Origin of the sequence: Exiguobacterium sp. SH1S21 (assembly GCF_004337175.1) — a bacterium.
GTDB classification, from domain to species: domain Bacteria; phylum Bacillota; class Bacilli; order Exiguobacteriales; family Exiguobacteriaceae; genus Exiguobacterium; species Exiguobacterium aurantiacum_A.
In genome coordinates, this window is record NZ_SJUY01000003.1 from 113478 (window position 1) to 227727 (window position 114250).

The window sequence follows — 114250 nt, forward strand, 5'->3', positions numbered from 1 at the left end:
CGATAAAAGTTTGCATGATCTATTTCCCACCTTCACTTTCGTTGCTGAATTTGTTCACGAACCGATTGATCGACTTGAAGGATCTGCTCAAGCGTCGGTTCTACAATGACTGTATGTGCATCCATCGCTTGCGCGACGATCGATTCAATCTCGACGAACGCAATCTTTCCGTTCAAGAACAAATCGACAGCCGTTTCGTTAGCCGCATTCAACACGGTCGGCATTGAACCACCTTGACGACCTGCTTCATACGCTAGTCGAAGAGCCGGATAGCGATCTAAATCGGCTTCCGCAAAATGGAGCGTTCCGATTTCTCTCAAGTTTAACCGCTTGTTCCCTTCGATTTCAAGCCGTTTCGGGGTAGAGAGCGCATAGAGGATCGGTCCCCGCATATCGGGGTTTCCGAGTTGCGCCATGACTGCTGCGTCTTTAAACTCGACCATCGAGTGAATGATCGACTCCCGATGGAGCACCACTTCAATATCATTATAATCGATATCGAACAACCAGTGCGCTTCGATGACTTCGAGCCCTTTGTTGAACATCGTCGCCGAATCGATTGTGATTTTTGCACCCATCGACCAGTTCGGATGATTGAGCGCTTCTTCGACGGTCACGCTCGCTAATTCAGCGCGTGTCTGATCACGGAAACTTCCGCCAGAGGCCGTCAAAATGATTTTTGAAACGTCCTCACGACGTTCTCCGTTCAGGCATTGGTAGATGGCCGAGTGTTCACTGTCGACCGGAAGCAAACTGACGCCGTGCTCTTTGACGGCGGCCATGACGAGATGTCCGGCTGTGACGAGCGTTTCTTTGTTCGCCAAGGCGATATCTTTACCGGCTTTAATGGCGGCAAGCGTCGGCTCTAAGCCGACTGCCCCGACGACGGCCGTGACGACCACATCGGCCCGCTCAGCGGTCGCACATTCGATCAACCCTTCGAGTCCGATAAAAAAGAGTGGTTCGTATGTAAGGCGTGGCTTGAGCTGTTCGAGTACCTCGATCGTTTTGGCTGATACGTATTTCGGGCGAAGGCGGTTGATCCATTCCTCGGCTACCTCGACGTTCGTTCCGAACGCGTACGCCTCAAGTTCAAACAAGTCGGGGTGCTGCTCGATCACGTCGCACGTCTGTACGCCGATCGAACCAGTCGCCCCGATTAAGCTGATTCGCTTCATCTTGACACTCCTTTTACAACAAATTGAAAATCCAAATGACGGTGAATACCGCGATCATACTATCAAACCGGTCTAAAATGCCACCATGTCCCGGTAATAGATGTCCAGAATCTTTTACGCCAAACTGACGTTTGTACGCTGATTGTACCAAATCACCGAGCTGGCCGACGACAGAAACGACAACCGCTAAGACGAGCACTTCGACGAGCGGTAGGACCGGTTCAATCAAGACATAGACGACACCGACGACCACAGCTGAAACAATACCGCCGACAGCTCCTTCGATCGTCTTGTTCGGGCTGATCGAGGGCCACAGTTTCGTCTTACCGATTGCTTTCCCCGTGAAATAAGCACCCGAGTCGGTCGCCCAAATGATAAATAAGACGAGCAATACTTTCGCCAGCCCGTCTTCAGACAGACGGACGAGGGCAAAGCTTGAAAACCCGATGACGAGATAAACAGCCGAGACGAAATAAAAACTCGCATCTTCATATGTGAAACGGTTTTTCGTGACGACCGTCCAAAAGAGAAGCAGCATTAACCCGAGCACCATCCATTGACTCGACGAAATCGGAAGTTCACTCGTCAACAACTGCCGTTCTAAGAGCATCATGACGAACGGGAACGCTACGAGCAACGATGTCACGAGGAACGGGAACGCTGTCAACTTATGTTCACGCATCATCGTAAACTCGCTCAAACCGATCAAAGCGAGCACGCCCATCAAGATGACGAACGGGCTGCCGCCAAGGGCGATCAAGCTGACAAAGATGGCGCCGGCCCAAAGTCCGGTAATAATTCGTGTTTTCATATTACACTCCACCAAACCGACGCGTACGTGTATTGTACGCTTCGATTGCTTCGACGAAGTGCTCACGTTTGAACTCGGGCCACAATACGTCTGTGAAGTGGAGTTCGGCATACGCCCCTTGCCAGAGCAGGAAGTTCGATAACCGTTGTTCACCGCTCGTCCGAATGATCAAATCGACATCTTGCATATTCGTCATGAGCCGCTCTCCGATCATTGACTCGTCGATCTCATCTGGATTGATTTGTCCGGCCGACACGTCGCGCGCAATGTTACGCATCGCTTGGATGAGTTCGTCACGGCCGCCATAGTTCAACGCGAAGACGAGGTCTAACCCCGTGTTCGTCGCGGTACGTGTGCGCGCTTCCTCGACCGCCTCACGTGTTCCACGCGGTAGTTTCGACACGTCACCGGCGACGAGCACTCTGACGTTTTGTTCGTCGAGTTCTTTTAAGTCGGTCTCTAAAAATTGCTTCGGCAACTTCATCAAAAAATTGACTTCTTCTTCTGGACGCGTCCAGTTTTCAGTCGAGAACGCGTAAAGCGTCAGCGACTTGATGCCGAGCTCTTGAGCCGTCCGGACTGATTCACGGACCGATTTCATCCCTTCCCGGTGACCCATGATGCGCGGGAGCCCGCGTTTCTTCGCCCAACGGCCGTTTCCGTCCATGATGATGGCGACATGTTCGGGGATGCTCAATTCCGCCTCAGTCTTCGTTTTAGGATTCACCCATTTAAACATAGTCTATCCTCCTGATTGTATGAAAGAGGGACCCTTTCAGTAAAAGGGTCCCCACACAGCTTTTTGGTATACCACTTCCGTGATTATACTTCCATGATCTCTTTTTCTTTGACCGCTGCAGACTCATCAATCTTTTTGATGTAGGAATCCGTTAACGTTTGAACGTCGTCCGCGTAACCGCGGAGGTCGTCTTCTGTCAAATCACCATCTTTTTCAAGCTTCTTCAAGTTCTCGTTCGCGTCACGACGAACGTTACGAACCGCAACTTTCGCTTCTTCCGCATACTTCTTCGTGATTTTAACGAGTTCTTTCCGGCGCTCTTCCGTCAAAGCAGGGATCGCTAAACGGATGACTGTCCCGTCCGAAGATGGCGACAGACCGAGATCCGCTCTTTGAATCGCTTTCTCGACTTCCGTCACGAGCGACTTGTCCCAAGGTTGGATCAACAAAAGACGAGCTTCCGGCGTGTTGATGTTCGCTACTTGGTTGAGCGGCGTTGGCACACCGTAGTAGTCGACTTGGACCGGATCCAAAATCGATGCACTGGCGCGTCCGGTGCGGAGCGTCCCAAAATCACGTTTTAATGATGTATGGGCTTTAACCATCTTTTCTTCAGCCGTTTTCATAACTTCGTTTGCACTCATGAATTGATTCCTCCCACTACCGTCCCGATATGTTCCCCGAGAACGACACGTTTGATATTTCCTTCTTCAAGCAATGAGAATACAATCAGCGGAATATGGTTGTCCATGCATAGTGATGTCGCTGTCGAGTCCATGACTTGGAGACCGTCTTTTAAGACGTCCAAGTATGTGAGTGACTCGTATTTGACCGCATCCGGGACAAGTTTCGGGTCTGCCGAGTAGACGCCATCGACGTTGTTTTTCCCCATTAAGATGACATCAGCTTCGATCTCGGCTGCCCGGAGCGCTGCTGTCGTATCTGTCGAGAAGTATGGGTTACCCGTCCCTGCTGCAAAGATGACGACCCGGCCTTTTTCAAGGTGGCGCATCGCCCGACGGCGGATATACGGTTCAGCAACTTGACGCATTTCAATTGATGTTTGGACGCGGGTTTGGACACCGTGTGTTTCGAGGCTGTCTTGAAGTGCAAGCGAGTTAAGTACAGTTGCGAGCATGCCCATGTAATCGGCATTGGCCCGGTCCATACCGAGTTCGCTTCCCGTCTTTCCGCGCCAGATGTTTCCGGCACCTACGACGACCGCTACTTCGACGCCCATGGCGACTAACTCTTTAATCTGTCCAGAAATCGAGTTGACGATTGCCGGATCGATTCCGTATCCTTGATCTCCTGCGAGCGCTTCTCCACTCAATTTTAACACAATTCTCTTATATTTCGGTTCCATACTTTGCCTCCTCATGCTTGAAAAAAGGGAACACGCTCCCTTAACGAACTAACTCAAGGTTATACAGACGTGTTCCCAATTTTAATTGCATCATCATACATGACGCAGATTATTTTTTAAGTTGGTTCATTACTTCTTCAGCAAAGTTTTCTTCGCGTTTTTCCATACCTTCTCCAACTTCGAAACGTACGAACGAGTTGATACGGCCGCCTTTAGACTCTACGTATTTTCCAACTTTGAAGTCAGCGTCTTTGACGAACGTTTGGTCGACGAGGCAGATTTCTTCGAAGTACTTGTTCATGCGTCCCGCGATCATCTTCTCGACGATGTTAGCAGGTTTGCCTTCGTTGATTGCTTGTTCAGTCAAGACTTTCTTCTCGCGCTCTGCTTCTTCAGCCGAGACTTGGTCACGTGTCGCGTAAAGTGGGTTAGCTGCTGCTACGTGCATAGCTACATCTTTCGCTACTGACTCATCTGTCGTGCCGTCGATGACGACGACCGAACCGATGCGTCCGCCCATGTGAAGGTAAGTGCCGAATACAGCGTCGTCCGCTTTTTCAAGAACAGCGATGCGACGGAGCGAGATTTTCTCTCCGATTGTCGATGCTTCTTCTTGAATGTGAATCTCAAGCGTTTTACCAGCCACGAATTCAGCAGCAAGTGCTGCTTCAACTGTTGTCGCTCCTGAAGCGAGAACTGCTTTCGCCACGTCGCTGACGAGTGTTTGGAACTTCTCGTTTTTCGCAACGAAGTCCGTTTCTGAGTTGACTTCGACGAGAGCAGCTTTGTTGCCTTCAACCGCTACTGCTGTCAAGCCTTCAGCTGCGATACGATCGCCTTTAGCTGCTGCTTTAGCAATCCCTTTTTCACGAAGGAAGTCGATTGCCGCTTGCATGTCACCATCTGTTTCAGTGAGTGCTTTCTTGCAATCGAGCATACCTGCTCCTGTTTTTTCACGAAGTTCTTTTACCATTGCTGCTGTAACTGCCATCGGAAATTCCTCCTTGTAAAACTTACATTTTTTTAAAATAAAAGCACTAGGCTTCGAATAGACTATTTCCTAAAAAAAGGTGATAAAAGGCTTTCCCTTTATCACCTGTTGTCTAACTGATTACTCAGCTTCTGTAGCTTCAGCTTCTGGAGCTACAGCTTCTTCAGCAACTTCTTCTTCGCCTTGCTTCGCTTCGATGATCGCATCAGCCATCTTAGAAGTGAGCAATTTAACCGCACGAATTGCATCGTCGTTCGCTGGGATAACGTAGTCGATTTCATCTGGGTCACAGTTTGTATCGACAATCGCAACGATTGGGATGTTCAATTTGTGAGCTTCTGCAATCGCGATCCGCTCTTTGCGTGGGTCAACGATGAAGAGAGCGTCAGGAACGCCTGGCATATCTTTGATTCCGCCGAGGAACTTCTCAAGACGTGTCATTTCTTTTTTCAAGATGATGACTTCTTTTTTAGGAAGTACTTCGAACGTGCCGTCAGCTTCCATTTTCTCAAGTTGCTTCAAGCGGTTAATACGCTTTTTGATTGTTGAGAAGTTTGTGAGTGTTCCACCCAACCAACGCTCATTGATGAAGTACATACCTGAACGGAGTGCTTCTTCTTTGATTGTATCTTGAGCTTGTTTTTTCGTACCTACGAAGAGGACGTTTCCGCCTTCTGCCGCGAGTTCACGAACGAAGTTGTAAGCTTCGTCTACTTTTTTAACCGTCTTTTGAAGGTCGATGATGTAGATTCCGTTACGCTCCGTGAAGATGTATTTCGCCATTTTTGGGTTCCAACGACGTGTCTGGTGACCGAAGTGTACACCAGCTTCGAGCAATTGCTTCATTGAGATTACTGCCATGATAAATTTCCTCCTTGTGGTTTAAAAAAGTCCTCCGCCTCGTTCATCGTTGTACTCCGACCTTTCGGCACCGAGGAATACCATCCCGAGACGTGTGTGATGTGTTTAACACCGAAAATTACTATAGCACATGTCGCCGAATCCGGCAACTCTCACTTTTGTCGAAGTTTCGCATAAAGCGCCACTTCGCCTTCCCCTTTTCCGAGGAGACGTGCCGTGTCGCGGACTGAATGACGGAGCAACACCTCTTCAACGCTCGGGTTAACCGCGCCGTCTTCAGACGTTTCAGTTTCTGTCTCGGCGATTTCAGCCGAGGTCGGTTTTGACGATTCAGGCGCGTCGTTTTTCACAACATCGCTCATCGATTCCATGAATGACAAGAGCAGCGCCTCTGTCTCGCGTTTCTCGCTTTCGAGCCGATTGACGCGTTCGTTCAATGTCTTGATCTGCCGGAAACCGATCAACAGACCATAGGCAATCACGATCCCCGCGATCAGCAACACAAAAGTCATCCCTTCACCTCCTCACGATGTCTTCTCTTCTAGATACGAGCGGCCTAGCGCCAGTTTGAGTGTCTTTAACGCCTTCGAATGAATCTGTGAGATGCGGGAAGTCGATAATTCTAACACTTCCCCAATCTCCGTCAATGTCAACTCGTCAAAATAAAATAACGAGACGACAAGACGTTCTTTTTCAGAAAGATGATCAATCTCGGTCGTCAGCACGTCGACTAACTCGCGTTGCAATAACGTGTCTTCCGGTTTTTCCGAATCGGGGTCAAAGTACGTGACCGACATGACTTTTCCTTCTTCTTGGAGCGTCACCGCCTCGTCAATCGACAACATGTTTGCGAAATACCCTTCCGCCATCGCCTTTTCGATATCAGCGATCGGAAGCGCGCACGCGTCGGCCAATTCTTCTTTCGTCGGGGCACGGTGCAGCTTTTGCTCGAGTTGTTCGGCGACATGGTCAATCTTCTTCACGCGCTCTCGTACCGAGCGCGGCAGCCAATCGATTTTTCGAAGTCCGTCGATAATGGCGCCCCGAATCCGGAAAGCCGCATACGTATCGAATTTATTATTATGTTCCGGATCATATTTCATGAGGGCATCGTACAATCCCATGTAACCCAAACTTTTCAATTCGTCGCGTTCGACGCTCTTTGGGAGCGTCACGATCATTCGTTGCACGTGATAATGGATCAGAAATTCATAATGTGATAATAATTCATTTGCCGTATCCATATCGCGGTCAGTATTCCAACGATCCCACAACTGGGTAAGCTGAGTCGTCATGTCGATCCCCCCTTATAGTTCTTTTGTTCCGATACTCACTGTCCGAATCGATAAGACGCATGTTGCAACGTCAAATTCAATCGTTCGTCCGTTATGCCCACCACAATCCTCGGCGATTAGCGGGATGTGATGTGCTTTTAAAGCGATGCGGATTGCTTCGGCATTTCGTTCCCCGATTCGCATCGCCGCGTTCTCATATTTGAATTGAAACATTTGGGCCCCACCGGCCATCTTGGCTTGCAGACGTCCTGCCCCGGCCCGTTTGAGTGACTCGACGAGCGCATCGATGGCCGTATCCGCATATTTCCCGACTTCGATCGTTTGGTGTTTCCTTGCGATCGCCGAATCTGGAAGCATGACGTGTGCCATCGCCGCCACTTGCATCCGGGCATCATACAAAATGACACCGACGCATGAGCCGAGTCCTGCCGTACGGAGCCGGTTCGGTGCTGTCGTCTGCTTCCACTCGGCAATTCCGATTTTAAGAACTTCAGCCATGGCCAAGCAACCTTCGTTGAATCCGATCTAGCGAGCCGTGCGTCGGTAAGAAGAGCACATGCCCGGCACTCACCTTCTCGTCTATCATGAAAGTTGTGTCGATATAGAGCGCGGCATCTTCTTCCGGTTGAACGGACGTGACGACAAACTCGACGATCGATCCGGCCATATCAATCGCGGTCGCCGGCACTTGAATCATGATCGGCGTATTGAGCCAGTCGCCTAACGCTCGCGCGTAGGCCCCGCTCATAATGTTACCGATCTCCTCCCACGCCGATTGACCGAGCTCGTTGTTCGATTGGAACGTGAACGGTGAACCGATCAGCGAAGCCACCATACTCTCCGCATCATCCACCGGGAACATGATCAGGATCATGCCACTGATCTCGCCTCCAAGCTCTAACAGGACAGAGGCCACATGGCGCTCCGGACCACCGACGCGGTCCGGTAAATACGTGATCGGTTCCATTTCAGCAGACGATACCGTGATGTTGACCGGCTTAGCGAGCAGTGTCGAGAGCGCGGTCGCCGCATGTCCAGAACCGATGTTCCCAAGTTCTTTTAACAAATCTTGTTCAAATTCACTCAGCATGTTGGTCCTCGAACAACGCGTTCGCATCGAGAAGCGAGAACAGCTTGTCCTCACCTTTAGCGATCGCCGTCAAGTGTGCCGAGTGCATCTCGTGGCTCGAATCCGGGATCGGTTCGATCCGGACTTCATCGCTCTCGACGACTTCGTTGGCACGATCGACGATAAAACCAGCATCGCCTTGATTCAAAGAAGCGATCAAAATCCGTGTCTCGTCTGTCGGTGCGATTTCTTCATAACCGAGGCGAAGCCTGAGGTCGATGACCGGCGTGACCACACCGCGGAGGTTGATGACGCCCTTCACGTGTGCTGGTGCGTTCGGCACCCGGGTGACAGGTTGTAACCGTTCAATCGAACGGACTGATTGGACATCGATTCCGTACGTGTTCGATGCGAGTGAAAACACTACCCATTTTTGTTCCATCTTTCTTCCTCCTTAAAAGAGATCGTTGCTATCTACGATGAGAGCGACCCGTCCATCTCCGAGAATCGTTGCCCCCGAAATAGCCGGAATGCCTTCGAGATACGTCCCGAGTGGCTTCATGACAATCTCTTGTTGACCAATCAAGTCGTTCACGACGACTCCGACGAGTTTATTACCTTTACGCACGACGACGACCGGGAACTGTGATTTTGTTTCCGAATCGATCCCGAAAATTTCTTTTAAATAAACGAGCGGGACGAGTTGTCCGCGGAAATCGAAGACACGTTCGCGATGGGCCGTCAGGATGTTGGCTTCATCGAGCAATGTCGTCTCGAGAATCGATGACAACGGGATGGCATACGTCTCGTCACCCGCTTGGACGAGCATCGCCGAGATGATTGATAACGTGAGCGGTAGACTGACTTGGAACTTGGTTCCTTGTCCAACCACGGTCTCGAGCGTGACGACACCACCGAGCGATTCGATTTTATTTTTGACGACGTCGAGTCCGACGCCACGACCTGACAAGTCTGTGACAACGTCTGCCGTTGAGAAGCCCGGTGCAAAGATGAGCATCGCGAGCTCGTTGTCTGTCATCGTCGCCGCTTCTTCAGTCGTGATGACACCACGTTCGAGCGCTTTCGACCGGACTTTATCGACATTGATTCCCGCTCCATCATCTTCAATCTCGATGAAGACACGGTTACCGCCATGGTAAGCACGAAGGGCGAGTCGCCCTTGTTGCGGTTTTCCGGCTTGGACGCGTTTGTCAGGAAGCTCGATGCCATGATCAATCGCGTTGCGAATCAAGTGGACGAGCGGATCACCGATCTCATCGATTACGGTCCGGTCGAGTTCCGTGTCAGCTCCTGAGATATCGAGTTGAACTTTTTTATGAATGTCTTTCGCGACCGAGCGGACCATCCGTGGGAACCGGTTGAACACTTGCTCGATTGGCATCATCCGCAACGTCAACACGAGTGATTGCAGTTCGTTCGTGCCACGTTTGATTTTTTCGACCGTCTCGTTGAGTTCAGGCTGTCCGACCTCGTCGGCAAGGCGTTCGAGTCGGCCGCGGTCGATGATGAATTCTTCAAACAAGTTCATGAGACGATCGATCCGTTCTAAATTGACACGAATCGTCTTCGCTTGAGCGACAGGTTGTTCTTTCGGTTCTTCTGCTTCTTGCGCTTTCGGTTTTATTTCTTGCACTGCTACCGCTTCTGCACTCACAGCAATTTCCGGCTCGCTCTCGCTCACGCTCGTAAATACCGAGACGTGGACTGTTTCAACTTCCGACACTTGCGAGACGGCGTGTTCGATGACTGCAGCCGTCTCTTGTGACAAGAACAAGACATCAAACGACAAGTCGAACTGTTCTTGCTCAATCGCTTCCGTCTCAGGGTGGGTCCGGACGACTTCACCGAGCTCTTGGAGCCGATCAAACACCATGTAAGCCCGGGCTGCTTTTAAGACGACGGCATCCGATAACTTAACATGAAGTTGGAACGCCTCAAAACCGGTCTGTTTCGCTTGTTCGATGACCGAATCCGCATACAAGTCGACAGTAAACACCGACGACTCTTCCGCCACAGCGATTTTTTGTTCCTTACCTCCGATAAACGACTGGAATGCCAAAACCGTCGCTTTGACGTCGACGTTCGTACCGGTTCCACCCGTCTCGATGTCGGCAATCATCGCTTCAATCTGTTCCATTGCGGTAAACATCGTATCAAGCAACAATTGGTTGCTCTCTTTTTTGCCTGACCGGACAAGGTCAAGGGCACTCTCCATCTCGTGTGTCAAATTGGCCACGCTTTCGTAACCCATCGTCGCCGACATCCCTTTGAGCGTATGGGCCGAACGGAAAATCTCTTGAACCGCTTCAGCACTAGCCGTCTGCTCAAATTTCATCAACTGTGTGTTGACCGATTGGATATGCTCTTGTGACTCATCCAAAAACAACCCTAAGTATTCGTTCACGTCCATCTATATTGCCTCCCTGTCGTTAGACTCGCTTCCACTGTTGCCACAAATTCCCAATCAACCGATCCATGAAGTGCCGTGGCTTCGGTGGTGTACCGGTAAGCGTTGTCAAAATACGCTCGAGCCGCCAGCTAATATCACTCTTTCGGTCAAATTGGTAAAACGGGACTTGGGCGATGACCGCTTTCCTTACAGAAGCGTCATCTGGTAAAAATCCAAGGAACCGAATCGGTTTATTCAAAAACTGTCGGCATGCGACTTCCATCCGTTCGTAACACTGGAGTGCTTCTTCCCCCGACTGCGCCCGATTGACGATGACCCCGATCGGTAAATCCGGACTTTGACGATGCACGAGTTTCGTGTACGCGTAACCATCCATCAGCGATGTCGGTTCTGGGGTCAGGATGAGAAACATCTCGTCACATCCTTCAATGAATCGTAACGATGTGTCCGTTGCTCCTGCTCCCATGTCAAACAGTACGTAATCATAAGTCGTCAGCACTTCAAGTTCACGCATTAAAAACTGCATGTCTGCTTCTGAGAATTGAACTAATGTGTCAAGTCCACTTCCCCCATGTAATATATCGACACCGTGCACGTCTTTCTGAACCGAAGACGCAAGCGGAGTCCGTGTTTTCACAGAATCGACCATCGTTTTGGACTGCGCCGCATTCAAAAGAATGTGCACGTTCGCCATCCCGATGTCGAGATCGACGATCAAGACACGTTTTCCGAGTTCGACGAGCCCGATTGCGGTATTCACGCAGACGTTCGTCTTGCCAACGCCGCCTTTTCCGCTCGCGAACGCGATTGTCGTTGGCGCGACATCCGTCTTCGCTCTTAAACGCCTTGCTTGGTCCATCGTGTCCACCCTTCCTTCTCAAGCATCTTTTGCGTCAAGATGTCTGGGTCGCCGGCGACCATATCGTCCGGCACTTCCTGGCCGTCTGTCAGCCAAGCGACGGGGAGTCCGCTCTCGCGCACCATCCGATACATCGCGTGGATATCACTCGTCTCATCCGCTTTCGTGAAGATGAGCGACCGGAGCGGCAATTTTTCAAACTGTCGGTAAATCAAATCCATGTCTTTCATTTTCGACGTCAGACTGAGCACGAGTGACAGGCTCGTCTCCGAGAAGTCGTGATGGTTATGAAACTGTTCGACGTACGCCTCGTCGCGGAAATTGCGTCCGGCCGTATCGATCAAGACGATGTCTTTTCTGGCAAACAGTTGTTTCGCCCGTTTAAAGTCGTCAAAGTCATAGGCGACCTCGACGGGGATATTTAAAATCTCGGCGTACGTCTTCAGCTGTTCGATCGCTGCGATTCGGTACGTGTCGGTCGTAATCAAACCGACCGACATCCCTTGGTCGAGCTTATAGTGGGCGGCAAGCTTCGCGAGCGTCGTCGTCTTGCCGACACCGGTCGGACCGACGAGCATGATGTAGCGCAACGCATCCGGGACCGGTAAAAAGGAACTGCGGATCTGGTCATAGACGTATTGCTCGACGACCTCTAGCGATTTAGTCGTATAGTACAGTTCGTTGATTCTCTCTTCCCACGATTCATCCGTGAACGACTCAGATGATAAGAGCGACTCGATATGGGTCAGCCCCGCCGGCAAACGCCTCTTTTCAGGAACAGGCGTCACCGGTTGTGGAGTGGGTGTAGGTGTAGGAATCGGCTTCTCTTTTGCTTGTTTCGGCTGCAGTTTCGGCTCGGTTCGAGGCTTGACCGTTAGCGGCGCTTTCTCGAGTGCGGCAATCACTTCAACTTCTTGTGAAGCGAACAACCCGAACCATCCTTTCTTGACTTGGCGAGAATTTAAGATGACAGCCTCGTCGCCGAGATCTTGTTTCACTTTCGCCATCACTTCGGACATCGTCTTGCCTGTATATTTTTTAATTTGCATATTAAATCACCCCAATACTTTTCACTTCGAGCGAGCTGAGCAATTCGTTATACGCAAGGACCGGAACGTCAGGATAGTACCGTTCGAGCAGTTGTCTCACGAATATCCGAATCGTCGGCGAGCAAAGAATGACGGCCGAAGCCCCGTAGCGTTCAAACATCGACAGTTGTTCGCCAGAGCGCTCGATGATTTCGCGCGCTTGCTCCGGATCGAGCGCCAAATAGTTGCCAAACTCGGTTTTTTGGACAGCGTCTTGAATAAGTTGCTCGGTCTGCCCACCGAGTGTGACAACGTAGAGTGGACCGTCCGGCGGGCTGACTTGGTCAGTCAACTGACGGGCGAGTCCTTGACGACAGTATTCGCCTAATATATCAGCGTCTTTCGTCACTTTTCCATAATCGGCCATCGTCTCAAACAAGAGCGGCAAGTTGCGAATCGAGACGTGCTCTTTCAATAGATGACGAAGTACTTTTTGGATATCTCCGATCGAGAGTACGGATGGGGTCACATCTTCGACGAGCACCGGATGTGTCTCTTTCAAATGCTCGACGAGTTGTTTCGTCTCTTCCCGTCCGAGTAGTTCGGACGCATGTTTCTTGAGCGTCTCCGTTAAATGCGTGGCGACGACTGAAGGTGGGTCGACGACGGTGTAACCGCTCATCTCGGCCCGCGTCCGCGTCTCTTCATCGATCCAGAGAGCGGGCAATCCGAAAGCCGGTTCCGTCGTTTCGATTCCGTACACTTCAGGATCTTCAATTCCAGGACTCATCGCCAAATAGTGATCGAGTAATAACTCACCTTCTGCGACGACATTGCCTTTCACTTTGATCCGGTAAGCGTTTGGTGACAGTTGCAGGTGGTCACGAATCCGGACCGTCGGTAAGATGAACCCGAGTTCGAGTGCGAGTTGACGGCGGATCATGACGACACGGTCGAGCAGATCGCCACCTTGCGACTCATCCGCGAGTGGGATCAGCCCGTAGCCAAACTCGAACTCGATTGCATCGATTTGCAGGAGCGAGACGACGGTCTCGGTCGGTGCCGCAGGTTCCTCATCCGGTAGCGGTTCAGCAATCGCTTGCTTCAGGTTGCGGCGCATCGAGTACGCCCCATAGAATGTCGCACCCGCGATCAACATCGTCACCGGAAGTAAACTTGGTGACACGAAACCGAGCAAGAAGATGACCGTGCCGGCGATATAGAGCAAAGTCGGGTTTTGACCGAGCTGGTCGATCACGTCTTCCCCGAGATTGCCGTCCGAGACGGCACGGGTGACGATGATCCCGGTCGCCGTCGAAATGAGGAGGGCCGGGATCTGACTGACGAGCCCATCCCCGATTGTCATAAGCGAGAACGTCGTAAACGACTCACCGACAGGTAATCCCATTTGGACCACGCCGATGATGATACCGAAAATCAAGTTGATGACGACGATAATGATTCCGGCAATGGCGTCACCTTTTACGAATTTCGAGGCCCCGTCCATCGAACCATAAAAATCAGCCTCGCTTTGAATCTTTTTACGGCGGATTTGGGCGTCTTTGTCATCGATCAACCCAGAGTTCAAATCGGCATCGATTGCCATTTGTTTCCCTGGCATCGCGTCGAGTGTGAATCGAGCCGAGACTTCCGATACCCGTTCGGCACCTTTCGTGATGACGACGAATTGAATGATGACGAGAATGAGGAATACGACAAATCCGACGAGAACGTTTCCGCCGATGACGAAGTTCCCGAACGTTTCAATGACTTCCCCACCATATCCGGTCGAAAGGATCGAACGGGTCGTCGACACGTTCAGCCCGAGACGGAACAGCGTAACGATCAGCAAGAGAGATGGGAAGACAGAGAAATCAAGCGCTTCCCGGGCGTTCATCGCCACGAGTAAAATCATGAGGGCGATCAATATATTTATAATGATAAGAAAATCTAGTAAGAACCCCGGTAACGGGATGACCAGCATGACGACGATCATAAGAACGCCAATCAATACTGCGAAATCTTTAGCTTTTACAGCCAACGCATACTCCTCCTCAAGACGGTTGTTTCAGTTGATAGACGAACGCCAGCACTTCGGCGATCGCCTGATAAAACGACTCGTCGACGACTTCTCCGATGTCTAGCTGCGCATAGAGCGCACGGGCCAGTGGTTTATTTTCCACGATCGGGATATCGTGCTCTTTTGCGACGTCACGAATATTGAAAGCGACTTGGTCGACCCCTTTGGCGACGACGAGCGGCGCAAAGTCTTTCGTATCGTCATAACGGATGACGACAGCGAAATGGGTCGGGTTGGTGATGACGACGTCCGCGTTCGGAATCTCTTGCATCATACGCCGCATCGCCATCTCCCGTTGTTGTTGTTTGATTTTCGACTTGATGAGCGGGTCGCCTTCACTGTTCTTATACTCGTCTTTAATGTCTTGTTTCGACATGCGGATCGACTTTTCAAAATCGAACCGTTGATAAAAGAAGTCGAGCAGTGCTAGCGCGAGCAACGCGACACTGACCCAAAGCCCGAGTTCGATCGTGATCGCAGCGAGTGCGACGACCGATTCACGAACATGTTCGACGGCCATGCGTGACAATTCTTTTTGGTTTTGCCAAAGTATAGCGACCGCAGTCGTCAGGATAATCAATAATTTGAATAAGGACTTTAAAAATTCGACGACTGCTTTCATGCTGATGATGCGCTTGACCCCTTTGAGCGGGTCAATCCGCTCTAACTTTGGTTGAATCGCCTCTGTCGAGAACAGTGAACCGATTTGGAAATAGTTGATTAAAATACCGAACACGACCGCAACGATCAAGAACGGTGCTAAAATGATTCCGGCGCGAATGACCAAATCAATCATCATCCCGGACATACCTTCTGATAAGTCGTACAACAAATATGTTGGACCGAGTAGCTCTTTCGTCAGACCAAACAACTGCTGACCGACATAAGGTCCGAGAAAAGATAACATGAGGAACATCGCGAACAAGGCGAACGCTCCGGTCAGATCGGCTGATTTCGCAACTTGTCCTTTTTTACGCGAGTCTTCTCGTTTTCGAGGTGTTGCCTTTTCCGTTTTTTCTCCTGCAAAAAACTGAAGATCGACCGATAAAGAGTATAGAGGCTTCATTGAGCGTCTCCTAACAACGTCATAAAATCACGTAATATCTCTTGCAACACCGGGATGAATTGGCTGATCCCATTCAGCGTCAATCCCATCATCATGACCATCACGGAAAACCCGGCGATCAATTTGAACGAGAACCCGATGGCAAAAATGTTGAACTGCGGGGCCGATTTTGCTAAGAATCCAAGCGCCAAGTCGACGAGAAGCAGCGATGCCATGAGCGGGAACGCGAGTTGCAATGCGACCATCATCGTCATCGTGACGACCTTCACGGCCATCATGAGCGATCCTTCGCTAAAGTTGATCATCGGCTGACCAGGCGGATAAATTTGAAAGCTGTAATAGATACCGTCGATCAACAGTAAGTGCAGATTACTTGATAGCATGATGAACAGCGTAAAGATGTAATAAAATCGTCCGATCAGCGGCGACTGTCCGCCAAACATCGGGTCATACGCTGACGCCATCGCCAGACCGAGCTGCAAATCGATGATTCCCCCGGCAATCTGTGGGGCAAAAAATAAGATGTTGATCAAAATGCCGAGCAGAAGTCCAATCAGCACTTCGTACAGCACTTGAACGATGAAGGCTTGCCCAAGTTCGAGCGGCTCTGTTACCGTGAACATCGCATAATAAGCTAAAAAAGCACTAAACGCGACACGGTGCATGACCGGGAGCTGCCTTGAAGAAAATAAAGGCACACTTACGAAAAATCCGGATAGACGAGCAAACGTCAATCCATACAAACTAATGAAATCGACCGCATTCATTTCGAGGCGACCTCGACCATCAGTTCAAAGATCATCCGCGTAAATCCTTCCATTTGTTGCAGCATCCACGGCGCGAAAACGACGAGCCCGATAAAGACCGCGACTAGCTTTGGAACGAACGATAGCGTCTGTTCTTGAATTTGAGTCGTCGCCTGTAAAATCGAGATGACGAGTCCGACGACGAGGGCGATCAAAAGAAGTGGCATCGAAATCTTTAATAATGTCCATACACTCTCTGTCGCCAAATAGATGACCATTTCATGCGTCATAATCGTTCCTCCTACATACTTCTAAGCAATGATTCCACGATTAAGTGCCATCCATCCACCAATACAAACAACAACAATTTGAACGGCAGAGCGATCATGACCGGTGGAAGCATCATCATCCCCATCGACATGAGCACACTCGCCACGACCATATCAATGATCAAAAAAGGCAAGAAAATCATAAAGCCGATTTGAAACGCCGTCTTGAGCTCACTGATGGCGTAAGCTGGTACCATCGCGAGCAAAGGAACGTCTTCGACCGACTCCGGTTGCTCATAATTCCCGTATTTGATAAACAGTTGCAAATCTTCCTGTCGCGTATACTTTGCCATGAATCGTTTCATCGTGTTACCGGCTTCCTCGAACGCCTCATCTTGACTGATCTCGTCGTCCATATATGGAGACAACGCCTTGTCGTTTAAATCAGATAAGACCGGAGACATGACGAATAGCGTGATAAACAAGGCGAGCCCGATGATCAATTGGTTCGGTGGGGTCTGTTGTGTCCCTAAGGCTGGCCGAATGAATGAAAGAACGACGACGACGCGTGTAAAACAAGTCATCAAAATCAAGAATGACGGCGCCAGCGTGAGCAGTGTCAATACGACCAATAATTTAATCGAAGTCGACGTGCTGTCCGGCGTTTCTAAATTGATCAGTTGTTCAATCGTCGTCATTGCTTCTTCCTCACTTCTTCAATCTGTGACAGTTGTTGTTTGAACGTATCTAAGAACGTTGATGTGTTCGAAGTGTTCAGTGAAGGCGCGTCATACGCTGCTTCATCAATCGATTCCGCGTCGATTCGATCAATCAATTGAATCGATTCACCGACACCGAGCACGTATACTTGCTCCCCTAACTTGACGAGCTGCACCGAGCGGTCCTTCCCAAGCGGTACCCCGCCGAGATGTTTCATATGTTGTGCCGTCTTCACACCTTGCGTCCGTGCGTTTAACCAACGCATCAAGACGAGGAATCCTCCAATTACGACAACTAAACTCAAGACGACCTTGACCAACGTCCCGACCGTCGAGACGGTCGTAGGGACAGATTGATCTTTGGCTTCAGGCTGCTGTTGTTCGAACTGTTTATCCACGGTGGCGGCCTCGACCGTGGCCGGCACAGACAGCCCGACCACGAGCAGGAAAATCAACCACCACTTATTCATTGTGCGACCGTTTTCGAAACTGCCTCGACGACACGTTCCGCGTTGAACGGTTTCACGATGAAGTCTTTCGCTCCCGCTTGGATCGCATCGATGACCATCGCCTGTTGTCCCATCGCCGAACACATGATGACTTTAGCGTTCGAATCGAACCCGCGAATTTCTTTCAATGCCGCCAGACCGTCCATTTCTGGCATCGTGATGTCGAGAGTGACGAGATCTGGCGTGAGTTCACGGTATTTTGCGACCGCGTCAATACCGTTCTCTGCCTCGCCGACCACTTCAAACCCGTTCTTCGTTAAAATGTCTTTAATCATCATGCGCATGAACGCCGCATCATCTACCACCAAAATTTTTGCACTCATTATTCTTCCTCCTTAAACGATTCCAATCCGCTCATGCGGTTGGATGATTTCTGTCACACGTACCCCGAAGTTCTCTTCGATGACGACGACTTCGCCGCGGGCAATGCGTTGTTGGTTCACATAAATATCGACAGGTTCCCCCGCCAATTTATCAAGTTCGATGATCGACCCTTGCGACAGTTCGAGCACTTCTCGCACTGACCGTTTCGTCCGGCCGAGTTCGACCGTCACGTTGAGCGGCACATCATACAGCAAACCTAGGTTTGCCGGCACCGAATCGTTTGACGTCGGGGCGTGGAGCGGCATGAACTCAGCCTGGCTGACCGCCACTTCTGGAGCTGACGTTTTTTCAGCGCGTGCCGGAGCAGGTGCCGGAGCTTTCGCTGGTGTGACCGCCGCTTGAACTTTCGGCTGCTCTTGTTTAGGCGCGGCCGGGGCTGAAGTCGTAGCTGCAATCAGTTCGTTCACCAGTTGTTTCCCGAATTGAATTGGAGCAATTTGGACAATTTTTGAATCAATCAACGTGCCGACTTTCAAATCGAACTCGATCAGCACCATCGTCTCCCAAAGTTCGAGCCGGTCAATGATCGTCTGATTTTTCGTCGCATCGAACACTTCGACGAGCGGCGGCGAAATATCAATCTTTTTAGAGAACACGGTCGAAAGCGATGTGGCCGCAGCCCCCATCATTTGGTTCATCGCTTCTTGAACAGCCGACAATCGAATCTCATCGAGTCCTTCCGGGTCGACACCGATCCCGGTCCCGCCGAGCATCAAATCAGAAATGATGGCCGCGTCTTCACGGGTCAAAACGAGGACGTTCTCCCCTTTCAACCCTTCGGTATAACCGACCCGAAGCGCCACGTGAGGTGTCGGATAACGATCTCTGAGCTCATCGATCGTCACTTCACTGACGACCGGGGTCGTGATTTCTACTTTTTGTTGCAGTAACGTCGACAGCGCCGTCGCGGAATTTCCGAACGAGATATTTCCAATCTCTCCGAGGGCGTCGCTTTCCATCGAGTCGAGATGTTCTTCGCTCTCGTTTACCGGTTTTGGCGAACTGTCGTTCGTTCCTCGTAATAACGCGTCAATTTCATCTTGTGACAACATCTCACTCATTGCTCTTCCTCCTTCACCCGGTGAAGTACTTGGACCGCCATCCGCTTCCCACTCACACCGACTTGCCCTCTGAACACTTTATTTTCCCCTACTAGGACGGATAGCGGGTCTTTCACTAGTTGATCGAGCGTCAAACAGTCACCGATTTCTAAATGCAACAAGTCACCGAACGTGATTGTCGTCTCCCCGAGCAGGGACACGACTTCTACCGTCGAGTTCATCAATTGGGCTTTGAGCGGTTCTTGACTGTTCCCGCTCGCATTGCGGCGGTTCGCCTCCTGCATCCAATAATGACTCGATAGTTTCGATAGCACCGGCTCGATCGTCACGAACGGCAAGCAGACGTTAATCGTCCCGCTCACTTCTCCGATCGTGACCCCGATCGAAATGAGCACGACCGTCTCGTTTGGTGACACGAGTTGAAGGAACTGTGGGTTCACTTCAACGGCCGTCATTTCGGACTTGATCTCGGCAATCGACTCCCACGCTTCCCCGTAACCGGCAAAAGCTCGTTTATATAGCTGGGTCAAGATTCGCATCTCGATTTCAGTGAAGCTTTCGACTTTTTCAATCTCGACGCCAGGTCCCCCGAGCAGTCGGTCCAACATCGCGTAAGAGATGTTCGGATTGACTTCGATGATGAACCGGCCATTAAGCGGGGGCGCCTCGATCAAGTTGATCATCGTCATACTCGGAATCGAATGAATGAACTCATCGTATGGAAGCTGTTCGACTGAATTGACCGTGAACTGGACATACGTCCGAAGTTGGGCCGAGAAAAATGTCGTCAGCATCCGTGTGAAGTGTTCATGGATCCGGGTCAAGCTACGAATTTGATCTTTAGAGAAACGGACGGCCCGTTTGAAGTCATACTGCCGTACTTTTCGTTCCTCTTCCTGATTCAAAAAGGAGTCGGCTTCGACATCTCCACTGCTTAGCGCTGATAACAGGGCATCAATTTCTTGTTGAGACAGTACTTCTCCCATGATGCCACCTCACTGTATAATTTTCTTCGTCATATAGACGCGCTGGACCTCACCTTTTTCCAGCAGTCCGTTTAATTGCTCGCGAAGCGATTGCTCGAACTTCTGCATATCTTCCTTCGTCGTGAGCTGTGCCTTCGTCATACCGGCCAAATCACCAAGGATGACGTTATGGACTTGGAATTTACGAAGTTCAAGATCTTCTTTCGTCTCTGCCGCATCCGTCACAATCGTGAATTGGACGTTGATGAACCGTTCGTCTTGAATGTTCGTCGTCATATCCTCGGTCGTGAAGCTGCGCTCGGCGAGTTCTTCTGCCGTCACAGGTTTCGTTTTAGCCGTCACGTTGTCACCGAATACATATTTATAAGTCATAAACCCAGCGCCCCCCATGACGAGTAGGACGACGAGCAGGATGAGCACCATTTTCATGGCGCCTCCTTTTGGTTTTTCTTCACTCATCTTCTTCACCTCTTGTGACTGTCGTTCCCATCAACCCGATCGAGCCGTAAAATGCCGTCGTCCGATCGATGATTTGATCTTTCGTCTCTGTGACGATATAAGTCTTGCCGTTATACAAATGAATGATCGTGTCAGGTTCGGCCTTGACCGTCTCGATGAACAAGGCGTTCAAGACAAATTCCTCACCCCGCAATGTCGTGACGCGTATCATCAGCGTTTCAAGTTGACGAGTTCTTGTAAAATCTCGTCTGACGTTGTGATGATCCGTGTGTTCGCCTGGAATCCACGTTGCGCGATAATCATTTCGGTGAACTCTTCTGATAAGTCGACGTTCGACATTTCGAGTGCGCCCGAGACGAGTTCACCGCGTCCGTTTTGACCTGGAATGCCAGGGTTTGGAGCCCCTGAGTTTTGCGATTGAATATAGTTGTTCGCTCCGACTTTTGATAGACCGGCGTTATTGGCAAACGTGACGACTTGAATTTGACCGACGTTTGTTGAAGCACCCGCAGCATTGACGTAACTGACTTGTCCGTCTTTTCCAATCGATAGTGATTTCGCTCCGGCAGGTACAGTGATTTTAGCGCCCGCTGTGCTAAGTACATATGCTCCATCACCATTGACGATATCTCCGGCATTATCTGTATAGAAGTTACCGGCCCGTGTGTATTGGGTTTGCCCGTTCACGTTGACTGCGAAGAAGCCTTCACCTGAGATCCCGACATCGAGCGCTCTCCCTGAGTTTTGCATCGCGCCTTGGTTGTAGACGTTGTCGACCGTCGCCATCGTGCCTCCGAGACCAACTTCTTTCGGGTTGATCCCGCCGGCTGTTAGCCCGTTCCCGCCTGACGCACTACCGACTTGCTGGCTGACGAGGTCTTTGAACGTGACGCGGCCTTTTTTATACCCGAACGTGTTGACGTTGGCGATGTTGTTACCGACGACATCAAGCTTTGACTGGAAGTTCTTTAATCCGCTGATCCCTGAGTACATTGCTCTTAACATGATGAATCCCCCTTATGCTTGTTTGATGGACGTAATATTGTAGACGCTTACCGAGCTGCCGTCTTCGAGATCGGCCATGTATCCTGACTCATCCGTTCTTGAAATCGAGACGACACGTCCCGATCCTTTGATCGTCTCCGTCTCAGTCTCCGTTTTATGGTCGACCGTCTTGCCGATCATATTGCTGAACTCGGAGATCGAGGCCATGTGGCGGTCGACGAGTACTGAATCAAGTTGTTTCGAAATCGTCTGCATTTGTTCGAGTGATGAAAATTGAGCCATTTGTGAGATGAACTCTCGGTCTTCCATCGGTGACATCGGATCTTGGTTGCCAAGTTGGGCCATCAATAGCTTTAAGAACATGTCCTTATCGTATTGGTTCGTCGCTTTAGGCAGCGATTGATCAGGTAACGTATAATCATTCGTCTTCGGTTGGATGGTCGTCATCGTCGGGTTCCCCTTTCGGTTGTTCCTGTTGTTCTGGTTCAGGTTGGTCTGACCCGCTAAACGTCGATGATTTCGCTTCGAGCGCTTGTTGCGTCAAACTCACTTCGACCCGGATGTGCTGCGACAGCGGTTGGAGCGTCTGTTGCAGTTGTTGCATTTGCGACTGGAGCAGCTGTTTTGCTTCTTGGTTGCTCGCGAACAGCTTGACGACGAGTTCGCCGTTATGGCGCTCGAGTTTGACGACGAGTTCACCTAGCTGTTCCGGATAGAGTCGAACGGTAAACACTTTCGACCCATCGGCCCCGCTTCGGAACGGTGCTCTTTGAAGAGCAGCCTCAATCCGGGCTTGAAGGTTCTCTGGAAGCGACCCTTTAGACGCGTACATGACCGTTTCCGAGTCAATTTGTGGTCGTGACCATGTCATGCCTTTCGGTAACCAGTCGACGTTTTCTTTTCCGGCTTGCGGTAATACATTTATCGGCGTTTCATTTTGATAAGGGAGGGGAATATGTTTTGTGGTCTGGGTTAAACTCCCTTTAAATTGCGAAACGATTTGCTGGATGACTTGGACGTTCTCGTTTACGGTTGGCTGGCCTTGTTTTCCACCCAACGCATCACGTTCCGCCTTTCCTAACATCATCGCGCCCGGTAATATCGTTTGGGCGGTAGCCATTGTGGTCATAACGTCTGAAGAGACCGTTTCTGCTGTCGTTCCTGTAGCTGTAGCTGTTTGGGCGATGATGCCGATATAGGCGTCCATGAACTTACGATAGGCGTCTTGTGGCAAAGACTTTAACCACTCTAAGCTATCGGGTTGTTGTAACCACTGTTCAAGTTGGCTCGACAAGTTCTCGAGCGGAAGGGCGCTATCTGTCACAATTGGCGCATTCGGTGCGAGTGTCGTCGGCGCAGCTTCCAACTCAGCTAACGTTTCCGTCGAGGTGCCGAGCATCGATGACAGCAGGTCTAAAAACTGTCCGGTCGGGGTAGATCCTGTCTCCCCGCCTTTCGCTGTCGTTCCTTGGACCGCTTGAGCAAGTAAGGCGATATTCATCATCTCTTCCTCCTTTCACGTTTCATTGGAGCAATTGCGTGACGACGGCCGCCTGTTGTGCGTCCATCCGTCCCAATATGTCAGCCTGTTGTTTCGGCGACAGTTCTTTTAAGATTGTCACCACTTGCGGGCTGTCGAGTTCGTTCATGATCGCGGCCGCTTGTTTGGCGGACATTTCTTCATAGACGCGAGACACGTTCGACGTCTCTTCCTCCACTTCCGCTTCCGTAGTGGCTCCGAGTTCAGACACGAGGCGATCCCGCTCTTTAATCAAGTCCGATACTTCTTTTTGTCTCGCTTTTACTTCATTCGTCAATTCGACGTTTTCCGTGCGAAGTTTTTCAATCTCAGTGTTCGCGACTTTTAAACGATTCGTCGTGTCCGCGTCAATGCCGGTGACATTGACTTTTGTTTCAACCGTCTCATCTTTGTCTGCCTGTTCGCTTGTTTCTATGAACGGCACCGATAATAGCGGCCGGTCCATCGCATAGTTCATGACGACGATTCCGCCGACGAGTAAAAAGATTGCCGGGACGAGGACAAGAGCGACCAAGAGCTGTATGCCTCGCTTATTGTTCTCTTTTTCCATCCGCTTACTTCCCTTTCCCGTGATGAATCACTGCCAACTCATCGATAAAATGTTGTTCGGTGAGTTTCGAGACGGCCACTTCATTTTGGCTGACCTTCTCATGCAACGTTACATATTTTTTCTCTTCGACAACTTTTCCGAGCAAACGCTCTTGAGCCAAGTTGTAACGGTTCCGCGACTGTTGCACGACGAGTTGTTGCGTCTCAATTTGACGCTTTAACTGTTCCCTCGCCTTTTCACGATATTGGAACATGAGCAGATCAATCACACCAGATTGTTCATCTTGACTCTTCATGAGCGTCTCATATGTCACGACTAATCGATACAGCGTCTCCATTTCGGCTTCGAATCGCGCCTTATGACCTCTCATCTCTGTCGCCGATTCTTCTTTTGCATGCTCGGCAATCGGCATGATGCGTTCTAACAACAGCTTGTTCATGATTCACCTCTCGCAATTCCGACAAGACGATCGAGCGTCTGCTCGATCGATGCCTCTTCTTCAATCGACTGTTTTAAAAATGTGAGCAGTCCCGGATATTCATCGATTGCTGTATCGATCGCAGGATTCGTTCCCTTTTTATAGGCTCCGATGTTAATCAAGTCTTCCGCATCTAGATAAGTGGCGAGCCAACTCCGAAACGTCTGCGCGGCATCGCGATGTACAGGTGAAGCAATCTGGTTCATGACCCGACTGATCGATTTTAAGACATGGATCGCCGGAAACTGCCCTCGGTTGGCAAGTGAACGGTCCATCACGAAGTGACCGTCTAAAATCCCACGAACAGCATCCGCGATTGGTTCGTTCATATCGTCCCCGTCAACGAGGACGGTATAAAACGCCGTAATCGAACCGGTGACGGACGTCCCGCTCCGCTCTAGCAGTTGCGGAAGCATCGCGAACACGGAAGGCGTATATCCTTTCGATGTCGGTGGTTCTCCGGTCGCTAGCCCGATCTCTCTTTGGGCCATCGCGAATCGGGTCACTGAGTCCATCATAAGGACGACCTCTTTGCCTTGGTCCCGGAAGTACTCGGCGATCGCCGTCGCCGTGTAAGCGCCCTTCAAACGCACGAGCGGGGGTTGATCGCTCGTCGCTACGATGACGACCGATCGGGCCATCCCTTCAGGACCAAGTTCTTTTTCGATGAACTCTTTCACTTCTCGACCCCGTTCACCGATTAATGCGATCACGTTTATATCTGCCGATGAGCGTTTAGCGATCATGCCAAGCAATGTCGATTTCCCGACGCCTGATCCCGCAAACAAACCGACACGTTGTCCTTTTCCGACCGTCAATAACCCGTCGATGATCCGGACCCCGGTCGACAAAACGTCTAAAATGCGTGGACGTTCTAACGGGTTCGGCGGTTTTCGAAGAACATCGTAGCGTTTGCCCATCGGCATCGCTTCACCCGATAAAGGCCGCCCGAGCCCGTCAAGCACTTGACCGATCAGTTCGAACCCGACCGGTACTTGGAGCATGTGCCCCGTCCCTTTGACGATACAACCTGGGGCGATCTGTGTCGTTTCTCCGTAAGGCATGAGCAAGACGCGCTCTTCATTGAAGCCGACGACCTCGGTTTCAACCGTTTGGCCGGACGGTAACTCGATCAAGCAGCGCTCACCGATAAACGCGCTCGGACCGTTCGATTCGATCATCAGCCCGATAACGCGACAGACACGACCGACTTTACGCACATACTCATCTTCTGGAGCAGCGGTGATTGTGTCGAATACGCGGTCAATAAGCGCCATCGGATAGAACCTCCTCAATCTTGGAACGGATTCGTTCAAAACTGTACGATACGTCGAGCTCGTTGCCATGATGTGGCGTCTCGATCCGTACGCTCGTCTCTGTCAACGAGACATCGGCCCGATATTTCAACGGCGGCATCTGTTCAGATCGCCACGTCGACTCGAAACGTTGGATTGATGCCAGTCGCGTCGGGTGGACAAAGACGGTCAACGCTTCGGCATCGATTTGGCGAAATAGTTGTTCGCGGATCATGTCGGCAAACAACGCCTCCTCGTTTCGGACGAGATCGGTCGTGACACGTGCACTGATCTCGACAGCCAAATCAACTAACTTCGTTTCGGCATCTCGCCATTTCTGTTCGAACAAGTTCTCAAGTTCGACGCTGACCATGTTCAATCGGGCCGTCAGCTCATCGAACTCTGACTTCCCTTCTTGACGTCCTAGGTCAAAACCTGACCCGTACCCCTCCTGATAAGCAGCCTCAAGCGTTTGTTCTCGTAACAGTTCAAGCTCATGTTCCACTGTTTCACGGTGTAGCTTGATCGCTTCTTCCTCTTGGCGGAGGGAAGCGTACCTTGCTTCTAACTCTTGTTCATGACTACGTTCGATCACAACCTCTGAAATCGGTTCAAGGAATGGCCTCGAATCGATTCGTTGTGGTTCGAGCGGCATCGCTCGTTGACGTTTGATTACGTTAGACAACGATGTCATCTCCTCCACCACGGCTAATCACGATCTCTCCGACATCTTCTAGGCGGCGGATGATTCCGACGATGCGGCTTTGTGCTTCTTCGACGTCACGCAGTCTGACCGGTCCCATGAACTCCATATCTTCCTTGAACGTATCGACCATTCGTTGCGACATGTTTTTGAAGATGATCTGTTTGACCTCTTCGGAAGATACTTTGAGCGCGAGCAGAAGGTCGTCGTTGGCGACTTCGCGAATAATCCGTTGAATCGCACGCGAGTCGAGCGTGACGATATCTTCGAAGACGAACATCCGTTTTTTGATCTCTTCCGCGAGTTCAGGGTCTTCGATCTCGAGCGCGTCAAGAATCGTCCGCTCCGTCGTCCGATCGACACCGTTAAGCACTTCGACGACTGCCTCGATCCCACCGGATTGGGCGTAATCTTGCATATCGGTTTGCGATAAGTTCTTTTCAAGAATCTGTTCGATCTCATGAATGACGTCCGGGTTGAGGCGGTCCATCGTCGCGATTCGTTTCGCGACCTCCGACTGAATCTCTGGCGGAAGTTCCGACAAGATTTGCCCGGACTTGACCGGTTCAAGATGAGCCAAGATTAAGGCGATCGTCTGCGGGTGCTCGTTTTGAATAAAGTTGAGCAACTGCTTCGGATCGGCTTTTCGGGCAAATTCAAACGGTCGGACTTGCAGCGTCGAAGTGAGGCGATGAATCAATGCCATCGCCTTCTCTTCTCCGACCGCTTTCTCTAAAACCGTTTTCGCAAACCCGATGCCACCTTGGGTGATATAACTCTGTGCCATCGCCAGGTCATGAAATTCTCCTAAAATGGCTTCCTTTTGTTCAGACGACACTTTTCGGAGTGCCGATATTTGTAGCGTCAACTGCTCCATCTCTTCTTCGGACAGGTGTTTATATACACTTGCCGCCACTTCAGGTCCAAGCGAGATCATGAGCATGGCCGCTTTTTCTCGGTTCGGTTGTTTTGCGTAGTTCACAGTACTCACTCCTCAGACATCCAAGTACGAAGAAGCTTGGCGAACTCTTCTGGATTACTCTCTGCCAATTTCTCCAACTGTTTCTTCTTGACGGCACCTTCGCCTCGCTCTTCCAAGTCGAGATCGGGTACTTCGTCTTCATACGGTACTTCCCATTCATTCGTTTCCGGAACCGGTTGCTTATTCCGTCTTCGCATGGCGAAGAATAGAAGTGCGAGCAAGACGATAGCACCTGCTGCGGCTGCGTACATCCACCACGCTGTTGGCTGTTCTGCCACTGCCGTTTCTTCCGTCTCAGCGAACGGTCGTGACACGACGACGACTTTCTGTTCGAGTTCCGCTTCCGTCAACGCCTCGCCTGTTTTAGCGAGCGACGTCCGGATGATTGAATACATCATCGTCTCAAGGTCGCCCTCAAGTTGTGGATCGATCGCTTGAGCGCCGTCTGGCGGCTCGACGATCAGTTGAACACCGAGGTCACGAATCGTGTATGGAGCGTTCTGAATTTGTTTCGTGATGCGATTGACCTCATAGTTGATGATTTCATGGTTCTTTTCACTTTCTTCTTCACCGGTTCCCGTGGCGGCCGGGAAGTTGACGGTATCGTTCTCGCCGGTCCCTGCCGCTGCTGCCGCACCGGTACCACCTGTGTACGCTTCAGCGATCCGTTCAGCAGACGTCACAATCCCTTCCATCGTATCCTCGTTGACCGGGGTTACCAGGTTTTGCTCTTCTGCCGATTGGGTCGTGTCGATGTCGGCCGTGACCGAGACGAGCACGCTGCGTTCTCCGAGTAAGACCGAGAGCATTTGTTGAATCTGTTGACGTACGTCTTTCTCGACTTGACGCTTCAGTGCTAACGGGTCGGTCGAAGTCCCACCGGCCATCGTCGATTGATCCAAATCGTAATACGTGAAATATTGGTCCATGACCGAGATGTTCTCCGGCTTTAAGTTCGGGACACTCTTACTGATCAAATGATAAAGTCCTTTGACCGTCGCCGGCTCAAGATTCGTACCTGCTCCTAAATTTAGGACGATCGAAGCCGTCGGCTCCCCTTGGTCTTCGGCCAAGAACACCGATTTTTCCGGAAGCGAGATAATGACTTTTGCTTGGTTGATACCTTCGATTTGTGTAATCAAACGTTCGAGTTCGGTTTGCATCGCGCTTCGTTCGATGACTGCCATTTCTCGGTCCGTCGTTCCAAATCCGGCGTTCTCACTGAAGAAGCTGTAATCGATCGCGCCTGACTTTGGAATCCCGGCGGCTGCCAAGTTAACTTTCAATTGGTCGACTTGCTCGCTCGGCACGTAGACGCTGACACCGTTCGATGTCGCTTTGATTTCTGACTTCACCCCATCAGCCGTCAGCTTTTCTGTCACTTCTCCAGCCTCTTGGGCCGAGAGGTTCGTGTAGAGAGGAGCCATGTTCGGGCGCGAGAGCCAAACCGTCAAGAGCACCGCGACGACAAGTATGCCGACGATGACGATGCCCCAAATGATTTTACGTTTTGTTTGCATCGCCTTCAGTGGTCCGGCCAGTGAGCTGAATTGTTCTTTTAACTTATCATTCATCGCAACTCGTCATCCTCTTCATTAAACTTGCATTCGCATCATTTCTTGATAGGCCTCAACCGCTTTATTTCGCACCTCAATGGCGAGTTGCATCGCAATCGACGACTCTTCGCTTTGGATCATGACTTGGTGAAGATCGGCTTTCCCGACGGCGAGGTCTTGACGCGCCGTACTCGTTGCCTGTTGAACTTTATTGAGCGACTGCATCGCCTCATTCAAATATGATCCAAACTGAGACGGTGTCTCTTTCACTGTCGGCAGAGCCGCGGTCTGGTTACCGATTAATTGAATCGGGTTAATTTGCATAGTCTGTCACTCCTTATCCTTTACCGATTTCGAGCGCTTTGACGAGCATCGCTTTTGACGCATTCATCGCTGCAATGTTCGCTTCATATGATCTTGTCGCACCTGTCAAATCAACCATTTCTTTTAACAGGTCGACGTTTGGCATCTGAACGTATCCCCGTTCATCCGCATCCGGGTGACTCGGGTCATATGTGAGTTTGTAAGGACTTTCGTCTTCGACGATGCCTGAAACTTCGACGCCTCCGCTCACCGCCGACAGCTGTTGACGAAACGGCGCTTCTTGGAGCACCGTCATTTTCCGTGTATACGGCTGCCATTCCCCATCGACAAGTTTGCCGCGTGTCGTCTGGGCGTTCGCGATGTTCGCCGATACCGTATCCATCCGAAGGCGCTGCGACATGAGTGCCGAAGCAGATATATGAAAACTATCGAACATACCCATAATTAACGTCCTCCTCTAATAACGGTTTTAAGTCCACCGAGTCGACGGTTCAATTGTTCCATCATCGCCTCATACTGCAGTTGGTTACGGGCCAGTTCACTCATCTCATAATCGAGATCGACACTGTTCCCGTCACTTCGCATCGCCCCTCCGGCCCGGTCAACGATTTTCGTTGCACCACCGCGGTCACTCGGACGGCCCCCGGCTAACTTGAGGCGCATCTCGTTGCTTAACGTCTGTTCGAACACAGCCTGTTTTGCTTTAAAGTTCGGCGTGTCGATGTTCGACAAGTTATGACTGATCACTTTTTGGTTTATGACCGAATGATTGATCGCTTGCTTCATTAATTGATAATCTGTGCCGATCCAATTCATGCGTCTCACTCACTTTCACTTAAAAGAATGCATGTATATACCTTATTTGGAAATTCTACTATTTCATTGAAACAAATCTGTAACAGTTCTGAAAGATATTTTTATTAAAACAGGTAAATGGTATCGTCTGTTTTTGTCGAATTCACGACATATTCTGAAAATAATTACTTTTGCACTAAAAAAAGACGCCCCTTTTCACAAAGAGACGCCTTTTTGCAACTAAAGTCCTAATTGATAGGACTTTTAGCTATAATCTAACGGATATTCGCTCGATTTTAATTTGATTTCAGCTTCTGCAATTCAAACAAGAAGTTATCATTTAATATCTTGATATACGTTCCTTTCATTCCGAGCGAACGTGATTCGATGACGCCAGCGCTTTCAAGCTTACGCAACGCGTTGACGATCACAGAGCGAGTAATCCCCACTCTATCGGCAATTTTGGAAGCAACTAACAGGCCTTCATTACCCCCAAGTTCTTCAAATATATGCTCGATCGCTTCAAGCTCTGAATAAGACAGCGAGTTGATCGCCATTTGGACAACGGCTTTCTTGCGCGCCGACGCCTCTGCTTCCGCTGCTTTCTCACGGAGGATCTCCATTCCGACGACTGTCGCGCTATATTCTGCGAGGACGAGGTCGTCTTCAGTGAACTCGTTATTCAGTCTGCCGAGAACGAGTGTACCGAGTCGTTCCCCGCCACCGATGATCGGGACGATCGTCGTCATTGAATCAAGGAACAGCTCACGGTTCTCGACCGGGAACGCCGTATACTCGCTATCGATGCCGATATTTTCCGTCGTCTCTTTCACGTTGAACAAGTTCGATGCGTACGGTTCAGGGAACTGACGATCGACTAGGAACGCCTTCATCCGCTCGTTCTCAATCTGTTGTTTAATGGCGAAACCGAGCAAGCGACCGCGACGGCTCACGATGAATGTGTTCGCTTCGAGTACTTCACGCATCTTATCTGCCATCTCTTTAAAGTCGACGTGCGCGCTCGCCTCTTGCTGAAGCATCGTGTTCAATTGACGTGTTTTATCTAGTAAGTTCATAATTCTAATTTTCCTCCCTGTATGTGCATACAGAATTCTTATAAAATAAATTGACTAAGGTCTCGATCTTCCGCGATCGAGCCGACTTTTTCTTTCACATACGCCGGTGTGATCTCGACGTGTGTTTGTGGCATGTCGGCCGCCTCAAACGATAAGTCCTCGAGCACGCGCTCCATGATCGTATAGAGACGGCGCGCTCCGATATCATCGGTTTCTCGGTTGACGTGCGTGGCGATCTTCGCGATCTCTTCGATAGCCGAGTGGGTAAATTCGACGCTGATCTCCTCTGACTCGAGAAGGGCCTTGTACTGCTTGATGAGCGCTTGTGACGGCTCCGTCAGAATTTTGACGAAATCTTCCTCGGTCAGGCTACTCAACTCGACACGGATCGGGAAACGACCTTGCAGTTCAGGAATCAGATCTGACGGCTTCGCCATATGGAAAGCACCTGCCGCAATGAATAACACGTGATCCGTTTTGACGGGACCATATTTTGTGACGACGGTCGAGCCCTCGACAATCGGCAAGATGTCTCGCTGCACACCTTCACGAGAGACGCCAGCATGGTCTTGTGACTTCGTCGCGATTTTATCGATCTCATCGACGAAGATGATGCCCATCTGTTCGCTGCGTCGTACGGCCTCGTCATGTACTTCATTCATGTCGAGCAAACTTTCCGCCTCTTCGGCAACGATGAGCGGGCGAGCCTCTCGAACCGGGAGCTTCCGCTTCTTCCGCTTTTTCGGGACGATTTGGCCGAGCATGTCTTGAAGATTCGATAAGCCTTCCATCCCTTGTCCTTGAAACAAATCAACTGTCTGTTTCTCTTCAAGGTTGACTTCGATCAATCGCTCTTCGAGTTCGCCGAGTTCAAGCAACTTACGTAATTGAGACCGATCAGTCGATTGATCGTCCGTCGGTTCTTGCGTCTTCTGTCCTTGACCGCCAAACAGCGCTTCGAACGGGTTTGCGGCTGTCGGCTCAACTTTAGCCTTACCTTGCAGTGCATCGAGAATACGTTCGGTCGCAGCGGCTTCCGCTGGTTCCTTCACGTCTTCTTTCTTTTCTTCCTTCACGAGGCGCACCGAGTCTTCAACAAGGTCTCGGACCATCGATTCGACGTCCCGTCCGACGTATCCGACTTCAGTGAATTTTGTCGCTTCGACTTTCACGAACGGGGCACCGACGAGCTTGGCAAGACGTCTCGCGATCTCCGTCTTCCCGACACCGGTCGGACCGATCATTAAAATGTTCTTCGGTGTGACTTCGTCGCGTAAGTCAGCACTTAGCTTCTGGCGACGGTAACGGTTGCGCAGTGCAATCGCGACCGCACGTTTGGCATCTTTTTGCCCGATGACGAACCGGTCTAGCTCAGCTACGATTTGACGTGGTGTCAATTCACGTTTCATTCTGTATCGCCTCCGATCGTTTCTACGATAACTTGGTCGTTCGTATAGACGCATAATTCACCGGCAATCTCTAGGGCGGCGCGAGCAATCTGTTCGGCTGTTTTCTCCGGTGAGTGACGTACGAGAGCGCGTCCCGCTGCTAGCGCATAATTCCCACCTGAACCGATCGCAAGGATGCCATCGTCCGGTTCGATCACTTCGCCGCTCCCGGACACGAGTAAGAGATGTTCCGCATCCATGACGATGAGAAGCGCCTCGAGCTGACGAAGCATCTTGTCGCCACGCCACTCTTTGGCGAGTTCGACTGCCGCTCGCGGTAAGTTCCCGTTATACATCTCGAGTTTTGATTCAAACTTTTCAAATAACGTGAACGCATCGGCCACGCTACCGGCAAAACCGGCCACGACTTTCCCGCCGTATAACCGTCTCACTTTTTTAGCCTTGTTTTTCATGATGACGGCGTTGCCAAACGTGACTTGCCCATCTCCGCTCATCGCACATTTTCCGTCGTGCCGGACTGCGAAAATAGTTGTTGCATGAAACATAGAATGACCCCCTACTTTCTCGGATGTGTGGCTTGATAGACCGCTCGCAGGCGTTCAGTCGATACGTGTGTGTAACGACCGGTCGTCGATAGTGACTCATGTCCGAGCAACTCTTGGACGGCACGTAAATCGGCCCCGCGTTCGAGCAGGTCGGTCGCAAAACTATGACGTAACGAATGCGGTGTTAACGGTTTTTGAAGTCCGCCGAGTTTCCGGAGTCGCTTCATCACGTAACGAATTTGGTCTGTTGTCACTCGATTCCCTTTTTGACTAACGAATAATGCCGTTTCGTGTGCCGCGGCGCAGTTTTGCCTTACCTCAAGGTAATGCTCCAACGCTTCGACGGCAAATTGCCCGAGCGGGATGTAACGTTCTTTCTTGCCTTTCCCGATGACATGAACGAATGAGAGCGCCGCATCATATGACGATATGTCCATGCCACAAAGTTCAGCGACACGCATCCCGGTCCCGTACAACACTTCGACAAGCGCGACATCACGTGCCCGCAAGAACGGGTCGTCTTGGCCGTTTGCCGTCATGAGCAGGTGTTCGACCTCGCTCGGTACGGCAAACGTCGGCAGCGTCTTGCGACGTTTCGGCGACGTCAAGTCATGAAACAGCGGTTCACTCCCGGTTTCTCGAGCCACAAATTTCCCGAACTGTTTGAGGCAGGAGATTTTTTGGGAAACAGTCGTCGTCGCCGCTTCATTCTCGTAAAGGACATATAAATAACGCCGCGCCGACTGCACATCAAATGGCTCTTGATGTGTCGATTGGCAATAAGCGGCGTACTGTTCGAGTGTTTGTTCGTAAGAGCGTTTCGTATGAGGCGACAGTCTTCGTTCGACTTGGCAATAGCGTAAAAATGATTGTTGATCCTCAGCGAATCCCATCCTCTCGCCCCCTTGCTTTCAGCTTAAAAACGCATGTTCCCGTCAAATCGAAATTAGCATAGCATACAGAATCAGAGGTGACAATAGAAACCCCTTCAATAATCTGAAAATTTTCAAAGTATTGCACAAATTACACAATTGAAATTTAAATTCACAAAAAAAGGAACCAAAAATTGGCTCCTTTCCCTTAAATCTCTTTATATTGCTGAATCGTCTCAAGGGCACGATTCGCATAGCGCTCATAGCGTTCTTGCTTTTTCATCTTCTTCGGCGCATCTTCGAGCGACGGCACGAGACCGAAGTTTGCATTCATCGGTTGGAAGTGCTTCCCGTCTGTCGTCGTGATGTAATGCGCCATCGAACCGAGCATCGTCTCGCGCGGGAGGACGAGCAGCTCTTCACCGGCAACCATCTTCGCCGCGTTGATTCCGGCGAGTAGTCCTGACGCAGCTGACTCGACGTAGCCTTCGACACCGGTCATTTGACCGGCGAAAAATAGCGTATCGCGAGTACGGGCCTGATACGTCGGTTTTAACAGGCTCGGTGAATTGATGAACGTGTTTCGGTGCATGACACCGTAACGGACGATTTCCGCATTCTCGAGACCTGGGATCAATTGAATGATCCGTTTTTGCTCGCCCCACTTGAGGTGGGTTTGGAATCCGACCAAGTTATAGAGCGTTCCGGCCGAATTATCTTGGCGGAGTTGGACGACCGCAAACGGACGTTTACCTGTTTTCGGGTCTTCGAGTCCGACCGGTTTCATCGGTCCGAACAAGAGCGTCTTCTTCCCGCGTTGAGCGATCACTTCAAACGGCATGCAGCCTTCGAAGTAAATCTCTTTCTCAAACTCTTTGAGCGGTACGACTTCGGCTTTGACGAGTTCTTCGTAAAACAGATTAAACTCTTCTTCCGTCATCGGACAGTTGAGATAAGCCGCCTCGCCTTTGTCATAACGTGACTTCAAGTAGACCTTCTCTCGGTCGATCGTCTCTCCGTCTAATATCGGAGCGGCCGCATCGTAGAAGTATAAATAATCTTCTCCGGTGAAAGCTTTCAATGAAGCAGACAAGTCAGGAGACGTGAGCGGTCCCGTCGCCATGATGACGATCCCGTCCGGAATCTGTTTAATCTCTTCGTTGTGTACCGTCACGAGCGGATGATTCTTGAGCGTGTCGGTGACGAAGCCGGCGAAGTCGTGACGGTCGACGGCGAGGGCGCCACCGGCCGGAACGCTTGCCGTATCCGCCGCTTTCAAGATGAGCGAGTCGAGTGTGCGCATCTCTTCTTTTAACACACCGACCGCATTTTGAAGTCCGTTCGCCCGAAGCGAGTTCGAGCAGACCAGTTCAGCAAACTGATCCGTATGGTGCGCCGGCGTCTGTCGGACTGGTCTCATTTCATACAAATCGACTTGAATCCCGCGTTTTGCGAGTTGCCAAGCCGCCTCGGAGCCGGCGAGGCCCGCTCCGATCACAGTTACACGTTGCTGCAAGGTTAATCCTCCTCTAACTGATGTACCTCGGTATGGGTACAGTTCGTGCATTGATATTTGACGCCATCTTTAATCTTTTTCTCAACCATCAACTTACCGCATTCAGGACACGGTTTCGCGACCGGTTTGTCCCATGAGACGAACTCACAGTCTGGATAGTTCGAGCAACCATAGAACAGGCGACCTTTCTTACTGCGGCGCTCGACGACTTGTCCGTCTTTACAGTTCGGGCACGGGACGCCGATTTCGACTTGAACCGGCTTCGTATTCGTACAGTTCGGGAATCCAGAACAAGCCATGAACTTGCCGTACCGTCCCATCTTGATGACCATCGGCGAACCGCAGATCTCACAATCGATACCGGCTGGCTCGTCTTTCACTTCGATCTTCTCAATTTCTGATTCGGCCCGTTTCAAACGTTTTTCGAATGACCGGTAAATCGGGGCAACGACTTCCGTCCACTCGACCTCTTCATTGGCGATCGAATCAAGAAGCGTCTCCATGTCGGCTGTGAACTGTACCGTGATGAAGTCGTTAAAGTACTCATCGATCATCTCGATGACAAGTTCTCCGAGCTCGGTCGGAATGAATTTTTTCTCTTCAAGCACGACGTAACCGCGCTTTTGGATCGTGTCGAGTGTCGGCGCGTAAGTCGACGGACGACCGATGCCGAGCTCTTCCATCGCTCGGACGAGTCTCGCCTCACTGTAACGCGGTGGTGGCTGGGTGAAGTGTTGCTTCGGCTCGACCGTCTCGAATGCGACCAGGTCGTCGACTTCAAGCGGCGGAAGCAATCCTTCCCGCTCTAAGTTCGTGTCTTCGATATCGTCGTCTTTTGACTCGATATACACTTTCATGAAACCTGGGAATTTGACGGTCGATCCGTTGGCACGGAAAATCATGCCGTTCGATTCGACGTCGATTTTCACCGTATCAAGAATCGCTGGCGCCATTTGACTCGCGACCAACCGTTCCCAGATGAGTTTATACAATCGGAGTTGATCCCGTGACAAGTACGCCTTCATCGAAGCCGGGTCACGTAACGCCGACGTCGGCCGGATCGCCTCGTGGGCATCCTGTGCGTTCGCCGCTTTTTTCTCTTTCTGTTTTTGAGAGGCGACGTACTCTGCACCAAACGTCGATTCGATATACGATTTCGCTTCGTCTTTCGCCAAGTCAGAAATTCGTGTCGAGTCGGTACGCATATATGTGATCAACCCGACAGTCCCTTCCTTCTTACCAAGGTCGATTCCTTCGTAAAGCTGTTGGGCGAGCATCATCGTCTTCTTGGCGCGGAAGTTCAGTTTCCGGGCCGCATCTTGTTGGAGTGAACTTGTCGTGAACGGTAATGCTGCGTTACGCTTCCGCTCTTTCTTCGTGACATCGATGACTTTGAATGACTCATCGATCGTCTTGAGGACGGCGTCGGCATCCGCTTCCGTCTTCAACTCCATCTTTTTCCCGTCTTTTCCGTAGAACGAAGTCTCAAACGTCTCACCCTCATGGTTGAGCATCAGTTTAATCGTCCAGTACTCTTCCGGGTCAAAGGCGTTGATTTCACGTTCGCGGTCGATGATCATTTTGACAGCGACGGATTGAACACGACCGGCTGACAAACCTTTTTTGACTTTCTTCCATAACAACGGGCTCATCCCGTATCCGACAAGACGGTCGAGAATCCGTCGCGCCTGTTGGGCGTCGACGAGATCGTGATTGATCTTGCGCGGATGTTTAAATGATTCTTTAATCGCATCTTTTGTGATCTCGTTGAAGACGACACGACATTCTGTCGTTTCATCGACGCCGAGGGCACGGGCTAAGTGCCAGGCGATTGCTTCCCCTTCGCGATCCGGGTCAGCCGCGAGAAAAATTTTCGTCGCTTTTTTAGCGGCCGTCTTCAGTTCTTTTAACACTGGGCCTTTTCCACGGATCGTGATGTACTTCGGTTCAAAGTCATGTTCAACGTCGACACCGAGTTGACTCTTCGGTAAATCGATGACGTGACCCATGGACGCTTTGACCGTGTAGTTTGATCCTAAATAACGTTTAATTGTCTTTGCTTTCGCAGGTGATTCGACGATCACCAAATATTTTGCCATACATCTGCTCCCCTTTTGGAGGTCATTTAAATCCCTACCATAATATTCATGTTACCGACCGTTTGTCAACGTGCAATCATCGCACCATTCAAAATTTGGTCGGGATTCGTCAAAGGAATCGCTCCTTCTTCAATCAATTTATTCGGTCCTTCCGCTAACGGATCGAGCGGACTTCCCGGCACCGCAAACACCGTCTTACCTTGCTCGAGCGCATGACTCACCGTATTCATCGTCCCGCTCTTTCGTCTCGCTTGGACGACGACGAGCCGGTCGCCTAATCCACTGACAATTCGATTTCGTTCTAAAAATTGAAATTTTTTGACAGGTGTTTCCGGAGTATATTCACTGAGGAGCAATCCTTGTTTCGAGATCTGGTCGAACAGTTGGTGATGAACATGTGGATACATGTGCGAAAATCCGGAACCGAGGACCGCAATCGTCGGTCGGTTCCGCCTGACTGCCAACTCATGAACGAGTCCGTCAATACCGAGCGCACCGCCTGAAATCGATACAGTTTCTTCTATTAAAGGGTGTAAATATTCAACGAGCGGTCGACTGATCCGATTCAATTCACGACTCCCGACCAAAGCGGTCGTTTGTTCTTGTAGTACCTCTAAATCGCCCTGATAAAACAAACAGTACGGAGGGTTGGGGATATGTAATAGCATTCGTGGGAACAATTCGTCCTCCCACGTCAAAAAACGGTCATACGTGACCGTTGAACGGAACGCCCGATTCGCTTTTTTCCAAACGTTCGGATGGAACGAATTCCGTTCCGTTAAACCCGGATTTGATAAGTAATGATGGACGAACTCGACCGGCAAACGTTCTGCCGCAAAACGAGCTATTGTTTGATTCATCACAATCTCCTTTAAAAAAATGAGGGATGCGCGCACCCCTCATTCCGATTGGTCTTACGTCGTCGGTTGTCCCGTGACACAAGCATCATACAGACCTTCATTTTTAAGCACACGGATGAGTGTCTCACCGATGACAGCAGGTGTCTCGGCGACTTCGATCCCGTTTGCGTTTAACGTCTTGATTTTTTCAGCGGCCGTTCCTTTTCCGCCTGAGATGATCGCTCCAGCGTGGCCCATCCGTTTGCCTTCAGGAGCCGTCTGACCACCGATGAAACCGATGACCGGTTTCGTCATGTTCGCCTTGACCCATTCAGCGGCTTCTTCTTCAGCCATCCCACCGATCTCGCCGATCATGATGACCGCAAGCGTGTCTTCATCTTCGTTGAACGCTTGGAGCGTGTCGATGAAGTTCGTCCCGTTGACCGGGTCCCCACCGATCCCGACCGCAGTCGATTGGCCGATTCCGGCCGTCGTCAACTGATGGACCGCTTCATACGTGAGCGTCCCTGAACGTGAGACGATGCCGACATGGCCTTTCGTGTGGATGTAGCCTGGCATGATGCCAAGTTTCGCCTCGCCCGGTGTGATGATCCCTGGGCAGTTCGGTCCGATCAAACGGGCCGGTTTGTCTTCGAGATAGCGGCTCACTTGGATCATGTCGATGACAGGAATCCCTTCCGTGATGCAGATGATGAGTTCGATGCCGCTATCAGCCGCCTCCATGATCGAGTCGGCCGCGAAAGCTGGTGGCACGTAGATGATCGATGCGTTCGCACCTGTCGCCTCGACCGCGTCAGAGACAGTGTTAAACACAGGTACGTTGTCGAGTACGGTCGTACCACCTTTACCAGGTGTGACCCCGCCGACCAGTTTCGTGTTATACGCTAGCATCTGTTCGCCGTGGAACATACCTTGTTTCCCCGTGATCCCTTGAATGATCACTTTTGTATCTTGATTCACCCAAATACTCATGTCGTTTCCCCCTTATCGAACGAGTGCCGCGATTTTTTCTGCCCCATCATCCATCGAGGTCGCAGAAGTGATCGCAAGTCCAGATTCATCGAGAATGCGTCTTCCCGCATCCACGTTTGTTCCTTCTAAGCGGACGACGAGTGGCAAGTCGAGTCCGATTTCTTTTGTCGCCGCGACGATTCCTTCGGCGATGATGTCACACTTCATGATGCCACCGAAGATGTTGACGAAGATTCCTTTGACTTGGTCATCCGACAAAATCAATTTGAACGCTTCTGTGACTTTTTCTTTTGTCGCACCGCCGCCTACATCGAGGAAGTTAGCGGGTTCGGCGCCGTAGTGCTTGATGATATCCATCGTCGCCATGGCGAGGCCGGCACCGTTTACGAGACAGCCGATATTGCCGTCAAGGGCGATATAGCTAAGGTCGTGTTTCGACGCCTCGACTTCACGCGGATCTTCTTCCGTCGTGTCACGAAGATCGACGATGTCGGTATGACGATAAAGCGCGTTGCTGTCAAAGTTCAATTTCGCATCGAGCGCGACGACGTTACCGTCTTTCGTCGTGACGAGCGGGTTGATCTCCGCAATCGTGCAGTCCGTCTCGACGTACACTTTATAAAGCTTCATGACCATGTCGCTAAACTTGTTGACGAGTTTAGTCGGCACTTCCATCTTGAAAGCAAGACGGCGCGCCTGGAACGGACGGAGTCCGACGACCGGGTCGACGATTTCTTTATGAATCTTTTCAGGAGTATGTTCAGCGACTTCTTCGATGTCCATACCGCCTTCAGATGAACCCATGATGACAATTCGGCCGATCGAACGGTCAAGCACAAGTCCTAAGTAAAATTCTTGATCGATGGCAGAACCTTCTTCGATATAGAGGCGCTGCACGACTTTTCCTTCAGGTCCAGTCTGGTGCGTGACGAGCGTCTTACCGAGAATCTCTGTCGCGTACTGTTTTACTTCTTCATCCGTTCTGGCAAGTTTGACGCCACCAGCTTTCCCGCGGCCACCTGCGTGGATTTGTGCTTTGACTACTTTCAATTCACCGTCTAGCTTGGCGGCGGCGGCAACTGCTTCTTCTACCGTGAAAGCCGGATAGCCCGTAGGTACGGCCACTCCAAACGTTCTAAGCAATTCTTTCGCCTGATACTCATGGATATTCATTTAGTTTCCCCCTTAGTCCCCTTTGATATCGGCATATCTATTGTAACGAAAAACTGAAAGCGCTGTCTATCGTTCTTGCTTTAAGTTTTCATCTTTTTTTCACATCTACCCCTAGACATTTTCGATTTTACCTTGTTCCATCTGATAGAGAAACACAAAAAGTTCGGCGATCACTTGATACAAGTCGTCCGGAATATGCTCTTCGATCTGTAAAGCCGACAGGAGTGACAACAGCGCCGGGTCTTCATGGATCGGGATACCGTTCTCTTGTGCGAGAGCGAGCATTCGTTCGGCGACGAGGCCGCCGCCCTTCGCGACGACGCGCGGAGATTCCATCGATTGTTCGTAAGACAAGGCGATTGCTTTTTTACGGTCCATCATACATGAAAATCCACCTTTCCTAACGGGGCGAACGTCTCGGGGAGCGATTCTTGTCTCACTTCGAACGAGAATCGGGACAGTTCATAGCCGTTCGCTTTGAGCGCACTGCCGAGCAGCGGCTCGTACGCTTTGATGAACGGGGACAAGTCGTGTTGTTCGTTGAATACTTTCACGGTGACGTGCCGCTTTTGAACGAGCAGGTCGATGCCCGTCTCGCCGAAGCGAGGCGTTTCTAGAAATAAGACGATACGGGCATGGTCTGCGTCGATCATCTCGCTTTTCGGGGCCTCAAGCCGAAACCTGACTTGTTCGAACGGTCCTAATTGCGGTATGTGAAATGCTTGGACGACGAACGGCGGCGTCTGGACTGCGTTGAACGTCTCTTGGGCCCGCACGAACTGTTCAAACTTCGGGTCGCCTTTCGCCTTGAACAGTTCCCCGACGAGCTGTTTGACGTCACTTCCGGCCCCGCTCTCGAGCAGTTGCCGTCCCATCGCTTTGACGGATTCCGGTGTCTGGATGGCCTCTTTTGAGAAGCGGCCGAGTTGTTCTAAGAGTAACGTCACCGGTGTCTTCCCGGCCTGGGCTGGTTCCGCCGTAGGCGGCATCACTTTCAGGACGAGTTTCGGCTCGAGCTCGGTGACGACCATCTTGTACGTGACGTTCTCTTTAACGTCTGCGTTCACCCCGACCCGGAACAGTCCTTGCGGCAGTTGCATGACCGCTTCGTTCCCGGGCAAGAGCTGGAGTACCCTGCCGACGACCGTGTTGCCGACGAGCAGCTGACGCGACGTCTGTTCGGTGACTTTGAACGGCAGGACGCCTTGGTGATCGATCCGCATCGGGCTCCCCCTTTCATATCATATGTTTAATCGGTGCGAACGACTTGCGATGAATCGGTGTGATGCCGCGCTCGTTCAACGCGTTCAAATGAAGTTCCGTCCCGTATCCGGCGTTGCGTTCGAAACCGTATCCCGGATACGTCGCGGCGAACTCTTCCATCATCTTGTCGCGGACGACTTTGGCGACGACGCTCGCCGCCGCGATCGAGACGCTCAACTCGTCCCCTTTAATGAGCGACGTCTGCGGCAAATCGAGCTCGAGTGTCATCGCGTCAATCAAGAGCGCGTCGGCCCCGTCAAGCTGTCGGACCGCCTCGGTCATCGCGAGCTTCGTCGCTTCATAAATATTGATTTGATCGATCACTTCTGCGTCAATGATTCCGACCCCGACGAATGCCTCGTCGAGGATCGTTGCGTACGCTCGTTCCCGCGCCGCTTTCGTCATCTTCTTTGAATCGTTCAGTCCCGGGCTGTAAAAATCGTCCGGCAAGACGACGGCCGCCGCGACGACAGGACCCGCGAGCGGTCCCCGCCCGACCTCGTCGATGCCAGCGACCAACTTGAAGCCTTGCTGTTTCAGCTCGGCCTCATACTGCAGGCGGCGTGTATAGTCGTCCCGCTCGTCCCGCTCCGCGTCAAACCGTCTCTGACGTTGCTGCAGGAGCGCCTGGACGCCCGCGCGCGGGTCATCCTTCAGCTCGGCCCGGACATCGTCCCACTCTTCATATCGGACGGTTTTTAGCCGTTGTTTAATCTCTTGAATCGTCACGATCTGCCTCCTATCCAAAAAAGCCCTGTTTTCACAGGACTTCACGCCATATTATGATCTGCCGGCGTCTCAAGCGAGACACGTCCGATCTTCTCATGACGAAGCTCGTTCAATAATAGTTCGCTCGCTTTTTCGAAATCGACGTAGCCGCCGCTGAGAAGGCCACGTTTTTTCCCGATCAACTCGAGCAGTTCGACCGCGTCTTCCGGCAAGTCGTCGAGTTTAAACCGCTCTTTCAACTGTTCCGGGTAACGGGCGCGCAGTTCACGCGCTGCATACATCGCGATGTCATCAAGGTTTAAAATGTCGTCCTTGATCGCACCCGTAGCAGCTAAGCGATATCCGACCATCTGGTCCTCGAACTTCGGCCACAGAATACCAGGCGTGTCGAGCAGTTCCATCTCGCCGCCTTTCATCTTGATCCATTGTTGCCGTTTCGTCACACCAGGACGGTCGCCGGTGATGGCGATATTGCGCCCGGCGAGCCGGTTGATCAGTGTCGACTTCCCGACGTTCGGGATGCCGATGATGAGGGCACGGATCGGGCCAGGATTACGGCCTTTCTCACGCATGCGGTCGTGCTTGTCTTGCATGAGCTTCTCTGCGCCCGTCATGAGCTGCTTTAAGCCTTTGCTATGCTTCGCATCGACGGCGACGACTTCGATGTCGTCACGCTTCAGGGCGCGCATCCAGGCGTCAGTGACAGCTTGATCGGCCATGTCAGCCTTGTTCAACACGATCAGCCGCGGTTTACCCGCCGTGATCTCATCGACCATCGGATTTCGGCTCGATTGCGGAACACGTGCATCGACGAGTTCGATGACGACGTCAATCAGTTTTAACTTCTCTGTTACTTGTCTTCGCGCCTTGGCCATGTGGCCAGGGAACCATTGAATTGCCAAAAAAACACCACCCTATTCTTCTACCGTCCCGAAGTCACCCATCGGCCAGAACACAAAGTTCGTTTTGCCGACGACGCTTTCTTTCGAGACAAAGCCGATTTCACGGCTGTCTTTCGAGTTTTGTCGGTTATCTCCCATAACGAAGTATGAGCCTTCCGGTACGACCGCTTCACCTGTCACTTGTTCGAGCGTAAAGTTCTCGGTTAGAGGAAAGCCGTTCATTTGGGCTTGGAAATCCTCTAAATACGGTTCTTCGACTGCTTCTCCGTTCAAGTAGAGCGTATCGTCCCGATATTCAAGCGTATCGCCAGGAATAGCGATGACGCGTTTAATATAGTCCTTTGATTCAGTCGCATGAAAGACGATAATATCGCCCCGGTCGAGTTCACCGACGTAGTTAGAGATTTTGCTGACGATCATCCGATCGGCGTTTTGGAGCGTCGGCATCATCGATTCACCTTCGACGATGACAGGTACAAAGATGAACGTTCGGATCACGAACGCGATGACGAGCGCCACTACGATTGCTTTAAGCCAACTGAACACTTCTTTCAAATTGCCTCACTCCTCTGTCCGTTTGAACTTATTGTACTAGAAAAAAAGAAGCTTGTCGCAAGCGACAAGCTTTCCCCATCTTAACGACGGATTTCTTTAATACGTGCTGCTTTACCGCGAAGGTTGCGGAGGTAGTAAAGTTTCGCACGGCGGACTTTACCGTAACGAACGACTTCGATTTGCGCGACACGCGGTGAGTGAAGCGGGAATGCACGCTCAACACCTACGCCGTAAGAAATCTTACGGACTGTGAATGTTTCGCTGATGCCGCCACCTTTACGCTTGATAACTACGCCTTCGAAGATCTGGATACGCTCACGCGTTCCCTCTACGACTTTAACGTGGACACGTACTGTGTCACCAGGACGGAAAGCAGGTACGTCCGATTTGAATTGTTCTTCTGTGATTTCACGGAACAGTTTTTGTGCGTTCATGAATTGATCTCCTTTTTCTTCAATGTTCATATCTTCGTTTGCCTCGGCATCCAATAGCGGAACATCGGTAATCGGTGGGGCTAACCCACATGCTCAAACATAGCATAATTTTATGAATCGCGCAACGATTCGATGAAGTTTTTATCGGACGGTGACAGATCAATTTGATCTAACAGTTCCGGCCGACGCCTGAACGTTCGTTCGAGCGAACGCTCACGGCGCCACGACTCGATTTTGGCGTGATTGCCCGACAACAGGACGTCCGGGACTTTGAGGCCGCGGAAGTCAGCCGGTCTCGTATAATGCGGATATTCGAGCAGTCCGGTCGAGAACGAGTCATCCTCGTGGCTCGCTTGATCGCCGAGCACTTCCGGGATGAGGCGGACCGTCGCGTCGATCATGACCATCGCCGCGAGTTCACCACCGGTCATCACGAAGTCTCCGATCGACACTTCGTCTGTCGCGAGTTCGTCGTGGATCCGTTGGTCAAACCCTTCGTAATGGCCGCATAAAAAGATCAAGTGCTCTTCGTTTGCCCACTCTTCGGCGACGCGTTGATTGAACGGTCGCCCCGTCGGCGTCGTCACGATGACGCGCGGCTTCGACTTTGCGAGCGAATCGAACGCATCAAATAGCGGCTGCGGCGTGAGTAGCATCCCGGCCCCGCCTCCATACGGAGCATCATCGACTTTATGATGTTTGTTCGTCGAGAAGTCACGGAAGTTCGTGAACTGCACTTCGACTTGGCCGAGTGTCCGGGCACGCCCGACGATCGAATGATCAAGCGGGGCGAACATTTCCGGGAACAAGGTCAAGACATCAATTTTCATCGTCGATCATTCCAGGGATCGGCGTGATGATGACACGTTTCGCTTCGACGTCGATGTCTTTGACGACCGACTCGATGTACGGGATGAGCGCATCCGTCTTGCCGGGACGCTTGATGACCCAGACATCGTTCGCGCCATTGGTCTCAAAGATGTCCTCGACGACACCGATCACTTCTCCGTCGACGACGGCCTCGCATCCGATGATCTCGTGGTAGTAAAATTCATGCTCCGGAAGCTCGTGGACGTTTCCAGCATGGACATAGAGCGACATCCCTTTGTACTTCTCGACGAGATTGATGTTGTCTAGCCCTTTGAACGTGACGAGATGGAACTGTTTGTGCGGACGATACGTCGTCACTTCGAGCGGCATCTTCTTCCCGTCGACGTCAAGGTAGAGCGTCTCTCCAATTTTAAAGCGTTCTTCTGGAAAATCAGTCGCGGCGAGCAACTTCAATTCCCCTTTTAAACCGTGCGTGTTGGCGATTTTGCCTACGTTTAACCAATCCATCATAAAACCTCCTCAAAAAAATAGGCCGACCTCATAAAAGGTCGGCCACAGGGTTACTTCGCGTTTTTCGCGTTGTGGAATTTCTCCATGATCCCTGCTTTAGAGAACAAGTTGCGGACTGTGTCAGATGGCTTCGCGCCGTCTGCCAACCATTTGAGCGCGAGTTCTTCGTTGATGCGAACTTCTGCTTCTGGTTTTGCAACCGGGTTGTAGTGACCGAGTTGTTCGATGAAACGGCCATCACGTGGTGAACGTGAATCTGCTACAACGATCCGGTAAAAAGGTGATTTATTTGCGCCCATGCGCTTGAGACGAATTTTAACTGCCATGGTAATATACCTCCATTATGTGTTTAAGAATTGACAACTTTAATAGTATACTGCTTTTTTGCCTGACTGACAAAAGTTTTCTTAGAAGAATGGAAGGCCGAGACCTTTTTTCTTCCCTTTCATTTGTCCTGACATCTGCTTCATGAGCTTCTTCATGTCATCGAACTGTTTGATGAGACGGTTCACTTCCTGGATGGAACGACCGCTCCCTTTTGCGATCCGCTTGCGACGACTGGCGTTGAGCACTTCAGGATTCGTGCGCTCATGCTTCGTCATCGACCGGATGATTGCCTCGACATGATCGAGTTGCTTCTCGTCGATTTGGACGTTCTTCAACCCTTTCATCTTACCTGCACCAGGTAACATCGAGAGTAATTCATCAATCGGGCCCATGTTTTTCACTTGACCCAATTGCTCGATAAAATCATCGAACGTGAACGATGCATCACGAATTTTGCTTTCAAGCTCTTTCGCGGCATCTTGGTCCATTTGTGACTCCGCTTTTTCGATGAGCGTGAGCACGTCACCCATTCCAAGGATCCGTGACGCCATGCGCTCCGGATGGAAAGGTTCGAGGGCATCCAACTTTTCACCGAGACCGACGAACTTAATCGGCGCTCCCGTGACTGCCTTGATTGAAAGGGCTGCCCCACCACGTGTATCACCGTCGAGTTTTGTCAACACGACGCCGGTAATTCCGAGCAAATCATTAAAGCGATCGGCCACGTTGACCGCATCTTGACCCGTCATCGCATCGACGACGAGGAAGATTTCATTCGGTTTGGCGATCGTTTTCACATTTTCGAGTTCGCCCATGAGCGTCTCGTCGATATGAAGACGACCGGCCGTATCTATCAACACGAAATCGTGATGATTAACTTTGGCGTGCTCGAGAGCTTTTGTGACGATTTCTTCCGGCGTCACTTGATCGCCAAGTGAGAACACCGGTAAATCGAGTTGCTTGCCGAGAGTCTCGAGCTGTTTGATGGCCGCCGGCCGATAAATATCAGCAGCGACGAGAAGCGGACTCCGGTTATGCTTTTTGCGAATCAAGTTCGCGAGCTTTCCGGTCGTCGTCGTCTTACCAGCACCTTGTAATCCGACCATCATGACGACTGTCGGTGGTTTTGAACTAAAGGTGATCGGGACGACGTCACTCCCCATCAAGGTCGTTAATTCTTCATGAACGATCTTGACGACTTGTTGGCCCGGTGTCAACGATTTCATGACGTCTTGGCCGATTGACCGTTCTTTCACGTCGTTGACGAACTGTTTGACCACTTTGAAGTTAACGTCGGCCTCAAGGAGCGCGAGACGAACTTCTCTCATCATCTCTTTGACGTCTGCTTCGGAAATCTTACCTTTCCCCCGCATTTTCGCCAATGTCGATTGCAACCGTTCTGATAATCCTTCAAATGCCATGCTTCAGCCCCCTACTCTAAATTCTCAAGCGCCGAAACCGTCTCCGTCACGTCGGGCATTTGCTCGACTTGACGTCTGAGCGTCTGGAGAAGCAGTTGCCGTTGCTCGAATTTCTCGAACAGCTCCAGCTTTTCTTCATACTGCTCAAGCATTGCTTCGGTACGCTTTATGTTATCGTAGACCGCTTGACGGCTGACTTCAAACTCTTCCGCAATCTCTCCGAGCGAGTAGTCATCTAGGTAATAAAGAGACATGTAGTTGCGCTGTTTCGGCGTGAGAAGCGCTTGATAAAAATCGAATAAGTAGTTCATTCGATTCGTCTTTTCGAGCGACATACCTCTCACCTCCACATGTTAAGTGAAATCCCTTTACAACTAACAATAGTACAGCCGTCCTAACGTCTTGTCAAGTTTTTTTCTTAACAGTGAAAGTTAGGCGAGGTCATCGTTTGTCTGGTCTTTTTCTTCAAATACGTCACCGAATAGTCCGAGGACGAACTGCTCTGGGTCGAACACCTGTAAATCATCAATTTTTTCACCGAGACCGACGTATTTGACCGGGATATCGAGCTCGTTTCTGATTGCGAGGACGATGCCACCTTTGGCCGTTCCGTCTAACTTCGTGAGCACGATCCCGCTCACGTTCGTCGCTTCCTGAAACGCCTTCGCTTGAAGCATCGCGTTCTGCCCCGTCGTCGCGTCTAACGCGAGCAAGACTTCGTGCGGACCGTTTGGCACTTCGCGTTCGATGACCCGTTTCACTTTCTCGAGCTCTTTCATCAAGTTGACCTTGTTTTGGAGTCGTCCTGCCGTATCGCAAATCAAGACGTCGACACCGCGTGACTTCGCGGCTTGGACAGCATCAAACACGACCGCGGCCGGATCTGACCCTTCCGCTTGGCGAATGACGGGGACACCGGCACGTTCACCCCATACTTGCAGCTGGTCGATCGCGCCGGCCCGGAACGTATCGCCCGCCGCAAGCATGACCGAACGACCTTCTGCTTTCAACTGATGGGCGAGTTTTCCGATTGTCGTCGTCTTGCCGACACCGTTCACACCGACGAACAAGATGACGGTCAACCCGTCCTGCATGTTCAACTCGCGGTCTGACTCGTCTTCTTGTAGACGTTTCGCCACGACTTCGACGAGGGCGTCGCGGACGGCGACCGGGTCTTTCAAATTGCGACGCTTCACTTCTTCTTTTAAATCTTCGACGAGGTCCATCGTCGTCGTGACGCCGACGTCCGCCTGGATGAGCAAATCTTCAAGTTCATCGAAGAAGTCCTCATCGACTTCACGGAACCGATAGACGAGATCGTTGACGGCGCTCGCGAACCCGTCACGTGTTTTCGTCAACCCGTCTGTAAACTTTTGCGACACCTCTTGGGTCGAGGTCGTCAATTTATCTTTTAATTTTTTAAAAAAACTCAAGTCAATTCCTCCATCTCTTCATCTGTCTCGACGACACGTTTCGCTTCTGATAATTCGACCGAAAGTACCTCCGAGACACCGTTTTGTTGCATTGTCACGCCATAGAGCGTGTCGGCCGCCTCCATCGTCCCTTTACGGTGGGTGATGATGACGAACTGTGTATCGATCGACAACGTGCGGACGTATTCACCGAACCGGTGGACGTTCGCCTCGTCGAGCGCTGCTTCGACCTCGTCGAGCACGCAGAACGGGACAGGGCGCGTCTTTAAAATCGCAAATAAGAGCGCGATCGCGGTCAGTGCCCGTTCGCCACCAGACAACAGACTTAACGTCTGTAACTTTTTGCCGGGCGGTTTGGCGACGATGTCGATCCCTGTGTTTAATAAATCGGTCGCATCGACGAGTTTAAGGTCGGCCTCGCCGCCTCCGAACAGTTCTTTGAACGTCTGTTTGAAATGCGTGCGGACGGTCGCATACGTCTCGTTGAACAACCGTGTCACTTCTCGGTCCATTTCAGAGATGACGTCGTACAGGTCCTGTTTCGCATTGACGAGATCGTCTCGCTGTTCAGACAAGAACGTGAACCGTTCATTGACGAGTTCAAACTCTTCGATCGCACTCAAGTTGACAGGTCCGATCTCCTCGATTTGACGGACGAGCAACTTGAACTCTTCTTTCGCCTCGTCGAGCGGGATCGATAATACCGGGAGAAGGTCATAGACGAGTCCACGTTCTTCGAGGGCGTCTAGTTTCCACTGCTGTTTCAACTCGAGTTCATTCGCCTCAGTTTCAAGCTTACGGACGTCGGCCTCGAATTGGCGGCGAACGTCCGTCGCCTGCTGTTCACGCTGTCTGAGGATACGGTGTGTCTCTTCCTCTTTTTTCAGCGTTTGCGACTGCGCTTCAATTCGCCCTTTCAACACTTTCATCTGCTCCGTCGCCCTGTCATGCTCGATTCGAAGTTCCGCGGATGAGACGATCCGTCCGCTTTCGAGCCGCTCTAGTTCGTGTTTGATTTGATCGAGTCGGGTCGTCTGTTTGTCGACTTCGGCAACGAGCCGTTCGACTTCCGTATTCACCCGATCCAGGTCAAGCGTATGACGTTGCAGGTCGAGCTCGTTTAGACGGATTGCCTCTTGCAATTGCCCCGTCGTCTCCGCGCCTTTCGCCTGCTCCGCACGCAACTGCTCGAGCTCTGTCCGCAGCGACGTCTGCAACACTTCCGTCGCCTCGAGTTCACTTGCGAGGCGCGTCAATTCTGCCGAAGATGTTTCAATCGTATGCGTATAGCGATTCATCTCGTGATCGAACAGTTCGAGTTGTGCTTTCGCGTCCTGGGTCGTCCGCTCTAATTCCCGGAACGAGGTCTCTAACGCCCGGAGCGTCTCTTCCTCTTGCCGTTTCCGTGTTCTGAGCGTGTGGAGCGACTGTTTGAGACGACTCGTCTCCGCTTCATACTCCGTCACGCGAAGCTGCTGTTCGTGCAGCATGGCCAACCCTTGCGTCAATCCTTGTTTCAAATCATCGAGCTCTCTTGACTGGGTGAACAGGGCGACGCCTTGTTTCCGGCTCCCCCCTGTCATCGAACCACCGACGTTGACGATATCGCCGTCGAGCGTGACGATCCGGTAGCGATAGCCCGTCGTCTGAGCGATCCGGTTCGCGACCTCGAGCGTCTTGGCCACGATGACGGCCCCGAGCAAGGACCGTTTCAATTTGTCAAACAAAGGTTCCGTCGTCACGAGATCTGATGCGATGCCGACGAAGCCATCCATCGCCTCGAGACGATGGGCGACCTCGCTCGGGATAAAGCGCTCTTTCACCGTCGTCATCGGGACGAACGTAGCCCGCCCGGCATTAGCCCGGCGTAACTTGTCGATCTCACGGCGGCCGACCGCTTCATCTTCAACGACGACGTGTTGTTGCGTTTGACCGAGTGCCGTCTCGATGGCGGCCTCATATGATGGGAGCACTTGAATCAGCTCTGCAACCGCTCCGAGCACACCGCTCGCACGGTCTTTCAATACGAATTTGACGGCATGGAAATACCCTTCATATGATTGCTTCATCCGCTCTAACATGTCGATCCGGTCTTCGGTCTTTTGACGGCGCCGGTCGAGGTCATGATACGATTGTTCGGCTCGCGACAACTTTTCTCGGAGCGCGACTTCCTTAGCGACCAATGCCTCTTCTTCGGCCAGCAGTTCCTGCCAAGCCGTACGTACCGCTTCAAGACGATCTCGGTTTGCATCGAGCGAGGCGGTCTGTTCGGTTCGAACATCAAGCCGGTCCTTGTTCTCACGCAGGAGACGCGCTTTCGCTTCCTCTGCCTGTTCGATGTCACGTCGTTCCCGTTTCTGTTGGTTGCTGAGCGTGGCTCGTCTCGTTGCCAGTTCGAACGCCTCACTTTGAAGCTGTTCGATCTCCGCGTTGAAATCGCGAGTCGCCGCCGTAAGCTTCCGTGCGAGCTCGTCCCGTGTCGTCTCAACGGTCTGCAACGCTTCTGACTTCAAGGCTTTGTCCGTTTGAGCGACCGACAATCGCGACTGCAATTGCTCTGTCTCTTCGACCAACTCCGCGCGTTGGCGCTCGAGTCGTTCTTTCGTCTCTGCCCCATGCTCTTCTCGCGCTTTGGCGAGTTTAATATCTCCCGAGAGCCGTTCGAGCTCAGTCGCTTGAAGACGCTCATCCTGATGGAGCGTCTCGAGGACGGCACGATGCTCGGTCAATGTTTCCTCGAGCGCGGCCCGTTCGGTGACGAGCGCGTTCAGCGCCGCTTCTTGGTTGCGTAACTGTTCTTCTGCTGCCGTCTGTTGTGTTGTGGCGAAAGTGATTTTCGCCTTGAGCTCGGTGATCTCGGCACCGAGAATCCCGGTCTCGAGGTCGTCATGCCGCGCCTTGGCGACTTGGAACTCTCGAGCGAGTGCCGCTTGTTCACGAAGCGGTTCGACCCGATCGGCAAGTTCATATAAGATATCGTCGACGCGCGACAAGTTCAGCTCTGTGTCTTGCAACTTTCGTTCCGCTTGTTTTTTGCGTTGGCGGTACTTCAGCACGCCGGCCGCTTCTTCAATGACGGCGCGGCGATCTTCCGGTTTACCCGAGATGACTTGTTCGACCCGTCCTTGCCCGATGATCGCAAACGCATCACGGGACAAACCCGTATCCATGAACAAGTCGATGACGTCTTTCAGGCGGCACGGCTTTTTATTCATGAAATAGTCGCTGTCGCCACTGCGCGTCACGCGTCTCGTCACGCTCACTTCTTCATACGGCAGGCGCAAGTGCGCATCGCTATTATCTAAAACGAGCGTCACTTCGGCGACGTTGCGGTGGTTCTCGCCTTCGCTACCGGCAAAGATGACATCTTCCATTTTCGCCCCACGGAGCGATTTGGCCGACTGTTCGCCGAGTACCCAGCGAACAGCGTCCGATATATTTGATTTCCCGCTCCCGTTCGGTCCAACCACGGCTGTCACACCGGGACGGAAATCTAGTTCAATCCGCTTGGCAAACGATTTAAAGCCAGCGAGTTCGATTCGTTTTAAGTGCATCGTGACCATCCTATCCTAAGTAAGCATTCATTCGTTTATTTTACCACAGTTGCTAGTTCGTCAAAATGCTAGAATCATGCTATTCTAAAAAGAACTGTAGAAAGGAGTACTACACATGACGAATGAACAAATGATCGAGGAAATCCTCGATAAAATGAACATCATCAACCGCGGTGCGATCAAGGCGGAAGAATATAACAAAGCCGATGCATCGGCCGTGAAAGAGATTTACGACTACGTGATGAACCGGTCATCACTCTCGATCTCTGAAGTCGACGGTCTCGTCGAAGAACTTGGCCAATTGACGTAACCAAAAGGAGTGGACCCGCGCGGGTCCACTCCTTTTTTTATAGGCCGGCGTATCGCCGATTGAATTCGATCAACGCTTCTTTAGCCGCGATCTGCTCGGCTTCTTTCTTCGAACGACCGATCCCTTCGCCGACGATATCGTCACTGAGACGAGCGTGGGAGACGAATTCACGGCTGTGGGCCGGACCGCGTTCTTCGATGATCGTATACGTGACCGGGCCGAGCCCTTCGCGCTGTACACTCTCTTGAAGTTGACTCTTATAATCGGTCTGCTCTTCAAACACACCGGCTAAGACTTTCGGAAAAACCGCTTCGGCGAGGAACTGTTCTACTGGTTCGATCCCTTGGTCAAGGTAGAGGGCGGCGATGTATGATTCGAACACATCGGCGAGTAACGCGGGACGTTTCCGTCCGCCCGTCAGCTCTTCCCCTTTTCCAAGCAAGATAAAATCAGAGAAAGCGTAGGCTTCGGCAAAGTTCACGAGCGACGGCTCACAAACGATGGCCGCCCGTAACTTCGTTAATTCCCCCTCGGAGCGCTCCGGATACGTCTCATATAAAAACCGGGACACTGTCAACTCGAGCACCGCGTCTCCTAAAAACTCTAACCGTTCATTGTCTTTTTTCAAACCGCGTTGTTCATTGACATATGATGAATGGGTGAACGCCTGCATTAACAGTTCTTGGTTCGTAAATTTCACACCAAGTCGTTCCTCGAGTGACGTGAACTTCTCAACGATGCGTGCTCGCTCCACTTCATTTCGTCGGCGTCTTTGCGCCGACCCTTGACGGTCGAACCGTCGCTTATCCTTTGTCATAAGTCCCTCCGTGTATAAGCACAAGCCCACCGCTCATTATGAGCGGTGGGAGGCTTGATTACAATTTTGTTTCGATGTAAGACACGACGTCGCCCACAGTTGCAAGCTTCTCGGCATCTTCGTCTTCGATTGTGATATCGAACTTGTCTTCAAGGTCCATGACCATTTCCATCACTTCGAGCGAGTCCGCACCGAGGTCGTCTTTAAATGATTTTTCGGCTGTGATTTCAGAAACGTCTTTCCCGAGTTTCTCTGCTACTGCTGCTTGTACGTCTACTAAGATTTGTTCTTTTGTCATGATAAAATCCCTCCAAAGTAAATTATATTAAATGTACTACAATTGGTAAAGTTCTGTTTTTACGCCATCGTCATGCCGCCGTCGACGGCGATCGTCTGCCCGGTCACGTAAGCGGCCTCGCTTGACGCGAGAAACGAGACGATGCTCGCCACGTCTTCGACTTGGCCGAAGCGATTGAACGGAATTTGTCCGAGCGTCGCTTCGCGCTGCGCGTCTGTCAACGCACCGGTCATGTCGGTCTCGATAAAGCCTGGACAGACCGCGTTCACCGTCACGTGACGGGCCGCGAGCTCGCGCGCCACCGATTTCGTGAGTCCGATGAGTCCAGCTTTCGCTGCCGCATAGTTCGCTTGTCCGGCGTTCCCCGTGATTCCGACGACCGAGGCGATGTTGATGATACGACCTGATTTCGACTTGAGGAGCGGACGCGTCGCCGCTTGCGACGTCAAGAACGCGCCTTTCAAGTTCGTCGCGAGCACATCGTCAAAGTCGGTCTCTTTCATGCGCATGAGCAGACCGTCTCGTGTGATCCCGGCGTTGTTGACGAGGCAATCCAAACGGCCGAACGTATCGACTGCCGTCTTGACGAGTGCTTTCACATCGTCAGCGTTCGAGACGTCCGCTTTGACGGCGATCGCCTCGCTGCCCGCCGCTTCAATGGCTGCAACGACTGCTTTTGCTTGCTCGACACTACCCGAGTAATTGACGACGACTCGAAAGCCGTCTTCCCCTAAACGCTTCGCGATGGCGGCCCCGATACCCCGGGACGCACCCGTCACGATTGCTACTTGGTCATGCACGCACTTCTCCCCCTAACGCTGCAACCTCTTCTAACGTCGTCACTTGTTTAAGTGTCACGTTTTTATCGATTCGTTTGATGAGCCCGGACAACGGTGACGTCGAACCGAACTCGATAAACGTATCGACCCCCTCAGCAATCGCTTTCCGAACACAGTCCTCAAACCGGACCGAGGCGTACAGTTGCTCGGTGAGAAGCGCTTTTAGTTTCTCGGCGTCAGTATGGACCGCCGCGTCGACGTTCGAAATGATCCCAATCGTCGCATCTTTGAACGGTGACGATGCGAGCACATCTTTAAACCGTGTCGCAGCAGGCATCATATATGAACTATGAAACGCCCCTGACACGTCTAGCGGCAACACGCGTTTCGCCCCAGCCTGTTTTAAGTCTGTCTCTGCTTGTTTGACCGCGTCGACGTGACCCGAAATGACGAACTGGCCCGGACAGTTGTAATTGGCGATTTGTACAAGGTTTCCGCTGGCACTAATCTTCTCGGTCAAGTGGAACGCTTCTGCGACATCGGTCATGCCGATGACCGCTGCCATCGTTCCGTCCTTCACCTCGGACATGAGCTTGCCGCGCTCACGTACGAGCACACACGCTTCTTCGAGATCGATGACGCCCGCGACGACGAGTGCCGCATACTCACCGACACTATGGCCAATCACGACGTCCGGTTTGGCACCGGTCTTCCCGTGTGCGAGCGCGAGTAGCGCCGCGTGCGCCACGATGGCAGGTTGTGCGACTTCCGTTTGTTGAAGCTCTTCTTTTGATCCGGCCGCCATGACGTCGAGCAAATCAAATCCGAGTCGACGATCGATCGCTTGCATCTGTTCAGGATCGTCTAAGAACGTTTGACCCATACCGACTGTTTGTGACCCTTGGCCGGGAAATATCCACGCTTCTCTCATGTACTCACCTTCTTTACGTTAGTCTGTTGCTTTCGCTTGTTTGATCTTCGCGACGACATCATGGTCAACCATGATTTTCGCCTGTTTGAGCGCACTCATGATGGCTAGTGCGTCACTCGACCCGTGCGCTTTGATGACCGGGGCGTTGATTCCGAACAAGCCCGCACCACCTTGCTCACGATAATCTAATGTTTGTTTCAAGTTTTTCAGTTTCGGTTTTAAGACGAGAGCGGCAAGCTTCGAGACAATATCGCTCGTGAACTGTTCTTTCAACATTTTCATGAGCATTGACGAAGCACCCTCCACACCTTTCAACAAAATGTTTCCGGCAAATCCTTCTGTCACGATGACATCGACGTCACCTGACATCGCCTCGCGGGCCTCGACGTTTCCGACGAAGTGGACCGGAGCCTGTTCGAGGAGGGGGAACGCTTCTTTCGTCAGCGCGTTTCCTTTCCCAGCCTCCGTCCCAATGTTTAGGAGCGCGACACGTGGGCGCTTGATGCCGCGGACGTGCTCGGCGTATAGCGAACCCATGATCGCGTAATCAACCAAATGTTCTGCCTTAGCGTCCGGATTGGCCCCGACATCTAAGACGACGACACCGCTACCCGTATATGTAGGGAACGTTGGCGACAGTGCCGGACGTTCGATTCCAGGAATCCGACCGATGACAAAAAGCGAAACCGCCATGAGCGCCCCGGTGTTCCCGGCCGATACGAGTCCATCTGCTTTCCCGTCTTTGACGAGCTGAGCCGCTACGACGAGCGAGCTGTCTTTTTTCCGGCGAACCGCCCGGACCGGTTCATCTTCGCCTGTGATGACTTCGCTCGCAGGAACGATTGTAATCCGCGGGTCGGTCAACCCGTAGGATGCAAGCTTCACTCCATCACCGACTAGAAACAGTTCCATCTGCTCGTCCGGAAAACTTTCAGCAAATTGTTTTACGCCGTCCACGATTGCTTTTGGGGCATGATCCCCACCCATTGCATCAATTGCTAACTTCATACTTGTTCCTCCTCACCGCGACGATAAATCGTGAAGTCTCCGCTAAAGACACACTCTTCGCCGACATAACTATCCACTGAGACGTCCGTCCGTCCGTCTCGACGCAGTTTGACAACACGAGCCTTGGCAACGACTCGCTCTCCGAGATGAACTTGGCGACTAAACCGGATTTCCGCTTTAGTGGTCAACGCCAGTTCGTCGTCGATGAGCGCCACCGCTAACGAGTTGGCCTGAGCGAACAAGACGTGTCCACGGGCGATCTCATTGCGGCTAAAGACGTGTTCTCTTTCCATGTCGAGAACCGAGATGGCCGATTCGTCGAGTTTCAAGTCAATCATATCACCGATGACCTCGCTCATTGCGAGCGACTTCACTTCATCGAGGTGCTCTGAAGCAACATGCTTGATCCGTTCCCGGACTTCAGGAATTTTAAGCTCCATCCGATCGAGACGGATTGTTTGAATGCTGACGGCGAACTGCTTCGACAGTTCATCGTCTTTAATGAACGGGTTATGTTCAATCGTTTCTTGCAGTAAGCGTTGCCGCTCCTTCTTAGGTACCCGCATTCAGTTCCCTCCTAAACTCTTCCCTAAAGAACTTAATACCTGGTACTAATAGCAGTATATATTCTTTAGTTTTAATTTTCAAGTGTTATTCTAACCTTTCGCCGACAAGTAAGTCGAGTCGCTTCAAGTATTGACGCAGCGGTCTGTACGAGGACTCCTGCCAAAACGTCTCGCTGCCGAGCAAGCGGACGGCGTCTTGCATCGCCACTTCCATCACTTTGAGGTCGAGGACCGGGTCGGCGACACGGAAACTCGGCAACCCGCTTTGGGCTGTCCCAAAGAAGTCGCCGGCGCCGCGGAGTTCTAAATCTTTTTCCGCCAACACGAATCCGTCGTTCGTCTCCGTCATCGTCTTTAAGCGGAGCTTACCGACATCAGACTTCGGGTCTCCTACTAATATACAATAAGATTGATGTGCGCCTCGACCGACGCGCCCCCGTAACTGATGGAGCTGGGCCAAACCGAACCGTTCCGCATCGTGGATCACGATGAGCGAGGCGTTCGGCACGTTTACCCCGACCTCGACGACCGTCGTCGACACGAGAATTTGCAGGGAGTTGTCAGCGAACGCCTTCATCACTTCATCTTTCTCGGCACTCGACAGTTTTCCGTGCATGAGTCCGACCGCATAGTTCGGGAATCGCTCATTGAGTAAATGATACAACTCGGTTGCGCTCTCGACTTCGAGCGTATCGGATTCCTCGATCAATGGCGCGATGACGTACGCTTGACGTCCGAGTGACAGTTCGCGCTCGACCATCGTATGCACCCGGTCGATTTGATCCGTTTTCGCCCAATACGTCTCGATCGGCTTCCGGCCGGCCGGCATCTCATCGATCGTCGACACATCCATCTCCCCGAACGCGCTGATCGCGAGCGTCCGCGGAATCGGCGTCGCCGTCATATACAAGACGTCCGCAAGATCGGCCTTGTCTCGTAACATTTTCCGCTGCTCGACGCCGAACCGGTGTTGCTCGTCCGTGATCGCCAAGTGCAGACGCGAAAACTCAACCGGCCCTTGAATCAAGGCGTGCGTGCCGACGATGATGTCGACGTCACCCGCTTTGATCGCTTCGAGCAACGTAGCGCGCGCCCTCCCTTTGACCGAACTCGTCAATAAGGCGACACGGATCCCGTACGGCTCGAACAGTTGTTCAAGCGAAGCGACATGCTGCTCGGCCAAAATTTCGGTCGGAACCATGAGCGCGCCTTGATAACCCGCGTTCACTGTCGCATACAAGGCGATCGCGGCAACGACTGTCTTCCCGCTCCCGACATCCCCTTGCAACAGGCGATTCATGCGTTCAGGCTTCTCGATATCACTCACGATCTCACGAATGACGCGCGTTTGTGCACCCGTCAACGGGAAAGCGAGCCGCTTGACGAACTCGTTCAGTTGCGTTTTTTCGAGCGTGAGCGCCCTTCCTTTCCCGGAACGCTCCATCTTTCGAAACGCCTGAAGCTTTAATTGATAGAGCAGGCATTCTTCGTACACATAACTGCGGCGCGCTTGTTTGTACATGTCGATCGAATCAGGGAAATGCATCCCTCTGAGCATCGACGCCCGGTCCTCCAAGCGGTAACGCAAGCGGATTGATTCCGGCAGCCGGTCCTCAAACGTCGTCGTCTGATCGAAGGCGAGTTTGACGATTCGACTGAAATTCTTTTGCGTCAATCCGGCCCGAAGCGAATAGATCGGCTGTAACCCGTCCGCGAGCTCACCGAACTCGAGATCGGTCGCACTGATCGTCATCCGGTTCATATCCCATTTCCCTTTGACCGTAACCGTCGCACCAAGCGCCAATTTGTCTTTATAGAAAGCGCGGTTGAACATCGTCACATGGACGACGTAGCGTTCTTCTAACAACAGCCGGAACTGAAGTCGATTTTTGCCTTTACTATAATAGCGGACGAGCGGTTCCGCTTGAACGGTCCCACTCCATTTGACGAGGTCCCCGTGGACTGCCGTCGTCACAGTGCCGCTGTTATAATTTTCATAACGAAACGGGACGTGCTCTAGCACGTCCTCGATTCGTTCGAGACCCATCGTCTCTAATTTTTTGGCCATCTCTGGCCCGACCCCTCGGAGCGTCGTCAACGCGTCACTGTTTGGCATTTTCTTTCTCTCCAAAAATATTGCGTTCGATCCGACGTGCTGTCGGTGTATTGGCGAGTCCGCCCCGCGCCGTCTCTTTCAAGGCGGTCGGCATCATTTGACCGATCTCGTACATCGCTGAGATGACTTCATCGCACGGGATGCGGGACGTGATGCCGGCGAGCGCCATATCAGCCGCAACGACCGCGTTCGCTCCACCCATAGCGTTTCGTTTGACGCAAGGGACTTCGACGAGACCCGCTACCGGATCGCAGACGAGCCCGAGCATGTTTTTCAAGGCGATCGCAAACGCCGTCGCCGACTGTTCCGGCGTCCCGCCGGCCGCTTCGACGATGGCTGCTGCAGCCATACCGGTCGCGGAACCGACTTCGGCCTGACAGCCTCCGGCCGCACCCGAAATCGAGGCGTTGTTCGCGACGACGAATCCGAACGCGCCCGAGGTGAACAAATACCGAATCATCGCATCGCGGTCCATCTCGAGACGGTCCTTGACCGCAAATAGCGTCCCCGGTACGACCCCGGCGCTCCCCGCCGTCGGTGTCGCGCAAATCCGTCCCATCGCCGCATTCACTTCGTTCGTGCCGATCGCTTTGGCGACGGCATCTAAAATCAAGTCACCGGAAAGTGATTTGCCCGACCGGACATAGTCTTGCATGAGCACGGCGTCATTCCCAGTCAGCCCCGTCACAGACGTCACGCCTTGCATCGCCCGCTCGACCGCTTCTTCCATCACTTCAAGGTTACGTTCCATCATCGCCATGACCTCTTCTCGTGTCGAGCGTCTGACGTGGACTTCTTGCTCGATCATCACTTCAGAGATCGGGATGTTTCGTTCCGTTGCCGTCCGTACTAATTCTTCTACTGATTTAAACATAGTCGTTTCTCCTTATTCCCCAAAGATGGCTACCCGTTCGATTTGAGGTAACCGTTCCAGTTCCGCTAATACATCTTTTGGCATCGGTTCATCCATTTCAATCGCCATCAAGGCTTGCTTGCCTTTTTCATGACGGCTCACTTCCATATGCCCGATGTTCAGTTCGTGCTTGGCGAGTATGCCCGTCACGGCCGCAATCGCCCCGAAGCGATCGTGATGCAAGACGACGAGTGCCGGTCCACCGCCAGAAAGCTTGAGCGGGAATCCGTTCAATTCGGTGATTTCAATCGTGCCACCGCCAATCGAGATCCCAACGATCTCAAACGTCCCCTCCGCGTCCTCGAGATGAACCCGGGCCGTGTTCGGATGATCCGTGAGCGCGTCGCTCGTCTCAAAGACGACTTCGATTCCCCGCTCTTTCGCGATGTCGAGCGCTTGCGGGATGCGAAGATCGAACGTATCGAACCCCATGATGCCTCCGACGATGGCAACGTCTGTCCCGTGACCTCGATACGTGTCGGCGAACGACCCGTAAAATGTGATCCGCGCGAGGTCCGGCGTTCGGCCGAACAGTTTGCCGGCCATAAGACCGATCCGTGCGGCTCCGGCCGTATGCGAACTCGATGGTCCGACCATGACCGGTCCGATAATATCAAACACACTGCGATATTTCATCGCATTTCCCCCTTTCAAAAAAACCCTACCTTCATTATACAGAAGGCAGGGCTGAGATACAGCTTATTCCACACTAAAAATGTAGGAGTAGAGCGGTTGTTTACCGTCGTGAACTTCGATTTCAATCTCATCGTTCTTCGATTCGATGTAAGCCGAGAGTGCTGCGACGTCTTCCGCCGACGAACCTTCGCCCGTCAAAATCGTGACAATCTCATCATCCGCGTCCACAAGTGCATCTACGAGCGCTTTTGCCGCTTCTAGACTCGATTTTGATGATGCGACGATTTTCTTCTCAGCAATCGCCATATGATCATCTTTACGAATCTCGACACCGTCGATACTCGTGTCACGGACAGCGTATGTCACTTGTCCTGACTTGACCGTAGTTGCGGCCGTCTTCATGACCGACTCGTTCGTCTCGACATCCGCTTCAGGATTGAACGCGATGGCAGCCGCTAGTCCTTGCGGTACCGTCTTCGTCGGAATGACCGAGACGCCGCAAGGTGCGACCGATGCCGCTTGCTCAGCGGCCATGATGATGTTCGAGTTGTTCGGGAAGATGAAGACGTGCTCGGCGTTCGCCGCTTCAATCGCTTTGACGATGTCTTCCGTCGACGGGTTCATCGTCTGCCCGCCTTCGATGACATGTGCGGCACCGAGCGAACGGAACAGTTCACTGACACCTTCACCCATGGCGACGGTGACGATCGCGTAAGGTACTTTCGCTTTGACGGCAGTCGCTTGAACGCCGTGCTGGTTGGCACCGTGCTCTTCTTCAAGAATCGTCGAATGCTGTTGACGCATGTTCTCGATCTTGACCGCGACAAGCTCACCAAAACGTTGTCCTTTCGTGATGACGTCGCCCGGCGTCTCGACGTGAACGTGGACTTTGAGCAACTCTTCGTCGGCGACGACAAGGAGCGAGTCTCCGAGTTCAGACAGCTCGTTACGGAACACGTCCTCATCGAACGGAGTCTGTTTCAACTTTTCGTCTTGGAAACGGACCATGATCTCCGTGCAATATCCAAATTCGATATCTTCCGTCGACATGAAACCTTGCGCAGCATGGTGTTCTGCCTCAACGAGGGCATCCATGACCGGTGCGTGCGGCTTCTCGAGCTCTTTCCCTTCAAGGCTCGCGAGGAACCCTTCATAGATGACGAGGAGACCTTGACCGCCTGAGTCGACGACACCGACTTCTTTTAAGACCGGCAACAAATCAGGTGTCCGCTCGAGCGAAGCTTTCGCTTCCGTGATCACTTGCTCCATGAACTCATTGAAATCGCTCGTCGACTCAGAGGCACGGAGCGCTTCGTCGGCCGCTTCACGAGCAACCGTCAAAATCGTTCCTTCAACCGGTTTCATAACCGCCTTGTATGCCGTGTCAACGCCACGTTTGAGTGCCTCGGCAAAGTCGAGTGTCGACAATTCTGTCTTTCCTTCGATCGATTTACCGAAACCACGGAATAATTGGCTCAAAATAACACCCGAATTCCCACGGGCCCCCATAAGTAGGCCGCGGGCAAACTTCGATGACACGTCAGCGATGTTCGCTGTGTCGAGTGCGGCCACTTCCTTCGCACCTGAAGTCATCGTCAAATTCATGTTCGTTCCCGTGTCGCCGTCTGGGACCGGGAAGACGTTAAGCGAATCCACGTAATCTGCATTTTGGCTCAAGTTGGCTGCACCGTTTGCGACCATTTGCGCAAACACCAATCCATCTAAACGTTTTAACCCCACACCAAATCCTCCTTCGTTCTCGTCAGTCATTCGTCAGACGAACGCCTTGTACGAATATATTTACCGACGAAACGTTTAATCCTAAAGTTTCACCGAGCGTGTATTTTACACGACTTTGCACGTTGTACGCGACTTCCGACACTTTCGTCCCGTAGCTCACGATGATGTGCATATCGATATGTACGTCTTCTCCATCTTGACGTACGACAACGCCACGCGCATAGTTCTCACGTTTGAGCAGTTCTGCGATCCCGTCTTTCAGTTGAGCTTGTGACGCCATTCCTACGACGCCGAAACATTCCATCGCCGCACCGCCCGCGAGTGTCGCGACCACGTCGTTCGTGATATCAATATTGCCATATGTTGTCTTCATTTCAATTGCCATATGGAGTAGCCTCCTTTATTCGGAATGATTCCTACAGTATATTCTACAATAAGTACCTAGTTATTAAAAGGACATGCCCCTAAACTCGGTCAATTGTAACCGCAACCCTCATTCATTATTAAAATCCTCATCCGTAATGTCAAGTTTTTTTCTTGTCATCCGGTTATTTTCTAGTTGCATCGTGAAAAAACCCATGCTAATATAAACGAGTGTCTATTAGGACGAACCCACATAAAAAAGGAGGGGAAACGCATGGCACGTAAATGCTACGTAACAGGTAAGTCACCTAAGTCAGGTAACAACCGTTCGCACGCACTCAACAAGACAAAACGTACTTGGGGTGTAAACGTACAAAAAGTTCGCATTCTCGTTGACGGTAAACCTAAACGAGTTTGGGTTTCAGCTCGCGCTCTTAAATCAGGTCTCGTTGAACGCGTATAATTACCATACACGAACGAAATAAATCCCAGCGGCATGCGCCGATGGGATTTTTTTTGTTTATTTCTTTATATACATAATCAAGACGTTGCCGCTATGAACGAGCAAGTCCGCCTCTTCCGCCGACCACTCGTTTGAGATCGTCAGCGCCTCATGGCTGACGACGTCATGGTTCTCGAGCGGGTACTTGACGCCACGAATCGAGACCGAGGCCCGTTTCCAAGGTACGAGCGACAAGTAATGGTCAGGACGACGCGGGAGACGATAGTCCCCTTTTCCGACGAGACGGACTTCTTGCCCGTCTGCGAACAACCGCATCTCGGGGTACGCTTCGAGCAGACCGACGTTGCTGAGCGTCATATCGAGCCTGCCCCCGAGTGCACCGTATACGTCGATCACGTCCGCCCCTTTCCCTCGTGCCGCCTCGAGAGCGATCTCAAGGTCGGTCACGTCTTTTTCAGACGGATAACGGACAGCTTCCTCCGGCACGGTGCCTGTGAACGAATCAAAGTCACCGACGAGCAGGTCCGGCTTCATTCCACGGTCGAGCAGCGTATGATAGCCGCCGTCGACGCCGATGACGTAATCGGCGTTCCGAGGAAGCTCAGGGACCGCTTCCGGGCTCGCAGCCACAATCAAGACGCGCATTATCTGATGTCCCGTGTCGCGAGCGTCGCGAAACGCGGCGCCGACGTGAACAAGAGCACGATCACGACCGCCGAGACGAGGAACGACGGCAACATATACGTCAAGTTATAGCCTAGCGAGTACAAGACGACCGGTCCTTCCGCATACTCGGCGAAGAAGACGATGCCAGAAACGACGTGCGCAACGTAGCGGAGCGCCGAGCCGATCAACGCCCCGAGAATCAAATAGAACGTGAGCGTTTTCTTGGCGCCGTCTTTTGCCGACTGTTTGACTTGCCCGGCGAAGATGCCGGCGACTCCGACGAGGCCGTAGGCGACCGTGTAGTCGAGTAAAAATTGGACCGGTGTGAAGATATAGGCCCCAAATAACAGTTGTAGCGTCCCGACGAGCGCGCCTGTCGCGAGTCCGCCTCTCAATCCATGCCGATACGCCATCACGAGAATCGGCAGCATCGCCAAGCTGACTGCTCCGCCTTGCGGCAACCGATATGGGATGAGCATGTCAAAGATCAGTCCGAGCGAGGCGAACAGCGAGATTTCAATGAGCGCCTGTAGTTTTAAACGTTGTTTCATCTTATTCCCTCCTTGATATGAGTGAACGACAAAAAGCAGCATGACGTAAACGCCATGCTGCTATCGTGTAGCAACGTGCATTTTCGCCACATCCCTACGTCCGTGTGAACGGAACAGGTTCAAAGGGTTAGCTCATGCCTCTCAGCCACAGATGTGACACCCCTTGCGACAATATTTGTTGTTCTACAGACAATTATACACGAGACGCGTTGCGAATGCTATCGATTGCGTCTTTATAGCTCGGTTCGTTATAGATGGCTGAACCGGCAACGAGGACGTCGGCACCTGCGTCGATACAAAGTTTTGCCGTCGCAGGATTTACCCCGCCATCGATCTCGATCTCGAAGTCGAGACGACGCGCTTGGCGCATCTCGCTGAGCGCCGCAATCTTCGGGACGACCGCTTCGATGAACGCTTGGCCGCCAAAGCCAGGGTTCACGGTCATGAGCAATACCATATCGACATCACCGAGCACGTGCTCGATTGATGACAACGGCGTATGTGGGTTCAAGACGACACCACACTTGGCGCCGGCTCCTTTGATTTGTTGCAATACGCGATGCAAATGGTTTGTCGCCTCGACATGGACCGTGACGATATCGGCGCCTGCTTGAACGAAGTCCTCGACGAACCGTTCCGGTTGGTCGATCATCAAATGGACGTCTAATACCATGTCCGACTTGTCACGCAAACTTTTGAGTACCGGCAGTCCAATCGAGATGTTCGGCACGAACTGACCGTCCATGACGTCAAAATGAATGTAATCGGCCCCTGCTTCTTGGACCGCTTTGACCTCTGCCTCAAGGTTGGCAAAATCGGCCGACAGGATCGATGGTGCGATTTTAATCATGTTAGTACCTCCGTTGTCTATCTTTTAATTCCTCCATAAACGTAACATAGTTCGCATAGCGGGTGGAAGCGATTTCTCCGGCCTCGACCGCCGCTTTGACGGCACAACCTGGCTCGTTCAAATGGGCGCAACCACGGAATTTACAGTCATCGTGCCGCAAGACGAATTCAGGGAAACACCAACGCATCTCCTCGACTTCAAGTTCTTCCGGGAACTCAAGACTCGAGAATCCAGGTGTATCGGCGACGAACCCGTCCGCGAGTGTGATGAGCGTGACGTGACGCGTCGTATGCTTCCCGCGGCCAAGCGCTTTCGAAATTTTACCAGTCGCGAGTTCGAGCTCCGGTGCGACCGCGTTCAGCAACGAACTCTTCCCGACGCCGGTCTGTCCGGCGAACACGCTCGTCTTGTCTTTGAACGCGCTGCGGATGAGCTCGATTCCAGCTCCGTCTTCGGTCGACGTCTCAATGACTTGATAGCCGATCGAACGGTATAGCGCTGCCGCCGCACTAATTTTTTCTTTTTCAGTTTCTAGCAACAAGTCCATCTTCGTCAACACGATGATTGGGTGAACTTGCTTCGATTCGATCAAAATGAGAAAGCGGTCAAGCAAATGAAACGAGAACGCCGGCTCTTTCACGGAAAAGAGCAGAAACGCCTGATCGATGTTGGCGATCGGCGGACGGACGAGATGGTTCGACCGCTCATCGACAGCCATGATGTAGCCGGTCCCGTCCCCTTGGTCTTGAATATCGACGTCGTCCCCGACGACGGGCGAAATGTTTCGGTTCCGGAAGTTTCCCCGGGCGCGACATCTGATTTCAACTTTCGTTTCGGTCATGACATCATAAAATCCACCTTGCAAGCGAATAATCGTTCCTTTCATCCTGTTTCCTCCTTAGAAAAGAGGTGACGCGCACGCCACCTCTTCATTGTGAATCTTTTGCTTGGGCGTATGTCACCGTATCGGTCCGAACGACTTCTCCCTCGACTTCAATCGTCGCGGTACCGACTTCGTCCGGAGCAATGACGAGCGTATAGGAATACGTCGTCGTTTCTGTGATCATATCACGCAACACTTCGATCTCACCACGGGCATCGACGGTACGGATGACGACTTCGACCGGCTCCGCCTCTTCACCTTCTGCCGGCGGTTCGATTTCGACGTCCACTTCTCGCTCGATCGAGATGTCGGTCGGCTCGACCCCTTGTGAGACGATGACCGTCAGTTCCGTTCCCGGGTCGACCGCCGTCCCTGACGTCGGAAGTTGACGAATGATTTGATTCGCTGGGATGCTCGTCGAATACTCATCGCGTTTCACGATTTTCAAGTTGTTTTGCTCGGCATAAGTTGACGCCTCTTCGAACGTATAGCCCGTCAAATTGGCAAGCTCAATTTTATTGCTACCGGTCGAGACGACGAGCGTGACCGTCTCTTCCGACGCGATAACTTCTTCACCTGGCGTGATCGACTGCGAAATCACATCTCCGCTGTCGACCGTTTCGGACGCTTCGGATTGGATTTCAATATCTGTGAAATCAAGATCTTTCAACGTTCGTTCCGCTGCTGTTTGAGACAACCCTTCGACGTCAGGCATCTCGACCGTCTCTTTCCCAGCAGACACGACGATGGTGACGACCGTTCCACGCTTCGGCTTCCGTCCAGGTTGCGGGTTTTGCGAAATCACGTCGCCTTCAGACACGTTGTCACTCACTCGGTCCGTCGTCTCAACGACGAATCCGGATGCTTCCAGTTCAGTCGTCGCATCACCGACGCTCATACCGACGACATCAGGCACGACGGCACGTGACATTTCATCTGCAACCACATACGCGGCAACCCCGCCACCAATCAATAGAAGAACGAGCACTAGCCAGAGCCACCACTTCTTTTTCTTTTGTTTCTTCGGCGTCGCTGATTCCGGCTCGACTGCAGCTACCGGCTGCTTGACGACTTCTTTCGGTTCTTCCGGGACGACAGGCGCCATGACGAGCGTCTGATCAAACTCGTCTTGTTCTGTCGGCATCCGTTTCGGTTCGTCCGCTCGGTCTGGGCTGAGCGATGTCAAGCAGTCTTTTTTAAAAGCAGCGACCGAGGCATGTCGTGCCCCCGGAGATTTGGCGAGCGCCTGCATAATACAGTTCTCAAGCGCTTGTGGAATTTTAGGGTTCAAGTCGAGCGGTCTGATCGGATCATCTTGCAAATGTTGCAACGCGACCGCGACCGGCGTCTCACCGATGAACGGGACTCGTCCTGTCACAAGTTCGTACAGCACCGCACCGAGCGAATAAATGTCTGACTTCTCATCGGCAAACTTACCACGCGCTTGTTCCGGAGAGAAGTAGTGGACCGACCCGAGGACTGACATCGTATGGGTCAGCGTCGCGTTCGACATGGCCACGGCAATCCCGAAATCGGTCACTTTGACGTTCCCATTTTGGTCAATCATCATGTTTTGCGGTTTGATATCCCGATGAATGATGCGATGGGCATGGGCATGATCGATCGCATCACAGATCTGTCCCATGATCCGTAACGCTTCCTCGATTGATATGTACTCTTCCTGTAAATATTGTTTGAGCGTCATACCATCGACATGTTCCATGACGATGTAATAAATGTCTTGTTCATCTCCGACGTCATAAATGGCGACGATGTTTGGATGGTTTAGACTGGTTGCCGCATGGGCTTCTCGTTCGAACCGGCGTATAAATTGTTCGTTATGCGAGAATTCAGATCGTAACACCTTAATGGCGACGGTTCGGTTTAAAATCTCATCGTGAGCCCGGTAGACATTTGCCATGCCGCCGCTACCGATTTGTTGTTCGATCCGATAACGATCGTTGATTCGTTCTCCACTTCGCATCGGATTCATCCTCTCTTTCTATCTGTAAATTGGACGAGCGCCACAGTGATGTTGTCGCTCCCACCCAATCGGTTGGCTTGATCGATCAACATGTCCGCCTTAGCGTCCGCAGAGATGGGACGAGTTAAGGCGTATTTGATGGCTTCATCTGTCAGGTGAGTCGTCAAGCCATCCGTACAGATTAAAATCGTGTCGAACTCGGGGTCGGCAAACACTTGCAGATCAGGTTCGACGTGCTCTTTTGAGCCGATCGCACGGGTGATAATATTTCGTTTCGGGTGGATCCGCATTTCTTCTTCCGTCAATTCCCCAAGTTGTTTTAGCACGTTGACGTAAGAATGGTCTTCCGTCAACTGTTGGAGTGTTCCGTCACGAAGGGCGTAGACGCGGCTATCGCCGATGTGCACGATGACAATCGTCTCGTCATGCCAACAGACGCCAGCGATGGTCGTCCCCATCATGACGAGATTAGACTGCTTCGCGAATTCAAGCACTTGCTCATTTGCCAGCTCCACGTTATCACGGAACCACGTCTCCATCGCTAACGGTGTGGCCGGAAGCGTCGGAAAGGCGCGACGAAACTGCTCGATGACGAGCCCGCTCGCGACCTCTCCTGCCTCATGCCCCCCCATGCCGTCGGCGACGAGGGCGATCCCGGCATGCTCGTCTCCTAAAATCAAGACGGCATCCTCGTTTTGAGCCCTCACCTGCCCACGGTCGGTTCGGTATGCTAATTCCATCTTCCTGATTACCTCGTTTCTTGTTCGCGCTCCTTCGCTCGAAGCTGCCCACAAGCCGCATCGATATCCGAACCTTGTTCGCGACGAATCGTCACGTTCACTTTTCGATCTTTGAGCACTTTTTCAAAGGCAAAAATTTGATTACGTGGCGTGCGCACATAGTCGCGCTCAAGCACATGGTTGACTGGAATCAAGTTGACGTGGCATTTGACGCCTTTCAACAAGTCGGCAAGCTTGTGTGCATCTTCTTCTGTATCATTGACGCCACCGAACAAACCGTATTCAAACGTGATACGACGTCCACTCTTCTCCGTGTAATAGTTGACGGCTTCCATCAACTTGTCCAAGTTATAGGCACGGTTGATCGGCATAAGACGTGTCCGAATTTCCGTCGACGCCGCATGAAGCGAAATCGCAAAGTTAATGCGCATCCCTTCGTCGGCGAACTTGTAGATTTTCGGCACGATTCCGCTCGTTGAGACGGTGATGTGGCGTGAACCGATATTCAAACCGTCATCGTGGTTGACCGTGCGCAAGAAACGCATCAATTCGTCATAGTTGTCAAACGGTTCGCCGATTCCCATGACGACGATTGAGTCGACACGTTCACCGCTCACGTCGAGCGCCCGTTGAACATCTAATACTTGAGCCGTGATTTCTCCGGCTTCAAGGTTACGTTTCAACCCGCCGAGAGTCGATGCACAGAACGTACAGCCGATGCGGCAGCCGACTTGTGTCGTGACACAGACCGAGTTGCCGTATTCGTGGCGCATGAGTACCGTCTCGATCGAGTAACCGTCTTGGAGCTCGAACAAGAACTTGATCGTTCCGTCTTGTGATTCCTGGCGGACGAGTTCTTTTAACGTCGTCAACTGGAACGAAGCATCGAGTTTTTCACGAAGCGGTTTCGACAAGTTCGTCATATCATCGAATGACGTCACCCGTTTGACATACATCCAGTCATATAACTGTTTCGCGCGGAACGACTTTTCTCCTGCATCGATGAGCCATTGTTCGAGTTCAGGGTATGTGAGCGAATATAAAGACGGCTTGGCGCCGACTAATGGGGTTTTTTCAACTGCTTTTGGATTCATGTTTATACCTCTTTCTTAAATGCGGCGATGTAGAAGCCGTCAGTTCCGAACGTCGTCGGAAGTAGTTTGAGTTCGGCGCGGTCCGATGACACCATCGGACGTAACACTTCAGGAAGACGATCTCGGAGTGTTTCATCCCACGTCAATCCGTTCGACAATATATAGTCGGCCTGCCGTTCATTTTCAGACGGGTCGATTGTACATGTCGAGTACACTAGCGTACCACCTTGCTTCAGTAGTGGCAAGACAGCGTCAATAATTTCACGTTGGATGATCGGCAGTCCAGAAAGGGATTCTTTGTCCTTCGTCCATTTAATATCTGGCTTGCGGCGAATGACACCAAGACCCGAGCACGGGACATCGAGCAAGATGCGGTCAAAGCTCTCGCGTTCGAACTCATCTCCGGCGTCTCGGGCATCGAGGGCTAGTGCGGTCACTCCATCGATTTGCAATCGCTTCACTTGTCGTTCGATCAGTTTTGCCTTATGAGGGTGAAGGTCGAGCGCCACGAGCGTCCCCCCGTCCATCCGTTCGGCGGTGTGCATCGCTTTGCCGCCTGGCGCGGCACACGCGTCGAGCACGCGTTCGGTCTTCTCGGCACTGAGCGCGTCGGCGACGATCATCGAGCTCTCATCTTGAATCGACAAAAGCCCTGCGTCGATAAACGGCGTCGTATGAACGTTTCCGGACTCGATAACGAGACCGTCTGACGATAGCTCAGAACGTGACGCTTGTACGCCTGACTCAGCGAGGCGTTCGATCATCTCGTCGACCGTGATTTGTTTGCGGTTGACGCGAACTGTCACCGGGGCCGGCTCGTTGTTCAACTTGCACATCGCCTCTGTCGCCTCAATTCCGTACGTGTTGATCCAATCCGCGACGAGCCAGTCGGGATGACTGTGCTCGATTGCGATCCGTTCGGCGTCAGGAAGCCCGCTCAAATCTGGGAAACCGTCACGGGTGACGTTGCGCAACACGCCGTTGACGAACTTGCCGATGCCGGAGTGCCCACGTTTTTTGGCGATCTCGACCGCCTCGTGTAAGACGGCCCGGTCCGGCACTTTGTCTAAATAGAACAGTTGATACACGCTCATCCGAAGGAGCGGTAAGACGAAACTGTCCAGTTTTTTCGGGTTTTGAACACGCTTCTCCAATATATAATCAAGCGTCCGCTTCCGCCCGAGCGTTCCGTAGACGAGCTCTGTGTAAAGTCCCACGTCTTTTGAAGCTAGCTTTTTTTGGTTTAATAAATCGTTGACCGCGATCGTCGAATAGGCTCCGCCTTGTTCGATTTTGATCAGCGTATCAAGCGCTGCTTGTCTTACGTTCATGTCACCCTCCTAATTGGTCGCCCACTTGCAGCTTTTGTCCGGCACCGCGCATGAACGTGGCACCGTCCATCCGTTTTTTTCCGGCCGGCTGTAACTCTGTCACTTTGATGGCGACGTCATTTCCAGTCGCGACCACAAACCCATCCTCTTCAAGCCGGACGATTGTGCCCGCCTCACCGTTCCCGCTCGTCTTCTCGCTCGCGAACACTTTCACCCGCTCGCCCGCGATCAATGTATACGCCGTCGGGAACGGGTTCATGCCACGAATGTGGTTGAAGATCGATGCACCCGGCTGCGACCAGTCCAGCTGTTCGCGGTCCCGGCTAATGTTCGGTGCGAACGTCACGTCACGTTCGTCTTGCGGTACCGCTTCGATCCAGCCTTCTAAAAAGGCTGGCAACGTCTTGATCAACAGATCAGACCCTGCGACGGCAAGTTTGTCGAACAGCGTACCGACCGTGTCTGTCTCTTCGATCGGGACGATCGTGTTCGCGATCATGTCCCCTGCATCCAATTTATCGACCATGTACATGATCGTGACGCCCGTTTCTGTCTCTCCGTCCAAAATCGCTTGATGGATCGGTGCGCCCCCCCGATATTTTGGAAGGAGCGAGGCGTGCACGTTGATCGCGCCATGTGTCGGCGCCTCTAACAGTTCACTCGGCACGATTTGCCCGTAAGCCGCCGTCACAATCAAATCCGGTTCAAGCGCCAAAATATCCTCATAATCGGTGCGGACTTTGATCGGCTGCAATACCGGGATGTTATGACGGAGCGCACACTCTTTGACCGGTGTCGGTTTGAGCTCACGCTTGCGGCCGACCGGTTTGTCCGGCTGCGAGACAACACCTACGACATTGTATCCTTCTTCGAGCAAGCGCTCAAGTACGGATACGGCAAACGCCGGTGTCCCCATGAAGACGATCCGCTTGTCGGTTCCTGGTTTAGGAACGGCGAGTTTATCGGTGAACAGGACACCGTCTAAATGGTCGATCTCGTGTTGGATGGCGCGCGCGAAGAAGCCGCTTGCTTTCACTTCTTGAAAGCGCCCTTTCATGTCTTGCGTCTTGACGACGATCGACTCATGTCGTTCGACGAATCCGAACTCACCCGGGATGCTCAAGCACCCTTCTAATCCGACGGCTTTGCCTGCGGTCGAAATGATCTCTGGATTGATCAATACGAGCGGACCTGTTTCGTCGTCAGTATGGACGACGGCAAGGCGCTGGTTCAAATTGACTTGCGGCGCGGCCACACCGACGCCATCATACTCATACATCGTGTCAAACAGCCGGTCGACCGTCTGGCGCAACTTCTTGTCAAACTTTGTCACCGGGTCACAGTTGACCCGCAAAATCTCATTTGGAATTTCGACTACTTTATACATTTCGTTCCACCTCACATGAAGACGTATGGATTTACATCTATACTCAATTGATATTCTTTTTTGCTGATCGCTTTCGCCCGCGCTTGTTGCAACATGGCGAGAACGGGATATAACGCTTCCGGTTGTTTCGTCTTGATGAACAGCTGGTAGCGATACAAGTTTTTAAGTTTCGATAACGGTGCCGGCATCGGTCCGTTCAGCCGGGACTGCTCGACGTGCGCTGCCGCGAAATCGGCGGCGAACAGGTCGGCCTCGGCTTGCGCGACGAGCGGATTTTCAGCCGCGAACGTGACGAGCGTCACGTACCAGTAAGGCGGATGGTTGCCGACTTGTCTGAGTTTCATCTCGCGCTCGAAAAACGACTCATAATCATGCCCACTCGCTGTCTCGATGACATAATGGTCCGGATTGTAAGTCTGGACGTACGCCTCACCCGGTAAACTTCCACGTCCGGCTCGTCCGGCGACTTGGGTGACGAGTTGGAACGTGCGTTCGGTCGCTCGAAAGTCAGGCATGCCGAGCGTCGCATCGGCCGCGAGCACGCCGACGAGCGTGACGTTCGGAAAATCGAGCCCTTTGGCAATCATCTGGGTACCGAGCAGAATGTCGGCCTCGCCGTCCTCAAACCGTTTCAACAGCTGTTCGTGCGACCCTTTCCGCGACGTCGTATCCTGGTCCATGCGGATGATCCGTGCTTCCGGGATTCGGTTCAACAGTTCGGTCTCGATCTTTTGCGTGCCGGTGCCGAACTGTTTGATCTTTTTACTGTCGCACGTCGGACATTTCGGCGGCATCCCGATCTCATAGCCACAATAGTGGCATTTGAGCCGGTCGCCGTGCTGATGATACGTCAAGTTGACGGCGCAATGCGGGCAGGTCAGCCCTTCCCCGCAATCACGGCACATGACGAACGTCGTGAACCCGCGGCGATTGAGCAAGATGACACATTGTTCTTTCTTCGCAATCCGGTCGTTGATGGCCAGAAATAAGTCTTCCGAGAACATCGTCGTGTTCCCTTTCGCGAGCTCGCGGCGCATATCGACAATATGGACGGGCGGCATCTTGCCACCGTAGCGTTCACTCAAATGCAAATAGCGATAGACGCCTTTTTGAGCGCGGGCAAACGACTCGAGCGACGGTGTCGCGCTTCCGAGCACGACCGGACAGCCGTGATAACGGGCTCGCCAAATTGCGACGTCGCGCGCATGATAGCGTGGATTCTCTTCTTGTTTATACGTCGTCTCATGTTCTTCGTCTAAGATGAGCAGACCGATTCGTTCGAGCGGAGCGAAAATGGCCGATCGGGCGCCGACGACGACGTCGACTTCCCGTCGCTTGATTTTCCGCCACTCATCGTACTTCTCGCCTTGCGACAAGGCGCTATGGAGTACGGCGACGCGGTCCCCAAACCGGCGTTTGAACCGTTTGACCATCATCGGTGTCAAGCTGATCTCTGGGACGAGCAAGACGGCTTGCTTCCCGTCATCGACGACTTGGCCGATCGACTCGAGATACACTTCGGTCTTTCCGCTTCCGGTCACGCCGTGGAGCAACAACGTCTCACCGGCTTCGGCCTCGCGAATTGCGCGCACCGCTTCCGCTTGACTGTCGTTCAGTTGGACATCATCGATCACTTGTTCGATCGAAGCGTACGGGTCTCGATTCAATTCGACTTCGGTCACTTTGACGGCACCGAGCGTCTCGAGCTTTTGCAGCTGGGGCCGCGTCAATCCGATTTGACGGAGCGACGACCAGTACATACGAGGCACGTCTTCAAGTAGACGGACCGCCTCGAGCTGTTTTTTTGCACGCGCCGGGACGACGCTCGCATCCTTCAACTCGATCAACAAGTCGGTTTTGACCGTTCGTTTCTCTTTTAGCACCGGTGAAAGCGACAAATCCCCTTTTTTGGCCATGGCCAAAATTAACGACTGGACTTCTTTTGGGTACTCGGACAAGTGTGTGCCAGCCCGAACACCTTCAGGAAGTGACTCCCCCTTGATTGCTTTATCGTAACTGACTTTCAGCGCCGCCGGCAACATGGCGAGCAGTGCCGACGAGCGGAAGCAGAGCGTCGTCTGCTTCACGTGCGTCGACAGTTCGAGCAATTCTTCGGTCAAAGACGACTCTTCGTCAAGAAGCGCTTCGAGCGGTTTTAAACCTTCCCGTGTTCCGTCCGACACCCCTGTCACGATGCCGAGTAAACGTCTCGATCCGAACGGTACCGATACGCGCATACCTGGCTCGATCAACGACTCGAACTGGACCGGTACCTCATAGTCAAACGGTCGGTCGATCGTGATGACGGGAGCATCGACGTGGACGTGGGCAATCATCGTAAACCTTCCTTAAAATAGGCGAGCAACTCGTGGGCAAGACGTTGTTTACTCTGCCGCGGCAGACGGACAGATGAGCCATCCGCACGGAATAAGACGACTTCGTTGTCGTCAGACCGGAAACCGATGTCTCGCTTCGACACGTCATTCGCGACCAAGAAGTCGACGTTTTTACGCTCGAGTTTAGCCCGGGCATGGTCTTCAAGCTGCTCTGTCTCGGCAGCGAATCCGACGAGGAGCTGATGCGTCTTCTTCGTTCCGAGCTCTTTTAAAATATCGGTCGTCTCCTCGAGCTCGATTGTCAACGGACCGTGGACTTTTTTATGTTTCTCTGTGTGGACCGTCTTCGGACGATAGTCAGCGACCGCCGCCGACTTGATGACGATGTCTTGCGTCGCAAATCGCTCGAGCACGGTCTCGAGCATCTGTTGTCCCGACTCGACCGCAATCGCGGTCACCCCGTCTGGGACCGGGACTTGGAGCGGGCCGTGGACGAGCGTCACGTTCGCGCCCATATCTCGCGCCGCCTCAGCAAGAGCGACTCCCATCTTCCCGGATGAATCGTTGGATAAAAACCGGACCGGGTCGATACGTTCGACCGTCGGACCAGCCGTGATCAAGACGTGCTTTTCAAGCAAGTGTTTCGGGACGAACTGGCTCGCGATGATGCGGACGAGATCTTCCGGTTCGGGCAGACGTCCGCCGCCAATCCAGCCGCAGGCCAGATTGCCGACACCCGGCTCGATGATTTGATAGCCGTATGATTTGAGCGTCTCGATATTTCGGCGGGTCGCCGGATGTTCGAGCATATTGACGTTCATCGCCGGAGATACGATGACGGGACATTTCGCTGCTAAGATCGAGGTCGTGATGAAGTCGTCGGCGATTCCGTTAGCAAGTTTAGCGATGATATTCGCCGTCGCCGGGGCGACGACGATCAAATCACTCGTATCAACGACATCGATGTGGGCGATCTTCGTCGGGTCATGCTCTTCGAACACGTCCGAATAGATCGGATTGCGACTGAGTGCTTGAAACGTCGCCTTTCCGACGAACTGCTCAGCCGATGCTGTCATCGCCACGCGGACATTCGCGCCTGCTTGAACGAGTTTTGACGTGAGTGCGCACGCCTTATATGCAGCGATACCGCCGCTCACACAAAGCAAGATGTTCCGATCGTTCAACATTCACATTTCTCCCCTTTATAGACAATGAGACCCAAGTCGTATCCGACTTGGGTCACACTTCATCCGTTGTTCTTTTCGTTCACGATGATTGTCGTGTCACCCGAGAATATTTCTTCTAGCGCTTGACCGACCGGTTTATACGATTTTGGCGCAGCGATTTTTGGTGCTTTTCCGTCTTGGATCTGACGGGCACGCTTGGCGGCCACCGTCACGATTGTGTATTTCGACGGGATGATACGTTGTAAGGCATCAATCGAAGGGTATAACATTAAATGACCTCCATCATAGCTTTTTTATAGAGAGACGCGACACGTTCACGTTTACAATGCTCGGCCGTCACGATCGCTTTGATCCGGTCGATCGCTTTATCGACTTCGTCGTTTGTGACGACGTAATCGTAAGCATCCATCAACTCGATTTCTTCACGGGCGACGAGCAAGCGTTGCTTGATGACTTCTTCCGATTCAGTGCCTCGACCGACTAAACGGTTTCGAAGTTCTTGCAGACTCGGCGGTGCGAGGAATAAAAAGACGGCTTCTGGGAAGCGTTCCTTTACTTGGAAAGCTCCTTGGACTTCAATCTCTAAAATGACGTCCTTGCCACTTTCAAGCGTCTCGCGCACCCATTCGACCGGTGTCCCATAATAGTTGCCGACGAATTCTGCATGCTCAAGCAGTTGATCGTGTTCAATCATGTCTTCAAATTGCTCTCTCGTCTTAAAGAAGTAATGCACTCCCTCAACTTCGCCTTCACGTGGTTTTCGAGTCGTTGCCGACACCGAATACTGAAGGTTGTTGTCCGCCTCTTCACGGAGCACTCGGCAAACAGTACCTTTGCCGACACCGCTTGGACCAGACAAGACGATTAATAATCCTCGTTCTTTAAAATTCAATGCAAGCCCTCCATCTTCTAACATCACATTACATTATAATAGCAGTCCTTTAATTGTTACGGCAAGAAGAAGTTCGGATTTCCTACTTCATCGTACCATATTTTCTGTGAATCTGATAACGTAGAGACAGAAAAAGGACAAAGGTGATGAGACTAATGGCATATGATGGATTAATGACATATCGTGTCGTAAAAGAACTACAACCGCTCGTTGGCGGTCGAATCAATAAAGTGCATCAACCGTATGCGCTCGACTTGATGATTCAAGTCAGATCGAACCGACAAAGCGTCTCGTTGCTCGTTTCAGCGAACGCGATGTATGCACGACTTCAATTGACGGACACCCCGATCAAGAACCCGCAAGAACCTCCGATGTTTTGTATGATGCTGCGGAAGCATATCGAGGGCGGCTTTATCACAGCAATCGAACAAGTCGGCCGCGACCGCGTCATCGTTTTCTCGGTCCGATCGCGTAACGAGCTCGGTGATGAAGAAAACAAACGCGTCTATGTCGAACTGATGGGACGTCACTCGAACGTCGTCTTGACGAACGAGGACGGCAAGATTTTAGACGCGATCAAACACCTTCCCCCGTCTCAAAACACGTATCGGACGATCATGCCAGGCAGCGAGTACATCTTGCCGCCGGCGCAACAAAAGTCCGATCCGTTGACGGAACGGGAAGCGGGATTGAAACGAATCGATTGGAACGCAGGTATGCTCGACAAACAGCTCGTCGCTCATTTTTCTGGGATGAGCCCGCAGATCGCCCAAGAGATTATGCATCGGGCCAAGACGCCGAACCGCACGAACTTAGAGGCGGCGTTTGACAGCGTGATGGCGGATCTTGACGGAGCTTATGTATTCCAACAGCTCGCCTCCGGGAAGGAACGGTTCAGTCCGATCGCGCTCACGTCAGGCGATATCGTTTCTGAAGAACGCTACGAGTCGAGCCGGGAAGTGCTCGACCGCTTTTACTATGAGAAGGCGAACCGTGACCGGGTCAAGCAGCAAGCCCATGACGTCGAGCGTCTGCTCAAGTCAGAGCTCGAGCGCAACCAATTAAAACGGAAACGCCTGCTCGAGGATATGAAAGCGACGGAACGATCGGACGAGCTCCAAAAATACGGTGAGCTGTTGACGACGTATTTGTTCCAGCTCGAGAAAGGGATGAAAGTCGCTCACGTCGTCGACTATTATGATGAGGACGGCGCCATGATCGATATACCGCTCGACCCCCTCAAAACACCGAACGAGAATGCGCAACGTTACTATAAGAAATACAACAAACTAAAAGTTGCCAAAATCGAGGTTCAAAAGCAAATTGAACTGAACGAGACCGAAATCAGCTATTTAGAGACGCTCGTCGCTCAACTCGACGTCGCCGCGCCGCGCGATATCGTCGAGATTCGCGAAGAGCTGGCCGAAGGCGGATACATCCGACAAAAACGTCAGAAGAAGAAACAAACGGCCAAAGTCGCGCTCGAAGGCTACACATCTTCGACCGGTATCGAGTTTTACGTCGGCAAAAACAATACGCAAAACGACTACTTGACGTTCAAGTTCGCGCGTCGCGACGAAATTTGGCTTCACGTGAAAGATATCCCCGGTTCACACGTCATCATCCGGTCGACCGAACCGGACGAGACGACGCTCCTCGAAGCAGCGACCGTCGCCGCCTACTTCTCGAAGGCACGTGCCTCGAGCGGGGTGCCGGTCGACTATACGAAAGCCCGTTACGTGAAAAAACCGAGCGGCGCCAAGCCGGGATTCGTCATCTACACCGATCAGCAGACGGTATACGTGACTCCGGACGAGCAGCTCGTCAAATCGCTTAAACAATGAACGAAGGCCACGTCATGCGACGTGGCCTTTGTTCATTTCGGATTATGTTTGAACGCCTCGAGCTGTTCATGATAGTCGAGCAGATGTCCGTGTAAAATTTCAGAAACAGATAAGTCTTCATGCTTCAATTGGAAGAGCGAGTAAGGTTTGTCACACGTGTAGAGAATATCGTGATGGTGGGCGAGCAGGAATAAAAACTCGGACTCGAACGCGTGGCGTTCGTCCTCGGTCATCATGAGTAACGCTTCCCGGTGCTCAGCGAGACTCTCGAGCAGCAAGACCAATTTATCCTCTAAATGAATCAATAACCGATATTGCTTGATCGTCAAATGCTTCAACTTAACCTTCGTCACTTGCATATCCTCTTGCAACATCATATGGAGCTCTTGATGGCCGAGGATACGGGCGCGCGTCTCGAGCAATTCTGCCGGGGAGCCGATCAGCTCGCGCCAATGATGGAACATATACGCCGACGTCTTCCGAATCTCGCCGAGCAGACGCTCTTCATAACGCGGTGGCATGAACGCATAGTTGACGCCGAGCGAGACGAACACACCGACCGCCGTCAATAGCGAACGCGTCCACGCGTAGTGGAAAAAGTCGGTCGTCGGGTTTTCAAGCATGAGCACAATCGCGAACGCGGCATACGTCGACATGTGCGTCTTATCGAACGTCGTGTTGAGCGTGAGCGCGACGATGACGGCAAGACCGATCGAAATCGGGTTCACCCCGAACGCATAGACAATCAACAAGCCGCACATGAGGCCGACGATCGTACCGAATATACGGCTAAAGACGATTTTCGACGACCGTTTGACGGTCGGTTGCATCGCGACGACGGCGGCGATGGCACCCATCCCCGAATAAATGCCGAAGACGTACCATGACAAGGCAATCGTGATGGCGACGGCGATCCCGGTCTTAAACGTTCGCAGTCCGACTTTAGGAATGTAGCGTTTGTTGATCATTTCAGTTCGACCTTCCCTGTCTCAGAAATCAGTTCCACGTTCGGACGATTCGAGTTCGAAAGATGGTACACACCGTTGCTAATTTCTTTAAAGCGCTCAGCCGCCGCGATGTTTCCTGTTGTCGTGACGGTTACTTGTCCGGTCGCGTTTCGCGGCTCATACGTGAGCGCCCCGGCCTCTGTCTGGACGGTCAGCGCTTGGTTGACGACGACGTCACGGATTGTCGCGTCCCGATACGACCGGATGTCGCCAGTGACGACACGAACCGTCTCAAACGTGGCATCGCTTTTCGTCTCGACTCGAAGCCGGTCGCTTTCAAGTTTCTTCAGATTGACCGCGTTGGCATCGAGAACGATGGTTTTCGCGACTAGGCCTTGTCCGGTCACTTGCTCAGCCGTCACTTCGATCGATGTCATCGAACTTGGCAACGCGACCCGGATTTTATAACGGGACGGCTCCGCGCTTGCCCGACTCCCGAACTGGCTCATCGGTCCATACCGTTCGACGACGGAAATCGTGTCCCCGACCGACTTCACTTTAATGCGACGTTCTTTCGAATTCGTCTGCAACACTTCGATCTGAACTTTTTCGTTCGTACTCCGGATAAATTCAACATTCCCATGCGCCGTCTCAAGCCGAAGCTTTTTCATCTGATAACGGTCCTCATACTTGTCCCCTAGCGCCAATATGTGGCTGAATACGAATAAATTCACGAAAAATAATAAAGGTAACACCGTGAGGACGAGACCGAATGCGATTTTGCGATGTTTAGGGATGTTTTGAAACCGTACTTTCAATGACTGTCCTTTAATTCTAGAATACGCCATAGTTCTCTCCTTTTTCGACTGCTTTCCCTATTCTAACACGTTCAGTATCACATGTTGCCAAATGAAAAAGAATCCGCCCGGAGGTGGATTCTTCAGCGTGTCACTTGTTTGCTCCAAACGGTTGGGCTTTCTTGCCAAGCTGTGAGCGAGCTTGCTTCGTTCTCAGAAATCACGGCTTGATTCCGAGCAACTTCAATCAGTTCAGCGAACGTCGTCAGTGACGAGGCGGTCAAGTTCGCATCGGTCAAATTCACGCTCAAGCTGTCTAAGCCGTATGAGAAAACGGCTTGAATCAAAATGACTTCGCCTCCGGCCGCTCGAATCGCCTCAGCCGCTTCGATGCTCGATTTCCCAGTCGAGAGCAGATCTTCGATGACGACGACGCGCGCTCCTTTGTCGAATCGCCCTTCAATCTGGTTGCCTTTCCCATGCCCTTTCGCACTCGACCGGACGTAGACGAGCGGTAGACCGAGTCGGTCGGCTAAAAGCGTCGCATGGGGAATCCCGGCCGTCGCCGTTCCCGCGATGACGTCGGCGTCGAGCGGACGGACGGCGTCGACAAGTGCATCGATAATCTGTGAACGCACTTCTGGATAACTGAGCGTCAGTCGGTTATCACAATAAATCGGGCTTCTTAACCCGCTCGACCATGTGTACGGTTCATTCGGTGATAAGGTGACTGCTTCAATCGATAATAATGCCTCAGCGATTTGTCTCATACGTTTGGCTCCATTCCTTCATAAAGTATTCGTAAGCTGCGTTCGGGTCGGCTGCCCGGGTAATCGGGCGCCCGACGACGATAGCTGATACACCGGCGTCAAAAGCGGCTTGCGGTGTCGCGACCCGGACTTGATCGTCTGTCGTTTCGTTGATTCGGATGCCGGGCGTCACCGTCAAAAACGGTGAACCGAGCGCTTGTCGAATCGCGCGGGCTTCGTGAACGGACGCGACGACCCCGTCGAGTCCTGCCCGTTTGGCAAGTCCCGCTTGTCGCAAGACGGCCTGCTCGAGACTTCCGCCAATTCCGAGTTGTTCTGACAGCATCCGCTCATCTGTCGACGTCAGTTGGGTCACACCGATCAATTTGGTCGTCTCGTTCACGTCACGTAATCCGTCCAATGCGTAGCGCATCATCGTCTCGCCACCGAGCGTGTGGACGTTCGTCATTTCGACGCCGAGCCGGCCGATTTGGCGGAGCGTTCGCCTTGCCGTCTCCGGGATGTCGTGAACTTTGACGTCTAGAAAGACCGGGTAACCACTCGCGACGAGTTCTTCGACGAACCGTCCACCTTCACGGTAGAACAGCTCCATGCCGACTTTGACGGCCGGGCGTTGGTCAATTTTTTTTAAGAGTGAAAACGCTTCGTCACGTGTTTCGACATCAAGCGCGAGATACAACCTGTTCATACGCCTTCCCCCTAACGTCTAAAATATGATCGATGCCGAGTTCATCGAGCCGGCCTGGCAACGCCTCGATGATTTCCTGGCATACGTATGGGTTTTCAAAATTGGCAGTCCCGACCGCGACCGCCGATGCACCCGCATAGATAAATTCGAGCACGTCGTCGACCGTCCGTACACCGCCCATGCCGATAATCGGAATATTGACCGCTTGGGCGACTTCGTACACCATCCGGATGGCGACCGGCTTGATGGCCGGACCGGATAATCCACCAATTCGGTTCGCTAAGATCGGTTGACCGGTCGCAATGTCAATCCTCATGCCGACGAGCGTATTGATCATCGTGATGCCGTCGGCGCCGGCCGCTTCGACCGCACGTGCCATCTCCGTGATTGACGTGACGTTCGGGGATAGTTTGACGTATACCGGTTTCGTCGACGCCGCCTTGACGAGGCGCGTCAGTTCGGCCGCCATCAAAGGATCGGTCCCGAACTGCATGCCGCCACACTTCACGTTCGGGCACGAGATGTTCAGCTCGAGTGCTTTCACGCACGGGTCGGCGCTCATTTCCCGCGCGACGTGGATGTATTCTTCTGGGGTCGAACCCGCCACGTTGGCAATAATTTCAGTGTCAAACTTGGCGAGGAATGCCAACTTGTCTTCAACAATCGCGTCGACACCCGGATTTTGTAATCCAATCGCATTCAACATTCCTTGCGCCGTCTCGGCGACACGCGGTGTCTCGTTCCCGAACCGCGCCTCCCCGGTCGCCGCTTTGATCATGATGCCCCCGAGGATCGACAAGTCGTACAGCTTGGCGAACTCTTCGCCGAATCCAAAACAACCGGATGCCGGCATGATCGGATTTTTTAACGATAAGCCGGGTAGTTCGATGTGTAATCTCATAGCGTCACCTCTTCTGCCCGAAATACCGGTCCGTCACTGCACACTTTCACGTAACCGTCCGGCGCTTTGCACACACAGGCGAAGCACGCCCCGATGCCGCAACCCATCCGGTTCTCGATCGAGATGTAGCGCTCTTCGATATGCGACGCGGCGACCGCTTTTAACATCGGTTCCGGACCACAGCTGAACAAGACGTCGGCGTCGATTCTAGCGAGCGGCCCGGTCACGAAGCCTGCCTCTCCATACGTTCCGTCGACCGTTGTGATGATCGTCTCGCCGAGTTCGCGGAACTCGTCTTCATAAAATACACTCGCTTCTGAATCAAACCCGAGAATCGCCACCGTTTCGATTCCGCGCGCGGCGAGCATCCGGCGCGTGTAATAGAGTGGCGGCACCCCGATCCCCCCGCCGACGAGAACGACGCGCTTGCCGTCTTTTGCGAGCGGGAACCCGTTACCGAGCGGACCGAGGACGTCAAGTTCGTCCCCGGCTCGTCTCGTCGCGAGTTCAGCCGTCCCGGTCCCGACCACTTTGTACAGAAACGTGACGACGTCTGCTTCGACGTTTGCGACCGACAGCGGCCGGCGCAACAGTTCGGACGTCTTCACATGGAAAAACGTCCCCGGTGCGATTGTTCCATCACCGATTCGCACTTTCATTTCCATTGTCGCTTTCGCGATCTCCCGGTTCGATAAGATGGTCGCCCGTTGTCTCATACAGTCACCCCGAATTCGGTGAACGCCGGCAGGCTCGTCGTCTGGAACGATAGGCTCTCGATGACTTGCAAGAGCGCCTTCACCGTGTCGAGCGACGTCAAGCAGAGCACACCTTGCTCGGCCGCGGCCCGGCGGATAATGAATCCGTCTTTCGTCGCTAAGGCGTCGCGTGTCGTCGTATTCAAGACGATGTCGACATCGCCCCGCTCGATGACGCTCAGCATCGTCTCACCCGCTTCATGGATCTTCCCGACTTGTCGGACCGGTAACTCGGCTGCCGTAAGTGCCGTCGCCGTGCCTGACGTCGCCATCAGGCGGAAGCCGAGCCGGTTGAAGCGACGGGCGATGTCGAGCGCTTCATCTTTGTCTTGATCGGCGACCGTCAACAAGACGTTTCCTTTCAAGGCGATCGTCATCCCGGCAGCGACGAGTCCTTTATAGAGTGCTTTTTCAAGCGTTCGGTCCGTCGCCATGACTTCACCCGTCGATTTCATCTCTGGCCCGAGTGACGGGTCGACTTCTTTTAGTTTCGCGAAACTGAACACCGGTACTTTGACCGAGATGGCGTCAGATTCTGGGTGCAAGCCCGTTCCGAGTCCGAGCTGCTTCAACGTCGTCCCGAGAATCGTCTGCGTCGCGATGCGTGCGACCGGAAGTCCCGTCACTTTCGAGATGAACGGCACCGTCCGGCTCGCCCGTGGGTTGACTTCGATGACGTACAAGTCGTCCGCATAGACGAACTGAATGTTGAGCAACCCTTTGATGCGGAACGCTTTGGCGAGTTTGATCGTGTAATCGACGACTTTTTGTTTTAACGCCTCGCTCAGCCGTTGCGGCGGATAGACGGCGATCGAATCGCCAGAGTGGACCCCGGCCCGTTCGATATGTTCCATGATGCCCGGGATGTAGACGTCCGTCCCGTCGCAGATGGCGTCGACTTCGATCTCGATCCCGGTCAAGTAGCGGTCGATGAGGACGGGACGATCTTTCGAGGCGACGACGGCGTGGCGCATATACCGCTCGAGCTCCGAACGCTCATAGACGATCTCCATCGCCCGGCCGCCGAGGACATACGATGGGCGGACGAGTACGGGATAGCCGAGCATGTCGGCACAAGCGACCGCTTCCTCGACCGTGACCGCGGTCTTGCCCGGTGGTTGGGCGAGCCGTTCTTTCGTGAGCGTCGCCTCGAACGCTTTCCGGTTTTCGGCCCGGTCGATGTCTTCAAGTGACGTCCCGAGAATTTGTACGCCGTTCTCTTCGAGCGAGGCGGCCAAATTGATTGCCGTCTGCCCGCCGAACTGGACGATGACCCCGAGCGGTCGTTCATTGCGAACGACTTCTAATACGTCTTCTGTCGTGAGCGGTTCAAAGTAGAGACGGTCTGAGATCGAGAAGTCGGTCGATACCGTCTCCGGGTTGTTGTTGACGATGATCGCCTCATATCCGGCGTCACGGATCGTTTGGATCGAATGGACGGTCGCGTAGTCGAACTCGACGCCTTGCCCGATCCGGATCGGGCCTGAACCGAGTACGAGGATGGACGGTTTATCCGTTTTCACCGCTTCGTTCTCGACTTCGTACGTGCCGTAAAAGTACGGCGTCTCCGAGGCGAACTCGGCGGCACACGTGTCGACCATCTTATACACTGGCCGAACGTTCCACTCATCGCGTAACGACGCGATCGTCTCGACGGCTTGGTCCGTGATGCGGGCGATCATGCGATCACTGAACCCACGTTGCTTCACTTCGCGCAACCGTTCCTCTGTCAACGGCTCGTCGCGCAACGCTTCTTCCTCACGCCAAATCCGATCGAGTTTTGATAAGAAGAACCGGTCGATTTTCGTCAAGCCGTGAAGCTGTTCTGTCGAGTAGCCGCGGCGAAGCGCTTCGTACAGCATCCACAACCGTTCGTCGGTCGGTGTCGTCAGTTCTCGTTCCAGTTGTTCAGCCGTCAATTCGGAAAGGCGTGGTACGTATAAGTCTTCCGTACCGAGTTCGAGCGAACGAACGGCTTTCAAGAGCGCTTCTTCTAAATTCCGACCGATGGCCATGACTTCGCCCGTCGCTTTCATTTGTGTGCCAAGACGACGGTCCGCGGTCTCGAACTTGTCGAACGGGAAGCGCGGGATTTTAGCGACGACGTAGTCGAGCGCCGGCTCGAACGAGGCGTAACTCGTCTCCGTCACCGGGTTTTTTAGTTCCGACAACTTGTAGCCGACCGCGACTTTCGCGGCGAGCTTGGCGATCGGGTATCCCGTCGCTTTTGAGGCGAGAGCCGAACTCCGCGAGACGCGTGGGTTGACCTCAATCACGTAGTACGTGAAGCTGTCCGGGTCGAGCGCGAACTGGATGTTACATCCGCCTTCGATGCCGAGCGCCCGGATGATGTCGAGCGAGACGCTGCGGAGCATTTGATAATCACGGTCAGACAACGTCTGGGTCGGGGCGAACACGATCGAGTCACCGGTATGGACACCGACCGGATCGAAGTTTTCCATGGCGCAGACGATGATGGCCTGGTCGCTCGAGTCGCGCATCACTTCATATTCGACTTCTTTCATGCCGGCAATCGACTCTTCAAGCAGCACTTGCGTCACCGGACTCGCCTTGAGTCCCGATTCGACAATCTGCTCGAACTGTTCCCGGTCGTGGGCGATTCCCCCACCGGTTCCGCCGAGCGTATAAGCCGGACGAATAATGATCGGATAGCCGATCCGGTCAGCGAAGCTCCAGGCGGCGTCGAGTGAATGGACGATATCGCTGTCTGGGACGCCGTGACCGAGCTTGTACATGAGGTCGCGGAACTGTTCCCGGTCTTCTGCCTGCTCAATCGCCGACAATTTCGTTCCGAGCAGTTCGACGCCGCAGTCGCGGAGCACGCCGCGTTTATCGAGCTCGACCGCCAAGTTCAGTCCGGTCTGCCCCCCGAGTGTCGCGAGAAGCGCGTCCGGACGTTCTTGACGGATGATCCGCTCCACAAATTCCGGTTCGAGTGGTTCGATATAGACGCGGTCCGCCGTCGATGGGTCAGTCATAATCGTCGCCGGGTTCGAGTTGACGAGGATGACTTCGTAGCCCTCTTCTTTTAAGGCAAGACACGCCTGGGTACCAGCATAGTCAAATTCTGCCGCTTGTCCGATGACGATCGGGCCGGAGCCGATCACAAGGATTTTCTGAATATCTGGTCGTTTTGGCATGTCACATTCCTACTTTCTGTCTGTTTTCGTTGACGAGTGTCATAAAGCGGTCGAATAAGTCGTTGGCGTCATATGGTCCTGGCGCCGCTTCCGGATGATATTGCACCGAGAACGTCGGATGATGTAAATGTTTGATGCCTTCGATCGTCCCGTCGTTGACGGCGCGATGCGTCACGATGAGCGGCGTCTCAAGGAGCGACGTCTCGTCGACGGCGTAGCCGTGATTTTGTGACGTGATCGTCACGGCACCGGTCTCAAGCTCGAGGACAGGATGATTGGCACCACGATGCCCGAACGGAAGCTTGAACGTGTTGGCACCGCTCGCGAGCGCAATCAACTGATGGCCGAGACAGATCCCGAACATCGGGAGTTTTGGCATGAGTGCTTCGATCAGCGGGAGCGCCGTCGGTACGTCTTTCGGGTCGCCTGGTCCGTTCGAGAGCATGACCCCGTCCGGCTCATAGCGCATCACTTCTTCAGCCGTCACGTCGTGCGGCAAGACGACGACTTCACAGTCGCGCTTCAACAATTCGCGCATGATCCCGAGTTTGGCCCCGAAATCGATGAGGGCGATCCGGCGGCCGCTCCCGGTGCTGACGTAAGCCCGTTTCGTCGAGACACGTGCCACTTGATCGGTCGGGAAGCTCGCTTCAAAGCGCATCGAAACGTCTGCCCACGTCGACTCACCGTCGATCAACACGCCGCGCATGACGCCGCGTGAACGAAGGTGACGCGTCAACATGCGCGTATCGACACCTTCTAGACCTGGTATTCCGAAGCGTTCGAGCGTCTCCGGCAACGTCGCCGTCGAGCGGAAGTTCGACGGCAGATCACACGCCTCTTTGACGATGAGCGCTTTTGCCATCGGGACGGTCGTCTCAAAGTCTTCACGGTTGACGCCATAATTTCCGATGAGTGGATTCGTCAACACGATGAGCTGGTCACAATAAGACGGGTCCGATAAAATCTCTTGGTAGCCGGTCATTCCCGTTTGAAAGACGACTTCCCCGATCGTCTCGGCGTTCGCGCCGAACGCCTTGCCTACAAATGCTGTCCCGTCTTCAAGCCATAATGTTCGTTTCATCGAATCTCCCCTTATATACGATTTCTCCGGCCACGATTGTCACGACCGGCCAACCTGTGAGTCTTTTCCCAGCGAACGGTGTGTTCTTCCCTTTTGACGCGAACGTCGTCGGGTCGACCGGACGCACCGTCTCCGTATCGATCAGCGCGAGGTCCGCCGCCCGGCCGACTTCAATCACGCCGTAAGGCAGACCGAACACCTCGCTCGGTCGTCTCGTCATCCAGTCGATGAGCGCCGCCTCTTCCATTTGTCCCGTCTTGATGAACGTCGTGTAAAGGAGCGGGAACGCCGTCTCGAATCCGGTGATGCCGAACGGGGCGCGCTCCATCCCTTGTGCTTTCTCTTCAGCCGTGTGCGGGGCGTGATCGGTCGCAATCAAATCGATCGTCCCGTCGAACAGCCCTTCTAAGAGCGCCGCGCGGTCGTCTTGGCTCCGCAGCGGCGGATTCATCTTGAAGTTCGGATCTAACCCCGGGATGTCGTCTTCCGATAAGACGAGGTGGTGCGGTGTCACTTCCGCCGTGACGTGGATCCCGGCCCGTTTGGCGTCACGGATGACGCGAACCGATTGACGTGACGACACGTGACAGACGTGATAGTGGCAGCCCGTTTCTTCGGCGATCAACACGTCACGAGCGATATGGATGCTCTCGGCGAGACTCGGGATGCCTTGGATGCCATGCGTCTCACTAAACTTCCCTTCATGGACCGAACCGGCCTTGAGCGTATTGTCTTCGCAATGGGCCACGACCGCTTTTCCAAGCCGTTTCGCTTCCCGCATCGCTTGACGCATCATCGCCGCCGACTGCACGCCGACCCCGTCGTCTGTGAACGCGAACGCGTCCGCAAGTGACGGCATATCGACTTGTTCGACACCGAGCTGCCGTTTCGTGATCGCCGCATACGGGAGCACGCGGACGCTGGCGTCACGCTCGATCCGAGCGAGCAAGTCATCGAGCGTCGCCCGGTCGTCCGGGACAGGGCGTGTGTTCGGCATCGCGCAAATCGTCGTGAACCCTCCGGCCGCAGCTGCGGCCGTCCCTGTTTTAATCGTCTCTTTCGCCTCGCCACCAGGCTCGCGCAAATGGACGTGGACGTCGACGAGACCCGGGATCAACAGCTTCCCGTTTGCGTCAATCACTTCGTGTCCTTCGGTCGTCCCGTCGTAATCGACCGAACGGATTGTACCGCCTTCGATCAACAGATTGCTCGTTCGTTTCGTCTTCCCGTCATACCACGTTGCGTGTTGAATAATCATTGTTGTCCCCCTAATGCTCGATTTAAGATGGCCATCCGTGCGTAAACGCCGTTCTTCATCTGTGGAAAGATGCGCGATGACGGATGTTCAATCAAACTGCCGGCGATCTCGACGTCCCGGTTGACCGGGGCCGGATGCATGATGATGGCGCCTTGTTTCATCCGCTCGACCCGCTCGACCGTCAAGCCGTAGCGCGCATGATAGTCTTCTTTAGAAAAGATGTCACCCATAATGTGGCGCTCGTGCTGAACGCGGAGCAACATGACGACGTCGCAGTCCGGTAAGATGTCGTCAAGGTCGCGGTGCGAAAGCCCCATCGATGCGTCCCACCACGATTCCGGGCTACAACCGACGACGTTCGCCCCGAGCCGTTTCAACACGCCTGCGTTCGAGCGGGCGACCCGGCTATGGACAAGATCGCCGCAGATGGCGATATTCAAGCCTTCGAACGTCTTGAACTCTTCATAAATCGTGACGAGGTCGAGCAGCGACTGTGACGGGTGTTCCCCGCTCCCGTCCCCGCCGTTTAATACTGGAATCGTCAGCTTCTCGACGAGCTCGTGGTAGTATCCCGCTTCAGGATGGCGGATGACGAGCGCGTCGACCCCGATCGCTTCAAGCGTCTTGCACGTGTCGTATAACGTCTCGCCTTTCGTCACCGACGACGTCGCCACGTCGAACGGGATCTCTTGGATGTTCAAGTGCCGCTCGGCCATTTGAAACGAGTTTTTCGTCCGCGTCGAATTTTCGAAGAACAAGTTCGCGACCGTCTTCCCGTCAAACAGCGGCGGCATGTCCCCTTGTTTGTAGCGGAGTGACTCTTCGATCATCCCCATGATTTCTTCGAGGGTGAGCGTTTCTAAGCTGACAAAATGGTTCGGTTGTTGTTTGATCAAATTCATGTTCGTCTCCTCCTTTTGTTTGGAGGCAAAGAGAAAAGGCGTCTCTTCACCTACGTGAAGGGACGCCTTCATTTGGGTAGACTACACCCAAATAAACGAGCCTTCACTTTGCCGACCTCACGGGATCGAATTAAAAGTTACTTGCCTGTTTCGTTTCTTCAGTTGTATCGACCGAAGCCGGTTCGACTTCTTCTTTCGGTAACACCGCGTTCAAAAGAATACCGACGACCGTCGCGAGCGCCATCCCTTGGACCGGGAAGCTGCCGAGTTGGACCATCGCCCCGCCGAGTCCGACGACGAGAATGACCGAGGCGATGATGAGGTTGCGTTTCTCGGCGAGGTCGACGTTGCTGTCGACCATCGTCCGCAGTCCGTTCGAGGCGATGACACCGAACAAGAGGATCGAGATACCGCCTTTGACCGGATTCGGGATTGTCGAGATGAACGCCTCGACGTGACCGAGGAAGCCGAAGCTGATGGCCATGAGCGCTGCTCCCGCGATGACGTAGACGCTGTACACTCTCGTGATCGCCATGACGCCGTTGTTTTCACCGTACGTCGTACACGGCGGTCCACCGAGCGCTGAGGCGATAGCTTTGCCGACACCGTCGCCGAGGAGCGTCCGGTGCAGGCCTGGATCTTTCATCGTCTCGCGTCCGATGATTTTCGACGTGACCATTTGGTCGCCGATGTGCTCCGTCATCGTGACGAGCGCGACCGGGACGATGGCGAGGAGTGCCCCGACTTGCCACATCGGCATGTAGTCGACGAACACCATCGTGAAGTCAGGCAGTTGGAACAGGCTCGCTTGATCGATCGCCGAGTAGTCGATGATGCCGAACATGGCGGCGATGGCGTATCCGCCGACGATGCCGAACAAGATCGGAACCGCGCCCCATACTCCTTTTAACTTTGTCATCGCGAGAATCGTGATGCCGAGCGTGAGCAGGGCGACCGTGATGAACGTGCCGTTATACGCTCCGTCGCGGTTCATCGACATGTCGATGGCGACCGGTGCGAGCGATAAGCCGATGACCATGATGACCGGACCGACGACGACCGGCGGCAACAGTCGTAACAGCCAACCGACGCCCGTCTTAAAGATGATGAGCGACACGACACCGTAGACCGAACCGGCGATAATACCGCCGAACAGTGCGGCTTCGACGCCCCATTGCTGGCTGACCGCGATGATCGGTGCGATGTAGGCAAAACTTGACCCGAGATACGTCGGGACTTTGAATTGGGTGATGACTAGGAATGAGAGCGTGGCCACACCGGAAGCGACGAGGGCGACGGACGTGTTCAGTCCGGTCAAAATCGGGACTAAGATCGTCGCTCCGAACATGGCGAAGACGTGTTGCAAGCTGAAGAGCAGCCATTGTGGCAAGTGAGCGGGACGCTCGTGGATGTTGAGGATGGGTTGTTTCATAAATAGTTCTCCTTCCTGGCCTCTCTGGACCACCTTAAAGGTTTTGGATTTAATGCTGTTGGATGTACACTTCGTCTGTCGTGTCGACTTCACTGAGTCGGACCACGACTTGTTCTGTTTTCGATGTCGGGACGTTTTTCCCGACAAAGTCTGGGCGAATCGGCAACTCTCGGTGCCCCCGGTCGATCAAGACGGCGAGTTGGATGTAATCCGGCCGGCCGTGGTCGACGAGTGCGTCCATCGCGGCCCGGACCGTCCGTCCCGTGTACAAGACGTCATCGACGAGGACGACCGTCTTGCCATTGATATCGTGCGGGAGTTCGGTCGCTTTCACTTCTGGGTCGAGCGACTTCTTCGATAGGTCGTCCCGGTAGAGCGTGATGTCTAAGTTACCGAGCGCGATCGGTTTTCCTTCGATTTCTTCGATGCGATGGGCGAGTCGGTCGCCGAGCGTCTCACCGCGCGTTTTGATCCCGACGAGGACGACGTTGTCCGTCCCTTTGTTGCGTTCAATGATCTCATGGGCGATTCGCGTCAAGGCGCGTCGGATCGCGGCTTCGTCTAGTATGGTCGAGCGTTTCATATGATTCCTCCTCTCGTAATCTATAAAAAAGAAGACTTCCTCATCCGGCTGGAAAGGAAGTCTTCACGAAGGCAAACGAGTGCCGTATATGATAGACGTTTGTGGCCGCGGCCACGATCCTTTCACAGCCTCTCTGGACTGGGTTTAAAGGTGTTATGCTTTCTAGACTATAAATCTGAATCGGTTGAAAGTCAACGTGTTTTCTCGATTTTGTCCAATTTTGCGAGCTCTGCCTCAAAGTCGGTCGGGAGTGCCGCCTCGAACTCGAGCCATTCGTTCGTCCGCGGATGATGGAAGCCGAGCGTGGCTGCATGGAGCGCTTGTCCGTTCAAATCGATCGTCCGACGCGGTCCGTATTTCGGGTCTCCGGCAAGCGGATGGCCGATATAGCGCATATGGACACGGATTTGATGCGTCCGGCCTGTCTCGAGCTTGCACTCGACGAGCGTGAAGTCTTTATAGCGCTCGAGCAGACGGAAGTGTGTCACCGCTTCTTTCGCGTTCTTGTCTGTCACCGTCATGCGCTGACGATCGTTCGTGTCGCGCCCGATCGGCGCCTCGATCGATCCGAGCTCATGGACGAGCTCGCCGTGGACGAGTGCGACGTATTCGCGTTTGATCGTTCTGTCTTTTAACTGATGCGCGAGTGACTCGTGCGCCATATCGTTTTTCGCGACCATGAGCAGTCCCGTCGTATCTTTATCGATGCGATGGACGATACCCGGACGCTTCACCCCATTGATGCCTGAGAGGTCGTCACAGTGATACAACAGCGCGTTGACGAGCGTGCCAGACGTATGACCGGCCGCAGGGTGCACGACCATGCCACGTGCTTTGTTGACGACGATGACATCCTCGTCCTCGAACACGACGTCGAGCGGAATATCTTCGGGGAGGACTTGGAGTTCGACGGCTTCTGGCACCGTCACGACGACTTCGTCCCCTTCTTGCAGTTTATAGTTCGGCTTCACGACTTGACCGTTGACGAGAAGATCCCCTGCCTTGATCCAGTCTTGGATTTGCGAACGTGACCAGTCACTTCGTTCGCTCATCCATTTATCGATCCGTGCCTTTTCTTCGGCGACAAATGTGTAAGTTTCCATTACGATTGTCCCCTTTCTTTGTTTAATTTTTCTTCGAACAAGACGCCGATGATCATAAAGATGACCCCGAACGTGAGTGCCATATCGGCGACGTTAAAGATTGGAAAGTTGTAGCCGAACGGGTACGTGTCGACGAAGTCGACGACCTCGCCCCGGAACAGACGATCGATAAAGTTGCCGATCGCTCCGGCGAGCAGTAAGCCGACACTGTAGCCGAGCAGTTTGAACCCGTTCACTTCTTTATGCAAGAAGTAGATCAGACCGACGACAACGACGGCGGTGACGACGAAGAAGAACACCATCTGTCCTTCGAGCATGCCCCAGGCCGCGCCTCTGTTGCGGTACGATGTCAAATAGAGCCATCCGGGGATCAATTCGATTGATTGACCGATCGTCATCGTCTGGACGACGATCCACTTCGTCACTTGGTCGAGCAAAATGAGAACGACTGCTAATCCGTAATAACGTTTCATCAAATTCTCCTTTCAAGTCATAAGAAACCGGAGTGGACTGTGCGCCACTCCGGTCCGGCTCATGCGATGACTTCTGTACAGCGCGGGCAAAGTTCTGGATGATCTGCGTTCTGACCAAGTTCGGTCGAATACGTCCAACAGCGGGCACAAGCGGCACCGTCTGCTTTCGCGACGCTGATCTTCGCCGTCGCGTAGTCGACGTCGGCCGTATCGACGTAGTCGAGTTGTGACACTTGCAGGAGTTGACGAACGTTATCGATCGTGTCGAGCAGCGCTTTCGTCTCACCCTTCGGTGCGACCTGAAGTTTTGCTTCGAGCGGTTTCCCGATCAACTTCTCGCCGCGGGCGATCTCGATCGCTTTCAAGACGTCGTCGCGGAACGTGAGGAATTTCGACCATTTCGCGAGTAATTCCGTCTCTGCTTCCGTGAGCGGCGCCACTTCTTCAAGGTCCGACAAGAAGACGCTATCCGCCGTCTTGGCCGGGATTTCTTGCCAGACTTCGTCCGCCGTATGCGGGAGGACCGGGGCAAGCAGCTTCGTCAACGTGATGACTGCATCATACATGACCGTCTGAACGGCACGGCGACGCGCATCGTTTTCACGTTCGATGTAGAGGATGTCTTTCGTGAAGTCGAGATAGAACGACGACAACTCGTTGACACAGAAGTTGTGGCTCATGTGGTAAACAGCCATAAAGTCGAACGTATCGTACGCTTTGACGACTTTCGTCTGAAGTTGTTTCAGCTTCGTCGCCATGAAGCGGTCGGCTTCCGGCATATCTTCGAACGCGACGCGCATCGACGGATCGAACCCGTTCAAGTTACCGAGCAAGAAGCGTAACGTGTTACGGATCTTCCGGTATACTTCTGACACTTGTTTAAAGTTGTCATGCGAGGCGCGGACGTCTGACTGATAGTCGACAGACGCGACCCAAAGACGTACGATTTCAGCACCGTACTGTTTCACGAGGTCGTTCGGTGCAATCGTGTTGCCGAGCGATTTCGACATCTTCCGGCCGTCGCCGTCAAGGACGAAGCCGTGACTGAGGACGTTGCGATATGGCGCTTTGCCGGTCGTCGCGACTGCAGTCGACAGTGACGAGTTGAACCAACCACGGTATTGGTCCGAACCTTCTAGGTACAGGTCGGCCGGACGGCGCAAGTTGTCGCGCTGTTCGAGCACGCCTGCGTGTGACGAACCTGAATCGAACCAGACGTCCATGATGTCGACTTCTTTACGGAACTCGCCGTTTGGACTGTTCGGATGTGTGAAGCCGGATGGCAACAAGTCTTTCGCTTCACGCTCGTACCAGACGTTTGATCCGTGCTCATGGAACAAGTTGGCGATATGGTCGATCGTTTCGTTCGTGATGATTTCCGTTCCGTCTTCTGCGTAGAAGATCGGGATCGGCACACCCCATGCCCGCTGACGGCTGATGACCCAGTCGCCACGGTCACGGACCATGTTGAATAGGCGCGTCATGCCCCATTCCGGTACCCAGTTCACTTCTTCGATCTCACGCAACATGTCGCTGCGGAAGTCTTTGATCGAAGCGAACCATTGCGGTGTCGCCCGGAAGATGACCGGCTTTTTCGTACGCCAGTCGTGCGGGTACGAGTGCTTGATGAATTTGAGCTTCAACAAGTTGCCATTTGCTTCGAGCTTCATGCCGATCTCTTTGTTCGCATCTTCATAGAACAGTCCTTCAAAGCCTGGTGCTTCGTCCGTCATATACCCACGGTCGTCGACCGGGCACAACACGTCAAGTCCGTACGCTTGGCCGACACGGTAGTCGTCTTCCCCATGGCCAGGTGCGATATGGACGCAGCCTGTCGCTTCAGCCGTGACATGGTCGCCAAGGATGAGGAGTGACGTCCGGTCGTAAAGCGGGTGCTGTACCGTCATGTGTTCGAACTCGCGTCCGTTCCAAGAGCCGCTCACTGAGTACTCATCCCAGCCAAGTGCTGTCGTCACTTCTTCGACGAGCGTCTCGGCAACGATATACCCTTTGCCATCATGCTCAATCCGTGTGTATGTCAGCTCATCGCTGACAGCGATCCCGAGGTTGGCCGGAATCGTCCACGGTGTCGTCGTCCAGATGACGAAATGGTCGGTCGTCCCGAGGACGCCTTTGCCATCGACGACTTGGAACGCCACATAGATGGCTGGTGATTTTTTGTCATAGTACTCGATTTCCGCCTCAGCGAGTGCCGATTCAGAAGACGGTGACCAATAGACCGGTTTTTTCCCTTTATAGATGTATCCTTTTTCAGCCATCGTGCCGAACAGGCGGATTTGTGCCGCTTCATATTCAGGCTGGAGCGTGATGTATGGATTGTCAAAGTCAGCGAGCAGTCCGAGACGCTTGAACTGTTCACGTTGTGAGTTCACTTGCTCCATCGCGTAAGCGGCACATTTTTCGCGGAACTCGGCGACAGTCATCTCTTTACGGTTGACGCCTGCTTTTTGAAGCGCGTTCTCGATCGGAAGACCGTGTGTGTCCCAACCTGGGATCATCGGTGATTGATAGCCGTTCAACGACTTGAAACGGACGATGATGTCTTTTAACACTTTGTTGAGTGCATGGCCCATATGGATGTCACCGTTGGCGTACGGAGGTCCGTCATGTAGAATGTATTGCGGCTTTCCTGCATTCTTCTCTTGGACGCGGTTGTACAAGTCCATCTGCTCCCAAGCCTCGTGCATTGCTGGCTCGCGCTTCGGCAAATTTCCACGCATCGCGAATTCTGTATCAGGCATCAATAATGTGTCTTTGTAGTTCATTGAAACTCCTCCTGCATCTTTTTTGAAAAACAAAAAAAACCCGCCCCTAAATAGGGACGAGTTCATCGACTCGCGGTACCACCCTACTAATCTCAAGTAGACCTTGAGACCGCTCTCGGTAACCGATAACGAGGTCAAGCGGTCACGCTTACTCAGTTCAGCATGACACTCATAGGGGATACCAAATAAAGTCTTTCTCTTAGGCTTGCACCTTCCCTAAGTCGCTTCGTAGGTGTGACTTTATTGACGTGTCCTAATCAACGTATTGTTTATTATCCGTGATGTTTGTTTGGTGTGACTTCGTCGTCATTATACGCAAGTTCACTCGTATCGTCAAGAACCGTCTGGACAGGCGGCTCTCCGACAATCGTGTCCCATTCGGTACTATTTAGAAGTTCCATCTGTGCGTCGACGAGAACACGGAACCGGGTCCGGTACAGTTCGACTTTTTTCAACATTTGAATGACTTCACGCTCTGCCATCTGCTCTTTACGCGATGCTTCCTCTTCTCGGGCGAGCGCTTCGCGTTCAGCCTGCTTCAAGATGAGGCTGGCTTCTTTGGCCGCATTGGTCTTGACTTCTTCTGCTGCCTCTTGTGCGACGATAATCGATTTATTCAACGTGTCTTCCATCGAGGAGAAGTAGTCAATACGGGCTTGCATATCGTTGACGAGTTCTTCGTACCTTCTATTTTCACGAATCAATAGCTCAAACTCTTTAATGATTTGATCTAAAAATTCATTGACCTCATCGATATCGTACCCGCGAAAACGAGTCGAGAACTCTTTGTTATGAATATCAATCGGTGTCAACGCCATTCGACTTTCCTCCTAAATTCAACGTATGATGCCATACTGGATTTTTATTTTCTCACGCTTTGTCGAGCCGAGGATTGCCGTCAATTTGACACGACCGTAACCCCGGATTGAAACCAAATCGTCTGGTTCGAGTAAAAAGCTCGCGTCCGTGATCGCTTTATGATTGACTTTGCAGTCACCATGTTTGACGAGCGCCTGTGCTTTCTGGCGCGATAGACCGAGCACCTCGCTCACGACCGCATCAAAGCGGAGTGAGGAGACGATGCCAAACTCGTCGCTCCATTTGACTTCTGGGACGGTCAAAATCGATGCGGCAGGCACATCAGACAGCCGCACCCGGGCTTTGCCGACGCGATCCACGTTCATTTCGATGAATCCAGCCGCATCAGCCGTCGTCGCGAACTGAGCGATCCCGTCAGCGAGGACAACATCGCCAAACTTTTGCCGCTTCAGGCCCGCGTTAAGAAGCGTGCCTGTCACTTGGCGGTGGGTCAAGTCGACAAACTTCGTCGGATAATCGATTTGAAGAATCTTGACTTCAAAGTCGTTCACGTCTAGCTCATAGTAGTCGGGCGTCAATAAAAGCCGTTTCCGCTCAGCTCCAGGGAAACCGCCGTCCTCGTAGATGGCGAGCCGTTTGCCAACGAGTTGCCTGACGATTTGTTGCTCACGTGGGTCTAAAAAATCCGTCAATTTAAACAAGTAGTTGTCCTCGACTTGTCGCACCCAGTCGAGCACTTGCTCGACAAACGGGCGTTCATTCGGTCGATAATGATCGAAGACGCTCATTTACAGACCGAAAATCGCTCGCACTCCTGCTTGCGCCATACGAAGCACGAACAGGGCGACGATTGGAGAAATGTCGAGCATACCGCCGATTGGCGGGATGATCCGACGGAACGGGTTAAGAAACGGCTCACACAAGTATGTCAAAATCTGTCCGAATTTTGATTCTCTCGCATTCGGGAACCACGATAATAAAATATAGGCAATCAAGACCCAACTATAATATCCAAGAAGCGTAACAATCGTATTGCCTAATGCAGGGATCGCATTTTCCATTCATTTACCACCCTTTACTGTTTAGTTCGTCCTCCGAAATCAAATTCGAAATCGATCCAGTCAATTCGATATTGTTCGGAGCACATAGAATCGTGTTATGTCCAATCGACGTCATCGTTCCTTCTAGGGCGTAAACGACACCCGACAAGAAGTTTACAACTTGACGAGACTGCTCTTTCGACATGCGCTGAAGGTTGACGATGACGGCACGATTTTCTTTCAACTGGTCGCCAATATCTTGTGCCTCGGCAAAGACGCGCGGTTCGGCAAGAACGACTTTCGAACGTTCTTTCTTCTTCGTGTTTAGCGCGACGAGGTTGTTCGATGGTTTCGGACGCTCCTCAGTTTTGACGAGCGCATCAGTCGTCGGTTGAGTGTTCGTCTCTGCGACAGCATACTCTTCCCCTTCATACGCGTGATTCGGATCTTCCTCAAGTCCAAAGAAGTCTTTCATTTTGTTTTTGATTGACATAACGGATTCCTCCTTAGAATATATTATTGCACAAGTACGGTCCCAATACGAACAAACGATGCGCCTTCTTCGATTGCCAACTCGTAGTCGTTAGACATACCCATCGACAATTCGTTGCATGGTGCATGTTCGAAGCGATTTGCCGCGACGCGGTCGCGCAATTCGCGTAAAGCACGGAATGTTTCACGGATCACACCTTCATCTTCTGTGAACGGAGCCATCGTCATCAGTCCGATGACCCGAACATGGCGATACTGTCTACAGTTCTCGATGAACGGGATGACTTCCTCTTTTTCAAGCCCATGTTTTGACGTCTCGCCCGATACGTTCACTTGGACGAAACAATCGATGACACGGTCGGACCGTTTGTCAATCTCTTCGGCGAGCGATAATCGGTCGAGCGAATGGATTGCGGCAACATGATCGATGACTTGTCTCACTTTGCGCGTCTGTAGACTACCGATAAAATGGAACTTGGCGTCCGACGGCATCGCATTGACTTTCTCGAGCAAGCCTTCCGGACGGTTCTCACCGAAATCACGGACACCTTCTGCGTAAAGCGCGTTCGCGACGTCGACACCGACCGACTTCGTGACCCCGATGAGCGTCACCGCTGTTTCCGATTGAAGGTTCTCAATATTCTGTCTCACTTGTTTGACGTTATCAGCTATGCTCACAATTTCTTCTCCTTGACGAGGACGGCGGCAAATCGACGCTTGGCGTCTCCGTTCCGATACGAGAAAAAGTCTCGATCGGAAGCGGTCGACAAGTTCGACTGCGTGACGTCCATGTTTCTTTCGACAGCGAGTGTCTCATTGACTCGTTGCAATGACAGGTTCGCATGACGTTCTGATTCGTTATACACCGAGGCCGCATATGCTTCGGGCGAGACGGCATTGACGGCATCGAGGACACGGCGGTCGACTTCATAATGCTCGGCCGTGATGGCCGGTCCGACGTACATCTCGATGTCGTGTTCCGGAACCCCGAGCCGAGCGAATGCGTCCGCCATCGAAGACACGATGTTTCCGACCGTCCCTTTCCATCCGGCATGAGCCATGCCGATGATTCCGTGATCTTTCGCACAAAAGAACAACGGGACGCAATCGGCGAACACGAGAGCGAGTGGCAGATCGGTAGCGGTCGTGACGAGTCCGTCAGTCGCTTGAATCGCCTCATCGTATCGATAGGCGCCTTTGCCCTTGTCCGCTTCGTCGACGGTCGCGACGCGCGTCCCGTGCACTTGATCGGCCCAAACCGAATCGATGAGCGACAAGTTTGCTTCGGTGAAGAAACGTTCCCGGTTGGCAATGACTTGTTCTGCATCATCGCCGACGTGCAAACCGACATTGCCTTCATTGTGTCCATCTGTCCGAGTCGTCACATAAGCCAGATAGCGATACGCCTCGGTTTCCCATGTATGTATGAGTTGCATACCAGTCTCCTTTTTTTTAGAAAAAGGGGGTGCCGAGAACGGCACCCCCTGTTGTTTAGTTACGGCGTTGTCTTACGAACGCTGGGATGTTGATCGTCTCGTCTGGGACGTCCCCACCATAGACTGGTCTATGGAAGTTCCCTTCTTCTTGTTGAGCAGGTTCAGTCGGTTTCGGTTGAACTTCTTTGTTCGCCTCAGGCTCCGCTTGTTTCTTCGGTTGCTGAAGGAACGGGTTCGTGCCTTGTGACTCTTCCGCAAACTCAGTCGCGATGACAGTGACGATGATCTCTTCGTTCAAGTTTTCGTTGATGACCGAACCAAAGATCAAGTTCACTTCTTCATCAGCGGCGCTTTGAACGATTTGAGCAGCCTCTGTTACTTCATACAAGCTGAGGCTGAGTCCACCTGTAATGTTCATCAAGACACCTTTCGCGCCTTCGATTGAAGACTCGAGCAGTGGAGATGAGATCGCCTTTTTCGCTGCTTCGATGGCACGGTTTTCACCAGTCGCCACACCGACACCCATGAGCGCCGATCCTTTTTCCGTCATGATCGTTTTCACGTCGGCGAAGTCAAGGTTGATCAAACCAGGGATGGCGATCAAGTCTGTGATCCCTTGGACACCTTGGCGAAGCACGTTATCCGCTTCGCGGAACGCTTCGATCATCGGCGTGTTCCGCTCGACGATTTCAAGCAACTTGTCGTTCGGGATGACGATGAGTGTATCGACTTTTTCTTTGAACGCTTGGATTCCGTGTTGCGCATGCTGCATCCGTTTGCGTCCTTCGAACATGAACGGTTTCGTGACGACACCGACTGTGAGCGCTCCGATTTCTTTTGAAATCTCAGCGATGACTGGTGCAGCGCCCGTACCTGTTCCCCCACCCATACCGGCAGTGACGAAGACCATATCGGCACCGTCAAGTGCTTCGATCAATTGCTCACGGCTTTCTTCAGCCGCTTTCTTGCCGATGTCCGGGTTCGCACCGGCACCAAGGCCGCGTGTCAATTTAGCGCCAAGCTGAAGCTTGACGTCCGCTTTCGACATATTGAGTGCTTGTGCGTCTGTATTAACCGCGATGAACTCGACACCTTGCACTCCGTGCTCGATCATTCGGTTGACGGCGTTTGAACCGCCACCACCGACTCCAATTACTTTAATTTTTGCTACGGCGTCAATCGCCTCATCAAAGTACATCATTTCAGGTATCCCCCTACGTAATTTCCAATTGTTAACACATCATCAGCTTACACGCCAAATAATTTTTCCATTAAACGCCCGAATCCATTTTTAGATTCGCGCTCTGTTGTTTCAGGCTCGTCATCACGATCGATATCGTGTTCTGTCCCGCCAGTTGGTGTCGGAACAGTCACGCGCTCGTCTGGCTTCTCAAGTTGCGACTTCGAGACATGATGGTCGCTCATGAGCACATACTTGAGAACACCGACAGCCGTCGCGTATTTCGGATGTCTGACACCAATCGACGAAGGTTGGTAGAGTCTTGTCTTTTGACCCATGACGCGCGTCGCCAATTCCTGGATACCAGGCAAGGCAGCCGCTCCGCCACAGAGGAGATAACCTCCGCTGAGCGGTGGGACACCTACCTTTTGCACTCTATTCAACACGAGTGTGAACATTTCCTCTATTCGCGCCTCTAAAACGTAACTAATTTCTGCTTGTGGCTCGAATGCCACTTCCCCGTTAATATTCGTGAATGAGAATCCTTCAGAAGCGTCCGCCATTTCTTCGAGTGCGAGTCCGTATTCTTCTTTCGCCACTTTTGCGTCTTGGTACTTACAGTTGAGTTTATATACCAAGTCTCGCGTCATGTGGTCCCCGCCGACTGGGAGGATATACGAGTAGACGAGATCACCGCGATAAAATACAGAGACGGTCGTCTTTTCGTGTCCGATGTCGACGAGGCCGATTCCAAGGTCGATTTCATCGACGGAAGCAGCACTCATTCCAAGCGCCAAGTTACCGAGCACAAATCCTTCTAGCGTAAGGCCTGCCCGTTCAATCGAACGACGGATGCTATGTAGGACCGTTTTTGAACCCGTTACCATTTTCCCGTGCATCTCTAACCGGTAGCCGAGCATACCACGGGGATCGACGACCCCTGTCTGTTGATCGACTGTGAACGACGTCGGGATGACATCGATGACGCTCATCTCATCCGGCAAACGCATCACTTGCGCCGAATTGATGACTTCGATGACGTCGACGTCCGTGATCTCTTGGTCTTCTCGTTTCACCGATGCGATCCCATGACACGGGGCAATTTGGATATGTTCCCCTTCGATGGCAACATATACCGAACGAACTTGATCACCGAGCGCCGCTTCGGCATGTTCGACGGCTTGCTTAATGGCTTGAACCGTCTTATCGATGTCGACGACGGCGCCACGTTTTACTCCTGCAGACGGGGCGCACCCCTCCGCCAAAATGTTAAGCGTTCCTCCGAGCAATTCGCCCACGACGAGCTTAATTTCTGACGTTCCTATATCCAATGCGGCAACATAACCGTTCGCTTCCAAAAGGGAAACACCTCCGCGCTTAAATTTCTGTTTCTGAATTTCCGTTACATTGTTACAGATATCCAAAAATATTGATAGGTCCGGCAAGATATCTCACGTCTAAGTTTACAACAAATAACATAGTGAGAAAAGGTAGAATCCTACAAATTAAGCGGTTTTGGGGTGTCAATTCGATTACAAACCATAAAAAAACAGCCCTTACGTGTCTAAGGACTGTAAAAATTCAGATTATTCTTTCGTTTTTTCGTAAGGGACGAAGTAAAAGCCTCCGTCCATGACGACGGTTCCGCGTTGACCTTTTGGGATGTTTTCAAAGATATCCCCGTATTTTGAGACGGTTTGGCTCAGTTTGAACGTCGGTGTGAGCAACGTGTTTCCATCGTTCATATAAATCTCATACCGGACGGGTTCATCCTTTTTTTTCGAAAAGACGATTTCAGACATCCGGGCCCGCATCGCGTCATCGACTTGCTCGAGTTCACTTGCTACTTTCTCGAGCTCGGCGACGTCCGTGAACTCACGTAAGAGCGGACCATCCTGCAACTTCTCCGGATCATCGATTTGTCCGGTCGGATGAAGTGATCCGTCCGCGAGCACGACGACTTCTTCTGAGTCGTTTCGCGAGTAGGCGATCATCTTCTCTTCCTCGACGTCCACGGTGACGATGTTATACCAAGACCGATCGACTTTGGCGTCCCGCACTCCCGGGAGTGCGCGAATCGTCTGCTCGATGTTGTTCGGAGAGATGCGAACAATCTTTGAAGACGTGTCGAGATCCGTTCCCTCAAGGACGTAAGCTTCAGTCAACCAGTCGAGTCCGGACACATTCACTGCCTTCACGTCAGAAACCGACGTCTGCATATAGACGACGAGTGCGATGAGCACGGCAAACAAGAGTAGAATCGTCGCCAAGCGTCGATTCGCTTTTTTGCGCCGTTGGTCCTTCATATACGGAATGCGATCTTCCAAACTGCGAACGGTATTCTGACGCGTCTCCATTAGCTTCTCTCCTTTATCGGCTTACTTCTTCCACAAGATCGGCGAGTGATTCCGCGGCGTGCGGGAATCCTAATCGTTTCGACGCTGCGGCCATCTCGTCATGGTGATTCAAGACGTGACGGATCGACGTGACGAGCGTGGCGCCTGTCAACGCTTGCTCTTTAATCAGCTCAGCGGCACCGCTCTCGACGAGCGCCGACGCATTTTTCGTCTGATGATTCGCTGTCACGTAAGGGCTCGGGATTAAAATGCTCGGCAAACCGAGAGCAGTCAATTCCGAGATTGTCGAAGCACCGGCCCGTGAGACGACGAGACTCGCACAGGCGAGGAGTTCTGGCATATCGTAGACGTAAGGCAAGATTTGGACGTTATCTGAGCTCGGCGCTTTGGCGACGACATCGTCAAAATGCACTTTTCCGGTCACATATAAGACGTTCACAGGTTCAGTCGCGAGTTCCGGGATCGCCTCGATGACCGCTCGATTGATCGCTTCCGCCCCACGGCTGCCGCCATAGATGAGAACAATCGGTCGTTCGTCAATCCCGTACTCGGTGCGCAGTTTCATCTCGTCTGCCGTCGTCTTCAAGACCTCACTACCCCGTGGATTCCCGATGACTTGCACGTTCGCCCCTGGGAAATGTTGTTCAGAACCGGCGAACGACAGCGCGACACGATCCGCTTTTTTAGACAAAAACTTATTCGTCAGTCCCGGGATGCTGTTTTGTTCATGCAAAATCGTCGGAATACCGAGCAGTTGGGCAGTGAAGACGACAGGCCCGGACACGAAACCGCCCGTTCCGATGACGACGTCAGGTCGGAACGCTTTCATGTCTTTTCGCAATGCGAGAACCGATTGGACGAACCGATAACCCGTCTTGACGTTCTCAATCGAAAGCGACCGTTTCAAGCCACTGATTCGAATCGATTTGAACGGGATACCCGCTCGCGGTACGAGATCGGCTTCAAGCCCGTTCTCGGTCCCGATATAGAGCACCTCTAAATCGGTATGCCGCTCTTTCAACGTATCGAGCAGGGCGAGCGCCGGATAGATGTGACCACCCGTCCCTCCACCAGAAATGATGACTCTCATCGGTTTGCCTCCTCATATGCGTTCACGAGCTTGACGAAATGTTCGCCTCGTTCTTCAAACGTCTTATATTGATCCCAGCTCGCACAGGCCGGCGACAGCAAGATCACGTCGCCTGCAACGGACTGTTCAAACGCGAGCGGCACCGCCTCGTCGAGCGTGGCGACGGCTTGCGCCGGAATATTTTCTGATTCACTTAACGTTTTGAACCGTTCAGCCGTCTCGCCGTAAGCGATGACAGCTTTCACCCGTTTCATCGCAGGAACGAGTGATGTCAGGTCGGCTCCACGTTCGAGCCCGCCACATAACCAAACGATCGGTGCTTCGAAACCAGTGAGCGCCGCCTCGGCAGCGACGTTGTTCGTCGCTTTTGAATCGTTGTAGACGTGACGGCCAAGTACACGGCCGAGGCTCTCCGTCCGATGGGCGACGCCACCGAACGTGCGCAAGACGTGCTTGATATGATCACTCGGGATGTCAAATGGCTCGATCAACAAGAGCGCGGCCAATACGTTCTCGACGTTATGGGCGCCTCCAAGCGCAAGTTCTGACACCGGCATGATCCGTGCGCCATGCAAAGTGATCCATCCTGAATCGACATGCGCGTCACCGGCTTCATAGCCAAACGTTTGAGCCGAAAGTCCAGTCGGCACTCGCTTCATGACTTCTCGATCCTCTCCTTTGACGACGACCCGGTCTGAAGGCGTCATGTTTTGGAACAGATTCGCTTTCGCGTCAGCGTACGATTCGAAGTCACCGTGATAGTCAAGATGGGCTTCTGACAAGTTGAGTAGCGCTGCCGAGCGGGGATGGAACGCTTCCACTCCCATCAGCTGAAAACTCGATAGTTCGATCACGATCAGGTCGCCCGGCGCGGCTTGCGTCGCGACTTCGATGGCCGGAAACCCGATATTTCCCGCCACGTGGACGGGGCGTTTGCCACCTTTTAACAGCTCATGGACGAGCGTCGTCGTCGTCGTTTTACCGTTCGACCCGGTGATGGCGACAAAATCTGCCTCTGTTGCCAAATAAGCGAGCTCGACTTCCGTATAGATCGGGATGTGACGCGCAATCGCTTCTTCTAGTAACGGGATCTGATAAGGGATACCCGGATTCTTGACGATCAGTTCAGCTTCGTCTAACAGTTCAAGCGGATGCGAGCCGAAGACAGTTTTTACGTTTAGCGCTTCAATTTTTGCCCGCTCTGCTTCTGTTGGCTCACTGCCCGTATTGATCACTACGTCTGCGCCGACCGCCTTTAAATAGGCGGCAGCTGCGATACCGCTCCGAGCCGCCCCGAGTACGAGGACTCGCTTACCATTCCACTGTTGATTCATGTCTTCCACCATCCATTACATGAGAAGTAACGACAATACTGCCGTGATCAAGCTAATTCCACTGAACGTCAATACGATGCGCCATTCTGACCAGCCGACCATCTCGAAATGGTGGTGGATCGGACTCATCTTAAAGATTCGTTTCCCCGTCGTTTTAAACGAGATGACCTGCAAGATGACACTGAGCGTCTCGATGACAAAAATAATACCGACGAAGACGAGTAATAATTCAAGTTTCAACATGAGGGCGAGACCAGCGACCGCTCCGCCTAAAGCGAGCGAACCCGTGTCACCCATGAAAATTTTCGCCGGGTATTTGTTAAAGACGAGGAACCCAAGGAGTGCTCCGACCGTACTAAACGCAAACCAAGCGATGCCGACTTCGTCTTGTCCTAACGCATAAATTCCAAAGAACGCAAACGTCGGGATGGCCGAGAACGAAACGAGACCGTCCAAACCGTCCGTCAAGTTGACGGCGTTCGAGAAGCCGACGAGCCAGAAGATGACGATGGCGATGTAGAACCAGCCCGTATCAAACGCGATCGATGTGAACGGAATGCTGATTGTTGTGTCGAGCCCGCCGCCAAGCGATAAGAACCAAACGAACAACACCGAGACAATGATTTGACCAATCAACTTTTGAAGCGATGTCAATCCAAGGTTGCGTTTGTTGACGACTTTAATGTAGTCGTCGAGGAATCCGATGATCCCGAACGCGAGCGTGACGAACAAGAGCGTCCCGAACCCGGCGACCGCTTCTCCAAACACGAGCGATACGAAGAATCCGACGAGAAGTGCGAGCAGGATGACGATCCCGCCCATCGTCGGTGTCCCTGATTTCTTTTGATGCCAATCCGGACCCTCGTCCCGGATCTCCTGACCAAACTTTAAGTTACGAAGCGCCGGGATGGCCCGCGGCATGACGACCAATACGGTCAATAATGAACTGATTAAGACGATTAAACTGATTAACATATTCGTACCTCACTACTCTATTTATTGGACTAAGCGCTCAAGCGCAAGTCCTCGCGATGCTTTTAACAATATCACAGTCTGTGGCCGTTGATAACTGCTGAGGAGTGCTTTCGCTTCCTCTACCGTTGGGACCATCGTCACATTCACGCGCGGGTCACTGATCCCTTGTGAGATCCATTTCGCTTTGTCGCCGATCAGCACGCAATCGGTCACAGGCGCCGTGATGACGTGCCCGACACTCTCGTGCTGGGCCTGTTCATCTGTTCCGAGCTCATACATATCCCCGAGAACGAGGATACGACGGCTAAAGCCTTCTAACGTTTTCACCGTCTCGATGGCGGCAATCATCGATGTCGGGCTCGCGTTGTAGGCGTCATTGATCAAATGCGCGTCACCGAACATTTGCTTCTCCATCCGCATCGATGTCAATTGAACCCGATTCAGACCGCGTTGGATCGTCTCGTGATCAAGACCTAATTTGAGTCCGCACGCGATCGCATATGCCGCATTCCGGATTTGGTGGGCTCCGAGCACTTTTAACTCATAAAACTCGTTATTGTAGCGGAAAATCGAGGCGTCAAACGTCGATTCGACGACTTCAAGTTTCCCATCCGCCGTCGCGTCGTAACCGACTCGGTAACCTTCGTTGGCCAAAAGCGGCTCGTCGGCATCGACGATGAGCACCCCGTCCGGTTTGAGCCCGGCTTTAATCTCAAGTTTTGCTTTAGCGATCCCTGAGCGACCTCCGACTTGTTCGCCGTGCGACTCGCCGATGTTCGTCACGAACGCGACGTCAGGCTTGGCAAGTTTCGATAACAACTCGATTTGTCCGAATCCGTTCATCCCCATCTCGAGCACCGCGACTTCCGTGTCACGAGGCATTCGCAGTACGGTCAGCGGCAAACCGACGTCCGAGTTGAAGTTTCCAGCCGTCTTGTGGGTTTTGAACTTTTCCCCGAGAACGACAGCAACCATGTCTTTCGTCGACGTCTTGCCGTTTGAACCGGTGATCGCGACCACGAACGGATCGATTTCAGCCAAGTATCGTGCCGCCGCTTCTTGCAGCGCCTTTAGCGGTGACTCGACAGGAATCGCCACAATCCCTTCCGGCAGCGGACGCCCCTGCTCCCAAAACGTCACGATTGCGCCTTTTTGGACGGCCGCATCGATGAAGTCGTGCCCATCGACGCGAGCCCCGATGATCGGCACGAACAATCCGTCCTCATTACCGTCTCTCGAGTCGGTCGCGACATGACGGACCTCACGTGTGTCGTCCGTCTCCATCCCAAACCAAGAAGCAAGTGTTTGTATCGTTAACTGTTCCATCCCTATTTCCTCCTGTGACAAAGGAAAAGAGAGCCGAGGCCCTCTTCATCCCTATGCGTTAGTTCGACGGTGCTTGGAGCCTCACTTTGAGTGTCGCCCCATTCTTGACCGGCTTGCCTTTCCCGATTGACTGGGAAGTGACAAAACCCGTTCCGTCTATTTCTAAATTCAATTGATAGAGCGTCGCCAATCGTTTCGCATCACGAAGCGACCAGCCTGATAGGTTCGGCATCGTGAACGAGTCCTCCGTCTTCAACAGGAGGCGCTCCCCGACGACGTACGATTGCCCTTCGACCGGGCTTTGAGCGACGATATCGTCCCCGCTACCGAGTAAAATCGGTTCGAACGAAGCGGCTTTCGCCTGCTTGACCGCCTCATCACGACCAAGCTCGACGTATGTTTCCGTCGTCTTCGTCGACGCATCGATTGTTTTTGTTTGTTTTTCCGGTTCGACGCTTCGATAGCGCAACGCCACGTCCATGACATCCTTGAACAGCGGCGCCATGATGCGCGGACCCGTCGTCGACGAGTCGCCGTTCGGTCGGTCGACCGCAATATACATGACGAGTTCCGGATCATCTTTCGGTGCCATTCCGACGAACGAGTGGATGTATTGACCGCTCAAGTACTTCCCATTTTCGGCAATTTGAGCCGTCCCGGTTTTTCCGATGACGCGATAATTATCGAGCGCATACAGTTGACCGGTTCCGAGATCACTATTGACGACACCGTCGAGTGCTTCGCGTGTCAGCTTGGCCGTTTCTTCCGTGACCGGTTGACCGACAGTTTTCGGATTGGTCGTCCGAATCGTCTCGCCTGTTTCACGGTTGACGACTTTTTTAATCACGTACGGTTGTTTCATCGTCCCGTCAGTCGCGATCGCGGAAGTCGCTTGTAGGATTTGCATCGGTGTCATCGCCGTCGATTGTCCCCATGCTGTGATCAACACGTTCATCGGACTTTCGAAGTCGTATTGACTGTTCACTTCTCCCGGCAAATCGACGCCCGTTCGTTGGTCGAACTTGAACGCCTTGAAGTAATCTTCGTATCGGTCGAGTCCGAGTCGTTCATTCGCTAAAATCGAGAAGGCGACGTTCGAAGAGTGCCAGACGCCTTCCACCATAGGAATCGTACCCCATCCGGTAACGTTATAATCATTGAATACCGTCTCGCCATACTTGTAAGACCCGGATTTATAGAGCTCGTTCTTGTTGTAAACACCTTCATTGATCGCTGCGGCGAGTGTGAAGATTTTCATCGTCGACCCTGGCTCAAAGCGAGATGAGACAGAGAAGTTGCTGTAAGACGTGATTTCACGGGTATTCGGATCAAAAGACGGACGATCGGACAAAGCGATGATCTCACCGGTCTTTGGATCCATGATGATCGCCGTCGCATTTTTCGGTTTATATTCTTTATACAGTTCATCCATTTTCGTATCAAGCAGTTGTTGGATGCGATGATCGAGCGTCAACTGGACGTCCGCCCCGTCTTCCGGGTCGATTTTCAGTTGTTCATCGCTCGACACGAGCTGTCGGCCTGCTAAATCTTTCTCGAAACGATATAAACCGTACGATTCACTCAGCACGTCATTGAGCGATTTTTCAATCCCAAGTTCTCCGACGAGTTCGATGCGGCCGTTTTGATCAATCTTTTGGGCGTAGCCGACGACGGATGAAGCAAAGACATTATTCGGGTAATAGCGTTTCGGTTCTTCGACGAACGTGATGCCCGGAATCTCAAACGCTTCGATTGCTTCTTTTTGTTCGACCGTCAAATCACGGCCCGGTACCCCGAACTCGATTTGACCGCGATCGACATTTTGTTCGAGCCGTTTCAAAATATCGGCTTCGGTCATCGGGATGACCGTCGCAAGCTCTTTAGACGCGCCTTTAAACTCGTCAGGCAAGAGCGTCTTGTTTTCGACCCGCTCTCCCCCTAGCTTCAAGACCGCGACAATCCGGTAGGACGGGATATTGATGGCAATCGGTTGCCCGAACCGATCAAAAATCTCTCCACGCTCTGCCTTAAGTGTACTGACAGCCTTCCAACGCTCTTCTTCAGCGAAAGCGAGCATGTTCTCCCCTTTGTACGTCTGAAAGACGGATAAGTAGAGGAACCAGCCGACAAAAAATAAAAAGAGTGGTGTGAAGCAAACGATCGCCACCCACGCCACTCTTTTTTTACTCTGTTGTAGAGAATTCATCAGTCGATCACCAAAACGTTCTTTTCATTGAACTGCATGCCGAGCTTTTCAGCAATCGCATAAATTCTCTCAGGTGAGCTTAGTTGGGCAATCTCATACTTCAGTTCTTCATTCTCTTTCGAGATCGTGTTCGTCTCTTGGCTGATGACAGCCGTATCTCGCATAATATTGTACGCTTCGTTATGTTTCGACACCGTGATGCCACCGAACAAGACGACCGAGAAAATCATCGTCGGGTACAGGATGGATTCGAACAAGGTCAACGTACGTCGTTTCGGAGCTGGTATTGGTCGTTCTTGCGGAATCGGATTTCGATTCGGTGAAATTTGAGGCTGCAGAGCCTTGCGGGCAGCTTCTGGCATCAGGTATCCCTCCTACGTAAAATCTATTTTTGTTTTTCAGCGATCCGAAGTTTGGCCGACCGGGCCCGGCGGTTGTCTTCAAGTTCGTTATCTCCGGCAGTGATCGGCTTGCGTGTGATCAGCTTCAATTCAGGTTCGAACTCTTCTGGGATAATCGGCAATCCTTTTGGTAACTGTGGATATTGGCTCTTCTCTTTGAAAACCTGCTTACAGATGCGGTCTTCAAGTGAATGGAACGTGATCACACAAATCCGTCCACCGATGGCGAGCATGTCAATCGCGTCTTGGACGGCACGATCGAACACGTTCAATTCGTCGTTCACAGCGATACGGATCGCTTGGAACGTCCGTTTCGCCGGATGGCCGCCTTTGCGTCGCGCCGGCGCCGGAATTGCGTCTTTAATCAATTCGACGAGTTCGAACGTCGTCTCAATCGGCTTGACGGCACGAGCTTGTTCGATCTTACGCGCAATCTGTTTCGAGAACTTCTCTTCCCCGTATGTAAAGAAAATGCGGGCGAGGTCCCCGAACGGCCATTCGTTGACGACGTGGTACGCCGAAAATTCTCGTGACCGGTCCATTCGCATATCGAGCGGAGCGTCAAAATTATAGCTAAAGCCGCGTTCTGCCTCATCTAACTGTGGTGAAGAGACGCCGAGGTCAAATAATACTCCATCGACTTGTGTCACACCTCGTACCGCTAACTCGTCTTTCAGATGGACGAAGTTGCTCTTTATAAACGTAACCCGGTCCTCATATGGAGCCAAACGCTCAGCAGCGTGCGTGAGTGCGACGTCGTCCTGGTCGAAGGCGTAAAGATGGCCCGTCGTCAGGCGTTTCACAATCTCTTCGCTATGACCGGCTCCCCCTAACGTACAATCGACGTAAATTCCGTCCGGTTTGATGTTCAGTCCATCAACAGACTCCATTTTTAAAACCGTTTCATGCTCAAACATACAAAAACCCTCTCAACCTACAATTTTCAACTAGTTTATTACATTTACTTTATCATAAAAATGTCAAGCTACGCATTGGTTTTTAGCGAAAATAGGAAACAAAAAGGTAACAAACAAAAAATGGTTCTCCAAACAAGTGGAGAACCTCGATCATTTACGATTTCACAATCAAATTTTGACTAAACAACGCTCCCATTCCGCCTGTTCATAGGCGGCGCGTAACCGAACGAATAAATCGTCTCCGTGACGATTCATCAGTGGGACCATCGACCAGATCCGCTCTTGCGGTGCGTCCATCGGCAGCAAGCGTGTCGACAGATGGATCCGGCGTCGATTCAAACGATACTGCTCGCGCTTCGCCTCGGCCCGCATCTCGTCAGCGAGACGGTCAAGGATATGGCGCGCGTTCGTCTCAAAGCGATGCCCGCGCTTTCCTGCCTCTTGCCCGATTGCTTCAGACAGCGTGCGGTAGGCATACAGACTTTGGTCAAACGATTCGTCATCGAACGAATGGTCCGGGAGCGGATTCGTCAAGTAATCGACGAGTGTGGTCCCTTCTTGAGCGAGTTTTTTCTCGTCGTTCGTCGAAATGACGACAGCACCAAGTCTCGGGATCAACAACGGCATCTTCCAACCGAATACATGAAACAACGGACGAAGTTGGAGCCAATAGGCGATTTCCCCCGGACCGGCGACGTATGCGAGCGTCGGGAACAAGTAATCTTGCATGAGCGGCCGTGACACGACATTATTCGAGAACCGTTCAGGATGCCCATCAATTTCTTGTAACAGTTCCGCCTCCGTGAAGCGGTGACCTCGTTTCGTCGTGAAGACATCTTGTTCTTTCGTCAACAATTCACGCGTCCCGTCATGATAAAACACATGGGCCGCATCGCGGTTCAGTTCTACGGTCGGCATGCCGTCCTCAAATGAGTCGCGGAACACTTCGTGCAAACGGTCGTGTTGCACGATCAACTGTTTGAACGCCTCACGTTCGAGCTGGCGTACGTCAGGCTGATGCGGGTCGAACAGGAGAAAATCGTTCCCGACGAAACGCCGCATCATCTTCCCAAAAAATTGTGCGAACGAGTGACTCGCTTGGAGTAAGGCGACAAGCTCATGATAAAGCGTCGCCGTATGGACAGTCTCTGTCTCCGACACGAACAGACGTTGCAACATTTGGATGAGTTCGATTTTGAGACGGTCGAATTCGAGTTCTCCGACCGATGCCTTCCCTGCGAGCGGAACGGTCGACAACGCTTCTTTCCGCAGTTGCCGTGACAACGGCTGGGGGGCGTACACATGGTTGATCTCGGCGAAGTCATGATCCTCGGTCGCCATCCAAAAAATCGGGATGACCGGCTTACCGAGCACGGCCTCCGCCTGTTTCGCTCGTTTGAGCACGGTTAACAGCTTATACACCGCAAACAACGGGCCCCCGAAGACGCCGACTTGCTGTCCGGTCACAATCGTGAACGCCTCGCCTTTCGCGAGCGCGTCGAGTTTTGAGTCAAGCACGTCCGAGAGCGGCCCGTGAACCGTCTGTTGCGCCCGAAGAATCTCTGCTAACGATTCCAGATGCGGGTATGAGCGTCCTTCAAGCTCGCTCGCTCGAGCTTCGAGCTCGTCCATTCCTTTATAGTCCAGCCACTTCGTATATTCCGCTTCGATTTGGATCATCGGGGAAGATGGACTGTACATGGCGTCTAGCGACTCTATCCTCACGTATAACGACT

The 114250-nt window shown here is 52.6% G+C and carries 120 protein-coding genes, 1 pseudogene, 1 riboswitch and 1 other annotated feature (1 of these 123 running past the window's edge); of the genes and pseudogenes, 3 read left to right on the forward strand and 118 right to left on the reverse strand.

The features are described 5' to 3' along the window. The 61 genes from rseP to smc all read right to left on the reverse strand — a co-directional run. On the reverse strand, nt 1-16 hold the start of the coding sequence (rseP, locus tag EVJ24_RS05825; protein WP_131440240.1) for an RIP metalloprotease RseP. It extends 1235 nt beyond the left edge of the window; the window shows 16 of its 1251 coding nt (coding positions 1-16); it begins with the start codon at nt 14-16; its stop codon lies off the left edge, out of view. A gap of 16 nt (nt 17-32) precedes the next feature. Continuing rightward, entirely contained in the window at nt 33-1178 is a 1146-nt protein-coding gene (locus EVJ24_RS05830) for a 1-deoxy-D-xylulose-5-phosphate reductoisomerase (RefSeq protein ID WP_131440242.1), read from the reverse strand. A gap of 13 nt (nt 1179-1191) precedes the next feature. Beyond that, nucleotides 1192-1989, reverse strand: a complete 798-nt coding sequence (locus tag EVJ24_RS05835) for a phosphatidate cytidylyltransferase (protein ID WP_131440244.1) — start codon at nt 1987-1989, stop codon at nt 1192-1194. A gap of 1 nt (nt 1990) precedes the next feature. Then, nucleotides 1991-2728, reverse strand: a complete 738-nt coding sequence (locus EVJ24_RS05840; RefSeq protein ID WP_131440246.1) for an isoprenyl transferase — start codon at nt 2726-2728, stop codon at nt 1991-1993. An 83-nt stretch (nt 2729-2811) separates the two neighbouring features. Further along, on the reverse strand, nt 2812-3372 hold the full coding sequence (gene frr, locus EVJ24_RS05845; protein ID WP_035385902.1) for a ribosome recycling factor: 561 nt from the start codon (nt 3370-3372) through the stop codon (nt 2812-2814). Next, on the reverse strand, nt 3369-4094 hold the full coding sequence (pyrH, locus tag EVJ24_RS05850) for a UMP kinase (RefSeq protein ID WP_071399619.1): 726 nt from the start codon (nt 4092-4094) through the stop codon (nt 3369-3371). Before pyrH ends, frr begins: the two co-directional genes overlap by 4 nt. 109 nt (nt 4095-4203) lie before the next feature. Further along, nucleotides 4204-5085 (reverse strand): translation elongation factor Ts, encoded by an 882-nt coding sequence (gene tsf, locus EVJ24_RS05855; RefSeq protein ID WP_071399618.1) that lies wholly within the window; start codon nt 5083-5085, stop codon nt 4204-4206. 120 nt (nt 5086-5205) lie between these two features. Next, nucleotides 5206-5946 carry a 30S ribosomal protein S2 gene (rpsB, locus tag EVJ24_RS05860; protein ID WP_021067146.1) on the reverse strand — a complete coding sequence of 247 codons (741 nt, stop codon included), beginning with the start codon at nt 5944-5946 and terminating at the stop codon, nt 5206-5208. 152 nt (nt 5947-6098) lie between these two features. Continuing rightward, nucleotides 6099-6458 carry a hypothetical protein gene (locus EVJ24_RS05865; protein WP_131440248.1) on the reverse strand — a complete coding sequence of 120 codons (360 nt, stop codon included), beginning with the start codon at nt 6456-6458 and terminating at the stop codon, nt 6099-6101. Between the two features lie 12 nt (nt 6459-6470). Beyond that, entirely contained in the window at nt 6471-7241 is a 771-nt protein-coding gene (locus EVJ24_RS05870) for a FliA/WhiG family RNA polymerase sigma factor (protein WP_131440250.1), read from the reverse strand. A gap of 12 nt (nt 7242-7253) precedes the next feature. Next, nucleotides 7254-7739: a chemotaxis protein CheD gene (locus EVJ24_RS05875; protein WP_131440252.1), complete on the reverse strand. Its 486-nt coding sequence runs from the start codon at nt 7737-7739 to the stop codon at nt 7254-7256. Then, the gene (locus tag EVJ24_RS05880) at nt 7732-8331 is read right to left on the reverse strand and encodes a chemotaxis protein CheC (RefSeq protein WP_070327478.1); all 600 of its coding nucleotides are present in this window, start codon (nt 8329-8331) and stop codon (nt 7732-7734) included. Before EVJ24_RS05880 ends, EVJ24_RS05875 begins: the two co-directional genes overlap by 8 nt. Then, entirely contained in the window at nt 8321-8752 is a 432-nt protein-coding gene (locus EVJ24_RS05885) for a chemotaxis protein CheW (protein WP_070327479.1), read from the reverse strand. The genes EVJ24_RS05880 and EVJ24_RS05885 overlap by 11 nt, the downstream gene beginning before the upstream one ends. A 12-nt stretch (nt 8753-8764) precedes the next feature. Continuing rightward, nucleotides 8765-10741 (reverse strand): chemotaxis protein CheA, encoded by a 1977-nt coding sequence (locus EVJ24_RS05890; RefSeq protein ID WP_131440254.1) that lies wholly within the window; start codon nt 10739-10741, stop codon nt 8765-8767. Between the two features lie 19 nt (nt 10742-10760). After that, nucleotides 10761-11600 (reverse strand): MinD/ParA family protein, encoded by an 840-nt coding sequence (locus tag EVJ24_RS05895; RefSeq protein WP_131440256.1) that lies wholly within the window; start codon nt 11598-11600, stop codon nt 10761-10763. Next, the gene (locus EVJ24_RS05900) at nt 11579-12649 is read right to left on the reverse strand and encodes a GTP-binding protein (protein WP_131440258.1); all 1071 of its coding nucleotides are present in this window, start codon (nt 12647-12649) and stop codon (nt 11579-11581) included. The genes EVJ24_RS05895 and EVJ24_RS05900 overlap by 22 nt, the downstream gene beginning before the upstream one ends. Before the next feature lies 1 nt (nt 12650). Beyond that, complete coding sequence (gene flhA, locus EVJ24_RS05905; RefSeq protein WP_131440433.1) at nt 12651-14624, reverse strand: flagellar biosynthesis protein FlhA; 1974 nt, start codon at nt 14622-14624, stop codon at nt 12651-12653. 58 nt (nt 14625-14682) lie between these two features. Then, nucleotides 14683-15774, reverse strand: coding sequence for a flagellar biosynthesis protein FlhB (gene flhB / locus EVJ24_RS05910; protein WP_071399611.1), 1092 nt, complete (start codon nt 15772-15774; stop codon nt 14683-14685). Beyond that, complete coding sequence (gene fliR / locus EVJ24_RS05915) at nt 15771-16541, reverse strand: flagellar biosynthetic protein FliR (RefSeq protein ID WP_071399610.1); 771 nt, start codon at nt 16539-16541, stop codon at nt 15771-15773. The genes flhB and fliR overlap by 4 nt, the downstream gene beginning before the upstream one ends. Then, nucleotides 16538-16810 carry a flagellar biosynthesis protein FliQ gene (gene fliQ / locus EVJ24_RS05920; RefSeq protein WP_070327486.1) on the reverse strand — a complete coding sequence of 91 codons (273 nt, stop codon included), beginning with the start codon at nt 16808-16810 and terminating at the stop codon, nt 16538-16540. The genes fliR and fliQ overlap by 4 nt, the downstream gene beginning before the upstream one ends. 11 nt (nt 16811-16821) lie before the next feature. Further along, nucleotides 16822-17487 (reverse strand): flagellar type III secretion system pore protein FliP, encoded by a 666-nt coding sequence (fliP, locus tag EVJ24_RS05925; RefSeq protein WP_016508219.1) that lies wholly within the window; start codon nt 17485-17487, stop codon nt 16822-16824. Next, entirely contained in the window at nt 17484-17978 is a 495-nt protein-coding gene (locus EVJ24_RS05930; protein ID WP_070327487.1) for a flagellar biosynthetic protein FliO, read from the reverse strand. Before EVJ24_RS05930 ends, fliP begins: the two co-directional genes overlap by 4 nt. Continuing rightward, nucleotides 17975-18340 (reverse strand): response regulator, encoded by a 366-nt coding sequence (locus tag EVJ24_RS05935; protein WP_035385909.1) that lies wholly within the window; start codon nt 18338-18340, stop codon nt 17975-17977. Before EVJ24_RS05935 ends, EVJ24_RS05930 begins: the two co-directional genes overlap by 4 nt. A gap of 12 nt (nt 18341-18352) precedes the next feature. Further along, on the reverse strand, nt 18353-19462 hold the full coding sequence (gene fliY, locus EVJ24_RS05940) for a flagellar motor switch phosphatase FliY (protein ID WP_131440260.1): 1110 nt from the start codon (nt 19460-19462) through the stop codon (nt 18353-18355). Continuing rightward, nucleotides 19459-20448, reverse strand: a complete 990-nt coding sequence (gene fliM, locus EVJ24_RS05945) for a flagellar motor switch protein FliM (protein WP_070327489.1) — start codon at nt 20446-20448, stop codon at nt 19459-19461. Before fliM ends, fliY begins: the two co-directional genes overlap by 4 nt. Nucleotides 20449-20457: 9 nt before the next feature. Next, nucleotides 20458-20907: a flagellar basal body-associated FliL family protein gene (locus EVJ24_RS05950; RefSeq protein WP_131440263.1), complete on the reverse strand. Its 450-nt coding sequence runs from the start codon at nt 20905-20907 to the stop codon at nt 20458-20460. Then, entirely contained in the window at nt 20900-21118 is a 219-nt protein-coding gene (locus EVJ24_RS05955; RefSeq protein WP_016508262.1) for a flagellar FlbD family protein, read from the reverse strand. Before EVJ24_RS05955 ends, EVJ24_RS05950 begins: the two co-directional genes overlap by 8 nt. Beyond that, nucleotides 21118-21912, reverse strand: coding sequence for a flagellar basal body rod protein FlgG (flgG, locus tag EVJ24_RS05960; RefSeq protein ID WP_071399605.1), 795 nt, complete (start codon nt 21910-21912; stop codon nt 21118-21120). The genes EVJ24_RS05955 and flgG overlap by 1 nt, the downstream gene beginning before the upstream one ends. 12 nt (nt 21913-21924) lie before the next feature. After that, nucleotides 21925-22359 (reverse strand): flagellar hook capping FlgD N-terminal domain-containing protein, encoded by a 435-nt coding sequence (locus EVJ24_RS05965; RefSeq protein ID WP_071399604.1) that lies wholly within the window; start codon nt 22357-22359, stop codon nt 21925-21927. Then, complete coding sequence (locus EVJ24_RS05970; RefSeq protein WP_236637568.1) at nt 22331-23413, reverse strand: flagellar hook-length control protein FliK; 1083 nt, start codon at nt 23411-23413, stop codon at nt 22331-22333. Before EVJ24_RS05970 ends, EVJ24_RS05965 begins: the two co-directional genes overlap by 29 nt. 22 nt (nt 23414-23435) lie before the next feature. After that, nucleotides 23436-24002 (reverse strand): MotE family protein, encoded by a 567-nt coding sequence (locus EVJ24_RS05975; RefSeq protein WP_131440265.1) that lies wholly within the window; start codon nt 24000-24002, stop codon nt 23436-23438. Between the two features lie 4 nt (nt 24003-24006). Then, nucleotides 24007-24441 (reverse strand): flagellar FliJ family protein, encoded by a 435-nt coding sequence (locus EVJ24_RS05980; RefSeq protein WP_016508248.1) that lies wholly within the window; start codon nt 24439-24441, stop codon nt 24007-24009. Beyond that, on the reverse strand, nt 24438-25757 hold the full coding sequence (fliI, locus tag EVJ24_RS05985; RefSeq protein WP_131440267.1) for a flagellar protein export ATPase FliI: 1320 nt from the start codon (nt 25755-25757) through the stop codon (nt 24438-24440). Before fliI ends, EVJ24_RS05980 begins: the two co-directional genes overlap by 4 nt. Further along, nucleotides 25744-26469 (reverse strand): FliH/SctL family protein, encoded by a 726-nt coding sequence (locus EVJ24_RS05990; RefSeq protein ID WP_236637569.1) that lies wholly within the window; start codon nt 26467-26469, stop codon nt 25744-25746. The genes fliI and EVJ24_RS05990 overlap by 14 nt, the downstream gene beginning before the upstream one ends. Next, nucleotides 26453-27460 (reverse strand): flagellar motor switch protein FliG, encoded by a 1008-nt coding sequence (fliG, locus tag EVJ24_RS05995; protein WP_083273965.1) that lies wholly within the window; start codon nt 27458-27460, stop codon nt 26453-26455. The genes EVJ24_RS05990 and fliG overlap by 17 nt, the downstream gene beginning before the upstream one ends. 5 nt (nt 27461-27465) lie before the next feature. Beyond that, nucleotides 27466-29034 carry a flagellar basal-body MS-ring/collar protein FliF gene (gene fliF / locus EVJ24_RS06000; protein ID WP_131440269.1) on the reverse strand — a complete coding sequence of 523 codons (1569 nt, stop codon included), beginning with the start codon at nt 29032-29034 and terminating at the stop codon, nt 27466-27468. A 21-nt stretch (nt 29035-29055) separates the two neighbouring features. After that, entirely contained in the window at nt 29056-29340 is a 285-nt protein-coding gene (fliE, locus tag EVJ24_RS06005; protein ID WP_070327497.1) for a flagellar hook-basal body complex protein FliE, read from the reverse strand. Between the two features lie 13 nt (nt 29341-29353). Next, nucleotides 29354-29782, reverse strand: coding sequence for a flagellar basal body rod protein FlgC (flgC, locus tag EVJ24_RS06010; protein ID WP_131440271.1), 429 nt, complete (start codon nt 29780-29782; stop codon nt 29354-29356). Between the two features lie 2 nt (nt 29783-29784). After that, a complete protein-coding gene (gene flgB, locus EVJ24_RS06015; RefSeq protein WP_131440273.1) occupies nt 29785-30156 on the reverse strand; it encodes a flagellar basal body rod protein FlgB in 372 nt (123 codons plus the stop codon). Nucleotides 30157-30431: 275 nt separating this feature from the next. Further along, nucleotides 30432-31211, reverse strand: coding sequence for a GTP-sensing pleiotropic transcriptional regulator CodY (gene codY, locus EVJ24_RS06020; protein WP_016508279.1), 780 nt, complete (start codon nt 31209-31211; stop codon nt 30432-30434). A 38-nt stretch (nt 31212-31249) separates the two neighbouring features. Further along, nucleotides 31250-32620 carry an ATP-dependent protease ATPase subunit HslU gene (gene hslU / locus EVJ24_RS06025; protein ID WP_070327500.1) on the reverse strand — a complete coding sequence of 457 codons (1371 nt, stop codon included), beginning with the start codon at nt 32618-32620 and terminating at the stop codon, nt 31250-31252. Beyond that, complete coding sequence (gene hslV, locus EVJ24_RS06030) at nt 32617-33165, reverse strand: ATP-dependent protease subunit HslV (protein ID WP_070327501.1); 549 nt, start codon at nt 33163-33165, stop codon at nt 32617-32619. The genes hslU and hslV overlap by 4 nt, the downstream gene beginning before the upstream one ends. 11 nt (nt 33166-33176) lie before the next feature. Beyond that, a complete protein-coding gene (locus EVJ24_RS06035; RefSeq protein ID WP_131440275.1) occupies nt 33177-34058 on the reverse strand; it encodes a tyrosine-type recombinase/integrase in 882 nt (293 codons plus the stop codon). A 187-nt stretch (nt 34059-34245) separates the two neighbouring features. Next, nucleotides 34246-35553 (reverse strand): FADH(2)-oxidizing methylenetetrahydrofolate--tRNA-(uracil(54)-C(5))-methyltransferase TrmFO, encoded by a 1308-nt coding sequence (trmFO, locus tag EVJ24_RS06040; RefSeq protein ID WP_370252239.1) that lies wholly within the window; start codon nt 35551-35553, stop codon nt 34246-34248. Between the two features lie 2 nt (nt 35554-35555). Then, a complete protein-coding gene (gene topA, locus EVJ24_RS06045; RefSeq protein WP_131440279.1) occupies nt 35556-37652 on the reverse strand; it encodes a type I DNA topoisomerase in 2097 nt (698 codons plus the stop codon). A 65-nt stretch (nt 37653-37717) separates the two neighbouring features. After that, nucleotides 37718-38512 carry a DNA-processing protein DprA gene (dprA, locus tag EVJ24_RS06050; RefSeq protein ID WP_236633395.1) on the reverse strand — a complete coding sequence of 265 codons (795 nt, stop codon included), beginning with the start codon at nt 38510-38512 and terminating at the stop codon, nt 37718-37720. A gap of 54 nt (nt 38513-38566) precedes the next feature. Next, a complete protein-coding gene (gene sucD, locus EVJ24_RS06055; protein WP_131440283.1) occupies nt 38567-39484 on the reverse strand; it encodes a succinate--CoA ligase subunit alpha in 918 nt (305 codons plus the stop codon). A 12-nt stretch (nt 39485-39496) separates the two neighbouring features. After that, nucleotides 39497-40657: an ADP-forming succinate--CoA ligase subunit beta gene (sucC, locus tag EVJ24_RS06060; protein ID WP_070327507.1), complete on the reverse strand. Its 1161-nt coding sequence runs from the start codon at nt 40655-40657 to the stop codon at nt 39497-39499. Nucleotides 40658-40768: 111 nt separating this feature from the next. After that, nucleotides 40769-41035 (reverse strand): EscU/YscU/HrcU family type III secretion system export apparatus switch protein, encoded by a 267-nt coding sequence (locus EVJ24_RS06065; protein WP_016508266.1) that lies wholly within the window; start codon nt 41033-41035, stop codon nt 40769-40771. Continuing rightward, entirely contained in the window at nt 41035-41880 is an 846-nt protein-coding gene (locus tag EVJ24_RS06070; RefSeq protein ID WP_071399590.1) for a hypothetical protein, read from the reverse strand. Before EVJ24_RS06070 ends, EVJ24_RS06065 begins: the two co-directional genes overlap by 1 nt. 13 nt (nt 41881-41893) lie before the next feature. Beyond that, nucleotides 41894-42649, reverse strand: a complete 756-nt coding sequence (locus EVJ24_RS06075; protein WP_330857584.1) for a ribonuclease HII — start codon at nt 42647-42649, stop codon at nt 41894-41896. Between the two features lie 41 nt (nt 42650-42690). Further along, nucleotides 42691-43551, reverse strand: coding sequence for a ribosome biogenesis GTPase YlqF (gene ylqF, locus EVJ24_RS06080; RefSeq protein ID WP_131440287.1), 861 nt, complete (start codon nt 43549-43551; stop codon nt 42691-42693). Nucleotides 43552-43563: 12 nt separating this feature from the next. Next, nucleotides 43564-44106: a signal peptidase I gene (gene lepB, locus EVJ24_RS06085; protein ID WP_016508241.1), complete on the reverse strand. Its 543-nt coding sequence runs from the start codon at nt 44104-44106 to the stop codon at nt 43564-43566. A gap of 80 nt (nt 44107-44186) precedes the next feature. Beyond that, nucleotides 44187-44540: a 50S ribosomal protein L19 gene (rplS, locus tag EVJ24_RS06090; protein WP_070327950.1), complete on the reverse strand. Its 354-nt coding sequence runs from the start codon at nt 44538-44540 to the stop codon at nt 44187-44189. Between the two features lie 110 nt (nt 44541-44650). Continuing rightward, complete coding sequence (gene trmD, locus EVJ24_RS06095) at nt 44651-45370, reverse strand: tRNA (guanosine(37)-N1)-methyltransferase TrmD (RefSeq protein WP_071399588.1); 720 nt, start codon at nt 45368-45370, stop codon at nt 44651-44653. Next, a complete protein-coding gene (rimM, locus tag EVJ24_RS06100) occupies nt 45360-45878 on the reverse strand; it encodes a ribosome maturation factor RimM (protein WP_070327511.1) in 519 nt (172 codons plus the stop codon). Before rimM ends, trmD begins: the two co-directional genes overlap by 11 nt. 53 nt (nt 45879-45931) lie before the next feature. Further along, nucleotides 45932-46207 (reverse strand): 30S ribosomal protein S16, encoded by a 276-nt coding sequence (gene rpsP, locus EVJ24_RS06105; protein ID WP_021067098.1) that lies wholly within the window; start codon nt 46205-46207, stop codon nt 45932-45934. 81 nt (nt 46208-46288) lie between these two features. Continuing rightward, the gene (gene ffh, locus EVJ24_RS06110) at nt 46289-47629 is read right to left on the reverse strand and encodes a signal recognition particle protein (protein ID WP_071399586.1); all 1341 of its coding nucleotides are present in this window, start codon (nt 47627-47629) and stop codon (nt 46289-46291) included. 11 nt (nt 47630-47640) lie between these two features. Next, entirely contained in the window at nt 47641-47964 is a 324-nt protein-coding gene (locus EVJ24_RS06115; protein WP_070327513.1) for a putative DNA-binding protein, read from the reverse strand. A gap of 96 nt (nt 47965-48060) precedes the next feature. Beyond that, nucleotides 48061-49062, reverse strand: a complete 1002-nt coding sequence (gene ftsY, locus EVJ24_RS06120) for a signal recognition particle-docking protein FtsY (protein WP_131440289.1) — start codon at nt 49060-49062, stop codon at nt 48061-48063. Next, nucleotides 49059-52616: a chromosome segregation protein SMC gene (smc, locus tag EVJ24_RS06125; protein ID WP_442899257.1), complete on the reverse strand. Its 3558-nt coding sequence runs from the start codon at nt 52614-52616 to the stop codon at nt 49059-49061. The genes ftsY and smc overlap by 4 nt, the downstream gene beginning before the upstream one ends. Nucleotides 52617-52731: 115 nt before the next feature. Between smc and EVJ24_RS06130 the strand changes: the two genes are divergently transcribed. Further along, entirely contained in the window at nt 52732-52926 is a 195-nt protein-coding gene (locus EVJ24_RS06130) for a DUF1128 family protein (RefSeq protein WP_016509709.1), read from the forward strand. Between the two features lie 37 nt (nt 52927-52963). Here EVJ24_RS06130 and rnc read toward each other — a convergent pair whose 3' ends face one another. From rnc to EVJ24_RS06185, 11 genes are all read right to left on the reverse strand, one after another. After that, on the reverse strand, nt 52964-53680 hold the full coding sequence (rnc, locus tag EVJ24_RS06135; RefSeq protein WP_070327951.1) for a ribonuclease III: 717 nt from the start codon (nt 53678-53680) through the stop codon (nt 52964-52966). Between the two features lie 121 nt (nt 53681-53801). Further along, on the reverse strand, nt 53802-54041 hold the full coding sequence (gene acpP / locus EVJ24_RS06140) for an acyl carrier protein (RefSeq protein WP_016509693.1): 240 nt from the start codon (nt 54039-54041) through the stop codon (nt 53802-53804). A gap of 59 nt (nt 54042-54100) precedes the next feature. Next, nucleotides 54101-54841: a 3-oxoacyl-[acyl-carrier-protein] reductase gene (gene fabG, locus EVJ24_RS06145; RefSeq protein ID WP_070327516.1), complete on the reverse strand. Its 741-nt coding sequence runs from the start codon at nt 54839-54841 to the stop codon at nt 54101-54103. Beyond that, nucleotides 54834-55751 carry an ACP S-malonyltransferase gene (fabD, locus tag EVJ24_RS06150; RefSeq protein WP_070327517.1) on the reverse strand — a complete coding sequence of 306 codons (918 nt, stop codon included), beginning with the start codon at nt 55749-55751 and terminating at the stop codon, nt 54834-54836. Before fabD ends, fabG begins: the two co-directional genes overlap by 8 nt. A gap of 18 nt (nt 55752-55769) precedes the next feature. Then, entirely contained in the window at nt 55770-56759 is a 990-nt protein-coding gene (gene plsX / locus EVJ24_RS06155) for a phosphate acyltransferase PlsX (RefSeq protein ID WP_070327518.1), read from the reverse strand. After that, nucleotides 56756-57325, reverse strand: a complete 570-nt coding sequence (gene fapR / locus EVJ24_RS06160) for a transcription factor FapR (protein WP_016509712.1) — start codon at nt 57323-57325, stop codon at nt 56756-56758. Before fapR ends, plsX begins: the two co-directional genes overlap by 4 nt. Before the next feature lie 85 nt (nt 57326-57410). Then, on the reverse strand, nt 57411-59441 hold the full coding sequence (recG, locus tag EVJ24_RS06165) for an ATP-dependent DNA helicase RecG (RefSeq protein WP_131440295.1): 2031 nt from the start codon (nt 59439-59441) through the stop codon (nt 57411-57413). Next, complete coding sequence (gene sdaAA, locus EVJ24_RS06170; RefSeq protein WP_131440296.1) at nt 59428-60315, reverse strand: L-serine ammonia-lyase, iron-sulfur-dependent, subunit alpha; 888 nt, start codon at nt 60313-60315, stop codon at nt 59428-59430. Before sdaAA ends, recG begins: the two co-directional genes overlap by 14 nt. A 12-nt stretch (nt 60316-60327) precedes the next feature. Continuing rightward, nucleotides 60328-60990: an L-serine ammonia-lyase, iron-sulfur-dependent subunit beta gene (sdaAB, locus tag EVJ24_RS06175; protein ID WP_035386362.1), complete on the reverse strand. Its 663-nt coding sequence runs from the start codon at nt 60988-60990 to the stop codon at nt 60328-60330. A 63-nt stretch (nt 60991-61053) separates the two neighbouring features. Continuing rightward, nucleotides 61054-62730 carry a DAK2 domain-containing protein gene (locus EVJ24_RS06180; protein WP_199749308.1) on the reverse strand — a complete coding sequence of 559 codons (1677 nt, stop codon included), beginning with the start codon at nt 62728-62730 and terminating at the stop codon, nt 61054-61056. Between the two features lie 22 nt (nt 62731-62752). Continuing rightward, entirely contained in the window at nt 62753-63115 is a 363-nt protein-coding gene (locus tag EVJ24_RS06185) for an Asp23/Gls24 family envelope stress response protein (RefSeq protein WP_016509701.1), read from the reverse strand. Nucleotides 63116-63367: 252 nt separating this feature from the next. On the opposite strand from EVJ24_RS06185, the gene rpmB reads away from it, so the two are divergent. Beyond that, a complete protein-coding gene (gene rpmB, locus EVJ24_RS06190) occupies nt 63368-63556 on the forward strand; it encodes a 50S ribosomal protein L28 (RefSeq protein WP_015881349.1) in 189 nt (62 codons plus the stop codon). A 57-nt stretch (nt 63557-63613) separates the two neighbouring features. On the opposite strand, the gene EVJ24_RS06195 is transcribed toward rpmB, so the two are convergent. The 14 genes and pseudogenes from EVJ24_RS06195 to gmk form a co-directional block, all read right to left on the reverse strand. Next, entirely contained in the window at nt 63614-64201 is a 588-nt protein-coding gene (locus EVJ24_RS06195; RefSeq protein ID WP_070327523.1) for a thiamine diphosphokinase, read from the reverse strand. Beyond that, the gene (gene thiT / locus EVJ24_RS06200) at nt 64201-64773 is read right to left on the reverse strand and encodes an energy-coupled thiamine transporter ThiT (protein ID WP_070327524.1); all 573 of its coding nucleotides are present in this window, start codon (nt 64771-64773) and stop codon (nt 64201-64203) included. The genes EVJ24_RS06195 and thiT overlap by 1 nt, the downstream gene beginning before the upstream one ends. Before the next feature lie 74 nt (nt 64774-64847). Beyond that, a riboswitch (TPP riboswitch) is annotated at nt 64848-64947 on the reverse strand. Nucleotides 64948-64966: 19 nt separating this feature from the next. After that, nucleotides 64967-65623, reverse strand: coding sequence for a ribulose-phosphate 3-epimerase (gene rpe, locus EVJ24_RS06205; RefSeq protein WP_070327525.1), 657 nt, complete (start codon nt 65621-65623; stop codon nt 64967-64969). Between the two features lies 1 nt (nt 65624). Next, a complete protein-coding gene (gene rsgA, locus EVJ24_RS06210) occupies nt 65625-66509 on the reverse strand; it encodes a ribosome small subunit-dependent GTPase A (RefSeq protein ID WP_131440299.1) in 885 nt (294 codons plus the stop codon). 43 nt (nt 66510-66552) lie between these two features. Beyond that, nucleotides 66553-68490, reverse strand: a complete 1938-nt coding sequence (pknB, locus tag EVJ24_RS06215; protein ID WP_131440301.1) for a Stk1 family PASTA domain-containing Ser/Thr kinase — start codon at nt 68488-68490, stop codon at nt 66553-66555. A 5-nt stretch (nt 68491-68495) separates the two neighbouring features. Continuing rightward, nucleotides 68496-69230: a Stp1/IreP family PP2C-type Ser/Thr phosphatase gene (locus tag EVJ24_RS06220; RefSeq protein WP_201740351.1), complete on the reverse strand. Its 735-nt coding sequence runs from the start codon at nt 69228-69230 to the stop codon at nt 68496-68498. A gap of 8 nt (nt 69231-69238) precedes the next feature. Further along, the gene (rlmN, locus tag EVJ24_RS06225; RefSeq protein WP_131440303.1) at nt 69239-70324 is read right to left on the reverse strand and encodes a 23S rRNA (adenine(2503)-C(2))-methyltransferase RlmN; all 1086 of its coding nucleotides are present in this window, start codon (nt 70322-70324) and stop codon (nt 69239-69241) included. Nucleotides 70325-70326: 2 nt separating this feature from the next. Further along, entirely contained in the window at nt 70327-71655 is a 1329-nt protein-coding gene (gene rsmB, locus EVJ24_RS06230; protein WP_070327530.1) for a 16S rRNA (cytosine(967)-C(5))-methyltransferase RsmB, read from the reverse strand. Nucleotide 71656: 1 nt separating this feature from the next. Next, entirely contained in the window at nt 71657-72628 is a 972-nt protein-coding gene (fmt, locus tag EVJ24_RS06235; RefSeq protein WP_269089709.1) for a methionyl-tRNA formyltransferase, read from the reverse strand. Beyond that, nucleotides 72614-73042 (reverse strand): annotated as a pseudogene (def, locus tag EVJ24_RS15505) (peptide deformylase); the annotation flags it as partial. The pseudogene def and the gene fmt, both read right to left, overlap by 15 nt. An 11-nt stretch (nt 73043-73053) precedes the next feature. Continuing rightward, nucleotides 73054-75378 carry a primosomal protein N' gene (gene priA, locus EVJ24_RS06240; RefSeq protein ID WP_131440307.1) on the reverse strand — a complete coding sequence of 775 codons (2325 nt, stop codon included), beginning with the start codon at nt 75376-75378 and terminating at the stop codon, nt 73054-73056. Next, on the reverse strand, nt 75375-76565 hold the full coding sequence (coaBC, locus tag EVJ24_RS06245; protein ID WP_131440309.1) for a bifunctional phosphopantothenoylcysteine decarboxylase/phosphopantothenate--cysteine ligase CoaBC: 1191 nt from the start codon (nt 76563-76565) through the stop codon (nt 75375-75377). The genes priA and coaBC overlap by 4 nt, the downstream gene beginning before the upstream one ends. Before the next feature lie 59 nt (nt 76566-76624). Further along, on the reverse strand, nt 76625-76834 hold the full coding sequence (rpoZ, locus tag EVJ24_RS06250) for a DNA-directed RNA polymerase subunit omega (protein WP_070327533.1): 210 nt from the start codon (nt 76832-76834) through the stop codon (nt 76625-76627). After that, nucleotides 76834-77481 carry a guanylate kinase gene (gene gmk / locus EVJ24_RS06255; protein WP_070327534.1) on the reverse strand — a complete coding sequence of 216 codons (648 nt, stop codon included), beginning with the start codon at nt 77479-77481 and terminating at the stop codon, nt 76834-76836. Before gmk ends, rpoZ begins: the two co-directional genes overlap by 1 nt. A 131-nt stretch (nt 77482-77612) precedes the next feature. On the opposite strand from gmk, the gene EVJ24_RS06260 reads away from it, so the two are divergent. Then, complete coding sequence (locus tag EVJ24_RS06260) at nt 77613-79301, forward strand: Rqc2 family fibronectin-binding protein (protein WP_131440442.1); 1689 nt, start codon at nt 77613-77615, stop codon at nt 79299-79301. A gap of 32 nt (nt 79302-79333) precedes the next feature. On the opposite strand, the gene EVJ24_RS06265 is transcribed toward EVJ24_RS06260, so the two are convergent. The 32 genes from EVJ24_RS06265 to bshC all read right to left on the reverse strand — a co-directional run bounded on the left by EVJ24_RS06265 (nt 79334) and on the right by bshC (nt 114194). Continuing rightward, nucleotides 79334-80269 (reverse strand): FUSC family protein, encoded by a 936-nt coding sequence (locus tag EVJ24_RS06265; RefSeq protein ID WP_070327536.1) that lies wholly within the window; start codon nt 80267-80269, stop codon nt 79334-79336. Further along, a complete protein-coding gene (locus tag EVJ24_RS06270) occupies nt 80266-81096 on the reverse strand; it encodes a DUF4097 family beta strand repeat-containing protein (protein ID WP_131440311.1) in 831 nt (276 codons plus the stop codon). The genes EVJ24_RS06265 and EVJ24_RS06270 overlap by 4 nt, the downstream gene beginning before the upstream one ends. A gap of 92 nt (nt 81097-81188) precedes the next feature. Beyond that, on the reverse strand, nt 81189-81815 hold the full coding sequence (gene pyrE / locus EVJ24_RS06275) for an orotate phosphoribosyltransferase (RefSeq protein ID WP_131440313.1): 627 nt from the start codon (nt 81813-81815) through the stop codon (nt 81189-81191). Next, nucleotides 81799-82503 (reverse strand): orotidine-5'-phosphate decarboxylase, encoded by a 705-nt coding sequence (gene pyrF / locus EVJ24_RS06280; RefSeq protein ID WP_131440315.1) that lies wholly within the window; start codon nt 82501-82503, stop codon nt 81799-81801. Before pyrF ends, pyrE begins: the two co-directional genes overlap by 17 nt. Further along, on the reverse strand, nt 82478-83404 hold the full coding sequence (locus EVJ24_RS06285) for a dihydroorotate dehydrogenase (protein ID WP_131440317.1): 927 nt from the start codon (nt 83402-83404) through the stop codon (nt 82478-82480). Before EVJ24_RS06285 ends, pyrF begins: the two co-directional genes overlap by 26 nt. Continuing rightward, on the reverse strand, nt 83401-84120 hold the full coding sequence (locus EVJ24_RS06290) for a dihydroorotate dehydrogenase electron transfer subunit (protein WP_131440319.1): 720 nt from the start codon (nt 84118-84120) through the stop codon (nt 83401-83403). The genes EVJ24_RS06285 and EVJ24_RS06290 overlap by 4 nt, the downstream gene beginning before the upstream one ends. Further along, the gene (carB, locus tag EVJ24_RS06295; RefSeq protein WP_131440321.1) at nt 84117-87320 is read right to left on the reverse strand and encodes a carbamoyl-phosphate synthase large subunit; all 3204 of its coding nucleotides are present in this window, start codon (nt 87318-87320) and stop codon (nt 84117-84119) included. Before carB ends, EVJ24_RS06290 begins: the two co-directional genes overlap by 4 nt. 1 nt (nt 87321) lies before the next feature. Continuing rightward, nucleotides 87322-88404, reverse strand: coding sequence for a carbamoyl phosphate synthase small subunit (locus EVJ24_RS06300; RefSeq protein ID WP_071399567.1), 1083 nt, complete (start codon nt 88402-88404; stop codon nt 87322-87324). Continuing rightward, a complete protein-coding gene (locus EVJ24_RS06305; RefSeq protein ID WP_131440323.1) occupies nt 88382-89662 on the reverse strand; it encodes a dihydroorotase in 1281 nt (426 codons plus the stop codon). Before EVJ24_RS06305 ends, EVJ24_RS06300 begins: the two co-directional genes overlap by 23 nt. Beyond that, nucleotides 89659-90564 carry an aspartate carbamoyltransferase catalytic subunit gene (locus EVJ24_RS06310; RefSeq protein ID WP_131440325.1) on the reverse strand — a complete coding sequence of 302 codons (906 nt, stop codon included), beginning with the start codon at nt 90562-90564 and terminating at the stop codon, nt 89659-89661. The genes EVJ24_RS06305 and EVJ24_RS06310 overlap by 4 nt, the downstream gene beginning before the upstream one ends. A gap of 130 nt (nt 90565-90694) precedes the next feature. Continuing rightward, nucleotides 90695-91996: a uracil-xanthine permease family protein gene (locus EVJ24_RS06315; RefSeq protein ID WP_131440327.1), complete on the reverse strand. Its 1302-nt coding sequence runs from the start codon at nt 91994-91996 to the stop codon at nt 90695-90697. A 49-nt stretch (nt 91997-92045) separates the two neighbouring features. Continuing rightward, the gene (pyrR, locus tag EVJ24_RS06320; protein ID WP_071399563.1) at nt 92046-92579 is read right to left on the reverse strand and encodes a bifunctional pyr operon transcriptional regulator/uracil phosphoribosyltransferase PyrR; all 534 of its coding nucleotides are present in this window, start codon (nt 92577-92579) and stop codon (nt 92046-92048) included. 191 nt (nt 92580-92770) lie between these two features. Further along, nucleotides 92771-93682, reverse strand: coding sequence for an RluA family pseudouridine synthase (locus EVJ24_RS06325; protein ID WP_131440329.1), 912 nt, complete (start codon nt 93680-93682; stop codon nt 92771-92773). After that, on the reverse strand, nt 93682-94155 hold the full coding sequence (lspA, locus tag EVJ24_RS06330) for a signal peptidase II (protein WP_070327549.1): 474 nt from the start codon (nt 94153-94155) through the stop codon (nt 93682-93684). Before lspA ends, EVJ24_RS06325 begins: the two co-directional genes overlap by 1 nt. A gap of 59 nt (nt 94156-94214) precedes the next feature. After that, nucleotides 94215-96941 carry an isoleucine--tRNA ligase gene (gene ileS, locus EVJ24_RS06335; RefSeq protein ID WP_131440331.1) on the reverse strand — a complete coding sequence of 909 codons (2727 nt, stop codon included), beginning with the start codon at nt 96939-96941 and terminating at the stop codon, nt 94215-94217. Nucleotides 96942-96990: 49 nt separating this feature from the next. After that, nucleotides 96991-97211 (reverse strand) — a binding site (T-box leader). 2 nt (nt 97212-97213) lie between these two features. Next, nucleotides 97214-97759: a DivIVA domain-containing protein gene (locus tag EVJ24_RS06340; RefSeq protein WP_016509011.1), complete on the reverse strand. Its 546-nt coding sequence runs from the start codon at nt 97757-97759 to the stop codon at nt 97214-97216. 18 nt (nt 97760-97777) lie between these two features. Then, the gene (locus EVJ24_RS06345; protein ID WP_070327551.1) at nt 97778-98548 is read right to left on the reverse strand and encodes a YlmH family RNA-binding protein; all 771 of its coding nucleotides are present in this window, start codon (nt 98546-98548) and stop codon (nt 97778-97780) included. Continuing rightward, nucleotides 98549-98821, reverse strand: a complete 273-nt coding sequence (locus EVJ24_RS06350; protein WP_070327552.1) for a YggT family protein — start codon at nt 98819-98821, stop codon at nt 98549-98551. It abuts the gene before it with no gap. A 4-nt stretch (nt 98822-98825) separates the two neighbouring features. Next, complete coding sequence (locus EVJ24_RS06355) at nt 98826-99293, reverse strand: cell division protein SepF (RefSeq protein ID WP_070327553.1); 468 nt, start codon at nt 99291-99293, stop codon at nt 98826-98828. A gap of 23 nt (nt 99294-99316) precedes the next feature. Next, complete coding sequence (locus tag EVJ24_RS06360) at nt 99317-99970, reverse strand: YggS family pyridoxal phosphate-dependent enzyme (protein WP_201740352.1); 654 nt, start codon at nt 99968-99970, stop codon at nt 99317-99319. Continuing rightward, nucleotides 99967-100728 (reverse strand): peptidoglycan editing factor PgeF, encoded by a 762-nt coding sequence (pgeF, locus tag EVJ24_RS06365; protein WP_070327555.1) that lies wholly within the window; start codon nt 100726-100728, stop codon nt 99967-99969. The genes EVJ24_RS06360 and pgeF overlap by 4 nt, the downstream gene beginning before the upstream one ends. Nucleotides 100729-100783: 55 nt before the next feature. Next, nucleotides 100784-101929 carry a cell division protein FtsZ gene (gene ftsZ, locus EVJ24_RS06370; protein WP_070327556.1) on the reverse strand — a complete coding sequence of 382 codons (1146 nt, stop codon included), beginning with the start codon at nt 101927-101929 and terminating at the stop codon, nt 100784-100786. Nucleotides 101930-101976: 47 nt separating this feature from the next. Further along, complete coding sequence (gene ftsA / locus EVJ24_RS06375) at nt 101977-103239, reverse strand: cell division protein FtsA (RefSeq protein ID WP_236637572.1); 1263 nt, start codon at nt 103237-103239, stop codon at nt 101977-101979. Nucleotides 103240-103494: 255 nt separating this feature from the next. Then, on the reverse strand, nt 103495-104265 hold the full coding sequence (locus EVJ24_RS06380) for a cell division protein FtsQ/DivIB (RefSeq protein WP_131440336.1): 771 nt from the start codon (nt 104263-104265) through the stop codon (nt 103495-103497). Between the two features lie 13 nt (nt 104266-104278). Continuing rightward, nucleotides 104279-105355, reverse strand: coding sequence for an undecaprenyldiphospho-muramoylpentapeptide beta-N-acetylglucosaminyltransferase (murG, locus tag EVJ24_RS06385; protein ID WP_131440339.1), 1077 nt, complete (start codon nt 105353-105355; stop codon nt 104279-104281). Then, the gene (murD, locus tag EVJ24_RS06390) at nt 105352-106689 is read right to left on the reverse strand and encodes a UDP-N-acetylmuramoyl-L-alanine--D-glutamate ligase (protein WP_236637574.1); all 1338 of its coding nucleotides are present in this window, start codon (nt 106687-106689) and stop codon (nt 105352-105354) included. Before murD ends, murG begins: the two co-directional genes overlap by 4 nt. A 15-nt stretch (nt 106690-106704) precedes the next feature. Beyond that, nucleotides 106705-107664 (reverse strand): phospho-N-acetylmuramoyl-pentapeptide-transferase, encoded by a 960-nt coding sequence (gene mraY, locus EVJ24_RS06395; RefSeq protein WP_131440343.1) that lies wholly within the window; start codon nt 107662-107664, stop codon nt 106705-106707. A gap of 21 nt (nt 107665-107685) precedes the next feature. Continuing rightward, nucleotides 107686-108990 (reverse strand): UDP-N-acetylmuramoyl-tripeptide--D-alanyl-D-alanine ligase, encoded by a 1305-nt coding sequence (locus tag EVJ24_RS06400; protein ID WP_201739231.1) that lies wholly within the window; start codon nt 108988-108990, stop codon nt 107686-107688. Between the two features lie 58 nt (nt 108991-109048). Then, a complete protein-coding gene (locus EVJ24_RS06405) occupies nt 109049-111157 on the reverse strand; it encodes a penicillin-binding transpeptidase domain-containing protein (RefSeq protein ID WP_236637576.1) in 2109 nt (702 codons plus the stop codon). A 38-nt stretch (nt 111158-111195) separates the two neighbouring features. Next, on the reverse strand, nt 111196-111558 hold the full coding sequence (ftsL, locus tag EVJ24_RS06410) for a cell division protein FtsL (protein ID WP_131440347.1): 363 nt from the start codon (nt 111556-111558) through the stop codon (nt 111196-111198). A gap of 23 nt (nt 111559-111581) precedes the next feature. Then, nucleotides 111582-112514 carry a 16S rRNA (cytosine(1402)-N(4))-methyltransferase RsmH gene (gene rsmH, locus EVJ24_RS06415; protein WP_131440350.1) on the reverse strand — a complete coding sequence of 311 codons (933 nt, stop codon included), beginning with the start codon at nt 112512-112514 and terminating at the stop codon, nt 111582-111584. Between the two features lie 168 nt (nt 112515-112682). Next, entirely contained in the window at nt 112683-114194 is a 1512-nt protein-coding gene (bshC, locus tag EVJ24_RS06420; RefSeq protein ID WP_131440352.1) for a bacillithiol biosynthesis cysteine-adding enzyme BshC, read from the reverse strand. Nucleotides 114195-114250: the final 56 nt, after the last annotated feature.

What these genes read in the sequence shown, in the direction of transcription:
- EVJ24_RS05875 (WP_131440252.1), bottom strand. Translation starts at nt 7,739, where the DNA reads ATGGCTGAAGTTCTTAAAATCGGAATTGCCGAGTGGAAGCAGACGACA.
- gmk (WP_070327534.1), bottom strand. Translation starts at nt 77,481, where the DNA reads ATGTTAGAAGATGGAGGGCTTGCATTGAATTTTAAAGAACGAGGATTA.
- EVJ24_RS06115 (WP_070327513.1), bottom strand. Translation starts at nt 47,964, where the DNA reads ATGTCGCTCGAAAAGACGAATCGAATGAACTACTTATTCGATTTTTAT.
- trmD (WP_071399588.1), bottom strand. Translation starts at nt 45,370, where the DNA reads ATGAAAATTGATGTCTTGACCTTGTTCCCGGAAATGTTCGCCCCGCTT.
- recG (WP_131440295.1), bottom strand. Translation starts at nt 59,441, where the DNA reads ATGCCAAACAGTGACGCGTTGACGACGCTCCGAGGGGTCGGGCCAGAG.
- rsgA (WP_131440299.1), bottom strand. Translation starts at nt 66,509, where the DNA reads ATGAAAGGAACGATTATTCGCTTGCAAGGTGGATTTTATGATGTCATG.
- EVJ24_RS06185 (WP_016509701.1), bottom strand. Translation starts at nt 63,115, where the DNA reads ATGGCAATTGAAATGAAGACAACATATGGCAATATTGATATCACGAAC.
- EVJ24_RS05975 (WP_131440265.1), bottom strand. Translation starts at nt 24,002, where the DNA reads ATGGAAAAAGAGAACAATAAGCGAGGCATACAGCTCTTGGTCGCTCTT.
- EVJ24_RS05830 (WP_131440242.1), bottom strand. Translation starts at nt 1,178, where the DNA reads ATGAAGCGAATCAGCTTAATCGGGGCGACTGGTTCGATCGGCGTACAG.
- EVJ24_RS06305 (WP_131440323.1), bottom strand. Translation starts at nt 89,662, where the DNA reads ATGATTATTCAACACGCAACGTGGTATGACGGGAAGACGAAACGAACG.
- carB (WP_131440321.1), bottom strand. Translation starts at nt 87,320, where the DNA reads ATGCCAAAACGACCAGATATTCAGAAAATCCTTGTGATCGGCTCCGGC.
- rpe (WP_070327525.1), bottom strand. Translation starts at nt 65,623, where the DNA reads ATGATTAAAATCGCACCATCGATCCTGTCGGCCGATTTTGCCAACCTT.
- EVJ24_RS06285 (WP_131440317.1), bottom strand. Translation starts at nt 83,404, where the DNA reads ATGAGATTACACATCGAACTACCCGGCTTATCGTTAAAAAATCCGATC.
- EVJ24_RS06345 (WP_070327551.1), bottom strand. Translation starts at nt 98,548, where the DNA reads ATGAGCGTCTTCGATCATTATCGACCGAATGAACGCCCGTTTGTCGAG.
- fliP (WP_016508219.1), bottom strand. Translation starts at nt 17,487, where the DNA reads ATGACGACGATTGAACAACTGATCAATTTAGAAACGCCGGACAGCACG.
- fliQ (WP_070327486.1), bottom strand. Translation starts at nt 16,810, where the DNA reads ATGACGCATGAAATGGTCATCTATTTGGCGACAGAGAGTGTATGGACA.
- tsf (WP_071399618.1), bottom strand. Translation starts at nt 5,085, where the DNA reads ATGGCAGTTACAGCAGCAATGGTAAAAGAACTTCGTGAAAAAACAGGA.
- rpsB (WP_021067146.1), bottom strand. Translation starts at nt 5,946, where the DNA reads ATGGCAGTAATCTCAATGAAGCAATTGCTCGAAGCTGGTGTACACTTC.
- EVJ24_RS05965 (WP_071399604.1), bottom strand. Translation starts at nt 22,359, where the DNA reads ATGACGACCATCCAACCGAAGACGAATGATTATACGTTACCTGATCAA.
- lspA (WP_070327549.1), bottom strand. Translation starts at nt 94,155, where the DNA reads ATGAAACGTTATTACGGATTAGCAGTCGTTCTCATTTTGCTCGACCAA.
- EVJ24_RS06270 (WP_131440311.1), bottom strand. Translation starts at nt 81,096, where the DNA reads ATGGCGTATTCTAGAATTAAAGGACAGTCATTGAAAGTACGGTTTCAA.
- rsmH (WP_131440350.1), bottom strand. Translation starts at nt 112,514, where the DNA reads ATGTTTGAGCATGAAACGGTTTTAAAAATGGAGTCTGTTGATGGACTG.
- flhA (WP_131440433.1), bottom strand. Translation starts at nt 14,624, where the DNA reads ATGATCGTCGTCATGCTGGTCATCCCGTTACCGGGGTTCTTACTAGAT.
- EVJ24_RS06260 (WP_131440442.1), top strand. Translation starts at nt 77,613, where the DNA reads ATGGCATATGATGGATTAATGACATATCGTGTCGTAAAAGAACTACAA.
- rpoZ (WP_070327533.1), bottom strand. Translation starts at nt 76,834, where the DNA reads ATGTTATACCCTTCGATTGATGCCTTACAACGTATCATCCCGTCGAAA.
- EVJ24_RS06350 (WP_070327552.1), bottom strand. Translation starts at nt 98,821, where the DNA reads ATGGAAAATGCGATCCCTGCATTAGGCAATACGATTGTTACGCTTCTT.
- pgeF (WP_070327555.1), bottom strand. Translation starts at nt 100,728, where the DNA reads ATGCAACTCATACATACATGGGAAACCGAGGCGTATCGCTATCTGGCT.
- EVJ24_RS06220 (WP_201740351.1), bottom strand. Translation starts at nt 69,230, where the DNA reads ATGGAATTAGCATACCGAACCGACCGTGGGCAGGTGAGGGCTCAAAAC.
- EVJ24_RS05950 (WP_131440263.1), bottom strand. Translation starts at nt 20,907, where the DNA reads ATGAGTGAAGAAAAACCAAAAGGAGGCGCCATGAAAATGGTGCTCATC.
- flgG (WP_071399605.1), bottom strand. Translation starts at nt 21,912, where the DNA reads ATGTTAAGAGCAATGTACTCAGGGATCAGCGGATTAAAGAACTTCCAG.
- hslV (WP_070327501.1), bottom strand. Translation starts at nt 33,165, where the DNA reads ATGTTTCATGCAACAACTATTTTCGCAGTCCGGCACGACGGAAAATGT.
- pyrH (WP_071399619.1), bottom strand. Translation starts at nt 4,094, where the DNA reads ATGGAACCGAAATATAAGAGAATTGTGTTAAAATTGAGTGGAGAAGCG.
- fliI (WP_131440267.1), bottom strand. Translation starts at nt 25,757, where the DNA reads ATGGCGCTTATTGACCGCGTATTCGACACAATCACCGCTGCTCCAGAA.
- pyrF (WP_131440315.1), bottom strand. Translation starts at nt 82,503, where the DNA reads ATGAACAGGTTGTATCTCGCGCTTGATGTCGAAACACGTGACGAAGCG.
- ffh (WP_071399586.1), bottom strand. Translation starts at nt 47,629, where the DNA reads ATGGCATTTGAAGGATTATCAGAACGGTTGCAATCGACATTGGCGAAA.
- EVJ24_RS06265 (WP_070327536.1), bottom strand. Translation starts at nt 80,269, where the DNA reads ATGATCAACAAACGCTACATTCCTAAAGTCGGACTGCGAACGTTTAAG.
- frr (WP_035385902.1), bottom strand. Translation starts at nt 3,372, where the DNA reads ATGAGTGCAAACGAAGTTATGAAAACGGCTGAAGAAAAGATGGTTAAA.
- mraY (WP_131440343.1), bottom strand. Translation starts at nt 107,664, where the DNA reads ATGTTAATCAGTTTAATCGTCTTAATCAGTTCATTATTGACCGTATTG.
- EVJ24_RS05955 (WP_016508262.1), bottom strand. Translation starts at nt 21,118, where the DNA reads ATGATACGCGTCACGACATTGCGGGGTGAGGAATTTGTCTTGAACGCC.
- EVJ24_RS05980 (WP_016508248.1), bottom strand. Translation starts at nt 24,441, where the DNA reads ATGAACAAGCTGTTGTTAGAACGCATCATGCCGATTGCCGAGCATGCA.
- sucC (WP_070327507.1), bottom strand. Translation starts at nt 40,657, where the DNA reads ATGAATATCCATGAGTATCAGGCGAAAGAATTGCTTAGAACGTTTGGA.
- EVJ24_RS05840 (WP_131440246.1), bottom strand. Translation starts at nt 2,728, where the DNA reads ATGTTTAAATGGGTGAATCCTAAAACGAAGACTGAGGCGGAATTGAGC.
- EVJ24_RS06195 (WP_070327523.1), bottom strand. Translation starts at nt 64,201, where the DNA reads ATGCGCGTCTTGATTGTGGCTGCGAGCCCGGAAGCGGTCCCTGAGCTT.
- EVJ24_RS06065 (WP_016508266.1), bottom strand. Translation starts at nt 41,035, where the DNA reads ATGGACCGTAAAAAAGCAATCGCCTTGTCTTACGAACAATCGATGGAA.
- pyrE (WP_131440313.1), bottom strand. Translation starts at nt 81,815, where the DNA reads ATGAGACAAATCGCTGAGGCATTATTATCGATTGAAGCAGTCACCTTA.
- codY (WP_016508279.1), bottom strand. Translation starts at nt 31,211, where the DNA reads ATGAACTTACTAGATAAAACACGTCAATTGAACACGATGCTTCAGCAA.
- EVJ24_RS06355 (WP_070327553.1), bottom strand. Translation starts at nt 99,293, where the DNA reads ATGTCAATCAAAAACAAAATGAAAGACTTCTTTGGACTTGAGGAAGAT.
- fliM (WP_070327489.1), bottom strand. Translation starts at nt 20,448, where the DNA reads ATGGGAGAAGTACTGTCTCAACAAGAAATTGATGCCCTGTTATCAGCG.
- murG (WP_131440339.1), bottom strand. Translation starts at nt 105,355, where the DNA reads ATGAGAGTCATCATTTCTGGTGGAGGGACGGGTGGTCACATCTATCCG.
- coaBC (WP_131440309.1), bottom strand. Translation starts at nt 76,565, where the DNA reads ATGTTGAACGATCGGAACATCTTGCTTTGTGTGAGCGGCGGTATCGCT.
- rlmN (WP_131440303.1), bottom strand. Translation starts at nt 70,324, where the DNA reads ATGAATCCAAAAGCAGTTGAAAAAACCCCATTAGTCGGCGCCAAGCCG.
- fliY (WP_131440260.1), bottom strand. Translation starts at nt 19,462, where the DNA reads ATGAGTGAGATGTTGTCACAAGATGAAATTGACGCGTTATTACGAGGA.
- EVJ24_RS06380 (WP_131440336.1), bottom strand. Translation starts at nt 104,265, where the DNA reads ATGGAGACGCGTCAGAATACCGTTCGCAGTTTGGAAGATCGCATTCCG.
- EVJ24_RS06325 (WP_131440329.1), bottom strand. Translation starts at nt 93,682, where the DNA reads ATGGAAACTTACACATTTGTCGCCGAAGAAAAGGCACGGATCGATAAA.
- fliR (WP_071399610.1), bottom strand. Translation starts at nt 16,541, where the DNA reads ATGAATGCGGTCGATTTCATTAGTTTGTATGGATTGACGTTTGCTCGT.
- fabD (WP_070327517.1), bottom strand. Translation starts at nt 55,751, where the DNA reads ATGAGAGAAGCGTGGATATTTCCCGGCCAAGGGTCACAAACAGTCGGT.
- EVJ24_RS06400 (WP_201739231.1), bottom strand. Translation starts at nt 108,990, where the DNA reads ATGGAACAGTTAACGATACAAACACTTGCTTCTTGGTTTGGGATGGAG.
- plsX (WP_070327518.1), bottom strand. Translation starts at nt 56,759, where the DNA reads ATGAAGTTAGCAATTGATGCAATGGGTGGGGATCATGCCCCAAAAGCA.
- pknB (WP_131440301.1), bottom strand. Translation starts at nt 68,490, where the DNA reads ATGCGAAGTGGAGAACGAATCAACGATCGTTATCGGATCGAACAACAA.
- EVJ24_RS05900 (WP_131440258.1), bottom strand. Translation starts at nt 12,649, where the DNA reads ATGCAAATTAAAAAATATACAGGCAAGACGATGTCCGAAGTGATGGCG.
- ftsZ (WP_070327556.1), bottom strand. Translation starts at nt 101,929, where the DNA reads ATGATGTACTTTGATGAGGCGATTGACGCCGTAGCAAAAATTAAAGTA.
- EVJ24_RS06035 (WP_131440275.1), bottom strand. Translation starts at nt 34,058, where the DNA reads ATGGGATTCGCTGAGGATCAACAATCATTTTTACGCTATTGCCAAGTC.
- murD (WP_236637574.1), bottom strand. Translation starts at nt 106,689, where the DNA reads ATGAATCAACAGTGGAATGGTAAGCGAGTCCTCGTACTCGGGGCGGCT.
- dprA (WP_236633395.1), bottom strand. Translation starts at nt 38,512, where the DNA reads ATGAATCAAACAATAGCTCGTTTTGCGGCAGAACGTTTGCCGGTCGAG.
- fliF (WP_131440269.1), bottom strand. Translation starts at nt 29,034, where the DNA reads ATGAATGATAAGTTAAAAGAACAATTCAGCTCACTGGCCGGACCACTG.
- priA (WP_131440307.1), bottom strand. Translation starts at nt 75,378, where the DNA reads ATGATTGCCCACGTCCACGTCGATGCTCCCGTCATCACGATCGACCGA.
- EVJ24_RS05930 (WP_070327487.1), bottom strand. Translation starts at nt 17,978, where the DNA reads ATGAATAAGTGGTGGTTGATTTTCCTGCTCGTGGTCGGGCTGTCTGTG.
- ileS (WP_131440331.1), bottom strand. Translation starts at nt 96,941, where the DNA reads ATGAACTACAAAGACACATTATTGATGCCTGATACAGAATTCGCGATG.
- pyrR (WP_071399563.1), bottom strand. Translation starts at nt 92,579, where the DNA reads ATGAAACGCTCGACCATACTAGACGAAGCCGCGATCCGACGCGCCTTG.
- EVJ24_RS05870 (WP_131440250.1), bottom strand. Translation starts at nt 7,241, where the DNA reads ATGACGACTCAGCTTACCCAGTTGTGGGATCGTTGGAATACTGACCGC.
- EVJ24_RS06340 (WP_016509011.1), bottom strand. Translation starts at nt 97,759, where the DNA reads ATGGCGTTGACACCGATTGATATTCATAACAAAGAGTTCTCGACTCGT.
- rpmB (WP_015881349.1), top strand. Translation starts at nt 63,368, where the DNA reads ATGGCACGTAAATGCTACGTAACAGGTAAGTCACCTAAGTCAGGTAAC.
- EVJ24_RS06315 (WP_131440327.1), bottom strand. Translation starts at nt 91,996, where the DNA reads ATGAAACAACCCATCCTCAACATCCACGAGCGTCCCGCTCACTTGCCA.
- EVJ24_RS05835 (WP_131440244.1), bottom strand. Translation starts at nt 1,989, where the DNA reads ATGAAAACACGAATTATTACCGGACTTTGGGCCGGCGCCATCTTTGTC.
- EVJ24_RS06070 (WP_071399590.1), bottom strand. Translation starts at nt 41,880, where the DNA reads ATGCGGATCGATCACCAAGGCGTCCTGCCGTTCAAAGTCACCGAACAG.
- rsmB (WP_070327530.1), bottom strand. Translation starts at nt 71,655, where the DNA reads ATGAACGTAAGACAAGCAGCGCTTGATACGCTGATCAAAATCGAACAA.
- EVJ24_RS06310 (WP_131440325.1), bottom strand. Translation starts at nt 90,564, where the DNA reads ATGAATTTGATCAAACAACAACCGAACCATTTTGTCAGCTTAGAAACG.
- acpP (WP_016509693.1), bottom strand. Translation starts at nt 54,041, where the DNA reads ATGACAAAAGAACAAATCTTAGTAGACGTACAAGCAGCAGTAGCAGAG.
- EVJ24_RS05895 (WP_131440256.1), bottom strand. Translation starts at nt 11,600, where the DNA reads ATGGACCAAGCAAGGCGTTTAAGAGCGAAGACGGATGTCGCGCCAACG.
- flgB (WP_131440273.1), bottom strand. Translation starts at nt 30,156, where the DNA reads ATGAATTGGATCGGCACAGATTATCAATTAATGAAGCAAGCGATCAAT.
- topA (WP_131440279.1), bottom strand. Translation starts at nt 37,652, where the DNA reads ATGGCAAAATATTTGGTGATCGTCGAATCACCTGCGAAAGCAAAGACA.
- flgC (WP_131440271.1), bottom strand. Translation starts at nt 29,782, where the DNA reads ATGGGTATGTTCGATAGTTTTCATATATCTGCTTCGGCACTCATGTCG.
- smc (WP_442899257.1), bottom strand. Translation starts at nt 52,616, where the DNA reads ATGCACTTAAAACGAATCGAACTCGCTGGCTTTAAATCGTTTGCCAAG.
- fapR (WP_016509712.1), bottom strand. Translation starts at nt 57,325, where the DNA reads ATGCGGGTACCTAAGAAGGAGCGGCAACGCTTACTGCAAGAAACGATT.
- flhB (WP_071399611.1), bottom strand. Translation starts at nt 15,774, where the DNA reads ATGAAGCCTCTATACTCTTTATCGGTCGATCTTCAGTTTTTTGCAGGA.
- EVJ24_RS05865 (WP_131440248.1), bottom strand. Translation starts at nt 6,458, where the DNA reads ATGACTTTTGTGTTGCTGATCGCGGGGATCGTGATTGCCTATGGTCTG.
- sucD (WP_131440283.1), bottom strand. Translation starts at nt 39,484, where the DNA reads ATGAGTATTTGGGTGAATCAAGATACAAAAGTGATCATTCAAGGGATC.
- rpsP (WP_021067098.1), bottom strand. Translation starts at nt 46,207, where the DNA reads ATGGCAGTTAAAATTCGTCTCAAGCGCATGGGCGCAAATAAATCACCT.
- hslU (WP_070327500.1), bottom strand. Translation starts at nt 32,620, where the DNA reads ATGAAACGTGAATTGACACCACGTCAAATCGTAGCTGAGCTAGACCGG.
- thiT (WP_070327524.1), bottom strand. Translation starts at nt 64,773, where the DNA reads ATGAAACAACGTTTAAAACTACAGGCGCTCATTGAAATCTCGCTGTTC.
- EVJ24_RS06130 (WP_016509709.1), top strand. Translation starts at nt 52,732, where the DNA reads ATGACGAATGAACAAATGATCGAGGAAATCCTCGATAAAATGAACATC.
- EVJ24_RS06300 (WP_071399567.1), bottom strand. Translation starts at nt 88,404, where the DNA reads ATGAAACGAACATTATGGCTTGAAGACGGGACAGCATTTGTAGGCAAG.
- EVJ24_RS05880 (WP_070327478.1), bottom strand. Translation starts at nt 8,331, where the DNA reads ATGCTGAGTGAATTTGAACAAGATTTGTTAAAAGAACTTGGGAACATC.
- EVJ24_RS05990 (WP_236637569.1), bottom strand. Translation starts at nt 26,469, where the DNA reads ATGACATCGTTGTCTAACGTAATCAAACGTCAACGAGCGATGCCGCTC.
- fliE (WP_070327497.1), bottom strand. Translation starts at nt 29,340, where the DNA reads ATGCAAATTAACCCGATTCAATTAATCGGTAACCAGACCGCGGCTCTG.
- EVJ24_RS05935 (WP_035385909.1), bottom strand. Translation starts at nt 18,340, where the DNA reads ATGAGTGCAAAAATTTTGGTGGTAGATGATGCGGCGTTCATGCGCATG.
- EVJ24_RS06290 (WP_131440319.1), bottom strand. Translation starts at nt 84,120, where the DNA reads ATGAGACAACGGGCGACCATCTTATCGAACCGGGAGATCGCGAAAGCG.
- EVJ24_RS05970 (WP_236637568.1), bottom strand. Translation starts at nt 23,413, where the DNA reads ATGAATATCGCCTTACTTGCTCAAGCGGTCCAAGGAACGACAGCGAAA.
- rimM (WP_070327511.1), bottom strand. Translation starts at nt 45,878, where the DNA reads ATGGATTGGTTAAACGTAGGCAAAATCGCCAACACGCACGGTTTAAAA.
- EVJ24_RS05885 (WP_070327479.1), bottom strand. Translation starts at nt 8,752, where the DNA reads ATGGAACAAAAATGGGTAGTGTTTTCACTCGCATCGAACACGTACGGA.
- ftsL (WP_131440347.1), bottom strand. Translation starts at nt 111,558, where the DNA reads ATGCCAGAAGCTGCCCGCAAGGCTCTGCAGCCTCAAATTTCACCGAAT.
- EVJ24_RS05890 (WP_131440254.1), bottom strand. Translation starts at nt 10,741, where the DNA reads ATGGACGTGAACGAATACTTAGGGTTGTTTTTGGATGAGTCACAAGAG.
- bshC (WP_131440352.1), bottom strand. Translation starts at nt 114,194, where the DNA reads ATGATCCAAATCGAAGCGGAATATACGAAGTGGCTGGACTATAAAGGA.
- sdaAB (WP_035386362.1), bottom strand. Translation starts at nt 60,990, where the DNA reads ATGAAATATCGCAGTGTGTTTGATATTATCGGACCGGTCATGGTCGGA.
- sdaAA (WP_131440296.1), bottom strand. Translation starts at nt 60,315, where the DNA reads ATGTTTAAATCAGTAGAAGAATTAGTACGGACGGCAACGGAACGAAAC.
- rplS (WP_070327950.1), bottom strand. Translation starts at nt 44,540, where the DNA reads ATGAACGCACAAAAACTGTTCCGTGAAATCACAGAAGAACAATTCAAA.